Source organism: Pseudomonas aylmerensis, from assembly GCF_001702265.1.
GTDB lineage: Bacteria > Pseudomonadota > Gammaproteobacteria > Pseudomonadales > Pseudomonadaceae > Aquipseudomonas > Aquipseudomonas aylmerensis.
Map to the genome: position 1 here is coordinate 1 of NZ_MAUE01000011.1, position 87,544 is coordinate 87,544.

The window sequence follows — 87,544 nt, forward strand, 5'->3', positions numbered from 1 at the left end:
CGCGTTCATAGGTTTAGGGCCGCTGCGCGACCCAACGCAGGGCAAGCCTGCTCGCCACAGGGAGACGGCTTCCACGGGGCTGCGTTGCCCGCAGGGCAGTTGGGTTGAACCTGCCGGCCGTTTTGCCCTCCTATTTACCAGCAAGATCAGTCATTCAAACGGCTGTTTTCAGGTTGTTGCCCTCGCAAACGATCGAACGCATTTGCGCCCTTGAGCGCCTGCCAGCGCTCGGGTAATGTCATCAGACCCATAGGACAGAGCACGCCCATGACTTCCAAGCTGGAACAACTCAAGCAATTCACCACTGTCGTAGCCGATACCGGCGATTTCTCAACCCTCGCCAAGCTCAAGCCGCAAGACGCCACCACCAACCCTTCCCTGCTGCTCAAGGCCGCCTCGATTCCAGGCTATGCCAAGCTGCTGGATGAGTGCGTGAAGGACTGCAACGGTGATGTCGGCCTGGCCAGCGACCGGTTTGCAGTGGCCGTCGGCCAGGAAATCCTGAAAGTGGTGCCTGGGCGCATCTCCACCGAAGTGGATGCGCGCCTGTCATTCGATACCGACGCCGTGCTCAAGCGTGCGCATCGCCTGATCGACCTGTACGACAAGGCTGGTGTTGGCCGTGATCGCGTGCTGATCAAGATCGCCTCCACCTGGGAAGGTATCCGCGCGGCGGAGAAGCTCGAGAAAGAAGGCATCCAGACCAACCTGACGCTGCTGTTCTCCTTCGCCCAGGCCGTAGCGTGCGCAGAAGCCGGCGTGTTCCTGATCTCGCCGTTCGTGGGCCGTATCTATGACTGGTACAAGAAGGCCAATGGCAATGACTACACCGGCGCCGAAGACCCAGGTGTGCAGTCGGTAACGCGCATCTACAACTACTACAAGGCCAATGGCTACAAGACCGTGGTGATGGGGGCGAGCTTCCGTAATCTGAGCCAGATCGAAGAGCTGGCCGGGTGTGATCGCCTGACCATCAGCCCGGATCTGCTGGAGAAGCTGGCAGCCGATGAAGGCAAGTTGGAGCGCAAGCTTTCGCCAGGCCATGCCGGCGAAGCCCGTGTGCATCTGACAGAAGCGCAGTTCCGTTGGGAGTCCAACGAGGATGCGATGGCCACCGAGAAACTGGCCGAGGGTATTCGTCAGTTTGCTCGCGACCAGGAGAAACTGGAGGCGTTGCTGACTGCCAAGCTGTAAAAGCGGCGGTAGCAAAAAGGGCGGCACCCTCGCGGGTACCGCCCTTTTTTGTGTTTCATCGATCTTGAGCCGGCCACCGTTCAAGTTGCAGGCGCACGCTTGCTCACGGGTGCGGCAGCAACGGATAAGGTGATCGACACGCCGCCATCGCTGGCAAGCCAGCGCCTACCGTTGGAATCCAGGTCAGTGGCGTTCGAGGGCATTCACGAGGTCGTGGAACGCTTCGCGATTGGACTCGTTCAGGCCCATCAGGATCTTGTGCGCTTCCAGCACCTTGACCCGCACCACTTCCTCGGACTGATCCTGGGAAGGCAGGTCGGTCAGGCATTCAGGGCATGGGATCGGGCGATCAACGATGTTGAACACCTGGTCAAAACCCATGGACTGCAGCAGACGGGTGATGTCTTCATGGGTGGTGACGACCGTCGGCAACAGGCCGACCTTCTGCCGAGACAGAATGGACAACTTGGCCAACAACCCAAGGGTGGTGCTATCGATGCTGCGGGTTTCGGTCAGATCGATCACGATCGCCGAAAAATTCAACGCTGTGAAAATCCGCTCAATCGTCGCATCCAGCGCCGAACACAAGGTCAGGCGCACTTCACCGACAAACTTCAGGACGAAGGTCCCGTCTTGCTCGGCGAATTGGATTCTTCCGGTACTCATCAAAGATTCCTGCTCAACACCAATAGGGCGATATCATCCGGCATCTCCCCTAGCGTGGCCAATCCAAAAACCTGCCGCAGGCCATCCAGGCTGCCGCCCGCCGACTTGACCTTTTGGGGCAAGGCAGCTTCTTTCTCCTTGAGTGTAGGCTCTGGAAGCAGGTCCAGGATGCCATCGGACATCAGCGTCAGGCTGAACGCCGGTGGCAGCTCCAGGATGTGGTCTTCGTAGGTCGCTTCATTGAACAAGCCTACGGGCAGGCCACGCCCTTCCAGGTAGCACACACTGTCGGGAGTGTACAAAACCGGCATCGGCAGGTGACCGCCGATGCTGTAGGTCAAAAGACCGGTTTCTTCATCAATCACGCCGCCTACCATCGTCACGTGCTTGCCCAGCTTGCAACTGATCAAGCCCCGGTTGATGTGGCCCAACACCTCGGAGGGGGTGAACTCCGGCAAGGTGCCATTGCGCTTGGATTCGAACAACAGCCGTGTGGTCATGAACTTCAACAACACGGTTACAAAGGCAGAGGATGCGCCATGGCCGGAAACATCGGCCAGGTAAAACGCGACACGCCGCTCATCAACACGGAAGTAGTCGACGAAATCACCCGACAGGTACAACGACGGGATGATCTGGTGAGCGAACTGGAATTCGTCGATGGTCCACGGGCTGACCGGCAACATGTTCATCTGCACCTGGCGACCGGCGTTCTGGTCTTCCTGGAGCAGGTTGAGGCTGGCTTCGAGTTCGCGGTTGGCGGTTTCGAGCTTTCCGCGGTAACGCTGGTTTTCCAACAACAGGCGCGCACGGTCCAGGGCGCGACGTACCGAGTGCTCCAGCACCGCCAGGTCTTCCAGGGGCTTGATAAGGTAGTCGGCAGCGCCCAGGCGCAAGGCCTCGACGGCATCGTTCATCACCCCGGCACCGGACACGACAATCACCGGCGTCTGCGGAGCAAGCTCGGTCACCTGGCGAATCAGCTCGAGGCCGCCCATCTGGGGCATGCGCAGGTCGCAGATCACGAGGTCGGGCTTGTCGCGCTCGAACACTTGGAGACCCTGTTGGCCATTGCTGGCCTGCAGGACGCTGAAGCCACTGTCTTCCAAATAGGCCGCGAGGCTCGCGCGCACTACTTCGTCGTCATCGATTATCAGCAGCGTGGCACTGGTTTTTTGCATGTGGGCAAACGGCGCCAGAATTAGGTTGGCGTAGGTGGCTCGGCAATGGCCGGGCGCACGTACTGGATTCGCTTTCTAGCCTCTCTGTCCTACAACATACGGGATTTTAGCCCACGCACAACGGTAAAGCAGAGGTGCCCTTCTAAGGCGCAGACGGTACTCCCATCCGCCAGGGGTTTCAAGCTCATGCCGATGGTCGCCGGGCGTCTTTACACCGCAAATCACCGGGAGTTATAAGAACGGGCACGACCACAACACAAAGTAAGGATGGAACCCATGAGCGAACACGAGCGCGACTACGCCGAAAAACGCGATTTCATCCGCATGCGCGTGGATGCCGATGTGTCTCTTATCCACGCCGGGCAGGAGATTGCCGGGGTGTGCGTGGACCTTTCAAGCTCCGGGATGCAGGTCCAGGCGCCTCGCCAATTCAAGGCGGGCGACCACCTGACGGTGCGCATCGAATCGGAGCACGCCGCACTCAAGGGGTTGGAGGCGGACACCGAAGTGGTCTGGACCAAGACCACCGGTGAGGAGCAGCAACTGGGCCTCAAGATCTTGAAAATGCACTGAAAAGTGCGCACAAAAAAAGGCGACCGCCAGGGTCGCCTTTTTTCATTTCAAAACGTCACGGCTTAGAAGTCGTCGACGACCTTGCCATCCTTGACCTTGAACTCACGGTTCTGCAGGTAGGCGTTGCGGATAAACGTGTATTTGTCGCCGGTGATCAGCTTCTCGCTGTCGAGCAGGCTGGCACGGGTGTCCACGATATTCAGGCCGAAGGTGCTGTTGCGCCAGCCGATATCGTTCATGTAGCGGTACGGTTGGGTGTAGCTGTCCACGTACTTGGACGGCGCGTCACGCAAGGTGCTCGGGCCCAGCAACGGCAGCATCACGTAAGGCCCACTGCCGACGCCCCAGTAGCCGAGGGTCTGGCCGAAGTCTTCGTCACTGCGCTGCAGCCCCATTTTGGTGCCGACATCGATAAACCCCAGCACACCGAAGGTGGTGTTCATCAGCAGGCGAGCCGTGTCCACACCCGCCGCATGCGGCTTGAGTTGCAGCACGTTGTTGGCCAGGTTGCCGACATCGCCGATGTTGCGGAAGAAGTTGTGCACGCCGTCCTGCACGAACTGCGGGGTCACAAACTGATAGCCCTGGGCCAACGGCTTGAGCGCGTAGGTATCAACGGTGTCGTTGAAGGTGAAGATCGGGCGGTTGACGCTTTCCCATGGATCGTCTTCGGACGCGGCCTGTGCGGCGAACGGCGCCAGCAGCACAGTGGCACACACCGACAGCTGAGCGAAGTAGTGGCTCCAGCGCATAGCTTTTGCTCCTCGAATGGTCTGTCATGGGCGCTATGCCCTGAATAAGACGGCCAGTATATGACGGAAGTGTCCAATTAGGCAGCATGCAGGAAACGACATACGGGAAATGCACAAAATTCCTACAATTAACCCTGCTGTCATCGGCTTGTCATCGTGCCCCGTTAGCGTCAGGGCTATTTCAGGGATGTTGAAATGCCTCACGCCGAGATTGCCATCGCCAGCGCGCCTGCCTTGACTGCAGTTCTGTTTGGCCTGAGTGGCTGCCTGGTGGACTTCGGTTCCCGGGCACGCACCGATTCCCCCACGCTTGGTTCCGATGCCACACCCGGCGCCCTGAAAATCCTGCGTAGCCTGAAGGATCAAGGCGTGCCCTGTGCCTGGCTGGATGAATTGCCACCCCCGGTGACCACCGCGCTGTCGGCCTCACTCCCCGAGTGGCTCAAGGCTGCATCGCCCTCCTCCATCCGCTGGCCTGCGCCCCACGCGTGCTGGCAAGCCTTGATGGAACTGAATATCGAACGCCTGGAAGGCTGCGTGCTGGTCAGCGGCGAGCCGCGCTTGCTGCAATCGGGGCTGAACGCTGGCCTGTGGACCATCGGCCTGGCCTCGTGCGGCTCGCTGTGCGGCATGGCCCCCGAGCAATGGCGGGCGCTGAGCGAGCAGGAGCGCGAGTACAAGCGCGGCAAGGCCACCGTCGCCCTGTATGGCCTGGGCGTGCACTCGGTGATCGACCACCTGGGCGAGCTCGGCAGTTGCCTGGCCGACATCAGCCTGCGCCAGCTCAAGGGCGAGAAGCCCTGATCGAGATCATGCACGGAGGGCGCCAGTGGATTAATCTACAGGTCAGCTCGTAGACCTTTCTCGGCGTGCCGTGGTCTATGCCAGTGCCTATCGATAAAAGGAACCACGTCATGCCTGATCGCAAAAAACTGGAAGAACAGGTCGAGATCCTGCGCGGGCAGTTGGAACAGGAACCGCCGCTGCCGGAAGAAAAACGCGAAGCGCTGGAAGCCTTGATTGCCAAGTTTGAATTACAACTTGAACTTGAACCGGCGACTCAGACGCCGAGTATTTCCGATGATGTGAACCAAGCGGCCATAGAGTTCGATGCCGATCATCCGGTCATTTCCGGCACATTGCGCAATATCATGATCACCCTCGGCAACATCGGGATCTGAACCCAGCCCCAAGACAAGCGCAGAAACCCATGTGGGAGCTGGCTTGCCTGCGATCGCGATCATTCAGTCATCCATCAGGTGACTGATACACCGCAGTCGCAGGCAAGCCAGCTCCCACATTTGATTTGCGTGATAACTACTGGCGAGCCAGGCGCACGTTCTGGAACGCCACATCCTCGGTGCTGCGGTACGGGTTGATATCCAGCCCGCCACGCCGCACATACCGCGCATACACCGTCAGTTTCTCTGGCTTGAGCAAGCGCTGCAGGTCGAGGAAGATGCGCTCCACGCACTGCTCATGGAAGTCCGAATGCTGGCGAAAGCTCACCAGGTATTCGAGCAAACTGGCGTGATCGAGTGCCGCCCCGCGATAGTCCACCACCACGCTGCCCCAGTCTGGCTGGCTGGTCACCGGGCAGTTGGATTTGAGCAAGTGGCTGTGCACGCTCTCCTCGACCACACGCGAAGCATCGCAGCGCAAGAGTTCGGGGCGCGGGTGTTCGTAGTTGCTGACGCTGATATCCAGATCGTCGATGCACACACCCGGCAAAGCCTGCACGCCTTCGGCTTCAACCTCGGCCAGGCTGCGCACGCGCACGCTCACAGGCTTGCCGGCAGCCGCGCTGAGGTCGGTGCGCAGGGTGGCTTCCAGGCTGTGTACGTCGGCAAACGCGCTCTGGTTGAGCGAATTGAGGTACAGCTTGAATGACTTGGATTCGATGATGTTCGGCGAATCGGCCGGAATGCTGAATTCACCGATGGCCACCACCGGCTTGCCCGATGGCAACAACCAGGACAATTCGAAGCAATTCCAGAAATCCACGCCTTTATAAGGCAGGGTCTCGGCGCTCAGGCCCAGCTCGGCCCATTTGGCGGCGCGCGGAATCGGGAACAGCAACGAGGGGGTGTAGGTGGAGATGTATTCACTGGACTTGCCCAGCGGCGAATGTTCGGCTGCGGGATGCATGGCGGAAACCTGGCTAAATAAACCCCGCCAGTCTACCAGCCTTTGATCCCGCCTCTAAGAACCGCCTTACTCGACGGTCAGCTTGCCGACCATCCCCGCCTGGTAATGCCCCGGCAGGTTGCACGCGAACTCAAGCCCGGCGGCCTTGGTAAAGGTCCAGGTCAGCTCGGCGGTTTTGCCCGGCTCCACCAGCACACTGTTGGGGTCGTCGTGCTTCATGCCGCCCATGTCGCCATGGCCCATCGCACTGTGGTCCATCTTGCCCATACCGGTGGCGGTAAGCATGCCGCTGGCTTGCATCTGCAACATTTCCTTCTGGTGCTCGGCATGCATCGCCGCGTCACCCAGGTTGAATTCATGGAGCAACTGGCCTTTGTTGACGAGTACAAAGCGCACCGTCTCACCAGCCTTGACGTCCAAGGACTTGGGTGAAAAGGAAATGTCCTGCAGCGTGACTTGCACGGTGCGCGTGGCCTGGTTCGCCGGTGCCGGCTGGCCGAACGCGTAAGTGTGAGCCGTGTCAGCCGCCGCACCGAAACTCAGCGCCAACAGGCAGCCTGCCAACATCAGGGGAGTACGCAACGCCATCTCTCTTCTCCGAAACTATGTAAACCGCAGGATCAGCACTCTAAGATGACGCCGCTGCCAGCCAGCTGACTGCTAGATTACAACTTTGTCAGGTTGCGCCCTTACCCCGGCCTCCACGGTATAAAGCCGGTCGTGCCCTGTTTGCCAAGAGCTGCCCATGAAACTGTTGATTGTCGAAGACCAAGCCAAAACCGGCCAATACCTGCGCCAGGGCCTGGCCGAGGCTGGCTTCACCACCGAATGGGTGGCCGACGGCGCCAGCGGCCAGCACCTGGCGTTGACCGGCGACTACGACCTGCTGATCCTCGATGTGATGCTGCCCGGCCGCGACGGTTGGCAAATCCTGCAAGCGGTGCGCGGCGCCGGCCTGGATATTCCGGTGCTGTTCCTGACCGCCCGGGACGCCGTGGAAGACCGCGTGCACGGCCTGGAACTCGGCGCCGACGACTACCTGGTCAAACCCTTCGCCTTTTCCGAACTGCTGGCACGCGTGCGCAGCCTGTTGCGCCGTGGCAGCAGTGCCCCGCAGGAAACCGCCTTGCAGTTGGCCGACCTGCGCCTGGATTTGATTCGCCGCCGTGTCGAACGGGACGGCCAGCGCATCGACCTCACCGCCAAGGAGTTCTCGCTGCTGGAACTGTTGCTGCGCCGCCAGGGCGAAGTGCTGCCCAAGTCGCTGATTGCCTCCCAGGTCTGGGACATGAATTTCGACAGCGACACCAACATCATCGAAGTGGCGATCCGCCGGTTGCGCCTGAAAGTCGACGACAACTACCCCACCAAGCTGATCCACACCGTGCGCGGCATGGGTTATGTGCTGGAGGCACGGTGCAATTGATCTCGCGCCTGTCCCTGGCCAGCCGCCTGGCCTTGCTGTTTGCCGGCTGTACTGCGGTGGTGTCGCTGCTGGCCGGCGTGCTGTTCAATCATGCCAGCGAAATGCACTTTATCGAGTTGGACCAGCAACTGCTCGACGGCAAACTAGTCGCCTTGCGCAGTACCTTGCAGGGCGTCGACACGCCGCAGCTGTTTGCCCAGCGCGAAGCGCAACTGCGCACCGAACTCACTCGCCAACCCGACCTGACGCTGCGCATCAGCGCCGCTGGCCAGCGCTGGTTTGACGGCGCGGCGGGCATGAGCTTGCCCGAGGCACCGGGCTTGCACCGCCTGCAGAACGCCGGCACCGACTACCGCGTGTACAACGTGCCACTGGCGCCAAGCCAGCCGGACTCGCCGCAACTGAGCCTGATACTCGACATCACTCACCACCAACACTTCCTGCAGCGCATGCAGCACCTGATCTGGCTGACCGTCGGCCTCTCGGCCCTGGCCACCGCATTGCTCGGTGCCTGGGCCGCGCGCAGTGGGTTGCGGCCCTTGCGACGCATGGGCGATGTGGCGGCCAGCGTCTCCGCGCATTCCCTGACCCAGCGCCTGCCCGAGCAGCACATGCCGCCAGAGCTGGCGGAACTGGCCCAGGTCTTCAACGCGATGCTCGGTCGCCTGGATGACGCGTTCCAGCGCCTTTCGGCGTTCTCCGCCGATATCGCCCACGAACTGCGCACGCCGCTGTCGAACCTGTTGACCCACACCCAGGTCATCCTCACCCAGCCGCGCCCGCTGGAGGACTACCGCGAGGCGCTGCACAGCAACCTGGAAGAGCTGCAATGGATGGCGCAACTGGTCAACGACATGCTCTACCTGGCCAAGGCCGACCACGGCTTGCTGGTGCCCACGCGCGAACCGCTGGCGCTGGCGGAGGAAGTCGACGCGTTGCTGGAGTTCTTCACGCTGCTGGCCGAAGACGCGCAGGTCAGCCTGGTGTGCGCAGGCGCTGCCCATACACGCGGCGATCGCAGCATGCTGCGCCGTGCCTTGTCGAACCTGCTGGATAACGCACTGCGGTTTACCCCGGCGGGTGGCGAAGTGCGGGTACGGATGACAGAAGATGCCCGCGGGGTGACGCTGACCGTGGAGAACAGCGGTGAAGGTATTGCACCGGCGCTGTTACCGCGCCTGTTTGATCGCTTCTATCGAGTCGACCCGGCGCGCCGTGAAGGCAGCAGCGAGCATGCAGGGCTGGGCCTGGCGATTACCCAGTCGATCGTGCGAGCGCATGGCGGAAGGATTTATTGTGAGTCGCAGGCGGGGTGGACGCGGTTTGTGATTGAGTTGCCGAAGGAGGATTGAGGCAAGCTGGCGGACCCTATCGGAGGCAAGCCAGCTTGTGAATACATTCAAATGTGAGAGCTGACTTACCTGCGATCGCGGTGTTAACGGCTACGAATATCTGAGGGCATGCGCCGGCTCAATCTTCGCCGCGCGATACGCCGGGTAGATGGTCGCCAAGAAGCTCAACACAAACCCCGCCGAGCAAATCAACAACACATCCCCACCCTGCAGCTCCGACGGCAGGTTGCTGACAAAATACACATCCGAACTGAAGATATGCTGCCCCGTCACGCGCTCCAGCCAGCCCACCAGCTCACTGACATTCAGCGCCGCAATCACCCCCAGCACCCCGCCGATCAAGGTGCCGACGATGCCGATCACCGTGCCCTGCACCATGAAGATCGCCATGATCTGCCGAGGCGTGGCGCCGATGGTGCGCAGGATCGCGATGTCTGCGCCCTTGTCGTTCACCACCATGATCAAGGTCGCGATGATGTTGAACGCGGCCACGGCGACGATCATCAGCAACAGCAGGCCGATCATGGTCTTTTCCATCTTCATCGCGCTGAACAGGCTGCCCTGGGTGTGGGTCCAGTCATCCGCCTTGTAGGCTGCACCGAGGCTGCCGGCGATGTCCGTCGAGACCTTGGGCGCTGCGTACAGGTCCTTCACCGCCAGGCGCACGCTCTGCACCTGGTTCGGCTGCCAATGCTGTATCTCGGCAGCGTCGGCCATATGGATCAGGGCCATGGAGCCATCCAGCTCGGCGCCGACCTTGAAGATGCCGACCACATTCAAGCGCTGCATGCGTGGGGTGATACCGCCCGGGGCGCTGCTGATTTCCGGCACGATCAGGGTCAGCTTGTCGCCCACACTCAGGCGAAAACGCCGCGCGGTGATTTCACCGACGACTACGCCGAACTCGCCGGGCTTCAAGTCGTCGAGTTTGCCCTGCACGATGTGCTGGGCCACGATCGACACCTTGCCTTCCTGCGCCGGATCGACGCCGCTGATCTCGATCGGCTGCATCGCGCCCTTGTAGGAGAACATGCCGTCCATCTGCGTGAACGGAACAGCGGCGGTGACTTCTGGATTTTTCATCGCCGCCGCAGCTACCGGCTGCCAATCATCGATCGGGTTCACGCCGACGATGGTCGCGTGGGGCACCATGCCGAGGATGCGCGAGCTCATTTCGCGCTGGAAGCCGTTCATCACCGACAGCACCACAATCATTGCCAGCACGCCCAGGGCGAGGCCGATCATCGAGGTCATCGAGATAAACGAAACAAAACGGTTGCGGCGCTTGGCGCGGGTATAGCGCGTGCCGATGAAAATCGATAACGGTCTGAACATTCGCGGGCACCGTTGAAAAAATGAAAAAACCCGGCGCTATAGGCACCGGGCTTGAAACGGGTCAGATGGCGACCAAGTGACCTTCCTGCAGGTGCAGCACACGGTCCATCTGGCGGGCCATGCTCATGTCATGGGTCACCACCAGGAACGCGGTGCGCATCTGGGTGCTCAGTTCCAGCATCAAGTCCTTGATGCCCTGGGCGGTGTGGGAGTCGAGGTTGCCGGTCGGCTCATCGAGCATCACCAGGCCCGGGTTGTTCACCAGGGCACGGGCAATCGCGACACGCTGGCGCTCGCCGCCGGACAATTCGGCCGGCTTGTGCTCCAGGCGATGGCCAAGGCCGACGCGCTCCAGCAACGCCTTGGCACGCTCGCGCGCCTGCGGGATCGCAGTCTTGCCGATCAACAGCGGCATGCACACGTTTTCCAGCGCAGTGAATTCCGGCAACAGGTGGTGAAACTGGTACACAAAGCCCAGCGAACGGTTGCGCAACTGGCCACGGGCTTTTTCACCCAGGGCCGACAGCTCTTCACCGGCCAGCCAGACGCTGCCCTGGGACGGCGTATCGAGGCCGCCCAGCAGGTTGAGCAAGGTACTTTTGCCGGAGCCGGAACTGCCGACGATCGCCACGCGCTCGCCCGGATGCAGCTCAAGTTGCAGGTTGGACAGCACCACCACCGATTCCGGGCCTTCCTCATAGGATTTGCCCAGGTTGCGGCAGCTCAGGATTGCTTTTTCACTCATGCCCGATTCACTCATAACGTAAGGCCTGTGCTGGCTGGGTACGTGCCGCGCGCCAGGCTGGATACAGGGTGGCAAGGAAGCTCAGGACCAACGCGGCGCCACCCACCATCAGCACGTCCTGGGTTTGCACCTGGGACGGCAGGTAATCGATGAAGTAGACGTCGGCGTTGAGAAACTTGTGGCCGATCAGGGTTTCGAGGCCGGCGATCGCCGCACTCACATTCAGTGCGGCCAGGATTCCCACAGCCGTACCGATCAAGGTGCCGACCACGCCGATCACGGTGCCCTGCACCATGAAAATCGCCATGATCTGCCCCGGCGTGGCGCCCAGGGTGCGCAGGATAGCGATATCGCCTTTCTTGTCATTCACCACCATCACCAGCGTGGAGATGATGTTGAAGGCGGCGACGGCGACGATCAGCAGCAACAGCAGGCCGATCATGGCTTTTTCCATGCGGATGGCCTGGTACAGGTTGCCGTGGGTGCGAGTCCAGTCGCGGGCGTAGTACTGGGATTCGCCCAGGTGCTGGGCAATTTCCCAGGCGCCGCGCGGGGCGTCGAACAGGTCGTTGAACTTCAGGCGCAGGCCCTGCACCTGGTCCGGCTGCCAGCGGTGCAGGCGCGCCAGGTCGGTGAGGTTGGTCAGGCCGAGGTAGCCGTCGATCTCGCCGGCGCCGACGTGGAAGGTGCCGACCACGGTGAAGCGCTTCATGCGCGGGAACATCCCGGCCGGGGTCACGGTGACTTCCGGGGCGACGAAGGTCAGTTTGTCGCCGAGGCCCACGCCGAGCTTCGCCGCGGCCTTGTCACCGATGACGATGCCGAAGCTGCCGGGCGCGAGGTCGTCGAGTTTGCCCTGCAGCATGAACTTGTCGATGATCGAGACGTTGCGCTCCTGGACCGGGTCGATGGCATTGAGCAGGATTTTCTGCACCTTGCCGTCATTGGTCAGCAGCCCCTGCATCTGGGTAAAGGGCGCGACGGCCACCACCTTGGGGTTCTGCTTGACCTTGGCGGCCAGGCTTTGCCAGTCGCTGATGGGCGCATCGCCCTCGATGGTCGCGTGGGGCACCATGCCCAGCACGCGGGTGCGCATCTCATGATCGAAGCCGTTCATCACCGACAACACCACGATCATCACGACCACGCCCAAGGCGAGCCCGATCATCGAGGTCAGGGAAATGAACGACACAAAATGATTGCGACGCTTTGCACGGGTATAACGCGTGCCGATAAATACGAAGAGAGGTCTGAACATGTCGGGGCTTGTTCGGAGGAAAAGAAGACGTCCCGGTGGCGGGGTCTGGTAAGCAGCTTTACACTCAGACCATTACCGTTACCTGGGGTTCGCCATGTCGACATTAGATGAAGAAGAGCGCCGCGAATACTACCGTATCGACGACATGATCGCACTTCAAATCAAAAGCCTGTCTGCCCCCGAAGCGGCGAGCAAAGAAGTGTTGCTGGATGATTCCCCGCTGTTCAATCTGCTCAGTGAACTGCACCTGAGCGAGTTCGAAGCCCAGCACCTGTTACGCCAGCTCAGCGAGAAAGACCGCACCCTCGCCGCCTTCCTGCGCGTGCAGAACAAACGCCTGGACCTGCTCAGCCAGATCATGGCGCGCGGCCTGCTGGATGAAGTCGGCGCGCCGCAGCCGGTGATCATTTCCGAAGGCGGCATCGACTTCCAGCACCCCACGCCCCTGCCGACCGGCGCGCACCTGGCGGTCAAGCTGGTGCTGATGCCCCAGGCGCTCGGCCTGTTGCTGCGCGCGCGGGTCACCCACTGCGATCCCAAGGGCGCAGGTTTTGATGTGGGCACGGAATTCGAATCCATGACCGATGCCCAACGCCAGCTGCTCGCGCGCTATATCCTGCAGAAACAAGCCCAGGAACGGCGCCTGGCGCGGGAACAGAGCGACGCCCAAGACACCTGAATTCGTATCACCCCGCCAGCAGACCTGGCGCATAGGAGCAACTGTGACCCTGATTTACGGCCACCGCGGTGCCAAAGGCGAAGCACCGGAAAACACCCTGACCAGCTTCCAGGAGTGCCTCAAGCACGGTGTACGCCGCTGCGAACTGGATTTGCACCTGTCCATGGACGGCGAGCTGATGGTCATCCACGACCCGACGCTCAAGCGCACCACTGACCGGCGCGGCAAGGTCGTCGAGTATTCGGCGGCGGACCTGGTGAAGATGGACGCGCGCAAAGGCGGCCCCGGCTGGGTCAAGCCGTGCCCGATCCCACGCCTGGAAGAGCTGTTCGAGCAGTGCGACTTCGATCACTGGCAACTGGAAGTCAAAAGTGCCTCGCGCACCCGCGCCGCAACCACCGTACTGGCCATCCGCGAAATGGCGGTGCGCTTTGGCCTGATGGACAAGGTCACCGTGACCTCAAGCTCGCGGGAAGTGCTGAAGGCAGCGGTTGAACTGACCCCGGACCTGTCACGCGGCCTGGTCGCCGAATACGCCTGGCTCGACCCGCTGAAGGTCGCGCAGAACTATGGTTGTGAGTTTCTGGCATTGAACTGGACGTTGTGCACCCCTGAGCGTCTGGAAAAAGCCCAGCGCCAGGGCTTGCACGTGTCCGTGTGGACAGTCAACGAACCCGCGCTGATGCGCAGGCTCGCCGACTTCGGCGTAGATAGCCTGATTACAGACTTTCCCGGTTTGGCCACTGCCACCCTCGAGAATTACTGAAATCGGTCTCCCCGGCCGGCTCAGGCCACCGGCCGGAGCCGCTCAAAAAAGCCGGTTGAGGCCGTCGTAGGCCGCTACCCGATAGGCTTCGGCCATGGTCGGGTAGTTGAACGTGGTGTTGACGAAATACTTGAGGGTATTGAGTTCACCCGGCTGGTTCATGATGGCCTGGCCGATGTGGACGATCTCCGACGCCTGATAGCCGAAGCAGTGCACGCCGAGCACCTCAAGGGTCTCGCGGTGGAACAGGATCTTCAGCATGCCTTGCGGCTCACCGGCGATCTGCGCACGCGCCATGCTCTTGAAGAACGCCTTGCCCACTTCGTAAGGCACCTTGGCCTTGGTCAGCTCATGTTCGTTCTTGCCGATCGAGCTGATCTCGGGAATCGTGTAGATCCCGGTCGGCACATCGTTCACATAACGCCAGCTGCCATTGTCGACGATGCTGCCAGCGGCCGAACGGCCCTGGTCGTGCGCGGCACTGGCCAGGCTTGGCCAGCCGATCACGTCACCGGCGCCATAGATGTTCGCCACGCAGGTGCGGTAGTTCTCGTCCACCTCGATCTGGCCACGGCTGTTGACCTTGACCCCGATGTTTTCCATGCCCAGCTTGTCGGTGTTGCCGGTACGGCCGTTGCACCACAGCAAGGCGTCGGCCTTGATCTTCTTGCCGGACTTGAGGTGCAGGATCACCCCGTTGTCCAGGCCTTCGACCCGCTCGTACTCTTCGTTGTGACGCACAGTGATGTTGTTGTTGCTGAAGTGGTAGCTCAACGCCTGGGAAATTTCCGAGTCGAGGAAGCTCAGCAGTTGGTCGCGGTTGTCGACCAGCTCTACCAGTACACCCAGGCCGCTGAAGATCGAGGCGTATTCACAGCCGATCACGCCGGCGCCGTAGATGATCAATTTGCGCGGGGTGTGGCCCAGGCTGAGGATGGTGTCGCTATCGTAGATACGCGGGTGGTGGAAATCGATATCCGCCGGGCGATACGGACGCGAACCGGTGGCGATGATGATGTGCTTGGCCACCAGCTTCTCGACCACGCCGTTGGGGCATACCACCTCGATGGTTTGCTCGTCGGCGAAGCTGCCGGTACCGAAGAACAGGTCGACACGGTTGCGGGCGTAGTAACCGGTGCGCGAAGCCACTTGCTTGGAGATCACCTTCTCGGCGCTTTTCAGCACGTCCGGGAACGAGAACCAGCGCGGCTCACCAATCGCCCGGAACATCGGGTTGGTGTTGAACTGCATGATCTGGCGCACCGAGTGACGCAAGGCCTTGGACGGGATGGTACCCAGGTGGGTGCAGTTACCGCCGACCTGGCGACGGCTATCGACCATCGCCACCTTGCGCCCTGCCTTCGCGGCGTTCATCGCCGCACCTTCTCCAGCCGGGCCGGAACCCAGTACCACCACGTCGTAGTTGTAGACAGCCATGCGTACTCCTCAGAACAGGCCAGGCGCACGGTTGAACGCCTGGCTAAATCATGCCGCGGCCAGCGGTCATGAAGGACAATTTGGCTCAAGTGTGTGAACCGGGGCACAGTCTATATAAGGCTCAACGCCGCGCACATTAACCCTTGGTCGCGTCGTAGGCCAGTCTTGCCTTTACTACAGAAACACGAAACAGGCATTACACTGCTGGCACGCACCTTTACAGGACGAGCCATTATGCGGCATGTCGTTTTCTGTTTAATGATGATTTTTTCGCTGGCGGCGCAGGCGAGTGAGGCGGATCGGCTCCGGCAAGCCGATTTTCCGCTGCAATCCCATGAACTGGCGCTGAAAAACCAGGCGGTGCTTACCTACCTGTGGGCGGATGTCTACACGGCGGCGCTGTATGCCCCGTCCGACCTGAGCGCCAAGGAGGCCTGGTCGCAACAAAAAGCGTTGCGCCTGACGCTGTATTACTTTCGCGACATCGACCGCAACGACGTGATCAAAGCCGCCACTGCCACGCTGCAGCGCCAGCAGGCCAGCGCCCGACTGAAGCCCGAGATAGACAAACTGCACGCCAGTTTTCGCGATATCCGCAGCGGCGACCGGTATGCCCTGGATTTTCGTCCGGGGCGAGGCTTGAACCTGGAGATCAATGGGCAGGTAGTGTTCAGCAGTGGCAATGATGAGCTGGCGAGGGCTTACCTGAGCCTCTGGCTGGCGCCCAATGGGCTGTCCGAACGCTTGCGTACCCAGTTGCTCAATTGAGGATTTGCGCTGGCTGAACGACCGCCTTCGCGAGCAAGCCCGCTCCCACATTTGACCGCGCGCGCCTGAAGACACCCGGTCGAATGTGGGAGCGGGCTTGCTCGCGAAGAGGCCCTCACAGGCACAAAAAAGCCCCGAACCAGTCGGGGCTTTTTCACTCATCGCATAGGCTTAGCGCGGGAATGCAGGCGGGTTGACCCCAGCCATGTCTTCCATCACGCGAACCACTTGGCAGCTGTAGCCGAACTCGTTGTCGTACCACACGTACAGCACAACGCGGTTGTCCTGGATAATGGTCGCTTCCGCGTCCACCACACCGGCGTGGCGCGAGCCGACGAAGTCGGTGGACACCACTTCCTGCGAATTGACGAAGTCGATCTGCTTATGCAGGTCGGAGTGCAGCGCCATGTAGCGCAGGTACTCGTTCATCTCTTCACGGGTGGCGGCTTTCTCAAGGTTCAGGTTGAGAATCGCCATCGACACGTTCGGCGTCGGCACACGGATCGCGTTACCGGTCAGCTTGCCGGCCAGCTCAGGCAGGGCCTTGGCAGCAGCGGTGGCAGCACCGGTCTCGGTGATCACCATGTTCAACGCGGCGCTACGGCCACGGCGATCGCCCTTGTGGAAGTTGTCGATCAGGTTCTGGTCGTTGGTGTACGAGTGAACGGTTTCGACGTGACCGTTGACGATGCCGAACTTGTCGTTCACAGCCTTCAGCACCGGCACGATGGCGTTGGTGGTGCAGGAAGCGGCGGACACGATCTTGTCGTCAGCGGTGATTTCAGCGTGGTTGATGCCGTGAACGATATTCTTCAGCTTGCCCTTGCCCGGAGCGGTCAGGACAACGCGATCGATACCCGGGCAGGCCAGGTGCTGGCCCAGGCCCTCGGCATCACGCCAGACACCGGTGTTGTCCACCAGCAGGGCGTCCTTGATGCCGTACTGGGTGTAATCCACCTCGGACGGGTTCTTCGCGTAGATCACCTGGATCAGGTTACCGTTGGCGGTGATGGTGTTGTTTTCTTCGTCGATGACGATGGTGCCGTTGAACGGACCGTGTACCGAATCACGACGCAACAGGCTTGCGCGCTTGGTCAGGTCGTTCTCGGCGCCTTTGCGCACGACGATGGCACGCAGGCGCAGGCCGTCGCCGCCACCGGTTTTTTCGATCAGGATGCGCGCCAGCAGGCGGCCGATACGACCGAAGCCGTACAGCACGACGTCGGTGCCTTTGCGGGCTGCGGCGTTTTGCTGGCCAACCACTTCGGCCATTTCTTCACGCACGAACTGCTCGGCGCTGCGGCCGGCACCTTCCTTGCGGAATTTATAGGCCAGCTTGCCCAGGTCTACCGAAGCCGCGCCGAGCTTGAGCTCGCTCATGGCCTTGAGCAGGGGGAATGTTTCGTGGACGGAGAGTTCGCTGTCGTCGGCAGAGCGATGGCGAGCAAAGCGATGCGCCTTGAGAATCGCGATGACTGATTGGTTGATCAGGCTGCGGCCATAGATCGAGCTCACCACATTGTTATTGCGGTACAGCTGACCGATAAGCGGAATCATCGCTTCAGCGAGTGCTTCACGGTCGATCCATTCACCAAGACACTGGTCGGGCTTCTGAGTCACGGGAACCTTCCACATGTAGGGGCAGAAAAAAGGGGCTACATTATGCCGCCCGACCGCCCTCGGAGCAATGCGCGCCCGGCAACAAAAAGTGCTTGCCAAAAACCAACACCGCGCTGCAGCCCAGTAAATACGCGGGTTCCAGAAGGCCACCTATTCGACGGCAACGCCGACTTGTCCGTAACCCTCCGAAACATACGCGCGAAATGGCACTACATATTGAGTCAAAACACGCCATTGTTTGTCTTAGCCACTACATTTCCTACAAACCGTAATAGGCTCAGTCAGCAACTGACAGGCGGCACCTCGGGCCGTTACAATTACCGACTTTGTCGCAACGCTTGGAGCTCAACCTTCCGTGCCCGTTCTGCGTCTACCGCTTCTCCCTGCCGCGGCAGGTAAACAGCACTGGGGCAACCTGCCCGGTGCCGCCCTGAGCCTGGCCATTGCCGAGGCTGCCAGCGCAGCCAAGCGCTTTACCCTGCTGCTCACCGCCGACAGCCAAAGTGCCGAGCGACTCGAGCAGGAGCTGAGCTTCTTCGCCCCCGATTTGCCGGTGCTGCATTTTCCCGACTGGGAAACCCTGCCCTACGATCTGTTCTCGCCGCACCAGGACATCATTTCCCAGCGCATCGCCAGCCTGTACCGCCTGCCGGAACTGGCCCACGGCGTGCTGGTGGTGCCGATCACCACGGCCCTGCATCGCCTGGCGCCGACCAAGTTCCTGCTGGGCAGCAGCCTGGTGCTGGATATCGGCCAGAAGCTCGATGTCGAACAGATGCGCACGCGCCTGGAAGCCAGCGGCTACCGCTGCGTCGATACGGTGTACGAGCACGGCGAGTTTGCCGTGCGGGGCGCGCTGATCGACTTGTTCCCGATGGGCAGCAAGTTGCCGTATCGCATCGACCTGTTCGACGACGAAATCGAAACCCTGCGTACCTTCGATCCGGAAAACCAGCGCTCCATCGATAAAGTCGAGTCGATCAAGCTGCTGCCGGCGCGTGAATTCCCGTTGCAAAAAGATGCGGTCACGCGCTTCAAGGCGCGCTTTCGTGAACGCTTCGACGTCGACTTCCGCCGCTGCCCGATATTCCAGGACCTCAGCAGCGGGATTACCCCGGCCGGTATCGAGTACTACCTGCCGTTGTTCTTCGACGAAACCTCGACCCTGTTCGATTACCTGCCCCAGGACACTCAAGTGTTCTCGCTGCCCGGCATCGAGCAGGCCGCCGAGAATTTCTGGAACGACGTGCGCAACCGCTATGAAGAGCGCCGCGTCGACCCTTCCCGTCCTTTATTACCGCCTGCCGAACTGTTCCTGCCGGTAGAAGACTGCTTCGCGCGCCTGAAAAACTGGCCGCGCGTGGTCGCCAGCCAACAGGACGTGGACGCTGGCAGTGGCCGCGAGCGTTTCCCTGCAGGCACGCTGCCGGATCTGGCGATCCAGGCCAAAGCCACGCAACCGCTGGAGGCGCTGTCCAACTTCCTCGGTGATTTCCCCGGCCGCGTGCTGTTCACCGCCGAATCCGCCGGGCGCCGCGAAGTGCTGCTGGAGCTGCTGGAACGCTTGAAGCTGCGGCCGAAAACCGTCGACAGCTGGCCAGACTTCGTCGCCGGCAAAGACCGACTGGCGATCACCATTGCCCCGCTGGATGAAGGCTTGCTGCTGGATGACCCAGCCCTGGCACTGATCGCCGAGAGCCCACTGTTCGGCCAGCGCGTGATGCAGCGTCGGCGCCGTGAAAAACGCGCCGACGCCAACAACGACGCCGTCATCAAGAACCTCACCGAGCTGCGTGAAGGCGCGCCGGTGGTGCATATCGACCACGGTGTCGGCCGCTACCTGGGCCTGCAGACGCTGGAGATCGACAACCAGGCCGCCGAGTTCCTCACCCTGGAATACGCCGAGGGCGCCAAGCTCTACGTGCCGGTGGCCAACCTGCACCTGATCGCGCGCTACACCGGCAGCGACGACGCGCTGGCGCCGTTGCACCGCCTGGGCTCCGAGACCTGGCAGAAAGCCAAGCGCAAGGCCGCCGAACAGGTGCGCGATGTCGCCGCCGAGTTGCTCGACATCTATGCACGCCGCGCCGCACGCGAGGGCTACGCCTTCGCCGATCCAAAGGCCGACTACGCCACCTTCAGCGCCGGCTTCGCCTTCGAAGAAACCCCGGACCAGCAAACCACCATCGAAGCGGTGCGCGCCGACATGCTCGCGCCCAAGCCGATGGACCGCCTGGTGTGCGGCGACGTCGGCTTCGGCAAGACCGAAGTGGCGATGCGCGCCGCCTTCATCGCGGTGCACGGCGGCAAACAAGTGGCGATCCTGGTGCCGACCACCCTGCTCGCCCAGCAACACTACAACAGCTTCCGCGACCGCTTTGCCGACTGGCCGGTGACCGTGGAGGTGATGAGCCGCTTCAAGTCCGCCAAGGAAGTGAATGCCGCCGTCGCCGACCTCGCCGAAGGCAAGATCGACATCGTGATCGGAACGCACAAGCTGCTGTCCGACGATGTGAAGATCAAGAACCTGGGCCTGGTGATCATCGACGAAGAACACCGCTTCGGCGTGCGCCAGAAAGAACAGCTGAAGGCCCTGCGTAGTGAAGTCGACATCCTCACCCTCACCGCCACGCCGATTCCGCGCACGCTGAACATGGCCGTGTCGGGCATGCGCGACCTGTCGATCATCGCCACGCCGCCGGCGCGCCGACTGTCGGTGCGCACCTTCGTGATGGAGCAGAACAAAAGCACGGTCAAGGAAGCACTGCTGCGCGAATTGCTCCGCGGCGGCCAGGTGTACTACCTGCACAACGACGTGAAGACCATCGAGAAATGCGCCGCCGACCTCGCCGAACTGGTGCCGGAGGCGCGTATCGCCATCGGCCACGGGCAGATGCGCGAACGCGAACTCGAACAGGTGATGAGCGACTTCTACCACAAGCGCTTCAACGTGCTGATTGCCTCGACCATCATCGAGACCGGCATCGACGTGCCCAGCGCCAACACCATCATCATCGAGCGTGCCGACAAGTTCGGCCTGGCGCAGTTGCACCAGTTGCGCGGCCGGGTCGGGCGCAGTCACCACCAGGCCTATGCCTACTTGCTGACGCCACCGCGCCAGCAAATTACCGGCGACGCCGAAAAGCGCCTGGAAGCCATCGCCAACACCCAGGACCTCGGCGCCGGCTTTGTGCTCGCGACCAACGACCTGGAAATCCGTGGCGCCGGTGAATTGCTCGGCGACGGCCAGAGCGGGCAGATCCAGGCCGTGGGCTTCACCCTCTATATGGAGATGCTCGAGCGCGCGGTGAAAGCCATCCGCAAAGGCGAACAACCGAACCTCGACCAACCCCTGGGCGGCGGCCCGGAAATCAACCTGCGCTTGCCGGCGCTGATTCCCGAGGACTACCTGCCGGATGTGCATGCACGGCTGATCCTGTACAAGCGCATCGCTTCGGCGACCGACGAAGAAAGCCTCAAGGACCTGCAGGTAGAGATGATCGACCGCTTCGGCCTGTTGCCCGAACCGACCAAGAACCTGGTGCGCCTGACCCTGCTCAAATTGCAGGCTGAGCAGTTGGGCATCAAGAAGGTCGACGCCGGGCCGCAGGGCGGGCGTATCGAATTCGAGGCGCAGACGCCGGTCGACCCGCTGGTACTGATCAAGCTGATCCAGGGCCAGCCCAACCGCTACAAGTTCGAAGGGGCTACGCTGTTCAAGTTCATGGTGCCGATGGAACGTGCCGAAGAACGCTTCAATACCCTGGAGGCGCTGTTTGAGCGCCTCATCCCGAAATCTTCTTGAAGGACGCCCCCATGCGCCTGTTCCGCATTCTGAGCCTGTTGTTGGTGGTACTCGCACCTTCGGCGTTTGCCGACAGCCCGTACCTGGTGGAAATGATCCTGGTGCGACAGAACGCCGAGCCGGTGATCAACAGCCGCCCCGCGCCGGAAAACTGGGATGCTGGCGCCGCGCGGCTGGGTGAGAGGATGAGCCCGCCACGCCTGGGCAATATCGTCGACAAGCTCAGCGCCGACTCTAGCTACACCGTGCTCGCGCACAAGGCCTGGGAGCAGAACCTCGGCGAGCAGCCCGTGAAGATCGCGATCAGCGACGGCCAGGAGCAGTTCGGCCAGTTTCCCATCGAGGGCGTGCTGAACCTGCAACTGGGGCGTTTCACCGATATAGACGCGGATTTCTGGATCAATCAATTCGACGCCAACGGCAGCGTGATTGCCAGCGAACACCTGAGCCAGCACGACGTGCGCACCAAGAACAACCAACTCAACTACCTCGACGGCGGCCACCTGGCGCTGCTGATCAAGATCACCTCGCTGACCGCCAAGCCCCCCAGCGCGCCGCCGCCCGACATTCAGGACTGATCCAGCGCCATGCCCCTGACGTCGTCGTTGACCAAACCCCTGGCCCCTTCGTGGGCCAACCGCTTCAAAGAGCAGAGCCTGGAGGGCGGGCGGCGTTATGCGCTGGAGAACCGCGTGCGCATCGTCGAGTCCGGCGACAGCACCATCGTTGCCAGTTGCGAAGGCTCGGGCGGCAACGTGTATCGGCAGACCATCTCGTTGCGCGAATCGGCCAAGGGCACGTTGATCCTCGTCGACAGCCGCTGTACCTGCCCGGTGCACACCAATTGCAAACACATCGCGGCAGTACTGCTCAAGGTCCAGGAAACCCTCGCCTACCCGGCCGCCGCCCAGGATGCCGAGCTGCTCGAGAAGCTGCAGGCCGTGCTGGATAACCGCGTGGTGGTACCGCAGGTGGTGATGGAAGACGTGCCGCCGGTGCCACGCCTGTGGCTGGCGAGTGTCGAGTTCAGCGCGTTTGAACCGCGCAACGGTAAAATGCAGCGCTATATCCAGCATCGCGCGGCGCTGTCGTTCAATTACCTGGGCAACTATGTCAGCGGGCAGAAGAACGCCGACATCATCGTGCGCCAGGAAACCCAGAGCCTGCGCATCAAGCGCCATCCCGAGCTGGAGCAGCCCTATCGCGAGCAACTGCGCCTGCTGGGCTTCAAGATCGCCACGCGCCAGAGCAAGGCCTTGCCGGAAAGCGCCGGCGAACTGTTCGAGATGGTCAATGACAGCGCCTGGCTGAACTTCACCCTCAACGCCTCTCCCACCCTGCGCGCCGAGGGCTGGGAGCTGCAGATCGATGAGGATTTCGGCTTCGACCTGAGCCCGGTGGACGACTGGTATGCCACCGTCGACGAAGGCCCCGAGCGCGATTGGTTCGACCTCGAACTGGGGATCATCGTCAATGGCGAGCGCCTGAGCCTGCTGCCGATCCTGCTCAACCTGATGCGCTCCCACACCGAAATCCTCAACCCGGAGAAACTCGCGCGGCGCCGCGATGATGAACTGATCCTGGTGAATATCCCCGGCCTGCCAAATGGCGGCCATGGCCCGCTGCAAGTGGCATTGCCCTATGGCCGGTTGAAACCGGTCCTGGCCACCCTCGGCGAGTTTTATCTGCAGGAACCCGGCACCACCACGCTGCGCCTGGCCAAGGCCGATGCGATCCGCCTCAACCCGCTGGATGACTTGCCGCTGCAGTGGCAAGGCGGTGAAAAGATCCGCAACTTTGCCCAGCGCCTGCGCGACATCAAGGACTTCACCAGCGTGGCGCCTGCAGGGTTGAACGCCACGCTGCGGCCTTATCAGCTGGAAGGCTTGAGCTGGATGCAGTCACTGCGCCAGCTGGATGTCGGCGGAATTCTTGCGGATGACATGGGCCTGGGCAAAACCCTGCAGACCCTGGCGCATATTCTTACTGAAAAAGCCGCCGGGCGCCTGGACCGGCCGTGCATGGTGGTGATGCCCACCAGCCTGATCCCCAATTGGCTGGACGAAGCGGCGCACTTCACCCCGCAGCTCAAAGTGCTGGCGTTGTACGGCGCCGGACGTAAGAAACACTTCGCCAACCTGCAGGACTATGACCTGCTATTGACCACCTACGCGCTGTTGCCCAAGGACGTCGAGATACTCGCCGCCCTGCCACTGCACGTCTTGATCCTGGACGAAGCCCAGTACATCAAGAACCCGACGAGCAAGGCCGCCCAGGCGGCACGCGAGCTGAATGCCCGGCAGCGCCTGTGCCTGAGCGGCACCCCGCTGGAAAACCATCTGGGCGAGCTATGGTCGTTGTTCCACTTCCTGTTGCCGGGCTGGCTGGGTGACGTCAAAAGCTTCAATCGCGATTACCGCGTGCCGATCGAAAAACGCGCCAGTGATGTGCGATTGCAGCACCTCAACGGTCGGATCAAGCCGTTCCTGCTGCGCCGCACCAAGGAACAGGTGGCGACAGAATTGCCACCCAAGACCGAGATCATCCACTGGGTCGACCTCAACGAGGCCCAGCGCGACGTGTACGAAACCATGCGCCTGGCCATGGATAAAAAGGTCCGTGACGAGATCACCCGCAAAGGTGTGGCACGCAGCCAGATCATCATTCTTGAAGCACTGCTCAAGTTGCGCCAGGTGTGCTGCGACCTGCGCCTGGTCAACGACGCCACCCTGCCCGCGCGTGGCAGCAGCTCGGGCAAGCTGGACAGCCTGATGGAGATGCTCGAGGAGTTGTTTGCCGAGGGCCGGCGGATCCTGCTGTTTTCCCAGTTCACCTCAATGCTGAGCCTGATTGAAGTCGAACTGCAAAAGCGCGGTGTTGCCTACGCACTGCTGACCGGCCAGACCCGTGATCGGCGCACACCGGTGAAGGATTTCCAGAGCGGCAAGCTGCAGATTTTTCTGATCAGCCTGAAGGCTGGTGGCGTGGGCTTGAACCTGACCGAAGCCGACACCGTGATCCACTATGACCCTTGGTGGAACCCGGCCACGGAAAACCAGGCCACCGACCGTGCGTATCGGATCGGCCAGGAGAAGCCGGTGTTCGTGTACAAGATGATCGCGCGGGGCACGGTAGAGGAGAAAATCCAACACCTGCAGAAGGAGAAATCCGACCTGGCGGCGGGCGTGCTGGATGGGCGTACGACCGGGGATTGGCAGTTGGGCAACGAGGACATCGAGGCGTTGTTTGCGCCGTTGCCCAACAAGCAAGAGAAGCGTTGACGGTCAGATGACCATCACCGGCAAGCCGGCTCCTACCATTGGAACGTATTCGCCTATAGGAACCGGCTTGTCGGCAATGGGCGCGACGCGGCCTCAATCAATCATCTGAGCATCCCGCAGTGCAGTCAGCGCCGCCAACCAACGTGGATCCTGCTTGTAGTCCGTCGAAGCAAACGCCTGCCCACGCATCCGCGCAATCCGCGCCGACGGCGTCACCTTCATGCGCTGAGCCGCACTCAGCGCCAGCTCCGCCGCCGCGCGGTCATTGCACACCAGGCCCATGTCGCAACCGGCGGTCAGCGCCGCTTCGATGCGACTGGCTGCATCACCGACCACATGGGCCCCGGCCATCGACAAGTCATCGCTGAAAATCACCCCATCGAACTGCAGCTCGCCGCGCAGAATGTCCTGCAGCCAACGACGCGAGAAACCGGCCGGCTGCGGGTCAACCTGTGGGTAGATGACATGCGCGGGCATCACCGCCGCCAGTTGCTGGCTCAGGCGTGCGAAAGGCACCAGGTCATTCGCACGAATCTGTTCCAGGCTGCGTTCATCATTGGGAATCGCGACGTGGGAATCCGCCTCAGCCCAACCGTGACCCGGAAAATGCTTACCGGTGGCGGCCATGCCGGCACTGTTCATGCCCCGGATAAAGGCCCCGGCAAGTACCGCGGCGCGTTCGGGGTCGCCTTCGAACGCGCGGGTGCCGACCACGGCGCTACGCTGGTAGTCCAGGTCCAGTACCGGGGCGAAGCTGAGGTCGAGACCGACTGCCAGCACCTCGGTGGCCATGATCCAGCCGCATTGCTCGGCCAGGTACTCGGCGTTGGGGTTATCCGCCAACGCACGCATGGCCGGCAGCCGCACAAAGCCCTGGCGCAGGCGTTGTACCCGACCACCCTCCTGGTCGACCGCCAACAGCAGATCCGGGCGCACGGCACGAATCGCCGCGCTCAGCTCGCGCACCTGGCGTGGATGCTCGATATTGCGCGCAAAAATGATCAGGCCGCCCACTTCGGGCTGGCGCAACAACTGGCGATCCTCGGCCGTGAGCCAGGTACCGGCCACGTCGACCATCAAAGAACCTTGCAGCGCAACACTCATAATCCTTCCTTAAATAACGCACACAACCCGTCGACCTCACACGGCGCGACTGGCGCGGTGAGCTCAACGGGTTGCGAGTAAATAGCTGAATTCGGCATGGCGGCTAGCTTAGCGGATGCAAGCGGCCACGCACACCCGGAGCGGTCAAACCTTGGCGACGGTCGGCGCGGATTTGCTGCGTGGGCGCAATTGCGCGGCGGCCATCGTCGGGTCGGTCACACCGGTTTCGGCGCGCATGCCGGCGGCCAGGAAAGGCACCATCAGGCGCATGACCTGCTCGATGGAAGTGTTGACGCCGAAATCGGTCTCGGCAATCGCACGCAGGGCCTTGATCCCGGACATGCTGAACGCCGCCGCACCGAGCATGAAGTGCACGCGCCAGAACAGTTCGATCGGCGGGATACGCGGGGCGGCCTCGTTGACCAGCAACATATAGCGACGAAACACCTTGCCGTACATGTCTTCCAGATAACGCCGCAAGTGGCCCTGGCTCTGGCTGAATGCCAGCCCCAGCAGGCGCATGAAGATCGACAGGTCGTTGCCGCTGCGCGGCTGCACCACCAACGCCTGCTCGACCAGGATTTCCAGCAGGTCTTCCAGGGTTGGCTTGTGATCGGCCTTGGCCTGACGGCGCTCGAGCTCACGGTCGAGGCTGGCACAGAACGGCCCCAGGAAGCGCGAGAACACGGCCTGGATCAGGGCCTTTTTCGAGCCGAAATGGTAGTTCACGGCGGCGAGGTTGACCCCAGCCTTGCTGGTGATCAGCCGCAATGAAGTTTCAGCAAATCCTTTTTCCGCGAACAATTGCTCGGCAGCATCGAGAATGCGTTCAACGGTTTCCGACTGGGCCATGGCTACTCCGCCTGACAAACACTTGTTTGAAACATACGTTTCAGGGTGTGTCTTGTCAAGCCTGCGGGTTCGCTTTCCGGCCGGGCAGTCATCTATTTCGTCGCTATTTAATCACATCCCTACCGGTCTGTAGGCAGCGCTATCTCTGCCCTGTAGGACGGATGACGAATGACCGTCCAGCGGAGTGCCCGAAAAGGATGATTGCCAAGCGCAGTTCACTGTATATAATCCCAGTCACTGTATAAAAAGACAGAGCGATCAACATGCTAAAACTGACGCCACGCCAAGCTGAGATTCTGGCTTTTATCAAGCGCTGCCTCGATGACAACGGCTACCCGCCGACACGAGCGGAAATTGCGCTGGAACTGGGGTTCAAGTCCCCTAACGCCGCCGAGGAACACCTCAAGGCCCTCGCTCGCAAAGGCGCGATCGAGATGACCCCGGGTGCTTCGCGCGGCATTCGCATCCCTGGCTTCGAAGCCAAGGCCGACGAATCGACCCTGCCGATCATCGGTCGCGTCGCTGCCGGTGCGCCGATCCTGGCGCAACAGCACGTCGAGGAATCCTGCAACATCAACCCCACCTTCTTCCACCCTCGCGCCGATTATCTGCTGCGGGTGCACGGCATGAGCATGAAGGACGTGGGTATTTTCGATGGTGACCTGCTCGCCGTCCACACCACCCGCGAAGCCCGTAATGGCCAGATCGTCGTCGCCCGTATCGGCGATGAAGTCACCGTCAAACGCTTCAAGCGCGAAGGCAGCAAGGTCTGGCTCCTGGCCGAGAACCCTGAGTTCGCCCCGATTGAAGTGAACCTGAAAGATCAGGACCTGGTGATCGAAGGCTTGAGTGTCGGCGTCATTCGCCGCTAAAGGAGGCATCATGCAGCTCGTGCACACCCCCCAACACACACAACTGTCGCTGTTCGAGGCCTTCATGGCCCAACCCCTTGCACCGATCCTCAAGGAAGCGGTCGAGGCGCCCTGGAGTGCCGAACCCGAGGCGTTCAGTGAATTGTCGTTGCGCGGTGCAGCTGGGAGCTGCCTGAGCCTGCTGGCGCCGATCCTTCGCGAATTGAGCGAAGAACAGGACGCACGCTGGCTGACCCTGATCGCCCCGCCTGCCAGCCTGACCCAGGCCTGGCTGCGGGACGCGGGCCTCAACCGCGAGCGCATCCTGTTATTGCAGCCACGCGGTACGCAAAGCGCCCAGCAACTGACTTGCGAAGCCTTGCGCCTGGGCCGCAGCCACACCGTGGTGAGCTGGCTGAACCCACTGAATGCCACCGCCAAGCAACAGCTGATCAGCGCAGCGCGCACAGGCGACGCGCAGAGTTTGAATATTCGATTGGGATAACACGAAGACCCAGCTTGGTGAGCAGCGGGCTTATCTTAAGAGCCGGCCTCTATGAGTAGCGGGCTTGTTATGACAAGCAGGCTTATGTGACAACCGGGCTTAGCTTATATGTGGTGGGCGGGCTTATATGTGGCGAGCGGGCTTGCCCCGCGTTGGGCTGCGAAGCGGCCCCAAAACCAAGCACCGTGGAATACCTGATATATCGCGTTGAATCCATTTAGGGCTGCTTCGCAGCCCAACGCGGGTGCAAGCCCGCTCGCCACACAAGCCAGCTCACCACAACACGCCGATTAACCAGCAAGCCGATTCACCTCAACAAGCCTACTCGCCAAAGCAAACCTGACTCACTCAAGAGATCTGGCGCCCCTCAAGACACCCGCCTCCGCCACAACAAGCCTGCTAACAACAGAACTCAGTGAAGCACTCGGGGCCCGTCTTCTTTCTCCGGCTCGCCTTCCGCCAGGCGACCAGCCATCTGCACGCCCACGCTCAACATGGCTTTAGCCACTTCCACGTGCTGGCCTTGGAGGAACACCTTGGCGTCCTCGGAAAAATCCAGAATAACCAGAGAACCCTCGTCCTCAGCCCGGCGCAGCTCGATTCGGCCGTCAGGCAACTCAACAATTTCCAGAAAGGACGTTGGCATAAAAGTCTGTTCTCCACGAAAGGCCGGGATTATATCAGTCATCCACCCGGAATCGCTGAGGATCTGGCCAGGTTTCTTTGCGGCTTGATGAATGGTGCCGGTATGCCTTGGTTAAAATGTGGCAGCGGGCTTGCTCGCGAAGGCGGTGCATCAGTGCCCTATAAACGCCTGGCACTCCGCCTTCGCGAGCAAGCCCGTCCTGGTGTAAATCAGTGACGCCGCCTCAGCACTCGTTGAGGCCTTCACGAAAGCGCAGGGCCATCTTTTTCAGCTCCTGGCGCCAGCCTTCCAGCTCTTCCCGGCTCAGGGGCTTGGGCTCTTCCTCTTCCAGCGCAACCGCTACGATCAACGGCTGAGTCACGTCGCCCTTGGGCACGTGGGGAATTCGCGGTGGCTGGAACATATCCGCATGCGCCTTGAGCAGGCGCGCCACCCAGCTATCAGGGCTCTGGGCCATTTCCACCAGCTCGGCCAGCTCAGGAATAGCCATGGTCTCCAGCACTTCGCGGTTCATGATCATTTCCGCGCGCGGCGAACCCGCCTGGGGCAAGCGATAGAACCCGGCGATTTCATGGCACAGCCCCAGCAACGCGCCGTACAGGTGGAACAACGCCGCCTCACGCCCCGCCTGGACCAGCGCGATGGCATTCATCTCCTTCCCTTCCTCGGCGCGGCCGAGGGCTTCCAGGGATAAGCCCGCGAAGTAAATTTTCTGGTTGGTACGGGTATAGAGTTCGTTGGCCATAACGGCAGTCTCCACAACGAAAAAGCGTGATGCTGGCTTAACAGTGTCACGGATCAACCGCCCACACTGCAAGCATGGAGTAGAGGGCGGGCACTCCCCCTCCTCCACCAACTATCACGAGTTGCACACCCGACACACTCTACTTCATATCCAAAGCTCACTAGGACAGCAAGAGGCGTGCGCCCGAATTCCCCGGACACGTACTTATGGTATGCGCGCCCGCCTTAAAAGGTGACCTGCGGAGGCGCGGCGTTTTTTTCGTTGCCAGCTACGTTTGCGGGCTCTTTCTCATCGGCTTCTTTCTTCTCGAATTGTTTAGCGCCATAGCCTATTGCTCCCTCCACCAAGAACTCAGCGCCCTTAATCGCAGGCATCAGCATCACTTCAAATCCCATTTCACTTGACCCTCTATCGATAATTGACGGGCTAATACCCGGCTAATTGGTGGTCAGCTTTATGGGGAACGTTCCGTCACCTGTCACTCATTTCTCTGACAGCTAACCTGCGTGCCGTGAATGGAAAGTCCTTTTGCATAACCACAAAAGCAAATGCCCCGACAAGTCGGGGCATTTGCTTTCAGCCTGTTTCAGGCGACTTCGTATTACTCGACCACGTCGATCAAGCGCCCTGGCGCTTGTCCTCGACCTTCCACTTACCGCCGTCGTAGAACGCTTTCCAGCCGGTAGGCTTGCCGTCCACTTCGGACTGCACGTACTGCTCCTTGGTCTTGCGGCTGTAGCGGATCACGGCCGGACGACCGTCGGGATCCTTCTTCGGCGCTTCACACAGGAAGTGGTACTTAGGATCGATCTCGTCCTTGTGCGGCACGATCTCCAGCACCAGCGGCGCTCGGGTCTCACGGTTTTTCGGGAACTGGCTGGCGGCCAGGAACAGCCCCGAAGCGCCGTCACGCAGGATATAGGTGTCGTTGACCTTCTCGCACTTGAGTTCAGGCATCTTCACCGGGTCCATTTTCGGCGGCGCCGCGTCACCGCTTTTCAGCAGTTTACGGGTGTTCTTGCACGTCGGGTTGGTGCAACCAAAGAACTTGCCGAAGCGGCCAGTCTTGAGTTGCATCTCGCTGCCGCACTTGTCGCACTCCAGGCTTGGGCCTTCGTAGCCCTTGATGCGGTAGCTGCCTTCCTCGATCTCGTAGCCGTCGCAATCCGGGTTGTTACCGCAGATGTGCAACTTGTGCTTCTCGTCGAGCAGGTAGGCATCCATCGCCGTGCTGCAGATCGGGCAGCGGTGCTTGCCACGCAGTACCAGCGACTCGGATTCACCCTCGTCGTCGGCGGCGATTTCATCACCCGGCACAAGGTTGACGGTCGCCTTGCAGCGCTCTTTCGGCGGCAGGCTGTAGCCCGAGCAACCGAGGAACACGCCGGTAGACGCGGTACGAATCTGCATCGGGCGGCCGCACGTCAGGCACGGGATGTCGGTCATCACCGGCTGGTTGGCACGCATGCCGTTCTCGGGGCTTTCGGCCACTTCGAGTTTTTTCTTGAAGTCGCCGTAGAACTCGTCGAGCACGTTCTTCCAGTCGCGCTCGCCCTGGGCCACGTCATCGAGGTTCTCTTCCATGCCGGCGGTGAAGCCGTAGTCCATCAGGTTGGAGAAGCTCTCGGACAAGCGCTCGGTGACGATATCGCCCATCTTTTCCGAATAGAAACGACGGTTGTGCAGCGCGACGTAGCCACGGTCCTGGATGGTGGAAATGATCGCGGCGTAGGTCGACGGACGACCGATACCGCGTTTTTCCATCTCTTTTACCAGGCTGGCTTCCGAATAACGCGCCGGCGGCTTGGTGAAGTGCTGGGACGGGTCGAGCTTGATCAGCTTCAACGTGTCGCCCTGGGCCATGTCCGGCAGCACATCGTCGTCGCCCGGCTTGGCGATCTGCGGCATGACGCGGGTGTAACCATCAAACTTGAGGATACGGCCCTTGGCACGCAGCTCGAAGTCACCAGCGCCCACGCTGACGGTGGTGGACAGGTATTGCGCCGGCAGCATCTGGCAAGCCAGGAACTGGCGCCAGATCAGCTCGTAGAGACGCTCTGCATCGCGTTCCATGCCGCTCAGCTTGCTCGGCTCGGTATTCGCGTCGGAAGGACGAATCGCTTCGTGAGCCTCCTGGGCGCCCTCTTTGCTGCTGTAGACGTTCGGCTTCTCCGGCAGGTACTTCTTGCCGAATTCGCTTTCAATATACGTACGCGCCATCGCCACCGCGTCAACCGAGAGGTTGGTGGAGTCGGTACGCATATAGGTGATGTAGCCGGCTTCGTACAGACGCTGGGCCATCATCATGGTTTTCTTCACGCCGAAGCCCAGGCGGTTACTCGCGGCCTGTTGCAGGGTCGAAGTGATGAACGGCGCCGACGGCTTGCTGCTGGTCGGTTTGTCTTCGCGCTTGACGATGCTGTAGCTGGAGGCCTTGAGCTTCTCCAGCGCGGCCATGGCCTGGGCTTCGTTCAGCGGCTTGAAGGCCTCGCCTTTCTCACGGGCCACTTCAAAGCGCACATTGGCGCCCTTGGCAGTCCCCAGGTCGGCATGGACTTCCCAGTATTCTTCGGGGTTGAACGCACGGATCTCGCGCTCACGCTCCACCACCAGCTTTACCGCGACCGATTGCACACGGCCGGCGGACAGGCCACGGGCAATCTTGGCCCAGAGCAGCGGCGAGACCATGTAACCGACGACGCGGTCGAGGAAACGCCGGGCCTGCTGGGCGTTGACGCGGTCGATATCCAGCTCGCCCGGCTTGGAGAAGGCTTCCTGGATGGCTTTCTTGGTGATTTCGTTGAACACCACGCGCTTGTAGCGGCTGTCGTCACCGCCGATGGCTTCCCGCAGGTGCCAGGCAATGGCTTCCCCTTCGCGGTCCAAGTCCGTCGCGAGATAGATGGTGTCAGCATCCTTGGCGAGCCGGCGCAGCTCTTCGATGACCTTTTCCTTGCCTGGAAGGATTTCGTACTTGGCCTTCCAGCCATGTTCCGGGTCCACACCCATGCGCGAGACCAGCTGCTTGCGCGCTTTCTCTTTAGGGCTGAGCACCGGACCTTCGCCCGCAGCTGCCTTGCCGCGCTTGGCGGCTGGCTCCTTGCTGGCGCTAGCCGAACCGCTGGTGGGCAGGTCTCGGATATGGCCGATACTCGACTTCACCACGTACTCGTTGCCCAAGTACTTGTTGATGGTCTTGGCCTTAGCCGGGGATTCCACAATGACCAGCGATTTGCCCATGGATCGGAAAATTCCTGAATTCGAGAAGTGAAAGGCAGTTGGCGCCTGTCGCGGCAACGCTATATATAGTGGCAACAAGGTGAGGTCAAGCGCAGCATTCTGCGCGGCCTGCCGTTATTGCCCTGAAAAAAGACTGGGTTCGGCCTGGACCAAAGCAAAGCGCGGGACCTGCTCGCCGTCAACTTCGACGGTCTCCAGGAACATGCTCAAAGGGCGTACCCAAAAGCCGTAATCGCCATACAGTGCTTGGTAAAACACCACTTCCTCTTCGGTCTCGGAGTGCCGTGCCACGTTGAATACGCGGTACTGCGGCCCCTTGTAATGTTGGTAGAGCCCTGGTTCGACTTTCATGCTCTGGCCCTCTTACAAAATTTGTTGAAAAAAAATATTAAAAATTCCAAAAAACAAAAACCGGGGCACTGGGCCCCGGCTTCCGTCATCCCAACGCTTAGAGGCGTTCGAAGACGGTGGAGATGCCTTGGCCGAGGCCAATGCACATGGTAGCAACCCCAAGGTTGCCGCCATTTTGCTTCATCACGTTAAGCAGAGTGCCGGAAATACGCGCACCGGAGCAACCAAATGGGTGGCCCAGGGCAATCGCACCGCCGTGCAGGTTAACCTTCTCGTTCATCTTGTCGAGTACTTTCAGATCTTTCAGCACTGGCAGGGCCTGTGCGGCGAAAGCTTCGTTGAGCTCGAAGAAGTCGATATCGGAGATGGTCAGGCCTGCGCGCTTCAAGGCTTTTTGTGTGGCCGGTACTGGACCATAGCCCATGATTGCCGGGTCCACACCTGCGACTGCCATCGAACGAATCACCGCCATCGGCTGGATACCCAGGTCCTGGGCCCGCTGCGCCGACATCACGATCATGCACGAAGCACCGTCCGTGATCTGCGACGAAGTACCGGCTGTCACGGTGCCACCTTTTGGATTGAAGGCCGGCTTGAGGGCCGCCAGGCTTTCCAGGGTGGTATCCGGACGAATGGTTTCGTCGTAGTCGAACAGTTTCAGGAAACCGTTCTCGTCATAGCCGTTCATCGGGATGATCTCATCCTTGAACTTGCCTTCCACGGTCGCCTTGTGGGCGAGCTGGTGGGAACGCAGGCCGAAGGCGTCCTGGGCTTCACGGGTAATGCCGTGCATCTTGCCGAGCATTTCCGCGGTCAGGCCCATCATGCCCGAGGCTTTTGCCGCATACAGCGACATGTGCGGGTTAGGATCGACGCCGTGCATCATGCTGACGTGGCCCATGTGCTCCACGCCACCGACCACGAACACATCACCGTTACCGGTCATGATCGCCTGGGCGGCGGTGTGCAGCGCGCTCATCGACGAGCCGCACAGGCGGCTGACGGTCTGGCCAGCGGCCGTGTGCGGGATCTGGGTCATCAACGACGCCATGCGCGCGATGTTCCAGCCCTGCTCCAGGGTCTGGTTGACGCAGCCCCAGATCACGTCCTCGACTTCGTTCGGGTCGACCTTGACGTTACGCTCCAGCAGTTTGCTGATCAGGTGCGCCGACATGTCTTCGGCGCGGGTGTTGCGGTGCATGCCGCCCTTGGAGCGGCCCATCGGAGTACGACCGAAGTCGACAATCACGACGTCTCTTGGATTCAAGCTCATAAATATTCTCGCTCAAGTGTATGGGACGCTTAACCGAAGAAGCTCTGGCCGTTCTTGGCCATTTCACGCAGCTTCGCGGTCGGGTGGTACAGCGGGCCCAAATCAGCGTATTTGTCAGCCAGGGCAACGAACTCGGCCACACCGATCGAGTCGATGTAACGCAGCGCACCGCCACGGAATGGAGGGAAACCAATACCGTACACCAGGCCCATATCGGCTTCGGCGGCGGTCTCGACGATGCCGTCTTCCAGGCAACGCACGGTCTCCAGGCACAGGGCGATCATCATCCAGTTGATGATGTCCTCGTCGGACACCTCACGCTGTTCGTAGATGACCGGCGCGAGTACTTCGTGCACCGACGGGTCGGCCACTTTCTTCTGCTTGCCCTTCTTGTCAGCCTCGTAGGCGTAGAAGCCCTTGCCGTTCTTCTGGCCCAGGCGCTTGGCTTCGTAGAGCGCGTCGATCGCCGAACGGCGGTCGTCTTTCATGCGGTCCGGGAAGCCCTCGGCCATTACGTCGCGACCGTGGTGGCCGGTGTCGATGCCGACCACGTCCATCAGATACGCCGGGCCCATCGGCCAGCCGAATTTTTCCATGACCTTGTCGATGCGCACGAAGTCCACACCGGCACTCACCAACTTGGCGAAGCCGCCGAAGTACGGGAACAGAACGCGGTTGACCAGGAAGCCCGGGCAGTCGTTGACGACGATCGGGTTCTTGCCCATTTTCTTCGCGTAAGCCACGGTGGTGGCGATTGCCAGCTCACTGGACTTCTCGCCACGGATCACTTCCACCAGCGGCATCATGTGCACCGGGTTGAAGAAGTGCATGCCGACGAAGTTTTCCGGACGCTTGAGGGCCTTGGCCAGCAGCGAGATGGAAATGGTCGAGGTGTTGGACGCCAGGATGGTGTCGTCTTTGACCTGGGCTTCCACTTCTGCCAGTACGGCTTGCTTGACCTTCGGGTTCTCGACAACGGCTTCGACCACCAGGTCGACGTGGCCGAAATCGCCGTAGGACAGCGTAGGACGAATGCCGTTAAGCACTTCAGCCATTTTCGCGGCGGTCATGCGGCCTTTGTCCACGCGGCCGACCAGCAGCTTGGCGGCTTCTGCCAGGCCTTGCTCGATACCGTGCTCGTTGATGTCCTTCATCAGGATCGGCGTGCCTTTGGACGCCGACTGATAAGCGATACCGCCACCCATGATACCGGCGCCGAGTACGGCAGCCTGTTTCACGTCCTTGGCGATTTCGTCGTAGGCCTTGGCCTTTTTCTTCAACTCCTGATCGTTCAGGAACAGGCCGATCAGGCTCTGGGCTGCCGAGGTCTTCGCCAGTTTGACGAAACCTGCCGCTTCCACTTCCAGGGCTTTGTCGCGACCGAAGTTCGCGGCCTTCTGGATGGTCTTGATCGCTTCAACCGGCGCCGGGTAGTTCGGGCCGGCCTGGCCAGCCACGAAACCCTTGGCGGTTTCGAACGACATCATTTGCTCGATGGCGTTGAGCTTGAGTTTTTCCAGCTTCGGCTGACGCTTGGCCTTGTAGTCAAATTCGCCACTGATGGCGCCCTTGATCAGGTTCAGCGCGGCTTCGGCCAGTTTGTCCGGGGCGACTACAGCGTCGACAGCACCGACTTTCAGCGCGTCTTCGGCTTTGTTTTCCTTACCGGCGGCGATCCACTCGATCGCGTTGTCGGCACCGATCAGGCGCGGCAGGCGCACGGTGCCGCCAAAGCCCGGGTAGATGCCCAGCTTGACTTCAGGCAGGCCGATCTTGGCGGTAGCCGACATGACACGGAAGTCTGCCGCGAGGCACATTTCCAGGCCGCCGCCCAGCGCGATGCCGTTGATGGCAGCCACGGTCGGCACGTTGAGGTCTTCGAAATCGCTGAAAATCTTGTTGGCTTCGAGGTTGCCAGCCACCAGCTCGGCATCGGGCAGCTTGAAGTTGTCGACGAATTCGGTGATGTCAGCGCCGACGATAAACACGTCCTTGCCGCTGGAGACGATCACGCCCTTGACCGAAGCATCTGCTTTGATGGTGTCTACGGCCTGACGCAATTCATTCAGGGTTAGACGGTTGAACTTGTTGACGGACTCACCCTTGAGGTCGAATTTCAATTCGACGATGCCACTTTCAAGAGCCTTAACCGTGATGGCTTTACCTTCGTAAATCATCAACTGATCTCCACGATATGGAAGCTGAACAGTACACACTGGACGCTGGCCTCTGGTTGGACACTGACTGTTGCGTCAATGCTCATGCCAATCCGCCAGGCACACCCGCCAATGCGATAGTCGGGATTCTGTATGAGCGGTCTGACAGACAAACGCTCAATTCATACGCCCGTTTGATTTGGGTACGCCACCTTCATCCAATTCCGGGCAATTGTCAATCGCTCGAAAGGCTAGGAAAAACGCGACTTTCCAGTCATTTCAGAACCCCGACCTTAAGCCGGTGACTCGTCAATATTCAAATATTCACAAGATCAATAATAGAAAATATGTGGGAAAAGGCTGTACAGAACGGGATATGCCGCTAGGCTAGCGACAACCGTAACGCGACTGGATGAACATCCGTCGCGGGAACCACAGATTTACCGGCCTGCCTGGCCAACTCCAGCCCGATGATGATGTCGGGCTTTTTATTGCCTGCTATTTCTCCCGAATACGACGACCGTAGGAGCCCAGGGCCGGGAGGATAGGTGTCAGGCCAGCGCCTTGAGCAACGCATCGATGTCTTTCAACACACTTGGCTCGCCCTTCTCGCCCCAGTACAAGGCGATCATTTGCTTGTCGGCTTCGACTTTGTAGACGTTGGCCGGCAGCGTTGCAAAATACGGCAACAACTTTTCATCGACGCACACCTCACGCCACTGGTTGACCCACACGCCCGGCTCCAACTGCCAGTAACTCCAGATCGTCGGCGTGCTGCTGCGCCGTGGCCGGCAGTACTGCGCACACGGGCTCGGCGGCTCCTGCTTGAGCCAGTGTGGCCACTCCTGGGGCGCCAGTTGCATGGCCAGGCCGATGCGGCGCGCCTCCATGCGCAGGGCCATGCGCCCGCTCTGATGGCGCGACGGCCGCAGCCATGCCAGGGGGCTCAGAACCACCACAAGGATTGACACCACTATCCAGACCGTCATATGTGTACTCCCGAATTTCTAGATGAGCGGATTTGACCTGACGCAACCCCATCCGCTTGAAAGCAGCCATACTGAATCTATTGCAGTCCCCTGGAGGAACGCCCCATGTCCTACGAACATATTCTGGTCGCTGTCGACCTGACCGAAGAGTGCGATCCAGTGATCAAGCGCGCCCGCGCCTTCGCGGTCGCCAGCAACGCCAAACTCTCCCTGGTGCACATCGTCGAGCCGATGGCCATGGCCTTTGGCGGTGACGTGCCCATGGACCTTTCCCAGCTGCAGCAACAGCAGTTTGACCAAGCCAAGGAGCGCCTGGACCGCTTGATCCTCAAATACCCGGAAGTGACCAAGGAAAACTCCCACCTCACTTACGGCCAACCGCGCCAGGAAATCCACCACCTCGCCAAGGAACAGGGCTGCGACCTGATCGTGGTCGGCAGCCATGGCCGCCACGGCTTGGCGTTGCTGCTCGGTTCTACCGCCAACGACGTGCTGCACGGCGCGCCGTGTGATGTGCTGGCGGTGAAGCTGGTCAAAGCCTCGTAATCCTAACGAAGATCAAATGTGGGAGCGGGCTTGCTCGCGAAAGCTTTTTGTCAGTTGATGCATCTGGTAACTGACACACCGCTTTCGCGAGCAAGCCCGCTCCCACATTTGGATCGTGCTTCATATAAAAAACCCGGTGTTCACTCAATGAACACCGGGTTTTTTAATGCACGCGAATCAATCAGGCATCCAGCTCGGCCCAACGCTCAACCAGCGCTTCCAGCTCCTGGTTCAATGTCTCCAGGGAAGCAATCACCTTCGCCGTCTCTGCTGCCGGACGCAGGTAGAAGCCCGCGTCAGCCATTTCCGCTTCTACGGCGGCAATCTGCTGTTCCTTGGCATCGATGTCACCCGGCAAGGCTTCCAGCTCGCGCTGCAGCTTGTAGCTGAGTTTCTTCTTGGCCGCCGGCGCAGCGGTTTCCTGCACCGGTGCCGCAGCGGCCACTGGCGCGACCACAGCGGAGGTCAAGTCGGCCTTGCCGGACTTGCTCTCGGTCACGCCCAGCAGGCGCGGCGAGCCGCCCTGGCGCAGCCAGTCCTGATAACCACCGACGTATTCACGCACTTTGCCTTCGCCTTCGAAGACCAAGGTGCTGGTGACCACGTTGTCGAGGAATGCCCGGTCGTGGCTGACCATCAGCACAGTGCCGTTGAAGGTCAGCAGCACTTCTTCCAACAGCTCGAGGGTTTCCACGTCGAGGTCGTTGGTCGGTTCATCGAGTACCAGCAGGTTGGCTGGCTTGCTGAACAGCTTGGCCAGCAACAGGCGTGCGCGCTCACCACCGGACAAGGCTTTCACCGGTGTGCGGGCACGTTGCGGGCTGAACAGGAAGTCGCCCAGGTAGCTCAGCACGTGGCGGCTCTGGCCGTCGATGTCGATAAAGTCGCGACCTTCGGCGACGTTGTCGATCACGGTTTTTTCCAGGTCCAACTGGTGACGCAACTGGTCGAAGTACGCCACGTCGATGCGCGTGCCCTCTTCCACGGTGCCGCTGGTCGGTTGCAGGCCGCTGAGCATCAGCTTGAGCAAGGTGGTCTTGCCGGTACCGTTGGCGCCCAACAGGCCGATGCGGTCGCCGCGCTGCAGGACCATCGAGAAGTCCTTGATCAGGAACGGGCCGTCCGGGTGATGGAAGCTGACGTTCTCCAGCACCATCACCTGCTTGCCGGATTTATCGGCGGTATCCAGCTGGATATTGGCCTTGCCGGTGCGCTCGCGACGTTCGCTGCGCTCAACGCGCAGGGCCTTGAGGGCACGTACGCGGCCTTCGTTACGGGTGCGGCGGGCCTTGATGCCCTGGCGAATCCAGACTTCTTCCTGGGCCAGTTTCTTGTCGAACAAGGCGTTGGCGGTTTCTTCGGCGGCCAGGGCGGCCTCCTTGTGCACCAGGAAGCTGGCGTAGTCGCCGTTCCAGTCGATCAGGCCACCACGGTCCAGCTCAAGAATGCGGGTCGCCAGGTTCTGCAGGAAGGAGCGGTCGTGCGTGATGAACAACACGGCGCCCTGGAAATCCTTGAGGGCTTCTTCCAGCCAGGCAATCGCGCCGATGTCCAAGTGGTTGGTTGGCTCGTCAAGCAGCAGCAAGTCCGGCTCGGAGACCAGAGCCTGGGCCAGCAGCACGCGGCGACGCCAGCCGCCGGACAACTCGGCAAGGGTCTTGTCGGCCGGCAGTTGCAGACGGCTCAGGGTGCTGTCGACCAGTTGCTGCAAGCGCCAGCCGTCACGGGCTTCGAGGTCTTGCTGGACATGCATCAGCTTGTCCAGGTCTGCCTCGGTGACGCAGTTCTGCGCTAGGTGATGGTACTCGGCGAGCAACGCGCCCACGCCGTCCAGGCCTTCGGCAACCACGTCGAAGACTGTCCGTCCGTCGGCCACCGGCAATTCCTGCGGCAATTCGCCGATCTTGAGGCCAGGGGCGCGCCAGACAGAGCCGTCGTCGGGCTTCTGGTCGCCTTTGACCAGCTTCATCATGCTGGACTTGCCGGTGCCATTGCGGCCGATGATGCACACCCGCTCACCACGGGCGATCTGCCAGGACACCTTGTCCAACAACGGCATAGCGCCGAAAGCAAGGGACACATCGCTGAATTTGAGCAGGGTCATACGCTTCTCCAAAAACTGGGCGCGCATTCTACCTGACTTGAGGAGGGGATGCGGCCAGCATTTTCCCAGCTGACACGTTCAGCAGGACATTTGCCGCGAACTTGAACGAACCGGCCGGCAAAGCTTTCGTAGGCGTCGGGCAAAAGGCTAAGCTAGGGGCAATCAGTGTCGGCGGTGCCGGTGCTAGTCGTGATTTCTCTGCACGGACGTCTCATGCGCAGTCGCCTTTTCAATTTCTTGTCTTGTCTGCTTCTTTCCGCCACCGCCATTCAATCTGCCCAGGCCGTGGACCTCACCACCCAACGTCGATATTACGATGAAGCCAAACGTGCGCTGGCCAAGGGCGATACCGGCCCGTACATGCAATACAGCCAGGCGCTGGCCGATTATCCGCTGACGCCCTACCTTGCCTACGACGAACTGACCGCGCGCCTGAAAAGCGCCAGCAACGAGGAAATCGAACAATTCCTCGCCAAGAACGGCGACCTGCCCCAGGCCAACTGGATGAAGCTGCGCTGGTTGCGCTGGCTCGCCGACCGTGGCGACTGGCAGACCTTTGAAAAGTACTACGACCCCAAGCTCAATTTCGTCGAGCTGGACTGCCTCCACGGCCAGTACCAGCTCACCCACAACCTGAAGGCCGAAGGGTACAAGACCACTGAAAAACTCTGGATGACCGGCAAATCCCAACCGGCCGCCTGCGACGCCACCTTCGGCCAGTGGGCCGCCGATGGCCAGCTCACCGAACAGAAGATCTGGGACCGCGCCAAACTGGCCGCCGAGGCCCGCAACTACGCGCTGGCCAACAGCCTGGTGAAAACCCTGCCGACCCTCGGCGCCCAGGGCCGCCTGATGGTGGACGTGGCGCAAAAGCCCGACATGCTCAGCGATCCGTCACGTTTCCTGCCAGCCAACGAGGCCATGTCTGACGCGGTCGGGCTGGGTCTTCGCCGCCTGGCGCGCCAGGATCCCGACAAGGCCATGGCCTTGCTCGACGGTTATGCCAGCAGCATGCACTTCTCCCGTGACGAAAAAGTGGCAATCGCCCGTGAGATCGGCCTGACTCTGGCCAAGCGTTTCGACCCACGCGCCCTTGAAGTGATGACCAAGTACGACCCGGAGCTGCGCGACAACACTGTGTCGGAATGGCGTCTGCGCCTGCTGTTGCGCCTGGCCCGCTGGGAAGATGCCTACCAGCTGACCCGCAAACTCCCACAGGACCTGGCGACCACCAACCGCTGGCGCTACTGGCAGGCACGTAGCCTGGAACTGGCCGAGCCGAAAAACCCGCAAGCCCTGGTGCTGTACAAGAACCTCGCGCAGGAACGCGACTTCTATGGTTTCCTCGCCGCGGATCGCTCCAAGGCCCCGTATCAGTTGAAGAACAAGCCACTGCTGATGAGCCAGGCACTGGTCAACAAAGTGCGCAACACCCCAGGCGTGCGCCGTGCGCTGGAGTTCTACGCACGTGGCCAGGTGGTCGACGGACGCCGCGAGTGGTACCACGTCAGCCGTCACTTCAACCGCGACGAAATGGTCGCCCAGGCCAAGCTGGCCTATGACATGAAGTGGTACTTCCCGGCAATTCGCACCATCAGCCAGGCGCAGTACTGGGACGACCTTGACATCCGCTTCCCGATGGCCCACCGCGACACCCTGGTGCGCGAAGCCAAGGTGCGTGGCCTGCATTCCAGCTGGGTGTTTGCCATTACCCGCCAGGAAAGCGCCTTCATGGATGATGCGCGCTCCGGCGTCGGCGCCAGCGGCCTGATGCAACTGATGCCCGGCACCGCCAAGGACACCGCGCGCAAGTTCAGCATCCCGCTGGCCTCACCGGCCCAGGTACTGGACCCGGACAAGAACATCCAGCTCGGCGCCGCGTACCTGAGCCAGGTACACAGCCAATTCAACGGCAACCGCGTGCTCGCCTCCGCTGCCTACAACGCCGGCCCCGGCCGCGTGCGCCAATGGCTGCGAGGTGCCGACCACCTGAGTTTCGACGTGTGGGTGGAAAGCATTCCATTCGACGAAACCCGCCAGTACGTGCAGAACGTGCTGTCTTATTCGGTGATCTACGGACAAAAGCTCAACTCGCCACAGCCGTTGGTGGATTGGCATGAGCGGTATTTCGATGATCAGTGATTCACACTGAATAAAGCTCCGCGATCAGCCGGATTACTATGGCGAGCAGGCTTGTTAGTGGTGAGCTGGCTTATTGTGGATTGAGTGGGCTTGTTGTGGATTCAGCGTACTTGTTGTGGACTCAGTGGGCTTTTTGTGGCGAGCGGGCTTGCCCCGCGTTGGAGCGCGAAGCGCTCCCATCCAAGCCACCCTCACTCCCACTGGAAGACCGAGCCAGTAGGTTTTAGGGCTGCTACGCAGCCCAACGCGGGGCAAGCCCGCTCACCACAAACAAGCCTGCTGCTGCCTTCACTCCAACTGGAAGGCCGAGGCAGTAGGTTTTTAGGGCTGCTACGCAGCCCAACGCGGGGCAAGCCCGCTCACCACAAACAAGCCTGCTCACCACATTCAAGCCTGCTCGCTTGCTCCCCAGCTAGCCTTCGTTTTTCGCAACCTCAATCCCGTCATTGAACTGCAACGCCGCCAACCGCGCATACAGCGGATTGTTCGCAATCAACTGCTGATGCGTGCCCACCGCCACCAGCTTGCCCTGGTCCATCACTGCAATGCGGTCCGCATGTTTCACCGTCGCCAGGCGATGGGCGATCACCAGCGTGGTGCGCCCTTGCATCAATTGCGGCAAGGCCTGCTGGATCAGGTGTTCACTTTGCGCATCAAGGGCGCTGGTGGCCTCGTCGAGCAGCAGGATCGGGGCGTCCACCAGCAACGCCCGGGCGATGGCCAGGCGTTGGCGCTGGCCGCCGGAGAGGCCCATGCCGCCATCGCCCAGGTGAGTCTGGTAGCCATCGGGCATTTGCAGGATGAAGTCGTGGGCGTGGGCGATCCGCGCGGCAGCTTCGACCTGCTCGCGCGTGGCGGTCGGGTTGCCGTAGCGGATGTTTTCTTCGACGCTGCCGAAAAACAGCGCCGGGCTCTGCGAGACCAGCGCGAAATGCCGGCGCAGGTCCAGGGGGTCGAGTTCGGTCAGTGGATGGCCGTCGAGCAGGATGCGGCCGTGCTGGGGATCATAGAAACGCAGCAACAGGTCGAAAATCGTCGACTTGCCCGCGCCGGAAGGCCCCACCAACGCCAGGGTTTCACCGGGATTGATGGTCAGATTCAGCCCATCGATCGCGTAACTGTCCGGCCGTGACGGGTAGGAAAAACGCAGATCCTGCAGCTCCATCCGGCCACTGACGCGTTCGGGCAACTGCACACTGCCGCTGGCCGGCGCCTGGATTTCGTTGCTTGACTGCAACAACTCGCCAATCCGCTCGGCGGCACCCGCCGCACGTTGCAGCTCACCGAGCACTTCGCTGAGGGTGCCCACGGCGCTGCCGACGATCAGGCTATAGAACACAAACGCCGCCAGTTCGCCGCCGGAAATGCGCCCGCTGATCACGTCCATGCCGCCGACCCAGAGCATCACGCCCACGGCCCCGAGCACCAGCATGATCACCAACGTGATCAACCAGGCGCGCTGGGTGATGCGTTTGCGCGCCGTGGTAAACGCCTCCTCCACCGTGACGGCAAAGCGCTGCTCATCCTGGACCTGGTGGTTATAGGCTTGCACCGTCTTGATCTGGCCGAGAGTCTCGGACACATAGCTGCCCACATCGGCGATACGGTCCTGGCTCAGGCGCGACAAGCTGCGCACACGGCGGCCAAAGATCAGGATCGGCGCCAGCACCAGCGGCAGCGCGATCACCACGATGCTGGTGAGCTTGGGGTTGGTGACAAACAGCAGCACGATGCCGCCAATGACCATCAAGGCATTGCGCAGGAACAGCGACAGCGATGAGCCGATCACCGATTGCAGCAAGGTGGTGTCGGTGGTCAGGCGCGACTGGATCTCCGAACTGCGGTTGTTCTCGTAGAACCCGGGATGCAGGTAGATCAAATGGTTGAACACCTGGCGACGAATGTCAGCCACTACCCGCTCGCCGATCCACGACACCAGGTAAAACCGCGCAAACGTGCCCACCGCCAGGCCCACTACCAGCACCATGAACAGGCCAATGGATTGGTTGAGCAGGTGCGGCGACTGGGTCATGAAGCCCTGGTCCACCAGCAGGCGAATGCCCTGCCCCATCGACAAGGTGATCCCAGCGGTAACGATCAGCGCCAACAGGGCACCGAGGGCCTGCCAGCGGTACGGCGCGATGAAGCGGCTGGCCAGGCGAATTGCACGGCGTTGACGGACTGAGAACATGGAGGGCATCACCTGATCGGAAAGGGTTGGTACCTGCGTCCTTACATGGGGGGAACTTGCGCGAATAACAATGAGTCAGGTTAATTATGCCCGCCGATGCTGGCCCCTAGAGGCTATCGGTCTAACGCCCGGCTGGAAATCCACAGTGGTTTCTGGTGGACTGGGTGTTCGAACCGCTGACTGTGCAAGGAGTTGTAACAGCTTGGTCACGCGGGGGGTTCAGAGTAGGTACACAACCTGATGAGGAGACAGGCCATGACCTTGCAAAACAGCAGCGACGCCAAAATTGAAGTGATCCGCCAACCGCAACAGTTGCCTTGCTCGTACATCGACGCCACGGGCCGCGAAGTGCAGATTACCGAAGAGATGATCCAGCAAGCCTGCAGCGAGCTGGAACAACGACTGGTCAAGCCTGCCCAGCAAGGCTGAAGCGCCCACGCTCTTTTAGAACCGGCCCAGGTGGCCGGTTTTTTTATGCCCGCCACCCTGTAGGAGCGACCCGCAAGTCGAGGTCAGAGCAATTCTGCGCCGAGGGCCGAGACCATAGCCGAGAGCGCGGCAGATTCCCCATTGATACGCACCTTCAGCGCGTCAATCTCGCGCCGCGCCGGGTAGCCCTTGCGTAACAGGTCGAACGCCTTGCGCTGTTCTTCCACGGTGCCCACCAGGCTACGGCGGAAATCCGCATCATCACGGCGCGGGTCGTACACGCTGCGGCACAAGGTGGCCAGGGCCCAGGCCGGATCGGTGGCCGCGTTCAAATGCACCTCGGCCAGCCAGGGCGCTGGCAGCAGGTCGTTCAACAGAATCACCGGTTCCTGACCCAGGTAGGCACAGAACGCCTGGTAGATCTGCGCCGTGCCGCGCTGCCGGCCATCCAGGCTGTAGCCGGCAATGTGCGGGGTGGCCAGTACGCACAGGTCGGCCAGGTCGACGTCCACTTCCGGCTCGCCTTCCCACACATCCAGCACCGCTTGCAGGTCTTCGCGCGCCAGCAGGACTTCGCGCAGGGCGGCATTGTCGACCACCGGGCCGCGGCTGGCGTTGATCAGCCAGGTGCCCGGTTTAAGCTGCTCGAGGCGCTGGCGGTCGAACAGGTGCCAGGTGGAGCCATTGCCGGACTTGGTCAGCGGCGTGTGCAGGCTGATCACGTCGCACTGCTCGATAATCTGCTCCAGGCTGACGTAATCGCCGTCTTCGGCAATCTGGCGTGGCGGGTCGCACACCTGCACGTTCCAGCCCAAGCCCTTGAGTACCTTGACCAACCGCCCGCCCACTTCACCGGCGCCGACCACACCGTAGGTTCGCTGGTTAAGGTCGGCGCCTTCGATCTCGGCCAGCGTCTGCAGGCTGCCCAGCACGTAATCGACCACGCCGCGCGCGTTGCAGCCCGGCGCGCTGGACCACTGGATGCCCGCCTGCCGGAAATACTCCAGGTCCAGGTGGTCGGTGCCGATGGTGCAGGTGCCGATAAAGCGCACGTTGCTGCCTTCGAGCAGCGCACGGTTGACGTTGGTCACCGAGCGCACCAGCAGCACGTCGGCCTGCTCGACCGTGGCGCGGTCGATGGAACGGCCGGGCACGCGGCGAATCTCGCCAAACCCTTCGAAGAATGCATCGAGCAGCGGGATATTTTCGTCGGCAACAATCAACATGGCAGGCTCCTTTGGCGGATCAGCAGTGTACAGGCATCACAGCCGTCGCTTACAAATCGCTAACACAGGTTTTTTCCTGACCGTTGCGTCAAGGCGTAGAATCCGCCGTCCTTGCGCTGCTCGACTGGACATTTGTACGTGAACACTGCCACCGCTCCCCTTACCCGCCCCGCCCGCATCAGCCGGGAAGTGCGCGGCCTGCTGACGCTGGCCCTGCCGATCATGATCGGCCAACTGGCCACCACCGCGATGAGTTTTGTCGATGCGGTGATGGCCGGGCGCGTCAGCCCCCAGGACCTGGCGGCAGTGGGCCTGGGCAACTCGATCTGGATCCCGGTGTACCTGCTGATGACCGGTACGCTCCTGGCGACCACGCCAAAAGTTGCCCAGCGCTACGGTGCCGGGCAGTTCAGCGAGATCGGTCCGCTGGTGCGCCAATCACTGTGGCTGGCGGTGGTGGTCGGCATCAGCGCGGCCCTGTTGCTGCTCTGCGCCGAACCGATCCTGCACGCGATGAAGGTCGAGCCCGACCTGATCAAGCCCTCCATGGGCTACCTGCACGGCATCGCCGCCGGCATGCCGGCCATTGCGCTGTATTACGTGCTGCGCTGTTTCAGCGATGGCCTGGGCCGCACGCGACCGAGCATGGTCATGGGTCTGTGCGGGCTGGCGCTGAACATTCCACTGAACTACATCTTCATCTACGGCCACCTCGGCGTGCCCGCCATGGGCGGCGTGGGCTGCGGCTGGGCCACGGCGATTGCGATGTGGGTGATGATGCTCGGCCTGGCCGTTTGGACCCGCTGGGGCCCGGCCTACCAGAGCAGTGAGCTGTTCACGCGCTTTGACTGGCCGCAGTGGGCGGTGATCAAGCGCGTACTGGGGATCGGCTTGCCGATCGGTATCGCGATCTTCGCCGAATCGAGCATCTTTGCGGTGATCGCGCTGCTGATCGGCAGCCTGGGCGCCACGGTGGTGTCCGGGCACCAGATCGCCCTGAACGTCAGCTCCCTGGTGTTCATGATCCCCTACTCCCTGAGCATGGCCGTCACCGTGCGCGTCGGCCAGGCCCTGGGGCGCGGCGAGCCGCGTGAAGCGCGCTTCGCCGCCGGGGTCGGGATGGGCACGGCGCTGGCGTATGCCTGCCTGTCCTGCAGCCTGATGCTGGTGTTCCGCGAGCAGATCGCGACGATCTACACCCCGGACCCGATCGTGATCCACCTGGCTTCGACGCTGATCGTGTTCTCGGCGCTGTTCCAGTTCTCGGATTCGATCCAGGTCACCGCCGCCGGCGCCCTGCGGGGTTACCAGGACACCCGCGTGACCATGGTGCTGACGCTGTTTGCCTATTGGGGCGTGGGGCTGCCGGTGGGGTATGCGCTGGGCCTGACCAACTGGCTCGGCGAACCCAGCGGCCCGAGCGGTTTGTGGCAGGGGCTGATCGTCGGCCTGAGCTGTGCGGCGGGGATGTTGCTGGTGCGCCTGGCGCGCAGTGCACGCCGGCGCATTCGCCTAGAGAAGGCGCGGGGTTAATCGGCCTTCTTGCGGATCCAGTACAGGTACGTGCCGGCCTGCTCCTGCTGATCCACCAGTTCGTGATCGAGGAACACGCAGAACTTGGGGATATCGCGACGCGTCGACGGGTCGGTCGCGATGACCTTGAGCAAGCCGCCGGCCGGCAGGTCGCGGATGTGCTGGTGCAGCATCATCACCGGCTCCGGGCAGTTGAGGCCGGTGGCGTCCAAGGTCGCGTCGACAGGCAAATCAACAGACTGATTCATCATTTACTCCTAAATCCAGCCTGCTCCACTCTGGGAGCGGGCTTGCCCGCGATGACGGGGCACATTCAACATAAATTTCGACCGTTATACCGCTTTCGCCGGCAAGCCAGCGCCTGCCTTTGATCTCAGCGGCCTTTAGATTTCTTTACATCGACCAACCGACGCAGGTGGCACGTCACTTCCTCGCGGTCGTGGTACAGCTGCTTGCAGCCAATCTCCACGCGGATGCCACGCGCCTTGAAGCCGTCCTCGATGCGCTCCAGCAAACGCTTCACTTCGGCGTAGCGCTGCTTCATCGGCAACTTCAGGTTGACCACCGCCTCGCGACAATGCCCTTCACCGATCCAGGTTTCCAGCAGGGCTGCGTTACGCGCCGGCTTTTCGACGATGTCGCAGACCATCCAGTCCACCGGCTGCTTGGGCACGAAGGTGAAGCCGTCAGCCATCAAGTGCTGCACCAGACCGGTGTCCATCAGGCTTTCGGCCATCGGGCCGTTGTCGATGGCGGTCACCAGCATGCCACGATTGACCAGTTGCCAGGTCCAGCCGCCGGGCGCTGCGCCGAGGTCGACGCCGGTCATGTCGCCGTGCAGGCGTTCATCCCACTGGTCGCGAGGGATGAAGTGGTGCCAAGCCTCTTCCAGCTTCAGGGTCGAGCGGCTGGGTGCTTCACGCGGAAACTTCAGGCGCGGGATGCCCATCGGCCACATTGCCGAGTTGTTCGACTCGGCCAGGCCCATGAACACTTCGCGGCCACTCTTGAAAGTCAGCAGCAGGCGCGGCTTGCTCGGGTCGTCCACCAGCTTGCCGGCATTGAGCAGGGCTTTGCGCAGGTGCACTTCGAATTTCTTGCAGAAGTTCGAGAGTTCCTTGCCGTCATTGGTGTCGACCATCTCCAGCCACAGGCTGCCGCACACCGGAAACTCGCGCAGGTGGGTGAGGATCACGCTGATGCGGTCGGTTTCCGGCAGGTCGATGAACACCCCGCGCGCCCACTGCCTTGGGAAGATCAGCTCGGCAAAGCGCTGGCCGTGCATCAGGCGCTGGGCGCCGTCTTCTTCGGTGCAGACAAATTCGGCGCAGGCGCTGCCGGTCTTGGCCTTGGCGTAGCCGGAAACGTTCAGGCGCGCGGCGTGTTCCGCGATCTCGGAACAGACTTCGCCTTCAAAACCCGGGCGGCAGTGCATAAAAAGGGTGTTCATCAACTCTCCTGGTAACACGCTTGCTGTAGCGCAAGGCCTGTCATGAAAACGCGCGCATGATAGCCGAGTTCGGAACCTTGGTTCTGTCCATAGAGTCCAGTAATTAGCCAGCTACTGAAAACAGGGCTAGTTTGAAAGCTCTGTTCGTCCCGTCAGGTCCGTAGCCGTGCGGACCATAAGGAGTCATGTAATGTCATCCCTTGATAGCCTGAGAACCCTTAAGACCCTGCAGATCGACGCAAAAACCTACCACTATTTCAGCCTGCCCGAAGCCGCCAAGAGCCTGGGTGACCTGGATAAGCTGCCGATGTCCCTCAAAGTGCTGCTGGAGAACCTGCTGCGCTGGGAAGACGACAAGACCGTCACCGGCGCCGACCTGAAGGCCATCGCCGCCTGGCTCAAAGAGCGCAAGTCCGACCGCGAGATCCAGTACCGCCCCGCCCGAGTATTGATGCAAGACTTTACCGGGGTCCCCGCCGTAGTCGACCTGGCCGCCATGCGCGCCGCCGTGGCCAAGGCCGGTGGCGACCCGCAGCGCATCAACCCGCTGTCGCCCGTGGACCTGGTCATCGACCACTCGGTGATGGTCGACAAGTTCGGCACCACCAGTGCGTTCGAGCAGAACGTCGACATCGAGATGCAGCGCAACGGCGAACGCTACGCCTTCCTGCGCTGGGGCCAGAGCGCCTTCGACAACTTCAGCGTGGTGCCGCCTGGCACCGGTATCTGTCACCAGGTCAACCTCGAATACCTCGGCCGCACCGTGTGGACCAAAGATGAGGACGGCCGCACCTATGCGTTCCCCGACACCCTGGTGGGCACCGACTCGCACACCACCATGATCAACGGCCTAGGCGTGCTCGGCTGGGGCGTGGGCGGTATCGAGGCGGAAGCAGCGATGCTCGGCCAGCCTGTGTCGATGCTGATCCCGGAAGTGATCGGCTTCAAGCTCACCGGTAAATTGAAAGAAGGTATTACTGCCACCGACCTGGTGCTGACCGTCACCCAGATGCTGCGCAAGAAAGGCGTGGTGGGTAAGTTCGTCGAGTTCTACGGCGACGGCCTGGCCGACCTGCCGCTGGCTGACCGCGCGACCATCGCCAACATGGCCCCGGAATACGGCGCCACTTGCGGCTTTTTCCCGGTGGACGAGGTGACGCTGGACTACCTGCGCCTGTCCGGGCGTCCGGCAGAAACCGTCAAGCTGGTCGAGGCCTACACCAAGGCCCAGGGCCTGTGGCGCAACGCTGGCCAGGAACCGGTGTTCACCGACAGCCTGGCGCTGGACATGGGCAGTGTCGAAGCCAGCCTGGCCGGACCGAAACGCCCGCAGGACCGTGTGTCGCTGCCGAATGTCGGCCAGGCCTTCAGCGACTTCCTCGACCTGCAATTCAAACCGACCAACAAGGAAGAAGGCCGCCTGGAAAGTGAAGGCGGCGGCGGTGTCGCCGTGGGCAATGCCGACCTCGTCGGCGAAACCGACTACGAATACGACGGCCAGACCTACCGCCTGAAAAACGGCGCGGTGGTGATCGCCGCGATTACCTCCTGCACCAACACCTCCAACCCCAGCGTGATGATGGCCGCCGGCCTGGTGGCGAAAAAGGCCGTGGAGAAGGGCCTGACGCGCAAACCCTGGGTGAAAACCTCGCTGGCGCCGGGCTCCAAAGTGGTCACCGACTACTACAAGGCAGCCGGCCTGACCCACTACCTCGACAAGCTGGGCTTCGACCTGGTCGGCTACGGCTGCACCACCTGTATCGGCAACTCCGGCCCCTTGCCCGAGCCAATCGAAAAAGCCATCCAGAAAGCTGACCTGGCCGTCGCCTCGGTGCTGTCCGGCAACCGCAACTTCGAGGGCCGCGTGCATCCGCTGGTGAAAACCAACTGGTTGGCCTCGCCACCGCTGGTGGTTGCGTACGCACTGGCCGGCACTGTGCGCATCGATATCAGCAGCGAACCACTGGGTAACGATCAGGAAGGCAAGCCGGTGTACCTCAAGGACATCTGGCCCAGCAGCCAGGAAATCGCCGACGCGGTAGCACAGGTCAGCACGAGTATGTTCCACAAGGAATACGCCGAAGTGTTCGCCGGCGACGAACAGTGGCAAGCGATCGAGGTGCCGCAGGCGGCAACGTATGTGTGGCAGAAGGATTCCACCTACATCCAGCACCCACCGTTCTTCGACGACATTGCCGGCCCGCTGCCGGTGATCAAGGACGTCAAGGGCGCCAACGTGCTGGCCCTGCTCGGTGATTCGGTGACCACCGACCACATCTCCCCCGCCGGCAACATCAAGACCGACAGCCCTGCCGGCCGCTACCTGCGCGAGCAGGGCGTGGAACCGCGTGACTTCAACTCCTACGGTTCACGTCGGGGCAACCATGAAGTGATGATGCGCGGCACGTTCGCCAACATCCGGATCCGCAATGAAATGCTCGGCGGCGAGGAAGGCGGCAATACGCAGTACATCCCTACCGGTGAGAAAATGCCGATCTACGATGCCTCGATGAAATACCAGGCAGCGGGCACCCCGCTGGTGGTGATCGCTGGCCAGGAATACGGCACCGGCTCCAGCCGCGACTGGGCGGCCAAGGGTACCAACCTGTTGGGCGTCAAGGCGGTGATCGCCGAGAGCTTCGAACGCATCCACCGCTCCAACCTGGTGGGCATGGGCGTGCTGCCGCTGCAGTTCAAGCTGGATCAGAACCGTAAGTCACTCAAGCTGACCGGCAAGGAGAAGATCGACATCCTCGGCCTGACGGATGCCGAGATTGAGCCGCGCATGAACCTGACGCTGGTGATTACCCGGGAAGATGGCAGCAGCGAGAAGGTCGAGGTGCTGTGCCGGATCGATACGCTGAATGAGGTGGAGTACTTCAAGGCGGGGGGCATCCTGCACTACGTGCTGCGCCAATTGATCGCCTCTTAAGCAACCCTGCAAAACCAACTGTGGGAGCGGGCTTGCTCGCGAATGCGGTGGATCAGTCAAGAATGTATCGACTGACACTCCGCATTCGCGGGCAAGCCCGCTCCCACAGTTTCGAGCGCATTTGAGATCAGCCGAACAACCACTTCCACAACAGCACCAGCACCACTACCGCCAGCACCGGCCGTGCAATGCGGTAGGCCTTGGGATGCTTGCGCTTCCACTGCTTGACCACACCGCTGAACTTGTCGCTGAAGGTCTTGCTCCAGGCGTACGCCTGGTTGATGCCGCCGACGCGCTCGTCATCGAGGTTCTGCGGCGCGGTGGCGCGGCCCAGTTGCTTGCTGACCCAGCGGTTGACGCGGGTCATCAGGCGGTTGCTCAAGGGGCGCTCGATGTCGCAGAACAGGATGACGCGGGTCTTTTCCGTCTCGTTCTTCACCCAGTGCACATACGTTTCGTCGAACATCACGTCTTCACCGTCGCGCCAGGCGTACACCTGGCCATCGACGAAGATGCGGCAGTCGTCGGAGTTCGGCGTGGACAGGCCCAGGTGATAGCGCAGCGAACCGGCAAACGGGTCGCGGTGGGGGTTGAGGTGGCTGCCGCCTGGCAACAGCGCGAACATCGCGCCCTTGACGTTGGGGATGCTGCTCACCAGCGCCACGGTTTTCGGGCACAGCGCCTCGGCCGATGGCAGGGGTTTGTCGTACCACTTGAGGTAGAAACGCTTCCAGCCCTTCTTGAAGAACGAACCGAACCCGGCGTCGTTGTTCTTTTCGGCGGCGCGGATGTACCCCTCGTCGAACAGGTGCATGGCCTCTTCGCGGATCACTTCCCAGTTGTCCTTGAGCACATCCAGTTCCGGGAATTTGCTGCGGTCCAGGTAGGGCTTGGACGGCACGGCGGAGAACAGGTACATCAGGGCGTTATACGGGGCGAACAGCGCCGAATGGTTGACGAACTGGCGCAACATCGGCAAACGGGCCTTGCCGCGCAGGTGCACATACAGCGTGCTGCCGATAAACAACGCCAGCACCGACAGTTTGGCGGCCAAAGAAAAGGTCATGCAGCAACTCCTGGAAATAAGCGCCTGGCCAACAGCAGACGTAGCAGCCGGCCATGATAAACAGTTGGGCCATTATGCAGAAGGCCCGAGCTGACCGGCTGACACAAATCAAACATTGCAAGCAACGCGGGTGGGGCAGCGGATCTCATATGGTGACTGGGCTTCCCGTGGTGGCCGAACCTGTTGTGGCTAGTGCGGGCTTATTGTGGTGAGCGGGCTTGCCCCGCGTTGGGGCGCGAAGCGGCCCTGAAACCATTCACCGCGTTCCTCCCTGCAAAAACCCGCTGGATTGATTGGGGCCGCTTCGCAGCCCAACGCGGGGCAAGCCCGCTCACCACAGGAAGCGAAAAGCGCGCTCACGACAAATCAACAATAAGCCTGCTCACCCCATCAAACCTGCTCACCACAAAACAACCATCAAGCCTGGTTTTCCTGCTCGGTAAACAAATCGCTGAACAGCATGCTCGACAGGTAGCGCTCACCGGAGTCCGGCAAAATGACTACGATAGTCTTGCCCTGCATTTCCGGCTTCTCCGCCAGACGCACGGCCACGGCCATCGCCGCCCCGCAGGAGATTCCGCAGAGGATGCCTTCTTCCTGCATCAGGCGCAGGGCCATGGCCTTGGACTCTTCGTCGGTCACCAGCTCCACGCGGTCGACCATCGACAAATCCAGGTTCTTCGGCACAAAACCGGCGCCAATGCCCTGGATCTTGTGCGAACTCGGCTTGATCTCTTCACCGGCCAGGGCCTGGGTGATCACCGGCGATACAAGCGGCTCCACGGCCACCGACAGAATCGGCTTGCCCGCGGTGTTCTTGATATAGCGCGACACGCCGGTGATCGTGCCGCCGGTGCCCACGCCTGCGACCAGCACGTCGACGGCGCCATCGGTGTCATTCCAGATTTCCGGGCCGGTGGTTTTTTCGTGGATCGCCGGGTTGGCCGGGTTTTCGAACTGGCCTGGCATGAAGTACTGGGCCGGGTCACTGGCGACGATTTCAGCGGCTTTGGCGATGGCCCCTGGCATGCCCTTGGCCGGCTCGGTCAGCACCAGCTCGGCGCCGAGGGCCTTGAGCACCTTGCGGCGCTCGATACTCATCGACGCCGGCATGGTCAGCAGCAGCTTGTAGCCACGGGCAGCGGCAACGAACGCCAGGCCGATACCGGTGTTGCCGGAGGTAGGTTCGACGATGGTCATGCCCGGCTTGAGTTTGCCGGTGCTTTCGGCGTCCCAGATCATGTTTGCGCCAATGCGGCACTTCACCGAGTAACCCGGGTTACGCCCTTCGATCTTGGCCAGGATGGTCACGCCACGCGGGGCGATGCGGTTGATCTGGACCAGGGGCGTGTTACCGATGGAGTGCGCGTTGTCTGCAAAGATGCGGCTCATGACGGGTCCTTAAGGCAATTTCAAGAAGGTCACAAGGGTATGCCTCGTCCACCAAGGCGTCCAGTCAGAGGAACGTTGCGCCCACCCGGGCGGTCCATCGCCTATACCGTTGGAGAACCTGACCATGAGACGTCGCTACAGTTGGCCACTCTGGACCTTCGCCGCCCTGGTGGTGGTGCTGGTTGCTATCGACCTGGCCCTGCCCTACCTGGTGCGCAACTATTTGAATGACAAACTCGCCGACATGGGCGACTACCGTGGCCAGGTCACCGACGTGGACGTGGCCCTGTGGCGCGGCGCGTACAGGATCAACGGCCTGCAGATCGTCAAGGTCGACGGCAAGGTGCCGGTACCGTTCGTCAAGGCGCCGTTGATCGACCTGGCAGTGAGCTGGCATTCGCTGTGGTACGACCATGCGGTGGTGGCTGAGGTGCAGTTCGTCAATCCCGAGGTCAATTTCGTCGATGGCGGGGCCAACAAGCAGGCGTCCCAGACCGGTAAAGGCACCGACTGGCGCGCGCAATTGAGCAAACTGCTGCCGATCACCCTCAACGAAGTGCGCATCCAGGACGGCAAGATCGCCTTCCACAACTTCAGCTCCAAACCGCCGGTGAACATCAATGCCACGTCGGTCAACGCCAGCTTCTATAACCTCACCAACGTGGTCGACGTCAAAGGCAAGCGCGATGCCCGCTTCGACGGCAAGGCCCTGCTGCAAGGCCAGGCGCCCCTGGAAGCGACCGCCACGTTTGACCCGCTGAGCAACTTCGAAGACTTCGAATTCCGCTTTCGCGCCAGGGACCTGCAACTGCGCCGCATGAATGATTTCGCGTCGGCGTACGGCAAGTTCGACTTCAAGGCCGGTACCGGTGATGTGGTGATCGAGGCCCAGGCGGAAAAAGGCCAGTTGACCGGCTACATCAAGCCGCTGATGCGCAATGTGGAAGTCTTCGATTGGCAACAGGACGTCGAAAACAAGGACAAGAACATCTTCCGCTCGATCTGGGAGGCCGTAGTCGGCGCCAGCGAGACGGTGCTGAAGAACCAGGCCAAGAACCAGTTCGCCACCCGCGTGGAGCTGAGTGGCAGCGTGCATCAGCAGAATGTCAGCGCGTTCTCCGCGTTTTTGGCGATTTTGCGCAATGGCTTCATCCAGGCATTCAACGCGCGCTATGAACAACCCAAGCCATCGGCGGATTGAGCCTGACCGGCCATTCAGAGACTGAATAACCCGTCTGCGTTCACAGTCGCCGGGGCCGCGCGGTATAGTCCGGGCATTGATGAATTCGAGGAATGACCGATGAAGTTCGAAGGCACCCAGGCCTACGTTGCCACCGATGACCTGAAACTGGCCGTCAACGCTGCCATTACCCTGGAGCGTCCGCTGCTGGTCAAGGGTGAGCCCGGCACCGGCAAGACCATGCTCGCCGAGCAACTGGCCGAATCCTTCGGTGCCAAGCTGATCACCTGGCACATCAAGTCTACCACCAAGGCCCACCAGGGCCTGTATGAGTACGACGCGGTCAGCCGCCTGCGCGACTCGCAACTGGGCGTGGACAAGGTGCACGACGTGCGCAACTACCTGAAGAAAGGCAAGCTGTGGGAGGCGTTCGAGTCCGAAGAGCGCGTGATCCTGCTGATCGATGAAATCGACAAGGCCGACATCGAGTTCCCCAACGACCTGTTGCAGGAACTCGACAAGATGGAGTTCTACGTCTACGAAATCGACGAGACCATCAAGGCGAAGAAACGCCCGATCATCATCATTACCTCCAACAATGAAAAAGAGCTCCCGGACGCCTTCCTGCGCCGCTGCTTCTTCCACTACATCGCCTTCCCCGACCGCACCACCCTGCAAAAGATCGTCGATGTGCACTACCCCGACATCAAGAAGGACCTCGTCAGCGAAGCGCTGGACGTGTTCTTCGATGTGCGCAAGGTGCCGGGCCTGAAGAAGAAACCTTCCACCTCCGAATTGGTGGACTGGCTCAAGCTGCTGATGGCCGACAATATCGGCGAAGCGGTGCTGCGCGAGCGCGACCCCACCAAGGCGATCCCGCCGCTGGCCGGTGCCTTGGTGAAGAACGAGCAAGACGTGCAACTGCTTGAACGTCTGGCATTCATGAGCCGTCGCGGTAATCGATAATGTTGCTCAACCTGTTCAATGAAATGCGCGCAGCCAAGGTGCCGGTCTCGGTGCGCGAGCTGCTCGACCTGATCAACGCGCTGAAACAGCGCGTGACCTTCGCCGACATGGACGAGTTCTACTACTTGGCCCGGACGATCCTGGTCAAGGACGAACGGCATTTCGACAAGTTCGACCGAGCCTTCGGCGCCTACTTCAACGGCCTCGAAAAGCTCGACGACCACCTGCAGGCGCTGATCCCCGAAGACTGGCTGCGCAAGGAATTCGAACGCTCGCTGAGCGACGAGGAACGCGCGCAGATCCAGTCCCTCGGCGGCCTCGACAAGCTGATCGAGGCGTTCAAGCAACGCCTGGAAGAACAGAAGGAACGCCACGCCGGCGGCAATAAGTGGATCGGCACCGGCGGTACCAGCCCGTTCGGCTCCGGCGGCTACAACCCGGAAGGCATTCGCGTCGGCGACGCCGGCAAACGCCAGGGCAAGGCCGTCAAGGTCTGGGACCAGCGCGAGTACAAGAACCTCGACGACCAGGTGGAACTGGGCACGCGCAACATCAAGATCGCCCTGCGCCGCCTGCGCAAATTCGCGCGCCAGGGTGCGGCCGAAGAGCTGGATATCGACGGCACCATCGACCACACCGCCCGCGACGCCGGGCTGCTGAACATCCAGATGCGCCCGGAGCGGCGCAACACCATCAAGCTGTTGTTGCTGTTCGACATCGGCGGCTCGATGGACGCCCATGTGAAGATCTGCGAGGAACTGTTCTCGGCATGCAAGACCGAGTTCAAGCACCTGGAGTACTTCTACTTCCACAACTTCGTGTACGAGTCGGTCTGGAAGAACAACCAGCGCCGCACCTCGGAGCGCACTTCCACCCAGGACCTGCTGCACAAGTACGGCGCCGACTACAAAGTGATCTTTATCGGTGACGCGTCGATGGCGCCGTATGAGATCACCCAGGCCGGCGGCAGCGTCGAGCATTGGAATGAAGAGCCAGGGTACGTGTGGATGCAGCGCTTCATGGCCAAGTACAAGAAGCTGATCTGGATAAACCCGTACCCGAAAGACACCTGGGGCTATACCGCATCGACGGGGATTGTGCGCGAGTTGGTCGAAGACCAGATGTACCCGCTGACGCTGCGCGGGCTGGAAGAAGGGATGCGCTTCCTGTCCAAGTGATGCAGGCCTGTAGACGATGGTATCGGCTACAGGCAACTTCACTCAGCAGTGCTCGCTGTCGATCCAGGCAAACTTGAGGAACAGCGCAGCGAACTGTTTGACCAGTTCCGAATCCTGACGGTCGACTTTCCCATCATTGTTGACGTCCTGGTTGATCGAGACAGTGCTCCCCCGACCATTACCGTCGCTGTACACCGCCGCCGAATAGACAATGGTTTCATCTCGGGGCGCCCCTTCCCCTTGATGAAAGTGCAAGCGCACCGTGTCGGGAATCCCGTTGTTATCAAAGTCCCCGGCAAATACCTTCAGGTACTTGTCGAAGGGTTCGTCGAGGCTGAACCATTCGAACGCCAGGAACAGCTGGGCAAACTCAAGGGCCATCTCCCGGTCCACGGCGTCGACAATACCGTCCTGATTGAGATCGTCCGTAATGACCCAGTCGAACTTGCCGTTTTCGGTGATATCGAACGCCGTCGCCCGGTGGACAAGCGCGGGGGCTTGGGAGTCGTCATAGAACTCCAGATAGACCACGTCGGGAATATCGTTATCGAACACATCTTGGGCAAATATCTTCAAATAGCGCATGGCAAAACCTGACTAGGGGATGGACCTATCAAGATTTGCATGACTGCACTCAAGCAGCGAAGACGACAAACGCTGGCACTCCCGTAGGAGTTTTCTTTACGCGGTAAACCTGCGCAGATACGCCACATGCTGCCGATGCGCCGTCTCCTGCACCACCGGCGCCAACCTGACATTTTCCCCCGGCAGGCACTGCGCCAGTCGCGCCAGCGCCAACGGCGTCAACGCGCCCAGGCGTGGATACCCGCCAATGGTCTGCCGGTCATTGAGCAACACAATCGGCTGTCCATCCGGTGGCACCTGGATGGCCCCCAACGGAATCCCTTCGGAAATCAATGACGGCCCCTGGTACTGCAACGGCGTGCCCAACAGGCGCATGCCCATGCGGTCGGCGCGGCTGTCCAGCGCCCATTCGGTATTGAAGGCATCGAACAGGCTCTGGCCGCTGAACTGGCCGATCTGTGCACCGACGATCACGTCCAGCGGCCCCTTGGCGGGCAGGACTGAATCGCTCAGCACTTTCATTGCACCGCCGGTCCCGGAATAGCTCAACCGCGCGCCTTCGAGCAACGCCCTGCCGAAGCCATCCAGCCCGCCCAACTCCTCGCGCACCACCGTGGCACAACTGCCCAGCACCTGCGGCGCATCAAAGCCGCCCGGCGCCGCCAGGTAGGCCCTGGCCCCGCTGAAAGGCTGGGTAAAGCGCAGGCGCTGGCCCTTTTGCAGGATGAAACTGCGGCCGGGGCTGATGGCGCGTTCGTCGATGTACGCACCCAGGTCCGCACCGGCCAAGGCCAGCAGGCAATATTCCTCGGCCTGCACGGTAAAACCGCCGAGGGTGATTTCCACCACCGGCGCATCCAGCGCATTGCCCAGCAACCAATTGGCCCAGGACATCGACACCCAATCCAGCGCACCGCCCTGGGTCACGCCCAGGTGGCGCACGCCAAAGCGGCCGGCGTCCTGCAACAGGCACAGCGGCGTGCTGGCCTCGATCAACAAGCGGCTCATGCCTGCGCCTCCAACGGCGTGTCATCGCCACCCAGGTGGATAAATTCCGCGTGATCGACGGCTTCAAAACGCACCGTATCACCGGGTTGCATCAGGCTGTAGCCGTCGCGTTCGCGGTCGAACAGCTTGGCCGGGGTGCGGCCGATCAGGTTCCAGCCGCCGGGAGATACCACCGGGTAGGCGGCCGTTTGCCGCTCGGCGATGCCGACGCTGCCGGCCGCCACGCGTTTGCGCGGGGTACTCAGGCGTGGTGTGGCGAGGATTTCGTCGACCAGCCCCATAAAGGCAAAACCGGGGGCGAAGCCAAGGGCGAATACCTGGTATTGGTGGGCACTGTGACGACGGATCACTTCATCGACAGCCAAGCCACTGCGCTGGGCGAGCAATGTCAGCTCAGGGCCGACGCTCGGGTCGTACCACACCGGCAGCACATGGCACTGGCCGCCGCCCTGGGCTTGGGGTTGCAGGTCAGTCAGGGCTTCGTCGATCAACGCGCGGGCCTGGGACGGGCTCAACGCGGTGAGGTCGTAATGCACCATCAACGTGGTGTAGGACGGCACCAGGTCGACCAGCGCGGACCCGAAACCGCTGCGCAAGCGCTGGGTGGCGGCGAGCATCCACGGCATGTTGGCTTCGGCAATCACGTCAAACAGACGCACCATCAGCGCGTCGATGGCCACCACTTCAATGCGTGGCTTCATGCTGGCTTCAATGCCTCGCGAATGCGCTGCACGGCGGCGACCGAGCTGGCGTTGTCGCCATGCACGCACAGGGTGTTGGCCCGCAATACCAGCGGGCTGCCATCGCTGGCCTTCAGGGCCTCGCCACGGGAAAGGGTCAGGGCCTGCTGGACGATGGTGTCGGAATCATGGTGCACGGCACCCGGCAATTGGCGCGAAACCAGATGCCCCTTGGGGTCGTAGGCACGGTCGGCGAAGGCCTCGAACCACAGGATGACCCCGTATTCATCGCCCAGGGCCTGGGCCGCGCTGTTGTCGCGGGTGGCCAGCAGCATCAGTGGCAGGTCGCCATAGGCGGCCACGGCCTGGATCACCGCGCGCAGCTGCACCGGGTTGGCCATCATGTCGTTGTACATCGCGCCGTGTGGCTTGACGTAGCTGACCCGCCCACCCTGGGCGCGGCAGATGCCGTCGAGGGCGCCGATCTGGTAATGCAGCAGGTCCTGGATTTCTTCGGGCGTGTAGGCCATGGAGCGACGACCGAACCCTTGCACGTCCTGATACGCCGGGTGCGCGCCCACTTGCACACCGTGCTTGAGCGCCAGGCCGACGGTCTTGCGCATGATGCTCGGGTCGCCGGCATGGAAGCCACAGGCCACGTTGGCGCAATCGATGAATGGCATGACCTCGGCGTCCAGACCCATCGTCCAGTTGCCAAAGCTTTCGCCGATGTCGCAATTCAATAGCAGGCGGCTCACGGTGGTCGCTCCTGTAGGCTTTGTTTTTTTGTAGTGTGGGATTTTTTACACAGAACTCGCAACTTGTCCTGGCACCCCTACGACGCTTATCGTGGAATAACTCGATTTTTGGCGCTGGCCCGGTGCGGCGTCCAACTAATAAAAACCGATCCAAGCATAAGAAAAGTTGATCCCATGAATTTGAAGTTCCTCGAAACCTTCGTCTGGGTGGCCAAGCTCAAGAGCTTTCGGCTGACCGCCGAGAAGTTGTTCACCACCCAGGCCTCGATTTCCAGCCGCATTGCCGTGCTGGAAAGCGAGCTGGGCGTGAAGTTGTTTCTGCGCGACTCACGGGGCGTGAGCCTGACCCCGGAAGGCCTGAAGGTGCTCGATTATGCCGAGCAGATGATGGTGACCATGCAAGGCCTGAAGCAGTCCCTGGAGACCACCAGCAGCAAGGTCGGGCGCATCCGCATCGGCGCGATGGACACGGTGATCCACACGTGGCTGAGCCCGCTGGTCGCCGAGTTGATGGACCATTTCCCGCTGGTTGAAATCGAGTTGGTCGCCGATACGGCGCTGAACCTCAGCGATCAGCTGCAAAAAGGCTTTCTGGATTTGATCCTGCAAACCGACCTGCTGCGCCTGGAAACAGTGCGCAGCCTGGAACTGGCCAGCCACCCCATGGCGTGGATCGTCGCCAGCCAATCGATCTACAACCGCGACTACGCGTCCCTGGCCGAACTGGCCCAGGAGCGCATCATCACCTATTCGAAAAACTCCCACCCGCACCAGGATGTTCTCAGCCTGATGCAAGCCAATGGCGTGGCCGCGCCGAGGATGAACTGTGTGAACTCCGTGTCGGCGATCACGCGGTTGTTGCGTGATGGCTTCGGCATTGGCGCACTGCCGCCGGTGCTGGTCACTGAGGAACTCGCGCGCGGCGAACTGGTGATGCTGCCGATGGCGCAGCAACTGCCGAATCTGCAGGTGGTGGTGTCGTGGCGTGTGGGGGTGGAGTTGGTCGAGGAGATTGTCGGGCTGTGCCAGAAGGTGGTGGCGCAGTATGCCAAGGAAGCAGGCGCGGAGCGCATGGTGCTGGCCTGACCCGCCCAAACCTGCAGGAGCCGGCTTGCCGGCGATAGCGCTTCAGCGTCGCGTGAGCCGCATCGCCGCAAGCCGGGCGCCTACAGTGAATCAAGGTGGCCGTTAGAGGCCTTTCAGATCTCGCTCTTCGATCGGCCGGCTCTGGCGCAGGCGCTTGCCGCCCAGCACTACCCAGTCGATCAGGCGGAACAGGCATTCCAGGCCGAACGACAGCAGCATCGCCCCGCCCAGGCCCCAGCCCATGGCTTCGGGGGTCAACAGGATCTGGTAGCTGTAGCCATTCCAGGTTTCCAGGCGGATATCCGGGTCGGCAGCCACGGCCACTTGCAGCGCGCGGATGTACCAGGGGCCTTGCATCGCCTGGAATTGCTTATCCAGCGCCACCTGCCGATTGAGCATGGCTCCCAGGCTGTTGGCATCGCTCTGGAACACCGGGTCATCGCTGGCGCGGTAGTGGGCGACCAGCGCCTGCAGGTCGCCATTGAAGAACTGCTGCGCGGTGGACTCGAACCCGCGCAGGCCGGTCTGGGCCTCGATCAAGTGGGCTTCGACGCGCTTGGCGTAATCGTTGATGAACCCCGGCACTTGCACGCCGACCAACAAGCCAATGGCAAACAGCACCAACCGCAGGTAACTGAGCAACATGGTCGATATCCTTACTCGGTGATGCCCTGGCTGACGCATTCACCGCTTCGCCACAGGCTCCATTGGCCCGGTTCGTAGCGGGTCCAGTTTTCGTTGTCGGTCAACGGCTCGGTGGCTATCACCGTCACCACATCGTTGGGCGTGGTTTCGGCCTGAAAATCGACGATCACGTCGACATCTTTCAGGCGCGCGGGGCCAAACGGCGCACGCCGGGTAATCTGCGCCAATTTCGTCGAGCAAAAGCAAAACAGCCAGTCGCCATCGCTGAGCAGGCAGTTGAACACGCCTTTGCTGCGGTATTCAGCGCAGGCGGCGATCAGGTCCGGCAGCATTCGTTCGATGTCCACCGGCTCGGGGAATGCCTCGCGCACGCGGTTGAGCAGGTCGCAGAACGCCGCTTCGCTGTCGGTATCGCCGACCGGGCGGTAGAAGGTGGCGCGCGGGGTGAAGTCCGCCAGCTGGCCGTTGTGGGCGAAACACCAGTTGCGCCCCCACAGCTCACGCACGAACGGATGGGTGTTGGCCAGGCTCACCTTGCCGACATTGGCCTGGCGGATATGCCCGATCACCACTTCGCTCTTGATGGGATAACGCTGCACCAGCAGGGCGACTTCCGACTCGCTGCTGGCGGCCGGGTCCTGGAACAGGCGCAGGCCACGGCCTTCGTAGAAGGCGATGCCCCAACCGTCGCGGTGCGGGCCGGTGCGCCCACCGCGCTGCATCAGCCCGGTAAAGCTGAACACGATATCGGTGGGGACGTTGGCACTCATGCCCAATAATTCACACATGCCAGGGCTCTCGCTGCAGGGCGGACAACGTTAAAGGCGCGGCTCGACGCGCATACCGCTCACGGGGGCAGGACGGCGCAAAGGCTCGTCGTCATCGTCCGGCTCGGCGGCCAGGGCGGCATCGACGGCGGCCTTGCGCTCCCGGCGGGCATTGGCGGCGCGCTCGATGGGCCAACGGATCAACACGAATACGAGGTACACGGCAAACGCGATCATCGTGTACATGAACAGATCGGAGATCGCTCGCCAGGCGTTGTTGCCGACCTTGAGCACCAGGTCCAGCGCGGTAATGGCCACGGCCGGCGCGAACTGGGTCTTGACCGGGTCGACGATGGTCGGGCTGAACAGCAGCACCGCCATCAGCAATTGCAGCGGCTCGCGCAGCCAGCGCCAGATCCAGCGGGTCATGCGCCACCACACCAACAGGCAGCCCAAAGCGGCAAAGGCGTAGAGGCCCCAAGCGGTCAGATAGTCGTTCTCGGTCATGGTGTCCATGGCAAGGTAGGCAAACAGGCGGCTATGATAACGGCTTTTGCGTGTCGCGGCTGCAATGCCTGCCACCTTCCGCCAGACAGAGAGTGATCCATGCCGTCATCGACCCACATCACTGCCGCCCCGATTGCCCGCAAGGCCCCAGGCCAGGACCCGTACGCCTGGCTGCAGGAGCGTGACAGCGCCGAAGTCCTCGATTACCTCAAGGCCGAAAACGCCTGGCAGGAAGCCCAGCTCGCCGACCAGCAGGCCTTGCGCGAAACGCTGTTCGAAGAGATCAAGGGCCGCATCCTCGAAACCGACCTGTCGCTGCCCTCGCCGTGGGGCCCGTACCTGTACTACACGCGCACCACCGCCGGTGACGAATACGCCCGCCACTACCGCTGCCGCCGTCCGGCCGACGACAGCAACCAGGTCGACGACAGCAGCGAAGAACTGCTGCTGGACCCGAACGCGCTGGCCAATGGCGGATTCTTCTCCCTCGGGGCATTCAGCATCAGCCCCGACCACCAACGCCTGGCCTACAGCCTGGATACCAGTGGCGAGGAGATTTACACCCTGTTTGTGAAGGAATTGGCCACCGACAAGGTCAGCGAACTGGCGTTCGAGAACTGCGACGGCAGCATGACCTGGGCCAACGACAGCCTGACCCTGTTTTTCGGCGAACTCGACGACACGCACCGCCCGCACAAGTTGTATCGCTATCGCCTGGACGGCACCGCGGCACAGGAAGTGTTCCACGAGCCCGACGGGCGTTTCTTCCTGCATTGCTATCGCTCCAGCTCCGAGCGCCAACTGTTGCTGGCCCTGGGCAGCAAGACCACCAGCGAAATCTGGGCGCTGGACGCCAACCAGCCGCACCTGGACTTCACTTGCCTGGCGCCACGGGTCGAGGACCATGAATATGACGTCGACCACGGCAAGCTCGACGGCGAGTGGACCTGGTTTATCCGCAGCAACCGCGATGGCATCAACTACGCGCTGTTCGTCGCTGCCGATACCGGTGATGTACCGACCGAAGACCAGTGGCAGAACCTGATCCCCCACAGCGACGACGTGATGCTCGACGGCGTCAGCCTGAACGCCAGCGCCATGACCCTGAGCCTGCGCATTGGCGGGCTGCCCGTGATCGAAGTGCACCCGCAAGGCGTGCCGGCCTATCGCGTGGAATTGCCTGACGCCGCCTACAGCCTCTACGTACAGAACAGCCTGGAATTCCCCAGCGACAAGATTCGCCTGCGCTACGAAGCCCTGAACCGCCCGGCCCAGGTCCGTCAGCTGGAGCTGGCCAGCGGCGCACAACAGGTGCTCAAGGAAACCCCGGTACTCGGCGTGTTCAATGCCGATGACTACGTCAGCCAGCGCCTGTGGGCCACCTCCGCCGATGGCACCCGGGTGCCGATCAGCCTGGTGGTCAAGCGCGACCAGCTCGGCAAGCCGACGCCGCTGTACCTGTATGGCTACGGCGCCTACGGCCACAGCCTCGACCCATGGTTCTCGCATGCGCGCCTGAGTCTGCTCGACCGTGGCGTGGCCTTCGCCATTGCGCATGTGCGCGGCGGCGGCGAACTGGGTGAAGCCTGGTACCGCAACGGCAAGCAGGCCCACAAGCAGAACACCTTCAGCGACTTTATCGCGTGTGCTGAACACCTGATCGCCCAGGGCCTGACCACGTCCAGCCAACTGGCGATCAGTGGCGGCAGCGCCGGCGGGCTGTTGATCGGCGCGGTGCTCAACCAGCGTCCGGAGTTGTTCCAGGCGGCGATTGCCGAGGTGCCTTTCGTCGATGTGCTCAACACCATGCTCGACCCGGAACTGCCGCTGACCATCACCGAGTACGATGAATGGGGCAATCCCGAAGAGCCCGAGGTGTATGCGCGCATCAAGGCCTACGCGCCGTACGAAAACGTCAGCGCCCAGGCCTACCCGGCCCTGCTGGTGATTGCCGGCTACAACGACAGCCGCGTGCAGTACTGGGAAGCGGCCAAGTGGGTGGCCAAGTTGCGTGACACCGCCACCTCCGACAACCTCCTGCTGCTCAAGACCGAGCTGGGCGCCGGCCATGGTGGGATGAGCGGTCGTTACCAGGGATTACGTGACGTAGCGCTCGAATATGCATTTGTGTTCAAGGCGCTGGGGCTGGTTTAAGGAACTTAGCGCGGCGGTCCTGTCTGAACACAGGACCGCCTACCTGATTGATGGATCAATACTGCAGCCATGCCTCCACCGACGCTCCTGAATAACGAAATCCGCGACATGCTCATGGACTGCGGCCTGTTCGACCCGCTGTTGCCGGAAGATTTCCACGTGGCCGCCGGCTACTTCAATATCAGCAGCATTGCCCGCGATGAGGTGATTTTCCTCGAGGGCGATGCCGGCACGTTCATGTGCATCCTCCACAGCGGCCAGGTGGCCGTGCAGAAATCCAGCCACACCGGCCAGCGCCTGACGATCGCCACCCTGCGCAGTGGGCGCGCTTTCGGTGAAATGGCGGTGCTGGACGGCGAGCGGCGTTCGGCCAGCTGCGTGGCCGCCAGTGACTGCGTGCTGTTGAACCTGGGCAAGGATTCCCTGGAGAAGATGCTCAACGAAGCGCCCCGGGTGGCCGCCAAGATCATCCGCGCCATTGCCATTGCCCTGTCCAAGCGCCTGCGCATGGCCGACGGGCAATTACTCTCGCAACAGTTCTAGCCGCCGGGCGTCTTCGGTTTGCTGTCGTTTTGCAGCAGGCCCGGCACCGTCTGGTCCTTAGGCGGCGTCGGCAGCACGATGGGCACCAGGGGCGGCGAGCCGTTGGTCTTGGGCACGGCGGGCGGGGTGACTTGCGGGTAGAGCGTCGGCGTTGGCGTGCCCGGCGCGCCTGGGGTTGGCGTCGGGGCGACCGGTACGGTTTGCAACTCCTGAGCCTGCGCCGCACCCAATGCGAGCGCGCTCAACACAATGACCGTTAGAATGCTGCACTTCATCGATGGCTCCATGGCCTGACCGGAATGTCACAAGGCTACTCCCAACCGCGCAAGAATGCCCTTCCCAATGAGATTTCCATGAAACGTTTCGTTCTGCTGGACACCACCCCGATCCCCGACAATGGCGGAGCCTTGTGCCTGTTCGAATACGGTGAGGATTTTGTCATCAAGATCCAGGGCGGGGACGGCGGCCAGTTGATGAACACGCGCATGCACGGTTCGGAAGACGCCCTGGCGGAAATTCCCTGCCGCAAAGTCGCTGGCCGTCCGGGTTCGCGGGTGTTGATCGGCGGGCTGGGCATGGGCTTTACCCTGGCTTCGGCGCTCAAGCATTTGGGCAAGACTGCCGAGGTGGTGGTGGCGGAACTGGTGCCCGGCGTTGTGGAATGGAACCGTGGCCCGCTGGGGGAGAAATCCGGTCGGCCATTGCTTGACCCGCGCACCGTGATCCGCCTGGAAGACGTGGCCAACGTACTGCAGGCCGAGCCCCAGGGTTTTGACGCGATCATGCTCGACGTCGACAACGGCCCCGAAGGCCTGACGCAAAAAGCCAACAGTTGGCTCTATTCCGCCGGTGGCCTGGCAGCCTGTGCCAAGGCCCTGCGCCCCAAGGGCGTGCTGGCGGTCTGGTCCGCCAGCGCCGACAAACTGTTCAGCGACAAACTGCGCAAGGCGGGTTTCAAGGCCGAAGAAGTGCAGGTGTTCGCCCACGGTAACAAGGGCACCCGGCACACCATCTGGATCGCCGAGAAGCTCAAGGGCTGAGCCCCCTGTAGGCGCTGGCTGGCCTGCGATGGCATCAACCCTGAGCGCCTGCCCCCCGGGTGCCCACATCGCAGGCCAGCCAGCGCCCACATTTCCAATCCCGCGTCAGTTGCGGGATTTGCGGTAATCAATCACATACGGCACTTTTTTCTCGAAGGTCTTCTCCAGCTCATCGCGGTCCAGCGTGGTCATGCCGCCCAGTTGATGGGCGGTAAAACCGCTGTCGCCAACCTGTGAGCCCGGCGCGAGGCTGACCATGCGCTGGGCGACGGCTTCAATGGCGTCCTTGTAGCCGCTTTTCTTGTCCAGGTTGTACTGGCTCAGGTCGACCTGCGTGCGCAGCCAGTTGCCCCAGTAGAACTCCAGAAATTCCGGCGCTACCGCACCCTCCTCCGGCTTGCCATAGGCGGCCTTGCGCGTGAAGTACACGAGGCTGCGGAACATGTCGTCCTGCAGGTTCTTGAAGCCCAGGTGGGCCGGCAATTGAGTCGGCGGCAGGGTCTGGCCCTGGTTGTCCTTGAGCCAGACCTTGCGCGCCGCCTGCATGCGCTGCCAGAACGTGGCGAGGTCGGGGCTGTCGCTGAAGTCGTCGGTGACCTTGACCCACATGTTCAACCGGGGACCGCCGCCGGGGACTTCCCACAAGGTGGTGAAACTGTGGTGGCCGTCGGTCAGGTACAACTGGCCCGCGGGGCCGACCACCACGGTTTTCATGTCCTCGGGATGGGTGCCCACCGGGTCCTTGCAGGTGAAGCTGTCGGGCCGCTGCAGGTCGGCCTTTTTCGGTACGTTGTCGGCCTCGCCCTGGCCGTTGGTTTCGCAGTACTCATCGAAGACTTTCTTCGGTTTGTCGGCAAACAGCCCCAGGCTGTAGTAAATCTGGTCGAACCCCACCACCGCCTGGGTCGGGTGCAACTGTTCGAGGCTGACCTCGATCACCTGGCCGGGCTTGGGGGTGGAAAACGCCTGGGCTTGAGCCGCCAGCACGCAAAGCAGCAGTGCAACTGTCCATGTAGGTAAACGCATAGGCTTCAGATCCTTATAAAGTGAGTGAACCGATACTACAAACGTTCGTCGCGGCCAGGCTGTACGGTTGCTGAAAAAGCCAGCGGTCTTTTACAGCGCGAGCGGCTAGAATCAACCCTATCCGTGACCCACCAAATAGCCAGGAGCCATGATGAGCTCGACCAACCCGCCCTCCCACACCGCCAAGCTGGACCGCATCCTGGCCGATGCCCAGCGTGACCGGGAAATGGGCTACCGCGACAAAGCCTTGAAGATGTACCCCCACGTGTGCGGCCGCTGCGCCCGTGAGTTCTCCGGCAAACGCTTGAGCGAGCTCACCGTACACCACCGAAATCACAATCATGATGACAACCCCCAGGACGGTTCCAACTGGGAGTTGCTGTGCCTGTACTGCCACGACAACGAACACTCGCGCTACACCGACCAGCAGTACTTCGGCGAAGGCTCCACCAGCAGCCCGACGATTGCCAAGGCCACGCACAACCCGTTTGCGGCGTTGGCGGGGCTGATGAAGAAAGACGACTGAATGACGCAGCTGCAAGTTTCAAGCAGCAAGCTACAAGAAAAAGCCATGCCGCTTTTGCTTGCAGCTTGTAGCTTGCCGCTATACTGCTGCCTTTTTAAGGCACTCCCGTGGGCAATAAACGCTACAGCTGCATCGGTCTGTATAACCCCAAATCCCCCGAAAACGTTGGTTCGGTGATGCGTGCCGCCGGCTGCTACGGCGTGGCCTCGGTGTTCTACACCGGCGTGCGCTACGAGCGCGCCCGGGACTTCATCACCGACACCAAGAAAGTCCACCACGACATTCCGCTGATCGGCATCGACGACCTGAAGAAGATCCTCCCCCTGGGCTGCATCCCGGTCGCGGTGGAGTTGGTGGAAGGCGCCCGCCCGCTGCCCGAATACACGCACCCTGACCGCGCGCTGTATATCTTCGGCCCCGAAGATGGCTCGCTGGATAAAGAGATCCGCGACTGGTGCGAAGACGTCGTGTACATCCCGACCACCGGCTGCATGAACCTTGCCGCGACCGTCAACGTGGTGCTCTACGACCGCCTGGCCAAGGGCAACAACACCCGTTCGGGCCCCAAGTACTGATTTATCGGGAACATCCGGCGCCTGCCCGCAGTCAGCTGCATATCACTAGCCCTCGTTGGAGACAGATCATGAGCGACAGCAAAACCTTGCGCCCTATCATCGAACACACGCCGTTCCAGACCCAGCCCACCCAGAACGTGCACGGCTGGGAACGCATCGGCTCGGTGGCCGGTGGCGTGATGATGGTCGGCAAAGGCCTGCGCCGCGGCGGGATTTTCGGCTTGATCCAGGTGGCGATTGGCGGCGTGGCGCTGGTGCGCGGCGTCACCGGGCACAGCTCGCTCAAGGACAAGCTGGAACAGGGCCGTCAGGAAATGAACAGCGTGCGTACAAAGATCGAACGCGCCGGTGAAGAGCTGAAAAACCTGAAGACCAAGGCCGAAGTGGCGGCTGAAAAAGCGGTAAAAACCACCGGCTAGCCTTACCTGTAGGAGCCCGGCTTGCCGGGCTCCTACAGGAAGCTGCAGTCTGTTCGGCGGATTCAGCGCAGCAACTTGCTGTCCAGCACCACCGACGTCTCGCCGATGATGCTCTCGGCCAGTTGCACAAACTCCGCAGTGGTAATGCTGTTGGCCCGCATCACCGCCTGGGCGAGATCATCGAGGGAGCGCTTGTTGTGGGTTTTCACGCGGATCTCGCGATCCAGCTCCTGCAACACCACCACCGCCCGTGACACCGTCGCCCCGCTGACGTGCTCGCCGCGCAGGCTGGTCACGTCCTTGCCCTCCTTGACCAACCGCGCCTGGATTGCCTGATACCGTTCATCGGTAATGCCGCCGGCACGGCGCAGCAACTCGATGGCGTAGTACTCGCCCAGGCCCTCGCTGATCCAGTCACTGGTGTCGTGATCGTTGAAACGGCCAATCGCCTGCACTACTTCACGGAGTAGCGGGCTGCTGCCATTTTCACTGACCAGCGGCGTACGGCTGTTAAGGTAGATCGAGTCGCGCGCGGCAAACGCGCCACGTCGCATCGGGTCGCTGGCGCCTACCACCAGTAGCTTGGCCGGATGGCGCGGGAACGCCGCTTCCACCTGGGGCCAGACGAACGTCAGCAACGTCAGCACATCCATGCGGCGCATGGCCTGGCCCTTGGGCGACGCGACGGTGACTTCGCTCTCGCCCAGGCGTACGCGGCGGCTGCCGAGGGTGCCGGCGAGCATCCAGCCGGTCGGCCGGTCGAACAGGCGCGAAACATTGTCGATACGAAATTTGTTCTTGCCGATGCGCGGCCAGGCGGTTTCGACGCTTTTCCAGCCCGCCGGCAGTTCGAACACCAGGCGCGAGACCAACTCCACCCCGTCCTGCTGGTCGAGGCGCGCGGGCGGCACCAGGTCTTCGCCGCGAAACAGCGCCCAACTCGGCGTCATCCGCGCCTCATAAATGCCTGGTTTGCGCGCGTGGGTGAGGCGAACCCGGTAGGTCAGGCTGGCCTTGTTGGCGCCGGGTTGCCACCGGCCGCGGTGCTCGGTGACGCTCCATTGGCCATCAGCCTTGAAGTCGCTGTAGTCACCGTCATGACCAAGGTCGAAATCCAGGCTGCGCACCGCCGAGCCCTGGGACAGGCTCACCCGCACCTCGGCCTGATCGCTCTGGGGCAACAACTTGACGTGATAATCCAGGTCGACCTTCTTCGCGCACCACGCAGGCATGCTCAACGCCAGTAACACCAGGCTTGCCGCCAGCTGGGTCCCCGCCCTCATACACACTCCTCGTTCAGCCCGCGCGGAAAATCAGGTAATCCTCCCAGTCATCCTCGGGCACGCTGCCTTCGCTGAGCATGCGACCGGACTGGGAAATGCGTTCATGGTGCACGGCGTCCCGGTCGCCGCAGACCAGGTGGTGCCACAGCGGCAGATCCTTGCGCTCGCTGACCAGGCGATAGCCGCAGGTGGGCGGCAGCCATTTGAACTGGTCGGCCTGGCCCGGGGTGAGCTGGATGCAGTCGGGTACCGAGGCGCGGCGGTTGGGGTAGTCGGTGCACTGGCAGGTCTTCAGGTCGAGCAGTTTGCAGGCGATACGCGTGTAATAGACGCTGTTGTCGTCCTCATCCTCAAGCTTTTGCAGGCAGCACAGGCCACAGCCGTCGCACAACGACTCCCACTCCTCCTGGTCGAGGTGTTCAAGGGTTTTGCGTATCCAGAAAGGTTCGACTTTGGCGGCCATGGCTCTGCATCAGTATCGGTAGGTGAAAAGGCCGCCAGTCTAGTGCCCAAGGCCCTTGGGGCCAAGCGCTGGCGACTGTCGGTACGACAAGACTTGTCAGCGACCCTGCGTCGCAGTAGCTTTGTGAGCCGCGAAGGCCCTGCGTCGGCCGCCATAAATGCTTAGCCGCATTGCCCACGACGCCCCATGGAGCCTTGAAAAAACCCTCGCCGAGCTCATCGGTGCCCCGTTTTTTTGAACTGCGCTTGCCTATCTCACCGTAGCCCATCGTCGTCATCAGGAACTGTTCATGAGCACAAATCCACGCGTTGCCGATTACCCGATCCACACCCAGTTCACCGAGCGCTGGTCGCCACGCGCCTTTACCGGTGAAAGCATTCCCCAGGAAACCCTGCTGAGCTTCTTTGAAGCCGCACGCTGGGCGCCGTCGGCCTACAACTCGCAGCCATGGCGCTTTCTCTACGCGCGCCGCGACACGCCGGACTGGGAACGTTTCCTGGGCCTGCTGAATGAATTCAACCGTGGGTGGGCGCAGCATGCCTCGGCCCTGGTGATCATCGCCTCGAAAACCGACTTCACCGCCCCCGGCGCCACGGAAGAAACCCCGGCGCTGTGGCACACCTTCGACACCGGCTCGGCCTGGGGCCACCTGGCGCTGCAAGCCAGCCTCAGCGGCTGGCACACCCACGGCATGGCCGGCTTCGACCAGGAGCTGACCCGCAAGGAGCTGAAGATTCCTGAAGGGTATGCGCTGCACGCGGCCGTGGCCGTCGGCAAGCTGGGTGACAAATCGACCTTGCCCGAGTACCTGCAAGGCCGCGAAGCACCGAGCCCGCGCAAGCCGCTGAGCGAGCTGGTGTCAGAGGGTGATTTCAGCCTTTGAGCCGTGACACCCTGGCGTTGCCGAACGCCAGGGTGAGCCGGTCAAGACGCGGGGGCGATCAGCTGATTGAACGCCGCCCGCAGTTCGGCGACTTGCCGGTCATACACGCGCTTGACCACCGGCACCATGAACTCCCCAGGCATGCCATTCAAGTCCACCGGATACAGCTTGTTTGGCCGCCAAGGCGGCGTCGGTCGGAGCCGGTGTTCCCCGGCTGGAAAACGCCAAGGCTGGCGTATTGAAAGAGGAAGGGGTGAGCGTGGTCATGGGCGAACCTGTCCTTAGTCATATGGATATCCTTAAAGGGCGCGACCTTGCGCCCTTTGCGGTCACTGGGTGGGAGTGCCCGCGAAGAAGGTTCCATCTTGACTGTCAGGTTGTGTGTCGCCGTCAGTAACCGCGCTCGAAATCCACTTCTCCGCGCAGGGCTTGCTTGGCCTGAAACGCGCGCACGTTCTGCACAAACAACTCGACCATCATCGACGGCGAGGTCGGTGCGGAACTGTGCCCGGTCAGCAACAGGCCCCACGCCGTCCAGAACGGATGGCGCTGCGGCAGCGGTTCCTGGCGGCACACGTCGATCACCGCGCCGGCCAGGTGACCTTCCTTCAAGGCCTCGACCAGGTCGGCATCGACCACGGCCACGCCGCGCCCGACGTTGATAAACAGCCCGGTCGGCTTGAATTGCTTGAACAGCGCCGCGTCATACAGATCGTGGGTGTTCGGCGTGTTGGGCAGCAGGTTGATCACATAATCCGCCTCGCCCACCAGCCGGCCGAGCTGATCGAGCCCGGCCACTTCGATAAACGGCGCCTGTTCCCGCGCGGTGCTGGCGATGCCGTACACCTTGACGCCAAACGGCACGAGAAACTCCGCCACGCTCTGGCCGATATCGCCGGTACCGACGATCAGCGCCGCACGCCCCGCCAGGCTCTGGCCCATGCGGTTGTCCCATTTGCGCTCGACCTGGCTGACCAGCCGCGCGAGCACTTCGCGCTCGTGGCCGAGCATGTAGGTGAGGACGAACTCAGCCATGACCTGGCCAAAGATGCCGACCGCACGGGTCAGGCGATAATCGCGTGGCAAGCCGTCGGCCAGCAGCGGCGTGATGCCCGCCCAGGTCGATTGCAGCCATTGCGGTTGATGGCCCTGGCGCAACAACGTCGCCAGCAGGTCAGGTTGGCCGAGCCATACCGGGCAATCGGCGGCCAGGCGCGACAATTCGGCCGAGTCGCCGCTGGTCAGCACCTCAAGGTCCGGTGCCGCTTCGCCCAGCAACCGGGCGTATAGAGGGTGATCCTGTTCAGCAATCAGAACACGCATGCTTCAAACCTTTCAAAAACAGTGCAGACGGCCGCCCGCATCCCTTGCGGCCAGCGCCCGATAATACGATTCCATGGATGAATGTGCCCTGAACAGGGCACCCACCGATCACACCGGGTCGTTGCGTCGCAGCAGCTCTTCGGGCAAGTGCTCGATGTACTCGTCCTCGGCCGGCGGCATTTGCAGGTGGTAGCCCTGCTTTTCGAGGTTTTCCAGCACCACGGTGATGTCTTCGCGCGACAGCTTGCGCTCCGGCGTCAGTACCATGTCAAACGCGTGATGGGCCTTGCCGAAGGCTTCCATCAACGGTTCCGGCACGCGCTCCAGGGCATCGCTTTTCAGCACATAGAGATACATTTCGTTGCGTTTCAAGCTGCGATAGATGGAGCAGATACGTTTCAAGGCTGTTCTCCGGCAGTGGCCAGGCTGTCGAGCAGCGCCTGGCCCATCAACTCGCGGCGCCAGCCACGCAGCGAGTCTGGCAATTGGTAAGGCCCATCGGGATAGCCACTTTTGACCAGGGCTTCGAGGGTTTTCTTGCGCAGCATCAGCTCGGGCGCCATGTCGAGGCGCTCGGCGAAGGTCTGGCCAAGGGCACGCAGTTGCTTGATCAGCGCCGCGGCGTCCACCGGCAGCGGTTCAGCAACGGCCGGTGGCCATTGGTCCATGGGCACGCTGCCGGCACGCTTGATCAGGTCCAGCAGGAACTGGCCGTCCTGTCGCACAGTACGCGGGTGCATGTCTTCGATCTTGCCCAGCGCGGCGAGGTTATCCGGCTGGGATTTGGCCAGGGGCCACAGCGAGTGTTCGCGAATGATGCGGTTGCGCGGCAAGTCACGCGCACGCGCCTGCTGTTCGCGCCAGGCGCACAGCTCACGCAAGACGGCGAGCTGGGCACGCGAGAGTTTCCACGCCAGCTTGGCGTCGCGGTACACCTCGTACGGGTCGACTTCGCGGCGCAGGTTGGCGACCAGCTCGGCGCCGTCCTCCAGGACCCAGGCGTACTTGTCGTCGGAAAGCTGCGGGCGCAGGCGTGTGTAGACTTCGGCCAGGTGCACCGCGTCTTCGGCGGCGTAGCTGATTTGCGTCTCCGACAATGGCCGCTGCAGCCAGTCGGAGCGCGTCTCGCCCTTGGGCAGCTCGATATCGAGCACGGCCTGCACCAGGCGCGAATAGCCCATGGAGAAACCAAGGTTCAGGTAGGCCGCCGCCAATTGGGTGTCGAACAACGGCACCGGCAGGCTGCCAGTCAGGCGCAGCAGCACTTCGAGGTCTTCGCTGCAGGCGTGCACCACCTTGATCACAGCTGGATTTTCCAGCAAGGCGGCCAAAGGTTGCCAGTTGTCGATGGTCAGGGGGTCGATCAGGTAAGCGCGAACGCCATCACCGATCTGGATCAGCCCGGCAATGGGATAAAAGGTGTCGACCCGCATGAATTCGGTGTCGAGGGCGACGAATGGCAACTGCTGCCATTCGGCACAATGCTGGCCGAGGCTATCGTTGTCGCAGATCCAGTGAATATCGATGGCCACACGGCTCTCCCTTGAAGAATGGCGCGCAGTATATATCGCGAAAGGGACTTGCGAGCATTCGCAGTGCACAGGCGTCCATGAAAACTCAGACAAGAGATGAAGAATAGTCCGACAGACGGGACTTATCCTCTCTTACGTAGAACGTAGACCCGCCACAGGTGGGAGCCGGGCATGAATTCCTGGTGATGCAGGATTTTGAAGCCGGCTTGGCGAAACTCCTCTTCCACCGGGGTGCGCGACGGCACCGACACAATCACCGTGTCACGGCTGACCCGGTGAAACTCGCGCAACAACGCCAGGCGCCCTTCACTGCTGGGCACATGACGAAATAATTCCAGGCAAAAAATGCAATCCACCGCGTTGGCCGACAAGCCGACGGAAAACGCCGAGCCCTGGAACGTCTTGACCCGCTTGAGCAACGACGCCGGGTGGTGGGTGCGGGCGTGGTCGAGCATGGCCTGGGAGTTGTCCGACGCCAGGATCACCCGGTTGACGTGTTCGGCCAACACCGGCCAGAACCGCCCCGAGCCGCAGGCCAGGTCCAGCACCAGCCCCGGTTCGCCGGCGACTTTCAGCGCCTGGCGCACCAGCCACTCATCGCGCCACGACGCCAGGCGCCGCCGCAGCCCTGGCGGACGTGTATCGCCGCAGACCCTGGCGTGCTCACGGTCACAGCGCTCGGCGTATTCAATCTCGATGGAAGAAGGCGGTTGTGGCGACATCACAGGCTCATGTGAGTTAAACGGTAGTGAACGACCTTGATTCGCAGCTTAACCACCGGAACGTGAAAAAAAAGTTGAAACGCGTGACGGGGGTGTTGCTGGGGAAGGATGTAGTGATCTCTGTGGCAAGTGAGCTTGTTGTGGTGAGCAGGCTTGTTATGGAGAGCAGGCTTGGTTGAGCAGACTTATTGTGGACAGCAGGCTTGGTTGAACAGGCTTGTTGTGGGCAGCAGGCTTGGTTGAGCAGACTTATTGTGGGCAGCAGGCTTGTTGTGGACACCAGGCTAAGTTGAGCAGGCTTATTGTGGCGAGCGGGCTTGCCCCGCGTTGGGCGGCGAAGCCGCCCCAAAACCAGTCAACTGGTTATGCCTGACACACTGCGGGGGCCTTAGGAAGGGGCGGCTTCGCCGCCCAACGCGGGGCAAGCCCGCTCGCCACAACAAGCCCGCTCACCACAAAAGCAACGCTGCGCTCATCCCGACTAGCCAAGCATCACGCCTGATGCAGGTACCACCGCCAGTCCTGCTCGCCCACCTCCCCCATGAACTGGCGATATTCGGCACGTTTCACCGCCAGGTACACGCCGAGGAATTCACTGCCAAACGCCTCGCGCGCCCAGCTCGAACCTTCCAGTGCACGCAGGGTGGTGAGCCAGTCGGTCGGCAGCAGTTCCTTGGCCTGGGCATAACCATTGCCTTCCACGGGCGCGCCAGGGTCGCGTTGTTCGCGAATGCCACGGTGGATGCCGGCGAGGATCGCGGCCGCCGCCAGGTAGGGGTTGGCGTCGGCACCGCAGATGCGGTGTTCGATGTGCCGCGAATAGGCCGGGCCACCGGGCACCCGCAGGCTCACGGTGCGGTTGTCGACGCCCCAGGTGGCGGCGAGCGGCGCGTAGCTGTTGGTCTGGAAGCGGCGATAGGAGTTGGCATTGGGGCAGAACATCAGCAACGAGTCGAGCAAGGTGCTGAGCATGCCGCCCACCGCCTGGCGCAGCAGCGGCGTGCCGTCGGCGGCCTCGCTGGCAAACAGGTTGTTGCCCTCGGCGTCCGCCAGGCTGACGTGCATATGCATGCCGGTGCCCGCCAGGTCGTCGAACGGCTTGGCCATGAAGCAGGCGCTCATCCCGTGTTTATGCGCCACGCCCTTGACCAGGCGCTTGTAGCGCACCGCCTCGTCCATCGCCTGCAGGGCATCGGCGCGATGCTCGAGGGTGATCTCCACCTGGCCAGGGGCGTATTCGGAAATCGCCGTGCGCGCCGGGATGCCTTGCAGTTTGCAAGCGCTGTACAGGTCCGCCAGGAACGGCTCGATCTGCTCAAGCTCACGCAAGCCGTACACCTGGGTCGAACGCGGGCGGCCACCGTCGCTGTCCCGTGCCGGTTGAGGGCGGCCGTGGCTGTCGGGCTTCTGGTCGAGCAGGTAAAACTCCAGCTCCGCTGCCATCACCGGGTAATACCCGTCGGCATTCAGCCCCGCGATCACCTTGGCGAGCAGATGCCGCGGGTCGGCCACGGTGGCGGGCAAGCCCTCGGTGGGGTGCATGCTGACCTGCACGGCGGCGGTCGGGATCAGGCGCCACGGCATGCGCTGCAAACTGCCGCTGATCGGGTAGGCGCGGCAGTCGATGTCGCCGACCTCCCACACCAGCCCGGAATTTTCCACGTCATCGCCATTGATGGTCAGGCCGAGGATCGTGCTGGGCAACGGCCGGCCGCTGGCATACACCGCCAGCAGTTCGTCGCGGTGCAGCAACTTGCCACGTGGCACGCCGTTGTTGTCGAGGATAAACAGCTCGAACATCTCGATGTCCGGGTGCTGCTCAAGGAAAGCTTGGGCTTCGTGCAGGCTGGCAAAAACACTCATGGGAAATCTCATACGTTTGCGTCAGGCAGGCGCGCAGGCGCCGCCGGGCAGATGCGCACAGGTGCGCGTCATCCGTGAGGTGGATCAACGTAGGAGAAAGCTATCTGGTGGGCGCGCATGTCGGCAGTGAAACAGCGCCCAGAAGGCCAGTGCGGACGGCAGTGTCGCGGGGTGAGCGTCGGGGCAGCCGTCCATGCGGGAATCACACTGAGGAAGATGCCGGACAGCGTCACATGCCCGCATAGGCGATTAAATTCAGGGTTGGCGGAGTTTGGTTGCAACTTGGCTAAACATTCGACGGCCCTTGCTACCTGGCCATTCGCCTGGAAATAATGACCGCCCCCGATCATGCCCCAAGGACTCGATCGCATGAAAACAACAATAACCTTATGCGTACTGGCGAGCCTCGCCACCTCGGCCCTGGCCGATGCCGCGCCGTCGCGCCTTGATGAAGTGCTGCAGCGCGGCACGCTCACCGTGTGCACCACGGGCGACTACAAACCCTATACCTCGCTGCGCGCCGATGGCGGCTACGAAGGCATCGACATTGCCATGGCCGAATCCCTGGCCAAGAGCCTCAACGCCAGGATCCAGTGGGTGCCGACCACCTGGAAAAGCCTGATGCCGGATTTCCTCGCCCAGCGCTGCGACATCGCCGTGGGCGGTATTTCGGTGTCTCTTGAGCGTCAGAAAAAGGCCTTCTTCAGCCAGTCTCTCGGCGTCGATGGCAAGATCCCGCTGGTGCGCTGCGCGGATGTGCAGCGCTATCAGACCGTCGAGCAGATCAACCAGCCACAGGTACGGGTGATCGAACCGGCGGGCGGCACCAACGAAGTGTTTGCCCGCGCGCACCTTGGCCAGGCCAACATCCGCCTGCATGACAACGTGACCATTTTCGACGAGTTGCTGGCAGGCAAGGCCGACGTGATGATCACCGACGCCAGCGAAGCGCGTTACCAGCAGAAGCTCAAGCCAGGGCTGTGCGCGGTCAACCCGGAACGGCAGATGCAGTACAGCGAAAAAGCCTTCCTGCTGCCCCGCGACGATGTGGCCTGGAAAAGCTATGTCGACCAATGGTTGCACCTGAGCGTAGCCACCGGGGTGTATGCCGGTATCGTCGATCAATGGCTGGCGGCGCCTTGAGCCACAGGCGTCTACGCTCTTGTCACACCAACAATAATGAGGGACGGAACATGAAGGGACTGCTCCGCATCACCGCGCTGCTGCTGTTGTGTTTCAGCCAGGTGCACGCTGCGACGACTCAGGACGAGGACGCCCAGGCCGCCAAGGCGCTGCTGCAAAAAGCCCTGGCCTACTACCAGAGCAACGGCGACAAGGCGTTTGCCGCGTTCAGCCGCCAGGGCGAGTTTGTCGACCATGATCGCTATGTGTTCGTGGTCGACACCCAGGGCGTACTGCTGGCCAGCGGCGGCCCCTCCTCGGCCTTGATCGGACGCAATGTCTCTGAAGTGCTCGGCCCGGATCTGCGCCAGTCGTTCAAGGACGCGCTCAAGGTTCCGCAGGACCAGGGCATCCAGCAGGCCGACTACCGCTGGCAGAACTGGAACGATGGCAAGGTCGAGCACAAGCACGTGTTTTATCAGCGCGTCGGCGAACGCATCCTGGCGGTCGGCTACTACCTGCCGCGCGCCACCCCGGAACAGGCACGGGCGCTGCGCAACAAGGCGGTGAACGCACTGCTCAAGGATGAGGCCGGTACGCTCAAGGCGATCAACGCCTTGCAGGGCGGTTTCCTGCAGGATGACCTCTATGTGTTTGTGGTCGACCTCAATACCCGGCGCTACGTGGCCCATGGCACCAACCTGCGCCTGCTCAACACCGACTTCAGCAAGATCAAGGACCCCGACGGCAAGCCGGTAGGCGAGCCGATCCTCAAGCTGATGGCCGAGCAGGACCAGGGTGAATACAAATATCGCTGGAAGAACCCGGTGACCGACAAGGTCGAGAACAAACATGCGTATGTGCGCAAAGCCGGGCATTTCATGGTGGCGGTCGGGTACTACAGCCCTTGAGGTTGACCTTGTAGGAGCCCGGCTTGCCGGCGATGGGATCGGCAAGCCGGGTACCTACTGGGTCAGCGCGCCTTGTCTTCGCGGCCGCGCAGTACCCGGTTCGGCATCGCGATCGCCGCCGCCAGCCCCAACAGCGACACCGCCGCACTGACCATCAACAAATGCCGAAAGGTCACCGCCAACTCCCCGCGCAGGGCATCCTGCGCCGGGCCCGGGGCGGCGTTGAGGCCATCGAGCAGCACGTTGCCGGAACTGCCTTCGGCCACGAGTGCACCGCTGGCCAGGTGGGCGAAGCTGGAGTCCTGCAACAGCGCCAGCAACAGCGCCGACATGCACGCCACGCCTACCGCCCCGCCCAATGAACGGAACAGGTTGGTGGTGCTGGTGGCCACGCCGATATCACGCTGCTCCACCGAATTCTGCGACCCCACCAGCGACGTAGGGAACTGCATGCCGGCGGCAATCCCGCACAGCAGCATGAACACGCCCGTCAGCAGCACCGCCTGGGGCGCGCTGTAGGCCATGCCGAGGATCGCCAGCGGGCTCAACAGCGCGCCGCTGAGGATCATCGGCTTGTAGCGCCCGGTCACCGAGGTCATGCGCCCGGCGGAATACGCGCCGATGGGCAGGCCGATGGCGAGAGGCAGCAGGTGCAGGGCCGCGCTGTCAGCGCCGGCGCCGGTTACCGTCTGAAAGCGCAAAGGCATCAGCACGGTCAGGGAAATCGCCTGGAAGCTGGTGAAAAACACCGTGCACCAACACAGCACCGCGCTGCGGTTGGCAAACAGGTGCATCGGCAGCAGCGGCTCGCGGGCACGGCGTTCATGCCAGACAAACGCGGTCAGCGCCACCAGCGCACACGCGAGCAGGCCCAGCACTGCATCGTCACGCCAATGATGGCCCTGGCCGATTTCGGTGATGCCCAGCAGCAAGGCGGTCAAGCCGATGATCATCAGCACGGTGCCCAGGTAGTCGATGACCGGCTTGCGCTGCGGCACCGGCAGCCCCACCAGGGTGCGATGGGCCACGTACCAGGCACCGGCGCCCAATGGCAGGTTGATCAGGAACACCCAGCGCCACGACAGGTACTCGGTCATGTAGCCGCCCAGTACCGGCCCGGCCACGCTGGCCACCGCATACATGCTGCTGAAGTAGCCCTGATAACGCCCGCGTTCACGGGGCGGGATGATGTCGCCGATGATCGCCTGGCTCACCGAGATCATGCCGCCGGCGCCGATGCCCTGGAGAATCCGCGCCAGCACCAGTTGCTCCATGCTTTGCGCCATGCCACAGAACAGCGAGGCCAGGGTGAACAGGCCCATGCCGATCAACATCATTGGCCGCCGCCCGTACAGGTCGCCAAGCTTGCCGTAGATCGGCACCGCCACCGTCATCGCCACCATGTAGCCGGAGATCACCCAGGCCAGCAGGTTGACGTCGTGGAACTGCGCGGAAATGGCCGGCATGGACACCGCGACAATGGTCTGGTCCAGGGCACCGAGGAAGATCGCCATCATCAAGGCGGCAAGCACACTGCGCACGGCAGGTACAGGTTGGGCGGGCTGATTCAGGTTGGTCACGGCAGAACCTTCGAGCAGGGCCCGCGGGAAAGGGAGGGCCCGCGGGAATGCTCGATACGATAGCAGGCTACTCGATAGCTTCGTAAGGAAGCCCGACGTAATTTTCTGCAATGGTTTTACGCCCCGCCTCGGAGCCGATGAAGTACGCCAGCTCACTCTCGGCAATGCGCTGGCTGAAGCCGTCCGCCTCGGGAAACTGATGCAGCATCGAGGTCATCCACCACGAGAACCGCTCGGCCTTCCACACGCGCCGCAGGCAAATCGCCGAGTAGCGCTCCAGCAAGTCCACCCGCCCCTCGCGATACACCTTGAGCAAGATCCGAAACAACGTGCTCACGTCGCTGGCCGCCAGGTTCAAGCCCTTGGCCCCGGTGGGCGGCACGATATGCGCCGCATCGCCAAGCAGGAACAGGCGCCCGTACTGCATCGGCTCCACCACGAAGCTGCGCAGCGGCGCGATGCTTTTCTCGATGGATGGGCCGGTCACCAGTTGATCGGCCAGGTGGCTGGGCAGACGGGTTTTCAGTTCGTCCCAGAAACGCGCGTCCGACCACTCTTCCAGCGGTGTTTCGACCGGCACCTGCAGGTAGTAACGACTGCGCGTCGGCGACCGCATGCTGCACAGGGCAAAGCCCCGCGCATGCTTGGCGTAGACCAGTTCGTCGTGCACCGGCGGGGTGTCGGCGAGGATGCCCAGCCAGCCGAAGGGATAGACCCGCTCGAAGACCTGCAACGCCTCGGCCGGGATCGACTGGCGGGCGATACCGTGGAAACCGTCGCACCCGGCGATGTAGTCGCACTCCAGGCGAAATGCCTCGCCCTGGTGCTCGAAGGTCAGCCACGGTCGATCACTTTTCATGGCGTGGGGCTGTACGGCGCGCGCCTCGTAAAACGTCGTGGCACCGGCTGCGGCGCGTGCGGCCATGAGGTCGCGGGTAACTTCGGTCTGGCCGTAGATCATCACCGACTGGCCGCCGGTCAGGGCCTTGAGGTCGATGTGGGTGAGTTGGCCATTCAGCGCCAGTTCGAAGCCATCATGCACCAGGCCCTCGCTGTCCATGCGCTGGCTGACGCCGGCCTCGCGCAGCAGGTCGACCATGCCTTGCTCCAGCACCCCGGCGCGGATGCGCCCTTGCACGTAATCGGCGCTCTGGCGTTCTATGATCAGGGTCTGGATGCCCGCATTGTGCAGCAGCTGGCCGAGCAGCAGTCCGGAAGGACCGGCGCCGATAATGGCGACTTGGGTTTTCAGCGTTTTCATTATTGTTATGGCCCACAGGTTCCACCCGAACGGATCAAGTGAAAGAGTTGTCATTGGTTTTGTTGCTGACATTTTTCACTTGAGTGCGCAGCATAAGAAGGTGAAAACTGAGACAAAGCCTGTGCTTTCCGCCAATCGGGGCGATTACCGCACCACTCTTCTGAGTATCGGATTGAAACCATGACCAAAACCGCGATTCCGGTCTTCAAGCTTTACGGGGAAAGCCAGCAATGGCCGACTCCCGATTTGTTGCACTGTGAAACCATTTCCCGGCGCAGTCGGGAATACCAGTGGGAAATCCAACCCCACCGGCACGCGGATCTGTGCCAGTTGCTCTACGTGCACAAAGGCCAGGCACAGTTGGAAATCGAAGGGCAGCGCACCACCCTCAACGAAGCGACGCTGCAGGTGCTGCCACCGCTGTGCGTGCACGGGTTTCGATTTGCCGAGGATGTCGAAGGCTATATCGTGACCCTGGCGGCGCCGCTGGTCAGCCATTTGCAGGCGCAACTGGGCACGACGGTCGACGGTCTGCACACGCTCGGCAGCTACCGGGCGGGCAACGACAGCGATTACCTCAACAGCCTGTTCACCCGCCTGCAGGAGGAATACGCCGATGCGCAGCCGGCTCGCGACATGCTCATGCACGCGCTGGTCAGCGTGCTGCTGGTGTGGATCAGTCGCCAGGCCATCCAGCGCCGCCACCCACGGGCCCCACGCGGACGTGAATATTTCCGGCGCTTTACCCAGTTGGTCGAACAGCATTATCGCGAACACCCGAAGATCGAAGACCTGGCCCACAAGCTGGGCATCTCGGTCTCACACCTGAACGGCACTTGTCGGGAATTAGGTGGGCAACCTGCGCTGCAGATCATGCACGACCGCCAATTGCTGGAGGCCAAGCGCCTGCTGACTTACACCAGCATGACCATCAATGAAATGTCAGAGGTCCTGGGGTTTTCCGACCCGACCAACTTCTCGCGGCTGTTCCGCCGCCGTGTCGGGTTTTCACCCAAGGCATTTCGCGAACAGCTCAAGACCGAAACACCACCGACATCACTGTAGGTACAAGCTTCAGCGCAATGCGCTGAAACTGCCGGTGTGGGGCACGCATTGATCCTGATGGCAACTGATCGCAAAGGTCGGCTGCATCCGGGTTTGCTCCACACGGTAGGCGGCAGTGCCATACAGCCCGGTCGCCAGCGCGCAGAGGAAGAAAATCATCAGGTATTTTCGGGTTTTGATGCTCATGGCACAGACCTCTGAACGGATCTACAGGGTGCTGTTTAAAGCATAGGTCAGCTGCGGTGAGTTGCCATTATCGGGCGCCATTCAACACATTTATGTCGACTGCAGCCCGATGTCCCACTCCGGCTCTTCCGGAAACCTCAACACCAGGAAATCCAGCAGGCTGCGCAGCGCCGACGGCATGTGTTTGCGCGAGGCATACACCGCATAAATATTCATCTGCCGGGGCTCGGCTTCGGGCAACAGCCGCACCAGTTCGCCACGGCGGATATGCTCGCCGGCCTGATAACTGGGGAGCATCGCCACCCCGGCGCTGGCCAACGTCACGCGCAACAGCGTACTGGCCTCGTTGGCGGTGATGTTGCCGTGCACCGGCACCGACACGTGCTCGCCGCGCTCTTCGAAGTGCCACAGGCTTTTGCCGAAATACGAGTGGGTCAGGCAATTGTGCCGGGCCAGGTCTTCGACTTTCTGCGGTGCCGGATGCTCCCGCAGATAAGCCGGCGTGGCGCACACCACCGAGCGACAGACGGTGAGGCGCCGCGCAATCAGGTTGGGATCCAGGTCGTTGCTGGTGCGGATGGCCAGGTCGATACGCTCGTCCACCAGGTTCACCGTGCGGTCGAGCATCTGCAGGTCGACGGTGACCAGGGGATAGCGCCTGACATATTCGGCAATGGCATCGGCCAATTGCGCCTGGCCGAACGAGGTGCTGACACTCAGTCGCAGCAGGCCGCGCGGGGCGTCATCGGGCTCGCTGACGGCGGCCTGCATGTCGCCGCACAGCTCCAGCAATTGCCGACAGCGCGGCAGGGTTTCACCGCCGGCCGCCGTGAGGCTCAGTTTCCGCGTGGTCCGGTGCAACAGGCGCGCGCCCACCCAGTCCTCCAGCTCCGCCAGGTAGCGCGACACCACCGGGCGCGACAGGTCCAGATGGTCGGCGGCGGCAGACTGGCTGCCCAAATCCACCACCGTGACAAACACGCGCATTGCTTGAAGACGATCCATGATTTGCCCGATTTTAGAAACAAACTATGTCCCAGCATCGCATTTTTAGTTGCGTTTGGTGCAACTAAGCTCTGTGCATCCTTTACTCACTGCCGGATTGCCCGATGCTCTCGACCCTCAAGCGCTTGACCCTGACCGCCGCCGCCCTGGCCTTCGCCGCCAACGCTGCGGCAGCCGACCTGACACTCGACGTCTACAATCCCGGTGAGGCCGCGATCTTCCCGGTCAGCTCGGTGCTGGTCAGCGGCACCCGGGACGCAATCCTGGTGGACGCGCAATTCGGCAAGGGCCAGGCCGAGCAGCTGGTGCAAAAAATTCGCGCCAGCGGCAAACACCTGACCACCATCTACATCAGCCACGGCGACCCGGACTACTACTTCGGCCTCGACACCCTGACCGCCGCGTTCCCCGACGCCAAGGTGCTGGCGCCGCAGCCGGTGGTCGACCATATCAACGCCACCGTGGCCGCCAAGCTAGCGTTCTGGGGACCGAAAATGGGCGCCGACCAGCCGGCGAAAACCATCGTGCCGCAGGTCCTCGAAGGCCACAGCCTGACGCTGGAGGGGCAGGCCCTGGAGGTAATCGGCCTGGACAGCGCACAGCCGGATCGCAGCTTCGTGTGGATCCCGTCGATCAAGGCCGTGATCGGTGGCGTGGTCGTTGCCGAGAACATTCACCTGTGGATGGCCGACACCCAGGGGGCGCAGTCGCACCAGGACTGGCTGGCGACCCTGCAACGCATCGAGCAGTTGAAACCGCGCACCGTCATTCCCGGTCACTACCTGGGCACGCCATCGCCGGCCTCGGTCAAATTTACCGCTGACTACATCAAGGCCTTCGACGTGGAAACCGCCAAGGCCAAGGACTCTGCCACCCTGATCGCGGCGATGAAAAAACGTTACCCCGCCCTCGCCGACGAAAGCTCGCTGGAACTGAGCGCCAAAGTCGCCAAGGGCGAAATGAAGTGGTGAAGTGTTTCAAACCCTAACCGTACTGGAGAACGTCATGAGCAAGATCGCAATCATTGGGGCTACCGGCCGTGCTGGCAGCCAATTGCTGGAAGAAGCCCTGCGTCGCGGGCATAGCGTGGTCGCCATTGCGCGTAACACCGACAAGCTGCCTGAGCGCGACGGCGTAACCGTCAAGCAGGTCGATGCACTCGACGCGCACGCCCTGGAGCAAGCCGTCAGTGGCAGTGATGTGGTGATCAGTGCGGCGCACTTCGCCACCCTCCCCGCTGCTGCCGTGATCGACCCGGTGAAAAAAGCCGGGGTCAAGCGCCTGCTGGTGGTAGGGGGCGCCGGTTCGCTGTTGCTGCCGGGCGGCGGACGAGTGATCGACAGCGAAGGCTTCCCGGCTGAATACAAAGCCGAAGCCAGCGCCGGCGCTGAGTTTCTCGACGTGCTGCGTCAGGAAAAGGACCTGGACTGGACCTTCCTGTCGCCCTCGGCGGAATTCGTGGAAACCGAACGCACCGGCAAATTCCGCCTGGGCCAGGACAATCTGCTGGTAAGCAGCGCCGGCCGCAGCTGGATCAGCTTTGCCGACTACGCCATCGCCCTGATCGACGAAGTAGAAACCCCCAAGCATTCGCGCCAGCGCTTCACTGTCGGCTACTGACTCACCGAGAGCGGGCTTGCTCGCGAAGGCGGTGGGTCAGTTGGAACAGCGTCGACTGACACACCGCTTTCGCGGGCAAGCCCGCTCCCACAGGGGGGGATGCGCTGTCCATGCCTGCGGTGCACGGCCGGACTATTCCAGCCACACCGCCACACCCCAAGCCTCACACCAACTAAAAATGTGGGAGCGGGCTTGCTCGCGAAAGCGGTGGTTCAGTTGAATCATCATCGACTGACACACCGCTTTCGCGAGCAAGCCCGCTCCCACAGTGGGGAGATGCGTCGTCCATGCCTGCTGTGCACGGCCGGACTATTCCAGCCACACCGCCAGACTCCAAGTCTCACACCGAGTAAAAATGTGGGAGCGGGCTTGC

Annotated in this window: 83 protein-coding genes; 36 read left to right on the forward strand and 47 right to left on the reverse strand. The window is 61.8% G+C overall.

What is annotated here, in order from left to right; genetic code table 11:
* Both BBG20_RS33030 and tal read left to right on the forward strand, forming a co-directional pair.
* The coding region (locus BBG20_RS33030) for a hypothetical protein (protein ID WP_218187746.1) at positions 1 to 214 on the forward strand (214 nt) is incomplete at its 5' end.
* 53 nt (positions 215 to 267) lie between these two features.
* Positions 268 to 1,194, forward strand: a complete 927-nt coding sequence (gene tal / locus BBG20_RS07840) for a transaldolase (protein WP_065901958.1) — start codon at positions 268 to 270, stop codon at positions 1,192 to 1,194.
* Positions 1,195 to 1,377: 183 nt separating this feature from the next.
* Here tal and rssC read toward each other — a convergent pair whose 3' ends face one another.
* Complete coding sequence (gene rssC / locus BBG20_RS07845) at positions 1,378 to 1,860, reverse strand: anti-sigma factor antagonist RssC (protein WP_003172602.1); 483 nt, start codon at positions 1,858 to 1,860, stop codon at positions 1,378 to 1,380.
* Complete coding sequence (rssB, locus tag BBG20_RS07850) at positions 1,860 to 3,041, reverse strand: two-component system response regulator RssB (RefSeq protein WP_065901960.1); 1,182 nt, start codon at positions 3,039 to 3,041, stop codon at positions 1,860 to 1,862. Before rssB ends, rssC begins: the two co-directional genes overlap by 1 nt.
* Positions 3,042 to 3,317: 276 nt before the next feature.
* On the opposite strand from rssB, the gene BBG20_RS07855 reads away from it, so the two are divergent.
* Entirely contained in the window at positions 3,318 to 3,614 is a 297-nt protein-coding gene (locus BBG20_RS07855) for a PilZ domain-containing protein (RefSeq protein WP_065901966.1), read from the forward strand.
* A 62-nt stretch (positions 3,615 to 3,676) separates the two neighbouring features.
* Here BBG20_RS07855 and BBG20_RS07860 read toward each other — a convergent pair whose 3' ends face one another.
* The gene (locus BBG20_RS07860; protein ID WP_065901968.1) at positions 3,677 to 4,366 is read right to left on the reverse strand and encodes an MlaA family lipoprotein; all 690 of its coding nucleotides are present in this window, start codon (positions 4,364 to 4,366) and stop codon (positions 3,677 to 3,679) included.
* Between the two features lie 195 nt (positions 4,367 to 4,561).
* Here BBG20_RS07860 and BBG20_RS07865 point away from each other — a divergent pair, with 195 nt between their 5' ends.
* Positions 4,562 to 5,170, forward strand: coding sequence for a phosphatase (locus BBG20_RS07865; RefSeq protein ID WP_065901970.1), 609 nt, complete (start codon positions 4,562 to 4,564; stop codon positions 5,168 to 5,170).
* A gap of 110 nt (positions 5,171 to 5,280) precedes the next feature.
* Complete coding sequence (locus tag BBG20_RS07870) at positions 5,281 to 5,547, forward strand: DUF4404 family protein (protein WP_065901972.1); 267 nt, start codon at positions 5,281 to 5,283, stop codon at positions 5,545 to 5,547.
* Positions 5,548 to 5,683: 136 nt separating this feature from the next.
* Here the strand turns inward: BBG20_RS07870 and queF are convergent, their stop codons facing one another.
* Both queF and copI read right to left on the reverse strand, forming a co-directional pair.
* Entirely contained in the window at positions 5,684 to 6,514 is an 831-nt protein-coding gene (queF, locus tag BBG20_RS07875; protein WP_065901974.1) for an NADPH-dependent 7-cyano-7-deazaguanine reductase QueF, read from the reverse strand.
* A gap of 66 nt (positions 6,515 to 6,580) precedes the next feature.
* A complete protein-coding gene (gene copI / locus BBG20_RS07880) occupies positions 6,581 to 7,102 on the reverse strand; it encodes a copper-resistant cuproprotein CopI (protein WP_065901976.1) in 522 nt (173 codons plus the stop codon).
* Positions 7,103 to 7,259: 157 nt separating this feature from the next.
* On the opposite strand from copI, the gene BBG20_RS07885 reads away from it, so the two are divergent.
* Positions 7,260 to 7,940: a heavy metal response regulator transcription factor gene (locus BBG20_RS07885; protein WP_065901979.1), complete on the forward strand. Its 681-nt coding sequence runs from the start codon at positions 7,260 to 7,262 to the stop codon at positions 7,938 to 7,940.
* Positions 7,937 to 9,292 (forward strand): heavy metal sensor histidine kinase, encoded by a 1,356-nt coding sequence (locus BBG20_RS07890; RefSeq protein WP_065902109.1) that lies wholly within the window; start codon positions 7,937 to 7,939, stop codon positions 9,290 to 9,292. The genes BBG20_RS07885 and BBG20_RS07890 overlap by 4 nt, the downstream gene beginning before the upstream one ends.
* A gap of 90 nt (positions 9,293 to 9,382) precedes the next feature.
* Here the strand turns inward: BBG20_RS07890 and BBG20_RS07895 are convergent, their stop codons facing one another.
* The 3 genes from BBG20_RS07895 to BBG20_RS07905 form a co-directional block, all read right to left on the reverse strand.
* Positions 9,383 to 10,627 carry a lipoprotein-releasing ABC transporter permease subunit gene (locus BBG20_RS07895; protein ID WP_065901983.1) on the reverse strand — a complete coding sequence of 415 codons (1,245 nt, stop codon included), beginning with the start codon at positions 10,625 to 10,627 and terminating at the stop codon, positions 9,383 to 9,385.
* A gap of 61 nt (positions 10,628 to 10,688) precedes the next feature.
* Positions 10,689 to 11,372: a lipoprotein-releasing ABC transporter ATP-binding protein LolD gene (gene lolD / locus BBG20_RS07900; protein ID WP_162946070.1), complete on the reverse strand. Its 684-nt coding sequence runs from the start codon at positions 11,370 to 11,372 to the stop codon at positions 10,689 to 10,691.
* 7 nt (positions 11,373 to 11,379) lie between these two features.
* Entirely contained in the window at positions 11,380 to 12,630 is a 1,251-nt protein-coding gene (locus BBG20_RS07905) for a lipoprotein-releasing ABC transporter permease subunit (RefSeq protein ID WP_065901986.1), read from the reverse strand.
* 94 nt (positions 12,631 to 12,724) lie between these two features.
* On the opposite strand from BBG20_RS07905, the gene BBG20_RS07910 reads away from it, so the two are divergent.
* Together BBG20_RS07910 and BBG20_RS07915 are read left to right on the forward strand one after the other, a co-directional pair.
* Positions 12,725 to 13,309 (forward strand): PilZ domain-containing protein, encoded by a 585-nt coding sequence (locus BBG20_RS07910; RefSeq protein ID WP_065901988.1) that lies wholly within the window; start codon positions 12,725 to 12,727, stop codon positions 13,307 to 13,309.
* 43 nt (positions 13,310 to 13,352) lie between these two features.
* Positions 13,353 to 14,075, forward strand: coding sequence for a glycerophosphodiester phosphodiesterase (locus BBG20_RS07915; RefSeq protein ID WP_065901990.1), 723 nt, complete (start codon positions 13,353 to 13,355; stop codon positions 14,073 to 14,075).
* A gap of 42 nt (positions 14,076 to 14,117) precedes the next feature.
* Here the strand turns inward: BBG20_RS07915 and sthA are convergent, their stop codons facing one another.
* The gene (sthA, locus tag BBG20_RS07920; RefSeq protein WP_016975273.1) at positions 14,118 to 15,512 is read right to left on the reverse strand and encodes a Si-specific NAD(P)(+) transhydrogenase; all 1,395 of its coding nucleotides are present in this window, start codon (positions 15,510 to 15,512) and stop codon (positions 14,118 to 14,120) included.
* Between the two features lie 234 nt (positions 15,513 to 15,746).
* Here sthA and BBG20_RS07925 point away from each other — a divergent pair, with 234 nt between their 5' ends.
* Complete coding sequence (locus tag BBG20_RS07925) at positions 15,747 to 16,280, forward strand: chalcone isomerase family protein (RefSeq protein ID WP_065901992.1); 534 nt, start codon at positions 15,747 to 15,749, stop codon at positions 16,278 to 16,280.
* A gap of 171 nt (positions 16,281 to 16,451) precedes the next feature.
* Here the strand turns inward: BBG20_RS07925 and BBG20_RS07930 are convergent, their stop codons facing one another.
* Positions 16,452 to 17,915 carry a glyceraldehyde-3-phosphate dehydrogenase gene (locus BBG20_RS07930; RefSeq protein WP_065901994.1) on the reverse strand — a complete coding sequence of 488 codons (1,464 nt, stop codon included), beginning with the start codon at positions 17,913 to 17,915 and terminating at the stop codon, positions 16,452 to 16,454.
* A gap of 340 nt (positions 17,916 to 18,255) precedes the next feature.
* On the opposite strand from BBG20_RS07930, the gene mfd reads away from it, so the two are divergent.
* The 3 genes from mfd to BBG20_RS07945 are packed head-to-tail and all read left to right on the forward strand — an operon-like array spanning position 18,256 to position 24,986.
* The gene (gene mfd / locus BBG20_RS07935; RefSeq protein ID WP_065901996.1) at positions 18,256 to 21,705 is read left to right on the forward strand and encodes a transcription-repair coupling factor; all 3,450 of its coding nucleotides are present in this window, start codon (positions 18,256 to 18,258) and stop codon (positions 21,703 to 21,705) included.
* Between the two features lie 11 nt (positions 21,706 to 21,716).
* On the forward strand, positions 21,717 to 22,283 hold the full coding sequence (locus tag BBG20_RS07940) for a CsiV family protein (protein WP_065901998.1): 567 nt from the start codon (positions 21,717 to 21,719) through the stop codon (positions 22,281 to 22,283).
* Positions 22,284 to 22,292: 9 nt separating this feature from the next.
* A complete protein-coding gene (locus BBG20_RS07945) occupies positions 22,293 to 24,986 on the forward strand; it encodes a DEAD/DEAH box helicase (RefSeq protein ID WP_065902000.1) in 2,694 nt (897 codons plus the stop codon).
* A gap of 93 nt (positions 24,987 to 25,079) precedes the next feature.
* Here the strand turns inward: BBG20_RS07945 and nagZ are convergent, their stop codons facing one another.
* Positions 25,080 to 26,078, reverse strand: coding sequence for a beta-N-acetylhexosaminidase (gene nagZ, locus BBG20_RS07950; RefSeq protein WP_177343927.1), 999 nt, complete (start codon positions 26,076 to 26,078; stop codon positions 25,080 to 25,082).
* Between the two features lie 156 nt (positions 26,079 to 26,234).
* A complete protein-coding gene (locus BBG20_RS07955; RefSeq protein ID WP_065902004.1) occupies positions 26,235 to 26,942 on the reverse strand; it encodes a TetR/AcrR family transcriptional regulator in 708 nt (235 codons plus the stop codon).
* A gap of 263 nt (positions 26,943 to 27,205) precedes the next feature.
* On the opposite strand from BBG20_RS07955, the gene lexA reads away from it, so the two are divergent.
* Together lexA and sulA are read left to right on the forward strand one after the other, a co-directional pair.
* The gene (gene lexA, locus BBG20_RS07960; RefSeq protein WP_003172575.1) at positions 27,206 to 27,814 is read left to right on the forward strand and encodes a transcriptional repressor LexA; all 609 of its coding nucleotides are present in this window, start codon (positions 27,206 to 27,208) and stop codon (positions 27,812 to 27,814) included.
* A gap of 10 nt (positions 27,815 to 27,824) precedes the next feature.
* Positions 27,825 to 28,298: an SOS-induced cell division inhibitor SulA gene (gene sulA, locus BBG20_RS07965; protein ID WP_065902006.1), complete on the forward strand. Its 474-nt coding sequence runs from the start codon at positions 27,825 to 27,827 to the stop codon at positions 28,296 to 28,298.
* Positions 28,299 to 28,710: 412 nt separating this feature from the next.
* On the opposite strand, the gene BBG20_RS07970 is transcribed toward sulA, so the two are convergent.
* From BBG20_RS07970 to BBG20_RS08000, 8 genes are all read right to left on the reverse strand, one after another.
* A complete protein-coding gene (locus tag BBG20_RS07970; protein ID WP_010212068.1) occupies positions 28,711 to 28,944 on the reverse strand; it encodes a hypothetical protein in 234 nt (77 codons plus the stop codon).
* Positions 28,945 to 29,167: 223 nt separating this feature from the next.
* The gene (locus BBG20_RS07975) at positions 29,168 to 29,689 is read right to left on the reverse strand and encodes a DUF6586 family protein (protein WP_065902008.1); all 522 of its coding nucleotides are present in this window, start codon (positions 29,687 to 29,689) and stop codon (positions 29,168 to 29,170) included.
* 224 nt (positions 29,690 to 29,913) lie between these two features.
* The gene (locus tag BBG20_RS32900) at positions 29,914 to 30,084 is read right to left on the reverse strand and encodes a hypothetical protein (RefSeq protein WP_157955097.1); all 171 of its coding nucleotides are present in this window, start codon (positions 30,082 to 30,084) and stop codon (positions 29,914 to 29,916) included.
* Positions 30,085 to 30,307: 223 nt separating this feature from the next.
* Positions 30,308 to 32,929 (reverse strand): type I DNA topoisomerase, encoded by a 2,622-nt coding sequence (gene topA, locus BBG20_RS07980; protein ID WP_065902010.1) that lies wholly within the window; start codon positions 32,927 to 32,929, stop codon positions 30,308 to 30,310.
* Between the two features lie 114 nt (positions 32,930 to 33,043).
* On the reverse strand, positions 33,044 to 33,280 hold the full coding sequence (locus BBG20_RS07985; RefSeq protein WP_021490990.1) for a DUF1653 domain-containing protein: 237 nt from the start codon (positions 33,278 to 33,280) through the stop codon (positions 33,044 to 33,046).
* A gap of 97 nt (positions 33,281 to 33,377) precedes the next feature.
* Entirely contained in the window at positions 33,378 to 34,553 is a 1,176-nt protein-coding gene (fadA, locus tag BBG20_RS07990) for an acetyl-CoA C-acyltransferase FadA (protein ID WP_065902012.1), read from the reverse strand.
* 29 nt (positions 34,554 to 34,582) lie between these two features.
* A complete protein-coding gene (fadB, locus tag BBG20_RS07995) occupies positions 34,583 to 36,730 on the reverse strand; it encodes a fatty acid oxidation complex subunit alpha FadB (protein WP_065902014.1) in 2,148 nt (715 codons plus the stop codon).
* A 530-nt stretch (positions 36,731 to 37,260) separates the two neighbouring features.
* On the reverse strand, positions 37,261 to 37,698 hold the full coding sequence (locus BBG20_RS08000) for a hypothetical protein (protein ID WP_065902016.1): 438 nt from the start codon (positions 37,696 to 37,698) through the stop codon (positions 37,261 to 37,263).
* Between the two features lie 105 nt (positions 37,699 to 37,803).
* On the opposite strand from BBG20_RS08000, the gene BBG20_RS08005 reads away from it, so the two are divergent.
* The gene (locus tag BBG20_RS08005) at positions 37,804 to 38,244 is read left to right on the forward strand and encodes a universal stress protein (protein WP_065902018.1); all 441 of its coding nucleotides are present in this window, start codon (positions 37,804 to 37,806) and stop codon (positions 38,242 to 38,244) included.
* A 181-nt stretch (positions 38,245 to 38,425) separates the two neighbouring features.
* Here the strand turns inward: BBG20_RS08005 and BBG20_RS08010 are convergent, their stop codons facing one another.
* A complete protein-coding gene (locus BBG20_RS08010; RefSeq protein ID WP_065902020.1) occupies positions 38,426 to 40,348 on the reverse strand; it encodes an ATP-binding cassette domain-containing protein in 1,923 nt (640 codons plus the stop codon).
* Positions 40,349 to 40,561: 213 nt separating this feature from the next.
* On the opposite strand from BBG20_RS08010, the gene BBG20_RS08015 reads away from it, so the two are divergent.
* Positions 40,562 to 42,490, forward strand: coding sequence for a transglycosylase SLT domain-containing protein (locus tag BBG20_RS08015; protein WP_065902022.1), 1,929 nt, complete (start codon positions 40,562 to 40,564; stop codon positions 42,488 to 42,490).
* 412 nt (positions 42,491 to 42,902) lie between these two features.
* Here BBG20_RS08015 and BBG20_RS08020 read toward each other — a convergent pair whose 3' ends face one another.
* Positions 42,903 to 44,690 (reverse strand): ABC transporter ATP-binding protein/permease, encoded by a 1,788-nt coding sequence (locus BBG20_RS08020; protein WP_168167062.1) that lies wholly within the window; start codon positions 44,688 to 44,690, stop codon positions 42,903 to 42,905.
* A 246-nt stretch (positions 44,691 to 44,936) separates the two neighbouring features.
* On the opposite strand from BBG20_RS08020, the gene BBG20_RS32905 reads away from it, so the two are divergent.
* Positions 44,937 to 45,110, forward strand: a complete 174-nt coding sequence (locus tag BBG20_RS32905; protein ID WP_162946068.1) for a PA1571 family protein — start codon at positions 44,937 to 44,939, stop codon at positions 45,108 to 45,110.
* 83 nt (positions 45,111 to 45,193) lie between these two features.
* On the opposite strand, the gene pdxB is transcribed toward BBG20_RS32905, so the two are convergent.
* Entirely contained in the window at positions 45,194 to 46,336 is a 1,143-nt protein-coding gene (gene pdxB, locus BBG20_RS08025) for a 4-phosphoerythronate dehydrogenase PdxB (RefSeq protein WP_065902028.1), read from the reverse strand.
* 138 nt (positions 46,337 to 46,474) lie between these two features.
* On the opposite strand from pdxB, the gene BBG20_RS08030 reads away from it, so the two are divergent.
* The gene (locus BBG20_RS08030; protein ID WP_065902030.1) at positions 46,475 to 47,869 is read left to right on the forward strand and encodes an MATE family efflux transporter; all 1,395 of its coding nucleotides are present in this window, start codon (positions 46,475 to 46,477) and stop codon (positions 47,867 to 47,869) included.
* Here the strand turns inward: BBG20_RS08030 and tusA are convergent.
* Both tusA and rlmM read right to left on the reverse strand, forming a co-directional pair.
* Positions 47,866 to 48,117: a sulfurtransferase TusA gene (tusA, locus tag BBG20_RS08035; protein WP_065902032.1), complete on the reverse strand. Its 252-nt coding sequence runs from the start codon at positions 48,115 to 48,117 to the stop codon at positions 47,866 to 47,868. The two genes, BBG20_RS08030 and tusA, sit on opposite strands and share 4 nt — an antisense overlap.
* A gap of 125 nt (positions 48,118 to 48,242) precedes the next feature.
* Positions 48,243 to 49,319 (reverse strand): 23S rRNA (cytidine(2498)-2'-O)-methyltransferase RlmM, encoded by a 1,077-nt coding sequence (gene rlmM, locus BBG20_RS08040; protein WP_065902033.1) that lies wholly within the window; start codon positions 49,317 to 49,319, stop codon positions 48,243 to 48,245.
* 190 nt (positions 49,320 to 49,509) lie between these two features.
* On the opposite strand from rlmM, the gene acnA reads away from it, so the two are divergent.
* Entirely contained in the window at positions 49,510 to 52,251 is a 2,742-nt protein-coding gene (gene acnA, locus BBG20_RS08045; protein WP_065902035.1) for an aconitate hydratase AcnA, read from the forward strand.
* Positions 52,252 to 52,378: 127 nt separating this feature from the next.
* On the opposite strand, the gene BBG20_RS08050 is transcribed toward acnA, so the two are convergent.
* The gene (locus BBG20_RS08050) at positions 52,379 to 53,317 is read right to left on the reverse strand and encodes an aspartyl/asparaginyl beta-hydroxylase domain-containing protein (RefSeq protein ID WP_065902037.1); all 939 of its coding nucleotides are present in this window, start codon (positions 53,315 to 53,317) and stop codon (positions 52,379 to 52,381) included.
* Between the two features lie 417 nt (positions 53,318 to 53,734).
* A complete protein-coding gene (gene cysK / locus BBG20_RS08055; RefSeq protein WP_065902039.1) occupies positions 53,735 to 54,709 on the reverse strand; it encodes a cysteine synthase A in 975 nt (324 codons plus the stop codon).
* A 124-nt stretch (positions 54,710 to 54,833) separates the two neighbouring features.
* Between cysK and BBG20_RS08060 the strand changes: the two genes are divergently transcribed.
* From BBG20_RS08060 to BBG20_RS08070, 3 genes are all read left to right on the forward strand, one after another.
* The gene (locus tag BBG20_RS08060; protein WP_065902041.1) at positions 54,834 to 55,910 is read left to right on the forward strand and encodes a DUF748 domain-containing protein; all 1,077 of its coding nucleotides are present in this window, start codon (positions 54,834 to 54,836) and stop codon (positions 55,908 to 55,910) included.
* A gap of 99 nt (positions 55,911 to 56,009) precedes the next feature.
* Positions 56,010 to 56,855: an AAA family ATPase gene (locus BBG20_RS08065; RefSeq protein ID WP_003210690.1), complete on the forward strand. Its 846-nt coding sequence runs from the start codon at positions 56,010 to 56,012 to the stop codon at positions 56,853 to 56,855.
* Positions 56,855 to 58,033, forward strand: a complete 1,179-nt coding sequence (locus BBG20_RS08070; protein WP_065902043.1) for a vWA domain-containing protein — start codon at positions 56,855 to 56,857, stop codon at positions 58,031 to 58,033. Before BBG20_RS08065 ends, BBG20_RS08070 begins: the two co-directional genes overlap by 1 nt.
* A gap of 42 nt (positions 58,034 to 58,075) precedes the next feature.
* Here BBG20_RS08070 and BBG20_RS08075 read toward each other — a convergent pair whose 3' ends face one another.
* The 4 genes from BBG20_RS08075 to BBG20_RS08090 all read right to left on the reverse strand — a co-directional run bounded on the left by BBG20_RS08075 (position 58,076) and on the right by BBG20_RS08090 (position 61,064).
* Positions 58,076 to 58,618, reverse strand: a complete 543-nt coding sequence (locus tag BBG20_RS08075; RefSeq protein WP_065902045.1) for a hypothetical protein — start codon at positions 58,616 to 58,618, stop codon at positions 58,076 to 58,078.
* 96 nt (positions 58,619 to 58,714) lie between these two features.
* On the reverse strand, positions 58,715 to 59,626 hold the full coding sequence (locus BBG20_RS08080) for a 5-oxoprolinase subunit C family protein (RefSeq protein WP_065902047.1): 912 nt from the start codon (positions 59,624 to 59,626) through the stop codon (positions 58,715 to 58,717).
* Positions 59,623 to 60,327 (reverse strand): 5-oxoprolinase subunit PxpB, encoded by a 705-nt coding sequence (pxpB, locus tag BBG20_RS08085; protein ID WP_065902054.1) that lies wholly within the window; start codon positions 60,325 to 60,327, stop codon positions 59,623 to 59,625. Before pxpB ends, BBG20_RS08080 begins: the two co-directional genes overlap by 4 nt.
* Positions 60,324 to 61,064: a 5-oxoprolinase subunit PxpA gene (locus BBG20_RS08090; RefSeq protein WP_065902056.1), complete on the reverse strand. Its 741-nt coding sequence runs from the start codon at positions 61,062 to 61,064 to the stop codon at positions 60,324 to 60,326. Before BBG20_RS08090 ends, pxpB begins: the two co-directional genes overlap by 4 nt.
* Positions 61,065 to 61,238: 174 nt before the next feature.
* Between BBG20_RS08090 and BBG20_RS08095 the strand changes: the two genes are divergently transcribed.
* On the forward strand, positions 61,239 to 62,150 hold the full coding sequence (locus BBG20_RS08095; protein ID WP_065902058.1) for a LysR family transcriptional regulator: 912 nt from the start codon (positions 61,239 to 61,241) through the stop codon (positions 62,148 to 62,150).
* Between the two features lie 102 nt (positions 62,151 to 62,252).
* On the opposite strand, the gene BBG20_RS08100 is transcribed toward BBG20_RS08095, so the two are convergent.
* From BBG20_RS08100 to BBG20_RS08110, 3 genes are read right to left on the reverse strand one after another with little or no spacing between them, the layout of a single operon-like run.
* Entirely contained in the window at positions 62,253 to 62,795 is a 543-nt protein-coding gene (locus BBG20_RS08100; protein ID WP_065902060.1) for a DUF2937 family protein, read from the reverse strand.
* A gap of 11 nt (positions 62,796 to 62,806) precedes the next feature.
* Positions 62,807 to 63,583: a class II glutamine amidotransferase gene (locus BBG20_RS08105; RefSeq protein ID WP_065902062.1), complete on the reverse strand. Its 777-nt coding sequence runs from the start codon at positions 63,581 to 63,583 to the stop codon at positions 62,807 to 62,809.
* A gap of 30 nt (positions 63,584 to 63,613) precedes the next feature.
* The gene (locus tag BBG20_RS08110) at positions 63,614 to 64,144 is read right to left on the reverse strand and encodes an MFS transporter (RefSeq protein WP_065902064.1); all 531 of its coding nucleotides are present in this window, start codon (positions 64,142 to 64,144) and stop codon (positions 63,614 to 63,616) included.
* A gap of 24 nt (positions 64,145 to 64,168) precedes the next feature.
* Here BBG20_RS08110 and BBG20_RS08115 point away from each other — a divergent pair, with 24 nt between their 5' ends.
* Positions 64,169 to 66,223 carry a S9 family peptidase gene (locus tag BBG20_RS08115; protein WP_065902065.1) on the forward strand — a complete coding sequence of 685 codons (2,055 nt, stop codon included), beginning with the start codon at positions 64,169 to 64,171 and terminating at the stop codon, positions 66,221 to 66,223.
* Positions 66,224 to 66,292: 69 nt separating this feature from the next.
* Complete coding sequence (locus BBG20_RS08120) at positions 66,293 to 66,766, forward strand: cyclic nucleotide-binding domain-containing protein (RefSeq protein WP_065902066.1); 474 nt, start codon at positions 66,293 to 66,295, stop codon at positions 66,764 to 66,766.
* Here the strand turns inward: BBG20_RS08120 and BBG20_RS08125 are convergent.
* Positions 66,763 to 67,041 (reverse strand): hypothetical protein, encoded by a 279-nt coding sequence (locus BBG20_RS08125; RefSeq protein WP_065902067.1) that lies wholly within the window; start codon positions 67,039 to 67,041, stop codon positions 66,763 to 66,765. The two genes, BBG20_RS08120 and BBG20_RS08125, sit on opposite strands and share 4 nt — an antisense overlap.
* A gap of 78 nt (positions 67,042 to 67,119) precedes the next feature.
* Between BBG20_RS08125 and BBG20_RS08130 the strand changes: the two genes are divergently transcribed.
* Entirely contained in the window at positions 67,120 to 67,806 is a 687-nt protein-coding gene (locus BBG20_RS08130) for a spermidine synthase (protein WP_065902069.1), read from the forward strand.
* A gap of 105 nt (positions 67,807 to 67,911) precedes the next feature.
* Here BBG20_RS08130 and BBG20_RS08135 read toward each other — a convergent pair whose 3' ends face one another.
* Positions 67,912 to 68,832, reverse strand: a complete 921-nt coding sequence (locus BBG20_RS08135) for a ParB/Srx family N-terminal domain-containing protein (RefSeq protein WP_065902072.1) — start codon at positions 68,830 to 68,832, stop codon at positions 67,912 to 67,914.
* Between the two features lie 151 nt (positions 68,833 to 68,983).
* Between BBG20_RS08135 and BBG20_RS08140 the strand changes: the two genes are divergently transcribed.
* From BBG20_RS08140 to BBG20_RS08150, 3 genes are all read left to right on the forward strand, one after another.
* Entirely contained in the window at positions 68,984 to 69,358 is a 375-nt protein-coding gene (locus tag BBG20_RS08140; protein ID WP_025858458.1) for a YajD family HNH nuclease, read from the forward strand.
* Positions 69,359 to 69,465: 107 nt separating this feature from the next.
* Positions 69,466 to 69,933 carry an RNA methyltransferase gene (locus BBG20_RS08145; protein ID WP_003189607.1) on the forward strand — a complete coding sequence of 156 codons (468 nt, stop codon included), beginning with the start codon at positions 69,466 to 69,468 and terminating at the stop codon, positions 69,931 to 69,933.
* 68 nt (positions 69,934 to 70,001) lie between these two features.
* Complete coding sequence (locus BBG20_RS08150) at positions 70,002 to 70,352, forward strand: YgaP family membrane protein (RefSeq protein WP_065902075.1); 351 nt, start codon at positions 70,002 to 70,004, stop codon at positions 70,350 to 70,352.
* Between the two features lie 62 nt (positions 70,353 to 70,414).
* Here BBG20_RS08150 and BBG20_RS08155 read toward each other — a convergent pair whose 3' ends face one another.
* A complete protein-coding gene (locus BBG20_RS08155; RefSeq protein WP_065902078.1) occupies positions 70,415 to 71,635 on the reverse strand; it encodes a hypothetical protein in 1,221 nt (406 codons plus the stop codon).
* 13 nt (positions 71,636 to 71,648) lie between these two features.
* Positions 71,649 to 72,098 (reverse strand): YcgN family cysteine cluster protein, encoded by a 450-nt coding sequence (locus BBG20_RS08160; RefSeq protein ID WP_003172524.1) that lies wholly within the window; start codon positions 72,096 to 72,098, stop codon positions 71,649 to 71,651.
* 289 nt (positions 72,099 to 72,387) lie between these two features.
* On the opposite strand from BBG20_RS08160, the gene BBG20_RS08165 reads away from it, so the two are divergent.
* Positions 72,388 to 72,981 carry a nitroreductase family protein gene (locus tag BBG20_RS08165; RefSeq protein WP_065902081.1) on the forward strand — a complete coding sequence of 198 codons (594 nt, stop codon included), beginning with the start codon at positions 72,388 to 72,390 and terminating at the stop codon, positions 72,979 to 72,981.
* 390 nt (positions 72,982 to 73,371) lie between these two features.
* On the opposite strand, the gene BBG20_RS08170 is transcribed toward BBG20_RS08165, so the two are convergent.
* From BBG20_RS08170 to BBG20_RS08190, 5 genes are all read right to left on the reverse strand, one after another.
* Positions 73,372 to 74,304, reverse strand: a complete 933-nt coding sequence (locus BBG20_RS08170) for a D-2-hydroxyacid dehydrogenase (RefSeq protein ID WP_065902083.1) — start codon at positions 74,302 to 74,304, stop codon at positions 73,372 to 73,374.
* A 108-nt stretch (positions 74,305 to 74,412) separates the two neighbouring features.
* The gene (locus BBG20_RS08175) at positions 74,413 to 74,706 is read right to left on the reverse strand and encodes a YcgL domain-containing protein (protein ID WP_065902086.1); all 294 of its coding nucleotides are present in this window, start codon (positions 74,704 to 74,706) and stop codon (positions 74,413 to 74,415) included.
* Entirely contained in the window at positions 74,703 to 75,836 is a 1,134-nt protein-coding gene (gene rnd, locus BBG20_RS08180) for a ribonuclease D (protein ID WP_065902088.1), read from the reverse strand. The genes BBG20_RS08175 and rnd overlap by 4 nt, the downstream gene beginning before the upstream one ends.
* A gap of 122 nt (positions 75,837 to 75,958) precedes the next feature.
* Entirely contained in the window at positions 75,959 to 76,558 is a 600-nt protein-coding gene (locus BBG20_RS08185) for a class I SAM-dependent methyltransferase (RefSeq protein ID WP_065902090.1), read from the reverse strand.
* 492 nt (positions 76,559 to 77,050) lie between these two features.
* On the reverse strand, positions 77,051 to 78,421 hold the full coding sequence (locus BBG20_RS08190) for a glutamine synthetase family protein (protein ID WP_065902092.1): 1,371 nt from the start codon (positions 78,419 to 78,421) through the stop codon (positions 77,051 to 77,053).
* 369 nt (positions 78,422 to 78,790) lie between these two features.
* Between BBG20_RS08190 and BBG20_RS08195 the strand changes: the two genes are divergently transcribed.
* Positions 78,791 to 79,564, forward strand: a complete 774-nt coding sequence (locus BBG20_RS08195) for a transporter substrate-binding domain-containing protein (protein ID WP_065902094.1) — start codon at positions 78,791 to 78,793, stop codon at positions 79,562 to 79,564.
* Positions 79,565 to 79,614: 50 nt separating this feature from the next.
* Positions 79,615 to 80,454, forward strand: coding sequence for a cache domain-containing protein (locus BBG20_RS08200; protein ID WP_065902097.1), 840 nt, complete (start codon positions 79,615 to 79,617; stop codon positions 80,452 to 80,454).
* 62 nt (positions 80,455 to 80,516) lie between these two features.
* Here BBG20_RS08200 and BBG20_RS08205 read toward each other — a convergent pair whose 3' ends face one another.
* Together BBG20_RS08205 and pobA are read right to left on the reverse strand one after the other, a co-directional pair.
* Positions 80,517 to 82,034, reverse strand: a complete 1,518-nt coding sequence (locus BBG20_RS08205) for an MDR family MFS transporter (RefSeq protein WP_065902098.1) — start codon at positions 82,032 to 82,034, stop codon at positions 80,517 to 80,519.
* Between the two features lie 67 nt (positions 82,035 to 82,101).
* Positions 82,102 to 83,286 (reverse strand): 4-hydroxybenzoate 3-monooxygenase, encoded by a 1,185-nt coding sequence (pobA, locus tag BBG20_RS08210; RefSeq protein ID WP_177343928.1) that lies wholly within the window; start codon positions 83,284 to 83,286, stop codon positions 82,102 to 82,104.
* A 189-nt stretch (positions 83,287 to 83,475) separates the two neighbouring features.
* On the opposite strand from pobA, the gene BBG20_RS08215 reads away from it, so the two are divergent.
* Positions 83,476 to 84,360 (forward strand): helix-turn-helix domain-containing protein, encoded by an 885-nt coding sequence (locus BBG20_RS08215; RefSeq protein WP_065902101.1) that lies wholly within the window; start codon positions 83,476 to 83,478, stop codon positions 84,358 to 84,360.
* 9 nt (positions 84,361 to 84,369) lie between these two features.
* On the opposite strand, the gene BBG20_RS32910 is transcribed toward BBG20_RS08215, so the two are convergent.
* Positions 84,370 to 84,546 (reverse strand): hypothetical protein, encoded by a 177-nt coding sequence (locus BBG20_RS32910; RefSeq protein WP_162844255.1) that lies wholly within the window; start codon positions 84,544 to 84,546, stop codon positions 84,370 to 84,372.
* A 90-nt stretch (positions 84,547 to 84,636) separates the two neighbouring features.
* The gene (locus BBG20_RS08220) at positions 84,637 to 85,551 is read right to left on the reverse strand and encodes a LysR family transcriptional regulator (protein ID WP_065902103.1); all 915 of its coding nucleotides are present in this window, start codon (positions 85,549 to 85,551) and stop codon (positions 84,637 to 84,639) included.
* A gap of 104 nt (positions 85,552 to 85,655) precedes the next feature.
* On the opposite strand from BBG20_RS08220, the gene BBG20_RS08225 reads away from it, so the two are divergent.
* Positions 85,656 to 86,522: an MBL fold metallo-hydrolase gene (locus BBG20_RS08225; protein WP_065902105.1), complete on the forward strand. Its 867-nt coding sequence runs from the start codon at positions 85,656 to 85,658 to the stop codon at positions 86,520 to 86,522.
* Positions 86,523 to 86,556: 34 nt separating this feature from the next.
* On the forward strand, positions 86,557 to 87,171 hold the full coding sequence (locus BBG20_RS08230) for an NAD(P)-dependent oxidoreductase (RefSeq protein ID WP_065902107.1): 615 nt from the start codon (positions 86,557 to 86,559) through the stop codon (positions 87,169 to 87,171).
* Positions 87,172 to 87,544 lie beyond the last annotated feature (373 nt).

Coding starts and splice junctions, on each gene's coding strand:
- BBG20_RS07925 (WP_065901992.1), top strand. CDS start 15,747: ATGCGGCATGTCGTTTTCTGTTTAATGATGATTTTTTCGCTGGCGGCG.
- BBG20_RS08160 (WP_003172524.1), bottom strand. CDS start 72,098: ATGGCCGCCAAAGTCGAACCTTTCTGGATACGCAAAACCCTTGAACAC.
- BBG20_RS08190 (WP_065902092.1), bottom strand. CDS start 78,421: ATGAGTGTTTTTGCCAGCCTGCACGAAGCCCAAGCTTTCCTTGAGCAG.
- BBG20_RS07970 (WP_010212068.1), bottom strand. CDS start 28,944: ATGCCAACGTCCTTTCTGGAAATTGTTGAGTTGCCTGACGGCCGAATC.
- BBG20_RS07985 (WP_021490990.1), bottom strand. CDS start 33,280: ATGAAAGTCGAACCAGGGCTCTACCAACATTACAAGGGGCCGCAGTAC.
- BBG20_RS08120 (WP_065902066.1), top strand. CDS start 66,293: ATGCCTCCACCGACGCTCCTGAATAACGAAATCCGCGACATGCTCATG.
- queF (WP_065901974.1), bottom strand. CDS start 6,514: ATGCATCCCGCAGCCGAACATTCGCCGCTGGGCAAGTCCAGTGAATAC.
- BBG20_RS08050 (WP_065902037.1), bottom strand. CDS start 53,317: ATGACCTTTTCTTTGGCCGCCAAACTGTCGGTGCTGGCGTTGTTTATC.
- BBG20_RS08170 (WP_065902083.1), bottom strand. CDS start 74,304: ATGCGTGTTCTGATTGCTGAACAGGATCACCCTCTATACGCCCGGTTG.
- BBG20_RS07865 (WP_065901970.1), top strand. CDS start 4,562: ATGCCTCACGCCGAGATTGCCATCGCCAGCGCGCCTGCCTTGACTGCA.
- BBG20_RS08200 (WP_065902097.1), top strand. CDS start 79,615: ATGAAGGGACTGCTCCGCATCACCGCGCTGCTGCTGTTGTGTTTCAGC.
- BBG20_RS08135 (WP_065902072.1), bottom strand. CDS start 68,832: ATGCGTTTACCTACATGGACAGTTGCACTGCTGCTTTGCGTGCTGGCG.
- sthA (WP_016975273.1), bottom strand. CDS start 15,512: ATGGCTGTCTACAACTACGACGTGGTGGTACTGGGTTCCGGCCCGGCT.
- BBG20_RS07930 (WP_065901994.1), bottom strand. CDS start 17,915: ATGTGGAAGGTTCCCGTGACTCAGAAGCCCGACCAGTGTCTTGGTGAA.
- rssB (WP_065901960.1), bottom strand. CDS start 3,041: ATGCAAAAAACCAGTGCCACGCTGCTGATAATCGATGACGACGAAGTA.
- tusA (WP_065902032.1), bottom strand. CDS start 48,117: ATGAATCAGTCTGTTGATTTGCCTGTCGACGCGACCTTGGACGCCACC.
- BBG20_RS07855 (WP_065901966.1), top strand. CDS start 3,318: ATGAGCGAACACGAGCGCGACTACGCCGAAAAACGCGATTTCATCCGC.
- rlmM (WP_065902033.1), bottom strand. CDS start 49,319: ATGAACACCCTTTTTATGCACTGCCGCCCGGGTTTTGAAGGCGAAGTC.
- BBG20_RS08075 (WP_065902045.1), bottom strand. CDS start 58,618: ATGCGCTATTTGAAGATATTTGCCCAAGATGTGTTCGATAACGATATT.
- BBG20_RS08095 (WP_065902058.1), top strand. CDS start 61,239: ATGAATTTGAAGTTCCTCGAAACCTTCGTCTGGGTGGCCAAGCTCAAG.
- BBG20_RS08130 (WP_065902069.1), top strand. CDS start 67,120: ATGAAACGTTTCGTTCTGCTGGACACCACCCCGATCCCCGACAATGGC.
- BBG20_RS08065 (WP_003210690.1), top strand. CDS start 56,010: ATGAAGTTCGAAGGCACCCAGGCCTACGTTGCCACCGATGACCTGAAA.
- BBG20_RS07860 (WP_065901968.1), bottom strand. CDS start 4,366: ATGCGCTGGAGCCACTACTTCGCTCAGCTGTCGGTGTGTGCCACTGTG.
- BBG20_RS07945 (WP_065902000.1), top strand. CDS start 22,293: ATGCCCCTGACGTCGTCGTTGACCAAACCCCTGGCCCCTTCGTGGGCC.
- BBG20_RS08225 (WP_065902105.1), top strand. CDS start 85,656: ATGCTCTCGACCCTCAAGCGCTTGACCCTGACCGCCGCCGCCCTGGCC.
- BBG20_RS32910 (WP_162844255.1), bottom strand. CDS start 84,546: ATGAGCATCAAAACCCGAAAATACCTGATGATTTTCTTCCTCTGCGCG.
- lexA (WP_003172575.1), top strand. CDS start 27,206: ATGCTAAAACTGACGCCACGCCAAGCTGAGATTCTGGCTTTTATCAAG.
- BBG20_RS07955 (WP_065902004.1), bottom strand. CDS start 26,942: ATGGCCCAGTCGGAAACCGTTGAACGCATTCTCGATGCTGCCGAGCAA.
- BBG20_RS07895 (WP_065901983.1), bottom strand. CDS start 10,627: ATGTTCAGACCGTTATCGATTTTCATCGGCACGCGCTATACCCGCGCC.
- BBG20_RS07975 (WP_065902008.1), bottom strand. CDS start 29,689: ATGGCCAACGAACTCTATACCCGTACCAACCAGAAAATTTACTTCGCG.
- acnA (WP_065902035.1), top strand. CDS start 49,510: ATGTCATCCCTTGATAGCCTGAGAACCCTTAAGACCCTGCAGATCGAC.
- BBG20_RS08125 (WP_065902067.1), bottom strand. CDS start 67,041: ATGAAGTGCAGCATTCTAACGGTCATTGTGTTGAGCGCGCTCGCATTG.
- BBG20_RS08010 (WP_065902020.1), bottom strand. CDS start 40,348: ATGACCCTGCTCAAATTCAGCGATGTGTCCCTTGCTTTCGGCGCTATG.
- BBG20_RS07905 (WP_065901986.1), bottom strand. CDS start 12,630: ATGTTCAGACCTCTCTTCGTATTTATCGGCACGCGTTATACCCGTGCA.
- BBG20_RS08070 (WP_065902043.1), top strand. CDS start 56,855: ATGTTGCTCAACCTGTTCAATGAAATGCGCGCAGCCAAGGTGCCGGTC.
- fadA (WP_065902012.1), bottom strand. CDS start 34,553: ATGAGCTTGAATCCAAGAGACGTCGTGATTGTCGACTTCGGTCGTACT.
- BBG20_RS32905 (WP_162946068.1), top strand. CDS start 44,937: ATGACCTTGCAAAACAGCAGCGACGCCAAAATTGAAGTGATCCGCCAA.
- BBG20_RS08005 (WP_065902018.1), top strand. CDS start 37,804: ATGTCCTACGAACATATTCTGGTCGCTGTCGACCTGACCGAAGAGTGC.
- pdxB (WP_065902028.1), bottom strand. CDS start 46,336: ATGTTGATTGTTGCCGACGAAAATATCCCGCTGCTCGATGCATTCTTC.
- BBG20_RS08230 (WP_065902107.1), top strand. CDS start 86,557: ATGAGCAAGATCGCAATCATTGGGGCTACCGGCCGTGCTGGCAGCCAA.
- cysK (WP_065902039.1), bottom strand. CDS start 54,709: ATGAGCCGCATCTTTGCAGACAACGCGCACTCCATCGGTAACACGCCC.
- BBG20_RS08220 (WP_065902103.1), bottom strand. CDS start 85,551: ATGGATCGTCTTCAAGCAATGCGCGTGTTTGTCACGGTGGTGGATTTG.
- BBG20_RS08000 (WP_065902016.1), bottom strand. CDS start 37,698: ATGACGGTCTGGATAGTGGTGTCAATCCTTGTGGTGGTTCTGAGCCCC.
- sulA (WP_065902006.1), top strand. CDS start 27,825: ATGCAGCTCGTGCACACCCCCCAACACACACAACTGTCGCTGTTCGAG.
- BBG20_RS08150 (WP_065902075.1), top strand. CDS start 70,002: ATGAGCGACAGCAAAACCTTGCGCCCTATCATCGAACACACGCCGTTC.
- lolD (WP_162946070.1), bottom strand. CDS start 11,372: ATGAGTGAAAAAGCAATCCTGAGCTGCCGCAACCTGGGCAAATCCTAT.
- topA (WP_065902010.1), bottom strand. CDS start 32,929: ATGGGCAAATCGCTGGTCATTGTGGAATCCCCGGCTAAGGCCAAGACC.
- BBG20_RS08215 (WP_065902101.1), top strand. CDS start 83,476: ATGACCAAAACCGCGATTCCGGTCTTCAAGCTTTACGGGGAAAGCCAG.
- BBG20_RS08105 (WP_065902062.1), bottom strand. CDS start 63,583: ATGTGTGAATTATTGGGCATGAGTGCCAACGTCCCCACCGATATCGTG.
- BBG20_RS07885 (WP_065901979.1), top strand. CDS start 7,260: ATGAAACTGTTGATTGTCGAAGACCAAGCCAAAACCGGCCAATACCTG.
- BBG20_RS08015 (WP_065902022.1), top strand. CDS start 40,562: ATGCGCAGTCGCCTTTTCAATTTCTTGTCTTGTCTGCTTCTTTCCGCC.
- BBG20_RS08195 (WP_065902094.1), top strand. CDS start 78,791: ATGAAAACAACAATAACCTTATGCGTACTGGCGAGCCTCGCCACCTCG.
- BBG20_RS07870 (WP_065901972.1), top strand. CDS start 5,281: ATGCCTGATCGCAAAAAACTGGAAGAACAGGTCGAGATCCTGCGCGGG.
- BBG20_RS08165 (WP_065902081.1), top strand. CDS start 72,388: ATGAGCACAAATCCACGCGTTGCCGATTACCCGATCCACACCCAGTTC.
- BBG20_RS08020 (WP_168167062.1), bottom strand. CDS start 44,690: ATGCCCTCCATGTTCTCAGTCCGTCAACGCCGTGCAATTCGCCTGGCC.
- tal (WP_065901958.1), top strand. CDS start 268: ATGACTTCCAAGCTGGAACAACTCAAGCAATTCACCACTGTCGTAGCC.
- pxpB (WP_065902054.1), bottom strand. CDS start 60,327: ATGAAGCCACGCATTGAAGTGGTGGCCATCGACGCGCTGATGGTGCGT.
- BBG20_RS08100 (WP_065902060.1), bottom strand. CDS start 62,795: ATGTTGCTCAGTTACCTGCGGTTGGTGCTGTTTGCCATTGGCTTGTTG.
- fadB (WP_065902014.1), bottom strand. CDS start 36,730: ATGATTTACGAAGGTAAAGCCATCACGGTTAAGGCTCTTGAAAGTGGC.
- BBG20_RS08140 (WP_025858458.1), top strand. CDS start 68,984: ATGAGCTCGACCAACCCGCCCTCCCACACCGCCAAGCTGGACCGCATC.
- BBG20_RS08080 (WP_065902047.1), bottom strand. CDS start 59,626: ATGAGCCGCTTGTTGATCGAGGCCAGCACGCCGCTGTGCCTGTTGCAG.
- BBG20_RS08060 (WP_065902041.1), top strand. CDS start 54,834: ATGAGACGTCGCTACAGTTGGCCACTCTGGACCTTCGCCGCCCTGGTG.
- BBG20_RS08185 (WP_065902090.1), bottom strand. CDS start 76,558: ATGTCGCCACAACCGCCTTCTTCCATCGAGATTGAATACGCCGAGCGC.
- BBG20_RS32900 (WP_157955097.1), bottom strand. CDS start 30,084: ATGGGATTTGAAGTGATGCTGATGCCTGCGATTAAGGGCGCTGAGTTC.
- rssC (WP_003172602.1), bottom strand. CDS start 1,860: ATGAGTACCGGAAGAATCCAATTCGCCGAGCAAGACGGGACCTTCGTC.
- BBG20_RS07940 (WP_065901998.1), top strand. CDS start 21,717: ATGCGCCTGTTCCGCATTCTGAGCCTGTTGTTGGTGGTACTCGCACCT.
- BBG20_RS08115 (WP_065902065.1), top strand. CDS start 64,169: ATGCCGTCATCGACCCACATCACTGCCGCCCCGATTGCCCGCAAGGCC.
- BBG20_RS07910 (WP_065901988.1), top strand. CDS start 12,725: ATGTCGACATTAGATGAAGAAGAGCGCCGCGAATACTACCGTATCGAC.
- copI (WP_065901976.1), bottom strand. CDS start 7,102: ATGGCGTTGCGTACTCCCCTGATGTTGGCAGGCTGCCTGTTGGCGCTG.
- BBG20_RS08155 (WP_065902078.1), bottom strand. CDS start 71,635: ATGAGGGCGGGGACCCAGCTGGCGGCAAGCCTGGTGTTACTGGCGTTG.